This is a genomic window from Microcoleus sp. Pol17C6 (assembly GCF_036701145.1).
In the GTDB taxonomy this organism is placed as follows: domain Bacteria; phylum Cyanobacteriota; class Cyanobacteriia; order Cyanobacteriales; family Microcoleaceae; genus Microcoleus.
Window position 1 is genome coordinate 115,343 of record NZ_JAUBQH010000001.1, and the last position, 115,343, is coordinate 230,685.

The following is a 115,343-nucleotide window of genomic DNA, read 5'->3' on the forward strand; positions in this document are numbered from 1 at the left end:
TCTGACAGAAATATTAGAATCGCTTTGATCGGCTTCTCCTACTGCTTTGGCAGTGGCAAGAATATCTCCCGAAGCTGTACCGATTAACCGCACATCTATTTGAACGGTAGCTTTGGTTTTTTGTGAACCAGCGCCGATTCCCATGAAACTGCCGCCGCCGGATTGTTTGTCGATATTAAACTTGGTAATGGTGCCGATAAGCACGGCGTCAACTCCTAATTGTTTGCCAATTTCGGCTGCTGTGCCGGCATCCATCGCACCGCTGCGGTTTTGCTGTTTGAGCACTTGTTCGAGTTTGCTGCGATCGACTACTGTATAAGTGCCGTTGTTGACGAGTTCGTTGATTAGCAGTTCGCTGATGCCTTTGGCGGCGCCGACTCCCCGGTAGGAAGTGTAATAGCTGTTGGTGGTGCCGTAGTCGAAGTCCATGACGACTAGGCGCTTTTTGGCAGTAGCTTGGGCGAGTTGGGTTGCGGGTTGGGTGGTGGCTGGTGTGGCGATCGCATTGACTGAAACGCCTGCTAGCATTAGGGTAACGAGGGAAATGCTGGTTAAGCGAGATATGGTGGTTGTTTTCATAAAGCTTACCTCACAGTAGTTTTGTGCCGACTCTAGGATACTTTACGGAACAGCCCGATGTCAGGGTTGGGGGTGAGGATGTTGAAATTGGAGGTTTTTAGTGTTTTTTGACTTTCAACAGGCTTAATTTTGGTTAATTAACCGCAGAGGACGCAGAGAACTCAGAGAAACAGAGGAAGAGTTTAATCAAGCTTTCAATGCTTTATAGGGATTTAAGGGTTTTCCTGCCAAAAAATCTAATATCTCTGTACTCTAACGTGGGAACAAACCGCACAGCCATCCAAAATTCCAGTTACGCCCCAGATTCCATAAAACCCATCAACCAATTAGCCATCGTCGCCCTGCGAGTCTGTCGGGGCCCAAATTCCCCAATTTTATAGCCTTTAAAGCCCAATTTTTCCTTCAGCAACTGCTTGTTTTCTGGAGGGGTCGATCGAGTCAATTTCACTGTCGCGGGCCTAGAATCGATAAAATCGGGCGGTTCCGGGTACTCTTGCCGCCACTCGGCTGCAACACCTGCACTGTTCCACTTGCCAGTCTCGGCATCCCAGCGGTAGCCCAGATACTGCCAAACTAATCGGTTGACGGCAGCATCGTCGATTTCTTCGTTGAGAATAGCCCAAATAGTTTCGTTATTCAGCGGTGGTAATTCAGACATGAGCGCGATCGAATCGGAAATAAAAAAAGTTTAACTCACATTAAATAATATTATCAGAAACGGGCAAGATGCCCGTTCCACAAAAAATCATAGGAATTTGTTTGTGGGGTGGACACGCCAGCCCGCCCAAAATGCCACACCCCAAAAAATTAATTATTCAAAATTCCGTCTTTCTCGGCCATAGACAGCATTAAGTCAATCACGCGACTAGAATAACCCCACTCGTTGTCGTACCAAGAAACAACTTTGAAAAACTTAGAATTCAGTTCAATTCCCGCACCTGCATCGAAAATGCTCGATCGCGCGTCGCCCTGAAAATCTGTCGAAACCACCGCATCCTCAGTATATCCCAGAATGCCTTTGAGTTCGCCCTCCGAAGCTTTTTTCATTGCTTCACAAATTTCTTTATAGCTAGTTTCCTTCGCCGTTTTGAAAGTAAGGTCAACTACAGACACGTCGGGAGTTGGCACCCGCAAAGCCATTCCAGTCAATTTTCCTTTCAATTCTGGCAACACCAAAGTAACAGCTTTTGCTGCACCGGTCGAAGATGGAATAATATTTTGAGCCGCACCGCGTCCTCCCCGCCAATCTTTTTGGCTGGGGCCGTCTACAGTTGGTTGAGTAGCTGTCATTGCATGAACTGTAGTCATTAAACCTTCTTCCAAACCGAAGTTATCGTTGATAACTTTGGCAATTGGTGCTAAACAATTTGTCGTACAGCTAGCATTAGAAACAACCGTATCTTTTGTCGGGTCAAATTTGTGGTGGTTGACGCCGACTAGAAAAGTTGGAACTTTTTCCGGGTCTTTTGTCGGTGCTGAAAGTATTACTCGTTTTGCTCCCGCCGTCAAGTGTTTTGATGCGCCTTCAAAATCTGTAAACAATCCGGTAGATTCTACAACATAGTCTGCACTCGTTTTATCCCAAGGCAATTCTGCCGGATTTCTAATCGCTGTGCAGGGTATAAAATTTCCGTCAATGACAATGCCGTCTGGTTTGCTTTCCACTTCGCCGTCGTAGATGCCGTGGGTAGAGTCGTATTTGAAAAGATAAGCCAGGTTGTCTGGCGAAACTAAGTCGTTAATGCCGACAAATTCGATGTTGGGGTTTTTGATGCCGGCACGCATGACTAGCCGTCCGATGCGACCAAATCCGTTGATGCCGACTTTTAATGCAGCCATGTTTAAACTCCTATTGAAAATATCGTTAGTCGATCTGGCGTTAGCGAAGCCCGCCCCTACGGGGGCTACGCCAACGAAGAGGATCGCCTGTTGTGGCTTAGAATTTACCACGCTAACGGATTTTGGCAACTGATTCTTTTCTATCTCTTAAGAATTCTGAATTCTGCCCTGGCTGGGAAGGGCAATTAATCCTGAAATGACCGCTGACTAATGGCTAATGGCTGCTTTTTGTCAAATTGTAAAAGTGCTATAATAGACAGAAATTATTTTCAAAATTGCCTTTTTAAAATCACGCTAAAGTAATAATAAAAAACTTATCCAAAAGCCGAAACGGATTGGCCTTATCACCAGTGGCGATTGTCGGAACCAAAGCCTAGGATTACAGTCGCAGATACGCGCAAGGACACGGCAATGCCGTGTCCCTAAACATATGGTGTAGAATCTATGTGTAGCTCAATTTTTCCGCATTGGTATAATCACCAATAACTAATGACTACCCGACGCACCTAGTAATTAGCAATTCCACCGCATCTGAAATAAAACACGACCCACCAAATTTATTGAGCACGGGTCTAATGTTTTCTGCAACTGCTGAAACTTGAGCTGGGGAACAAAAAGCAAGCACATAAATGTTATCCAGCGCCGTCATTGATGAATCACGGGAAACGTGATCCCTAGTGCTTTTTCCAGCGACATCACGAATCACCGAATAACCGGGTACGCCTGCTTTATCTAAACCGTCTAAAATCTTGCCGAGTTCTACTGAGTGGGCTATGATTTCTACTCTTTTGACTGACTCCATCATCTCACCTCCAAAACATATTGATTCCGTATAGATACAGGGGAATGCCTACAATGATATTAAATGGAAATGTCACTGCTAAGGCAGTTGAAATGTAAAGACTTGGATTCGCTTCGGGAACAGTTAGGCGCATGGCTGCTGGTACTGCTATATAAGAAGCACTCGCGCACAATACGGCAAACAGCAAAGTGTCTCCCTGCGGCATTCCGATTAATTTGGCTATTACCAAAGCAATTACTGCATTGACTATCGGAATTAGGATTGCAAAGCCGATCAGAAAAATTCCTGCTTCTTGCAAATCTTTAATTCTGCTAGCGGCAACCAGCCCCATGTCTAGCAAGAAAAAAGTCAGAACTCCGTAAAACAAGTCTTGAGTAAACGGACTCATAACTTCCCAACCATGTTCTCCTGTCAGTACGCCCATAATTAGGCTGCCAATCAGCAGAAAAACTGAACTGTTTAGGAATGCTTCTTGCAACACTTCGGGCCAAACTATTTCGCGTTTTCCTTCTTCCCCGCCAAATATACTGACTAGAATCAGACCAACTATAATTGCTGGGGATTCCATTAATGCTAGCGCGGCTACCATGTAACCGTCAAAGTCGATCCCCTGTGCTGTGAGGAAGGAGGTTGCGGTGATAAATGTGACGGCGCTGATGGAACCGTAGGTGGCTGCGATCGCCGCGGCATTGTAAGAGTCGAGTTTTATCCTCAGTATGAAAAAAGTATAAATTGGTACTAGCATTGACATCAGCATCGCTGCCAAAATTGTCAGGGCGATTTGCTGGTCAATTCCGCTTTTGGACAGTTCGACGCCACCTTTAAATCCGATCGCAAACAGCAGGTACAGCGAAAACAGTTTGGGGATGGGCGCTGGAATTTCTAAATCAGATTTGAGAAAAATTGCCAGCATTCCCATGAAAAAAGCTAATATTGGGGGATTTAAGATATTTGACGATACTAAACTCAAATCCACGATCGGTCACTCCCTTTTCTTGCGTTTTTAATATTACTTCCCCAGTAATTGTTGCACGAGAATGGATCAATAGACCGATCGAACTTTTTGACTCCGAAGCTTGATTACGCTAAATACACTCAAATACGGCAAAGCCGCACAGTACGCACCGTACAACGAGTAAGGTGTGCACTGTGCGCCCGCAGGCTAAGTATTGTTGTTTAACTTAACTAAGCAACTGCCAAATAAGACTCTAGCGCTTCGGAACCACCGATCAACTTGCCGTCGATAAATACTTGCGGCACAGTTGTAGCCCCAGTTACAGCCCGGAGCGATCGAGTTGTGATATCTCGACCCAAGACGATTTCTTCATAATCCAAGCCCTTTTGACTCAGCATTGCCTTAGCCTTAGCGCAGAAGGGACAGCCCATTTTTGTAAACAGCGAAACTACCTTCGGCTTGGCTGCTGCAGAGTTGATGTAGTTGAGCATCGTCTCGGCATCGGACACTTTGAAAGGGTCGCCCGGTTCCTCTGGCTCAATAAACATTTTTTCAACCACGCCATCTTTTACCAGCATCGAATAACGCCAAGACCGCTTCCCAAAGCCTAAATCTGTTTTGTCTACCAGCATTCCCATGCCTTGAGTAAACTCGCCGTTACCGTCGGGAATTAACGTCACATTGTCTGATTCTTGGTCTTTGGCCCACTCGTTCATCACAAAGGTGTCGTTGACGGAAATACAAACGATTTCATCTACGCCGTTTTCTTTGAAAACTTTGGCCAATTCGTTGTAACCGGGGAGGTGCGTGGACGAACAAGTGGGAGTAAAAGCTCCTGGCAGCGAGAAGACTACTACGGTTTTACCTGCAAATATATCATCGGTGGTGACATCGACCCACTGGTTGTCTTTGCGAGTGCGAAAGGTGACTTTGGGTACTCTTTGACCTTCTTGGTTCGTCAGCATGATTTTAAATTTTTGGGTACTTGGGTTCAATTCCTTTGCTTATTATAGCGTACTCATAACGAGTATGAGTTGTCAAGGGGAGGCGAGTTTTTTTCTCGGACTTGGGCGCGCGCGAGCTCAGTTCATTGTCTTTGCGACGATAGTTTGAATCATAGTCCGAATCAATCTCGCGGCGCGCGCGAGCTCAGTTCATTGTCTTTGCGACAGCTAGCAGATTTAAAACTTGCTGTTTAAGTAGGTCGGCAATTCTGTCTCCATTCCTTTGCTGCTGCTAACGGGTGAGGATTTTTTACACATTCTGTCAACATATCGATATTAATTCCCGGTAGCAATTCGCTTTGTGTGATTAATTCATAACCGCAGTTGGACACGAATTCAACCGGAATTTCTTCTCGCAAATGGTAGATAGAAAATCGGTCATTTCGCCAGAACCAAACCTCTCGCACATTCAATCTTCTATACAGTTCTAGTTTATTGATGCTGCCACTGGTAACAATCACTTCAATTACCAAATCGGGAAATTCTTTATCTGTGCCAATACAGTAAGCTTCATCCGGTTCCGTACCGCCACTTTTTTCCTCTTGTCGCAGAGTTGTAGACCCAAAAGGGAAATATTCGATGTCAGCTTCTACAAAATAAATAAGCAGCAGATCTCCAATGCGAGTTTTTCTACTTTCATGGCGGCGAGAAGGCGACATAATTTCCAAAACTCCATCTAAATAAGTAACTCGATATCCTGCCGCATCTCCAATCCGATTCAGCAGTGTCTCGTATTGTTCCCAGTTGGCGCTATCGGTAAGGTAGCGATCTTCAGGATCTTGGCGTTGGAGTGCTTGTTCTTTAAGTAGCGTATCTAGCTCGCTCGTCAGCATCGGTATTACCTCCTTACAAGTTGTTCTAATCTTAGCTCAACTTTATTCCCAATTAAACTGCCTTCCCAAATATTCCTCTAATTCCTGATTGTAAGGTTGGAAATAATCGCTCAACCTGTCGCGAACCGATTCATTTACCCGCTGATAAGAACCAGGATTAGCATTTTGGTACTCAGACAATTGATATTCCGGCAAATCTAAAAATTCTAAAACCTGCTGGACTATAGCCGCCGCACCTGCATAAAAATCTTCACTTTTCAAAATTAACAACTGTTCTCTAGGAAAGAAAGCCAGCCAGTTTTTAATAAATTCTATGTACCTACCGCGAGCTAAATAATTCCCCGGTTCCTCGCCGATGATGTATTCTGGATTTTGACTCAACCGTTCAATTTCATCGCTAATTACTCGATCGAGCGATCGCGCTTCCCAATTTAAGCCAGTCAAGCGGTAAAATTGAGAAATCGCCCGATCGACCGGATTTCGCAACAGTACAATCAGTTTAGCCTCTGGAAACAGCCTGTAGAGGCGTTCCGGTGCTTCCCGAGAGTCAAAATAGCTCGGACTTGCTTCGCCCGTCAAAAATTGCTCTCCCGGAGGCATTGGCGGAAAATGAGCCAAATACCAATCAATTCCTCTGTCAAAGTGCCACGAAAAAAAATCCATCTCCTTTTTAATCGGAGTCAAAATTTGCGGGTGTTTGGATAAATAAGTATACAGAGAAGTCGTCCCGCACCGCTGAGAACCAATAATTATAAAGTTAGGAACTTTGACTGATTTTAAGTTCCAATTTTGTATAACAGGCATCTTGCCTGTATCTGCTTGTGGAACAGGTATCTTGCCTGTTCTCTTACTAATAAGAGATGCAAAAATTTGTTTGTAACTGACAGTTCGATAAAAATCAATCGCCTCTGGAACTTTACCTTGCCTCGTTAAAGCTTCTCCCAAATTCAGATAAGGCCAAAAAGCCTCCGGTTGAGCTGCAACAACTTCGCGGCACAAGTTCTCAACTTCATCTAGCTTGTTTTGCCTAACAAAAACTTCCCACAAATTGTAATAAAACCACCAAGGAATATCGGGATTTATTTCTATAGCTTGGAAAAATGCCGCCGCCGCTTCCTCCCAATATTTTTGGTGGCTCAGAACAGCACCTAAATTATAATAAGACCAGCAATCATCGGGTTTTTGGGCGACAGTTGCGCGAGATGAGGCTAATGCGCGATCCTCTTCGATGGCTGCGCTAACGCACTTTTCTTGCTGCTGCAACAAATCCTCTAATTTCGCGGAACTTATTGCACAACTCGGTATATTTGTCAATAGCAACTTGTAAAGAATTATTGCGCTCTTTGGGCGATCGTACTTGGCTAAATTCTCTCCTAACTGCAAATAAAACTCCCAGTTTTCGGGTGTAATTTGCAATTGAGATTGTTCTAACACTAAATTTAAATCCGACTCTGTTTGTCCGAGAGCATATCCCAACTTCTCGTAAATTCCTGGCAAATCTCTGTCAATTTCAACAGCTTTTAAATACGTGGCGATAGCTTCATCCCACTGTTTGAGTTTAGTTAAAGCGTCACCTAAATTGCAAAAAGACCAAGCAAAATCCGAATTGAGTGCAATCTCGCAGCGGTAAGCAACAGCAGCCTCTTCCCATCGCCGAAGTTTCAGCAAAGCATCGCCCAAATTGTGATAAGACCAGGAAAAATCTGGATTTAACTCAACAGCTTTTTTGTAAGCAGCGACAGCTTCCTCCCATTTTTCAAGTTTCAGAAAAACATCGCCCAAACTGTGATAAGACCACGAAAACTTGGGATTTAATTCAATAGCTTGTTTGTAAGCAGCAACAGCCTCATCAAACCGACCGCTTTCTTGCAGAGAGTTCCCCAAATTGTGGTAGTCATTATCCATGCAAAACTCCTGCCATAGCAAGTAATTTTTCCAGCGAGTTCAAATCCAACTGCATATCTTTATGTAAAGGTTTGGTCGGAGTTCCATCATCAACCAAATCACCAATTAAATAGTAATGTTCCAAATCACACAAATTGCTAATCATCCAATAACAATGCGGAACGTAAAGGGGAGAAAAAATCTCAATTACCTTAGTTCCCGGACTGCAAAAAACTAGATTTGTTAACCCCCCTCCGTGGGGTGCGACAACTACTTTAGCAGCAGCCAAACACGATGCTTGTTCCGCTATCGACATCGTTTCCAGCTTGACACTGCGGAACCCAAATTTTTCTAAGTATTTAATTACCTCTTCATCGTTGACGATTCGCCGATAGGAAGCTTGTTGGCGGCTGATATAAATCCGCTCCGAATAGTCGGTGCTTAGTGGCTGTTGTTCCTTTAAAAAGGTCTTTCTGAGATATTGACACTTCCATTTTGAAACCGCGCCCGATCCGTCATAAGATATTGATGGAACTATTAATTTATCAGAGGTAATATGTAATTTGCAGCGACTTTCTAAAAGTTTATCTTGAGAAATTCCTAAAGTATTTAAAGTTTCTGCTTGATAGGAAGAATCCGAGGCATTGACAACAAACTTATCTATAGTTTCTATCAATCCGCTCCGCTGCAAAAGGTCAAATCGCGTAATCACATCAAACATCCAATGAAAATAAGCTGCTCCACCCCAGCGAGCAGATAAAAAAGCCACATTTCCATCGACGTGTTCAGCGGGAGGCAATTTGTCGGAAGTGATTACCAATTCCGCACAACCCATTGAAATGTCAGCAACAAGTTTATTTTCTGAAGTAATGACGGCGCTAGTCACAACATCTGCCCAAGCTCTTCCTTTTGGCAATACGGCAACAAAAGCTTTTCTTGAATGACTTTGATGTTCCCAGAATCTACGGCTGCTATCGATTGTTTTGGAATCAGATAAATTGATTGGACTCGCAGGATGGATGTCAATGCAGGTGAGGTTAGGATTTGATTCTGGTGCAACGGTCAAATCTTCTGTAAATCCGCAGTATTTTTTGAGAATACTTAAGGGTAAATTTTGATTACTGCATTTTGCCCGATCGCTCTCATCGCCTTCTCCTTGTTGTTCCAGAGCATAACCTATATTATCGTAAGCTTCAAACAAATCGGGTTTAATTTGCAGGGCTTGAACTAAATTAGTGATTGCAGGTTCCCACTGCTGTTTTGCAAGGAAACTCAAACCCAATCCTTCGTAACACCAGCAGGATTTGGGTTCGAGATTGATGCCTTTTTCGTAAACGGCGATCGCCCTTTCTAATTCCCCTTGATTCCGCAGTGCATCACCCAACTTTTTGTACAACCAACTATGATCGGGTTCTAGCTCAATAGCACGATCAAAAGCCCCTGCTGCTTCAAACCAATTTTCTTGTGATTCCAGAACTTCCCCCAAACTATTGTACAGCCAACAATCATTGGGGTTTAATTCAATAGCTTTGCGGTAAGCCGCCGCCGCTTCTTCCCAATTTTCCAGTGCAACCAAAGCCCTACCTAATCTCTCGTAGGACCAACAGAAATCGGGATTGAGTTCAACTAACTTGCGGTAAGCCACAGCAGCTTCCTCGCACTCAGAAAGCTCCATCAGCACATCGCCTAAATTGTTGTAAGTCCAACAAAAATCTGGATTTAACTCAATAGCTTTGCGGTAAGCAGCAGCGGCTTCCTCGTGTTGCTCAATCGCCTGCAAAGTTTCCCCCAAAAAGTGGTAAGCCCAACTAAAATGAGGGTTGAGTGCGATCGCCTGTTGGTAAGCTGCCCTAGCTTCGTCAAATAGTTCTTTCTTTTGCAAACTTTTACCCAACTTTTGGTAAGTTAAGTAGTTGCCAGACTTTATTTTAATAGCTGTTTGATAGCGGGCTATCGCCTCATCCAAATAACCGGAGTTCGTCGCAATATCCCCCAACTTTTCCCAACCCAGAGACAACAGAGTTTGCTCTTCGCCCAAACTTTGATTGCCGATTTTTTTGACAATCAGTTGATAGCCTTTGTGTACAACTTCTAACTGACTTCCAAACATCTCCAAAAAAACATCTATCCCAATTTTAGTATCTTGCTCCGGGCTGTCGGGAAACGTAAACTCGTAATCATCAAAAATCATCAATCCCCCAACTTTCACCAACCTCCAAGATAAAATCGCATCTTGCAGAGCACTGGTAGGTTTGTGACAGCCGTCAATGTAAGCAACATCGAAATATTCCGAAGCCAAATTAATTAACAAATCTTGAGAGTAACCTTCTAATTCAATTACCCGAGCTGCTGCTCCCGTTTTAACAATATTGCCCTTAAAATGTTGTTGAAAATACAAATCAATACAAGTAATCTTTGCCGTCGGATGAGTTAAAATATTATCCAGCAGCCAGCAAGCAGACATTCCCTGAAAACTGCCGATTTCCACAACTTGAAAATCCGCAATTCCGGTAAATTGCTGCAAATGCCGTTGCCAAATAGGAATATTGTGGGTAAACCAATCTTGGGTAAATTGATAATCTTTCGCCGCACACTCAGGCCAACCCCTCAATTCGCTCGCTTTTTGGTGGCAAATAATTGCTTCTTCTAATTCCCCTAATTGCGGTAAAATATTTCCTAAATCGTTGTAAGGCTTAGAATTAGCCGGATCTATTTCTATTTGGTGGCGGTAAGTGGCAATTTGTGCGTATAACTCCTGTTGTTTTGCCCGAACATCATTTAGTTGGGCGACAACTTCCGCAGCATTGGGTTCAATTTGCAGGGCCATGCTATAAAATACGATCGCACCTTCCAACTGCTTCTGTTTTGCTAAACTATTGCCTAAATTTATATAAAATTCCGCTCCATCTAACTCAATTCCCAGCAATTTGTGGTAATTTTTCCCGCTTGCAAGTACCTCAATAGATTGACAATAAGTTGCGATTGTGCTTTCTAAACCCGATTCGCTCCGCTTCCGCAAAACATATCCCAACCGCTGATTAATTCCCGTCAAATTCGGCTCCATCTGAACCGCGTGCAGGAAAGCAGCCACAGCTTCATCCCAGGATTGTTCGCAGGTGAAGGCTATTCCCAAATTGACATAAAACCAAGGAATATTTGGATTTATTTCAATAGCTTTGCGGTAGCAACTAATAGCTTCGGGCCACAGTTGTTTTTGAGCCAAAGCGTCCCCTAAGCAATTGTATGCCCAGTAAGAATTATCATTGATTTCCAGAGTCTGACGGTAACATTTAATGGCTGCATCAAAATCCTGTTTTTGCGCGAAAACATTACCTAAACCCACGTAAGCACGAGCGTATTTGGGATTGAGTTCGAGGCTTTTGTTGTAACAGGCGATCGCCCGATCGAATTCTCCTCGCTCCGCCCAAGTTTTACCCAAACTGTGGTAAGATTCAAACGAATTTGGATTGATGGCAATGGCTTGTCGGTAATTGGCGATCGCCTCATCCCACCGCTTCTGACCAACCAGCATTTCTCCCAAATTGTGATAAGCTGTTGCTAGGTTTGGATTTAACGCAATTGCCCGCGAATAACATTCAATAGCGCGATCGAACTTTCCCAATTCAACCAAACTATTTCCCAGAGTGACGTTTTCCTCAGCAGTTGCCCAATTCGGCTCGATATTAAAAGCTTGATACCAACAGTCTGCCGCCTCTTCTCGCTTCTCTAACTGCGTCCAAATTCTCGCCAACTGCCGATAAACAGCAGCAAAATTCGGCGCTAGCGAAATTGCTTTTTCACAATTTACGATCGCCTTTTCCCACTGTTTCCCCTGAGAATACAAAATACCGAGATTAGCATAAACTTCCGGCAAATTTGGATTGCGATCGATCGCCGATTCATACCACTGCTTAGCTTGCTCGATTTCACCTCGAACCTGCATCACCTTTCCCAGCGTCTGGCAAGCTGCAGCCAAATTCGGTTCAATTTTCAACGCTGACTCGCAAGCAGCAACTGCCTCATTCAACTTTCCTTCGGCTAAATAAACTTCTGCTTGCCGACTCAAATCAACCGCTGCCTTTTCCATCTTCTCAATCGAGGGCATAATTAAACTTGCTCCAGACACCAACTAACCCAAACCCACCCCTTCAACCATCTTTTTGAGCGAACTCAAGTTCACCAAAATATCCTCAGTCAGGGAATTCTGATACATCAACTGTCTAATAGGATAGCATTCAAAAGCCTCCCCCGTTAAAAAGTAATGTTCCAACTGCAAGTATTGACTGATTCCCCAGTAATAATGGCTGATATAGTGAGGCGACACTAACTCAATTACTTTAGTTCCCGGGCGACTAAAAATCGTATTTGTCAAGCCGCTGCCGTGGGCTGCCAATATCACCTCAGCGTGGTAAAAATGAGCAATTTGCTCTGCCAAAGACATCGATTCAGGTAAAATAGAAACAAAGCCAAATTTATCCAAAACCTCAACCACATCTTCCTCGTTCAAAACTCGTCGATATCTTGCTTTGCTGCGGCTGATATAAATGCGTTTTGGATAGCTCGAACTAGGTATAATTCCCTTCAGAAACTCGCGCCTCAAAAAATCCATCGCCCACCCAGAAGGCCAGCCCAAATATCCCGCAAAAGAAGGTACAATCAACTCGGTTGCTTGTATGTGAGGCAAGCGATCGCTCTCCAAGACTTTCTCTTCGGGAATGCCCAAAATTCTCAGACTTTCCCGCTGAAATTGGTGCTGACAACTATTCACCAAAAACCAATCAATTTCCGCCAAATCCCTACCGCTGTGCCGCAGCAATTCTATCCTCGGCAAAACGTCAACCATCCAGTGAAAATAGACATTTCCAGACAAACCAGAAAGCACCGCGACTCTGCCGTCAATTTGCTTGAGAGGCGGGAATGATTCTAAATTAAAAACGCTGTGTTTTCTAATATCATGCTTTTCGCATCCAGGTAAAAACCCCGGATAATCTCTCGACACATCACCCAACAAATAATTGTCAGGAGTAATTACAGCGATCGCCTTGCAAATCAGCCAATAATTTTCCTGCGGCACAATCCAAACTCGCCCGTTGGGAATTGCAGCCACAAAAGTCTTGGGCGACTGCACAGGTATCGGTTGCGCGTTGGACAAACGGCAAACTCCCCAACCCAAATGCACCGGATCGAACCACTTAGAAAGTCGCTGCAAACACAGCCCGCAAGTTAACCCGGTACAATCGGAATTTGCCAATTTGGAATTGGAGCTCGCAAATTGGGAATTCGGAATATTTTCGGGACTTGCTTCTGGTACAGATTTCCAAACTATTTCCACATAATTATCTGCATCCAACTTAGCCTTAACCAGCCAATCCCAACTCGATAAATAAATACCGTGAGGATGTTTTATAGAAGTGCTATCTGGCAATATAAAACTCTGTTTTTTCCACTCTTTCTGGTCTCCATACCCATGCAATTGCAACTCTAAAACTTTTTGATAATAATCGAGCGCCCGTTCCCAGCGCCCCTGTTTTTCCAGCAGTTTTGCCAACTCAAAATAAACCTGCGGTAAAGCAGGTTGAATCGTCAAAGCCATGTGGTAAACTGCAATTGCTGCACTGAACCGCTTTTGCTGGGCTAATGAATTTCCCACCCGCCAGTAAATCTCTGCATTGTGTGGCTGAATTTGCAAAGCTTTTTGATAATAAACGGCGGCAGATTCGTGTCCGCCGTACTCTGTTAAAGCATTTCCCAAATGCAAGTAAATTTCGGCTAAGTTATCGCAAATTTCAGCAATTGGTAATTGGGCATTTGGCATTGGGCATTTGGCATTGGGCATTTGGCATTGGGCATTGGGAATAGTTTCTTTTTCTTCCTTCTTCCCTCTTCCTTCTTCCTTCTTCCTTCCAGTTAGTGCTGTGAGAAATCGATCGCACGCAGCGATCGCCCTTGACAATTCATCATCTTCTACCGCCGCCACTCTCCGCCTTTGTGCCAAGCGGCAGTAAGCCTCAACAAAATCAGGCTTCAGAGCTATTGCCTTCTCAAAATAAGGCATGGCTTCCGCCACTTGACCCAAAACCATCAAAGAAAATCCGGCATCTGTATAGGCCGAAATATAGTCGGAATTGAGATCGATCGCGCGATCGAAACAAGCAAGCGCCGCCGAATGTTCCCCCTGTAATTGCCACGCTTTCCCTAGATTGTAGTGAGCCAAAACCATGTCCGGCTCCAACTCAATAGCTGTGAGGTAAGATGCGATCGCCCGATCGGGACTTTTGTCCAGCAAGGCTTGACCCAAATTATTGTGCAGCGTCGCCCAATCCGGCTTAATCTCGATCGCCCGCTGGTAAACTTCGATCGCCTCAGCAGCCCGATCGTCCTTGAGCAAAATCACACCCAGATTGCTGTAAGCTTCCACGTAATCCGGCTTCAGAGCAATCACCTGTCGGTAGGTATCCATTGCTGCTTCGAGCTGACTATTTTCATCTAAAACCACAGCCAGATTGTAGAAAGCATTGAGATAATCGGGTTTTTTGCCGATCGCATTTCGGTAACAGTCGATCGCCCCCAACAAATTACCCTGATTGTGAAAAATATTTCCCAAGTTATAATGAAGTTCCGCCCAATCTGGTTTCAAATCCAGAGCTTTTCGGTAGTGAAAAACCGCCTCATCCAGCCACGCATAGTCGCTATAAAGTTGACCCAAATAAGCATGAGCCAGAAAAAACTGCGGCGAAATCTCCAAAGCTTGCACAAAAGCGTCTCTTGCGGCCGTCGGATCGCCTTGAGCTTCGAGAATTTCGCCTAAAGTCGTGTAAGCCGAGGGCGAAAACGGTTGAAGTTCGATCGCCTTTTTGCAAAACTCGATCGCCTCAGTTAACTTCCCCCGGTTCAAATAAATTTGGGCTTGCCGGATATATTCTTCAGTGCTCATTGCTAGCCAGCAGTTGCGGTTTCTTTACCGCTTCAGTAAAACCTAGAAATTCTAATTTAAAAACTTTGTATTTATATTTTGCCCCATCGGGCGATCGATTAATTTTATCAATAACTGTCGATCAATTTTTTTTACGGCCCCTGCTTTAGTTCCTGCATTGAATATTTCAACCTCACCCCGCTTGTAGCAGAGTGAGGTTGAAATCCTTTAAAACTACCGGCTTTGTGATAACCGCCCCGAATCTTATCCGGTGCCGCCCCACAACAGCCAGTTGTTTTAGAACAACTCGAAGTTGTTCGAGGTAATCGTCAGGCCAGGCTGCAACTGAGCAATAGTTAGCACTCCGCTGGTGCCGTTGAAGTACAACGCACCGCTTGTTGGGTCGTAGACTAACTTGTTCGTCGTGCCTGTTCCTGGAGTAGCTGCGTTGAAACCCGAAACGACGACAAACTCGCTTGCCTCGAGGCCGCTACCCAAACCAGCGAACACACCGCCCTGTTTCAAGCGGATCTTATCTTCGCCTGGGGTAAAGTCAGTGATCGTGTCTACGCCATAATCGCCACCGCTGGAGAAGAAGTAGAACGTATCGCTGCCAGCACCGCCGGTGAGGACATCAGCGCCTCTGTCGCCAGAGATAAAGTCATTGCCCGATCCGCCATTGACAGTATCGTTTTCTTTACCGCCGAACAGGCTGTCGTTGCCGTCGTCGCCGCTGACAATATCGTTGCCTCGGCCACCAAAGACTGTATCGTTGCCACCGCCACCGAGTACGGTGTCGTTGCCGTTGTCGCCAGAAACCAAGTCATTGCCATCACCGCCGTCTACGAGGTCATCCCCTTTACCAGCAAAGATCCGGTCGTCGCCGCTGCCACCAGCTACAACATCGGCGCCGCTGCCTGAAAAGATATTATCGTTGCCGCCGCCGCCGCCGATACTGTCATTTCCGCCTCCGGAAATAATCAGGTCGTCGCCACCGCCACCAGCGACGGCATCAGCGCCCGCAAAAGTCAGGATGATATCGCTGCCTTCGCTGCCGTTCAACCTGTTGCCGCTGGCGATGCCGATAACGGTTGAGCCAGTGCCACCAATACCACCTGATAGTGAACTTGCTGGCTGTGTTGGATTAGTTACCTGTGTCATTTACACTCCTCCTAAAAGATCAATCATTTTTCTACAATACACTTTTCCCTCCAAAGGGATTCAATAAATGAAACCGGACATCGGTTGAGACCCTAATTGACCCGGCTGCTATAAGCTGTCATGTAATTTAATTTGTCAGCAGCGAGCCTCGGAGCGCGAGTTGAATCCTGTATTCGTTGAGCAGCAAATCTCGGTTGTTTCCTGCTTTTGACTCTCGACTCCACCACTGCCTCCTCTAACACGAAAATATTCCACTTAAACGTTTGCGAGTTTACCATAATGACCGTCGATATGGCTAGTCATTATTAAAACAATACCCGGAAGATACACAGAGACCATTTTTAATCGGAGTATGCTCTCAAGATTGAGAAGTTGCACCGGGTCTTTGGCACTGTCGATCGCCGGAGAGTTCGATCGCCCGCAATGGGGCTGGAACTGAGCGGCGATTTCTTTTAAGTACACTGTAGTTGACCAGACTTTTGATTTTCGCCAATAGTTCCCCAGAAATCAAAATTTTTTAACTGGCTTTGAAAGCAAGCCCGCGCACGCTGGAGGCCGTATTTAATCAAAAGTGCGTCCCAACACAGTCCCGGACGGGCTTTTGAGCCTCAGCACCTGGATGTTTCCAGCCAAATCCCTCACGATTAATGCAGGATTAGGGCTAAAAAACCCAGTTTTTCAACCCTAATCCGTCATTTCAACCATGAGCCGCATCCATCCGGACAACAGACAATGCAGCGATCGTCTTTTGGTGAAGTTGGAATCAACGGTGAGCTGGTAGATTTGTGACGGTACTGTCACTAGATTTTAGATTTTAGATTTTAGATTTAGTCCACAGATGAATCGCAGTTATCGGTTGGCGCAATTGTAGTGATGGATACTTTACCTGTTCATAATGCTGAAGCCGTCATTTTTTTGATGGTATCTATCGTCGGCTCCCAAGTAAAGTTATTACCTCCATACTCGCCGGATTTATCTCCCATCGAGTTGTAGTGGGCAAAAATCAAAGCGATTTTCCGTTCTGAAGCATATCCACCTTCAAATCTTCTTGATGAAGCGATTACTAAAGCTATTAATGCTCTTACTGATGAAAATGCTTGACGATCCTTTCATCACTCTGGTCTCTTTTGAGAACCAATTAATATAGTTAATTTTTGTGGTACATTCGATGGCTAATACCTGTGATTGAAAATATTAAGTTTTTAGCGCAAAGAGTTTTTTACTAATTGTGGTTAACTTCGAGCTGAGCATTAACGATCAGCAAATTACCAGAAATTTGGTTCGGCATTCATTCCGAGAAAATCTCTACAATTTATTCCTAGCGGTGTGCTTCTAGTTGCGCTGGTGAGGCGTTGGAATTACTATGGCTGTCGTACTTGTAGATGTGAGCGTCACTCTCGAAAATATAATTGATGGAAGTAGCTGCATAGTAGGTCAGCGCTAGCAGCGACAATAGATTAAGAACTCTATAAATTGGTTTCTCAGATACTTCGTTCATTTTGACTCCTACTTTCTATGCAAATAACGAATTTGGATACCGTGACGGCACTTTTTTTTAGAAGTTCCCAAACATCTCGTACCTCTAAAAACTTAGCTGGCTCCCGTTATACACTCCTGATGCCCGATCGCCAAAAATAAGTCGTACTTGAGATTTGAAAGAGTTTTTGTTGCCTATTTCATATTGCAGTCTCTGCCTTGAATTGTCTATCTAACTGCGGTAAGAGTTAGGCATTTTGGACGCAAACGAACTCTACAATTTCCTGTTTAGAGCTACTAAGATTTGAAGAAAGGGAGCTCGAAAAGCTTAAATGGCAAAGAGCCTAGCTGTTTTTCCACGCCTGGCCAGGATTTTCCCACCTTCGATGAATGGTACGCAGCGGCCAGAAGTAATCAAAATTCTTAAGTTGGTCAGCGGCAGGCGAAAATATGTCTGAAGTTATATTTTTGCAAACAACAGGCCATGTTACATTACATATTAATTTTGAGCTTGGTTGAGGTGGCAGATAATTTTTGAATAAAAAAATATTGTGGTCGCTGTCCGACAATTTCGGTCTGACAGTTGTGCCTGAACAATTTTGACTGAGCCGCACCATTAATTCACAATGTCACCGAAGAAAATTAGGTATCAGTCGATTGGATACTTCTGCGTGAGACGTTCGGCGATCGCTGAGTAAATCTCGCTCAGTTGAACGATTTGAGATTTGAGATTTATTCAACAGAGGAATCGGAGAGCTTGAAGAAAAGCCTAAAATTAAGGGCTGCTGCCGACTGCTGTAGGAAACTTGTATCCGTTTTTGGGCGGGATCAAAAAGCAGAAGGCAGAATTTGATAGCGGTAAAAAAATACTGTTTTAGGATTCAGAATTTTTATTGGATTCTACATTCTAGCTGCATTTTTTTTACAATTAAAAAAGATAAATTACTCGCTGCCAGGAGCGATGGACGCAGAATAATTTAGGATGAGATAAGCGACTTTGTTGAAGCTAGTTACTTCCACAATTTATTAGAATTCTTGCTCGCATTGAGCTGTTTTTACCACAGACTTTTTGCTGGTAATTTGCAAAAGGGATAGGGGCAGAACAACAGGCCAAAACAGAGGCCCCATTATTAAGGCTATCCAAGATATCACGTCTTTTTTAGATGTAGCTGTATCATTCCAAAAACTTTTGAACCAAACAAGAAAAACGATTAAGGCAATCGAAAAGTAGCTAATCATTATCATTTTTTTACCTGCCTGTCTGTCTATAGATGGGATAGAAGTATTTATAATTATTATATCTCAGGGTGTGGCTCGCCGATCGCAACTTTATGCCCTGAGCTGCAACCTGCAAGTGTCTAAAACCCAAAGTTTCACAGCTATCCAAGTCCAGAGCCTGCGATGTAGAGCGGACTTACTCCCGCTGCGCGGCGGTTTTGGGTTCTTAAAGCCTTGCGTTCAGAGCTTTTCGAGGTTTTGTCAAACCTTGAGGATACCACCCAAATTATAGCTTATGCGATCGAGATCTGTGGTTTTATGTGATTTAAATCACTTATAATGGCAGACTTTGGTCACAAATCGAGCCGAGAACGATCACACAGCTTAGCCGACTGCAATCACCCTACTCTTTTCTCAAATGCTCGATATTATAATAGTCGAGTTCAACGAGATTTCATGCAAGCTCTGACTTTAAAATCTGATCGAGCGATCGCTGAACTGTTCTATCAAGTCACCCATTCAGGCAATCTGACTCGCACTCAAAGCCACGGATTGCGGGAACTCTGCCAAAGCGCTCTCAGCGAAGACGCCAGAGATGCAGTCAACCGCCTGCTGCACGCCATCCGCCGCGGATGGGTCAGGATTTCCGATTAGTCTCCTCACACAAGAAGTTGAGATTAGTATTTCTACTTTCTCTCCTGTCAAGCTTTGCCAACAATAAGATTTTCGTGAGTAGGTCGCTCCATTAACACTCTCCCAAAAAAATTGTACTGCGATCAAAAAGCTCGACCCGGTTTCTTGAAGAAGCCGGGATTTTTGATTTGAAGCAGCCAGTCGATTTGAGATTTGAGATTAGAGATTTGAGATTGACTTCACAGATGAATCTGGGAGCTTGAACTAGAGCTTAAAATTGGGGGCGGATGGCCCCTCCTGTCGGAAACTTGTATCGGTTTTTGGGCGGGTTATTAAGTATATCCACGGAACAAAGACCACACCAAGAAACTAGGTAAATCTAGGTAAAAGCTGGTTTATAAACACCGTCAAAGTTTTACGTTGAATTAAGCCAAGCGATTTAGCTAGCAGTCATTAGTAATCTATTAATAGATAAATATTAACAAATTTGTCACAGTCTCTTGACAAAAAGTAGAGATTTCGGAGTTGCCAAAAGCGAGTAATCGGGACAGAGTTGGTGTTTCAAGTAGCAGGGCTATCGAGGACATATCCAATTCCCTAGTCCGGCTGACACAAATCACTCATCAAGAGCCAATGGATCACATTTACTCCCGTAGTTGAATCACATAAAAATTGGGAAAATCAGTCAATACTGTCAAGAGTGAGTTCAAAAAAAAAACACATGATGACCACCCAAACGCTTTTACCTCAATTTACTATTGCAGAGCTAGTCTTTCAGGTATATCACTCCGGTCTGCTGACTCCCACTCACCGACAACAGCTCAAGACAGCCCTGTTAAATGACTCTCTTACCGAAGAAGATCAAACAGCCATCAACCGCTTGCTCCACGCCGTTCGCCGTGGCTGGCTGAAAGTTGTAGATTAAAGTCGGTTCTAAATTTTTTGCCACTACTCTTTAAATGCACTGTCACTTAAAGGCAGAATTAAATCCCCTTAAAAAAATCAGGCATTAGCCTAAATGTAGGGTGCGCCACAGGCACCCTGCCGTTTTAACTTCTATTTTCTCAGCTTATTTAGTCAGAGATTGTGCCGTCAGGCATCATGGCCTCTCTCAGATTCGCTTCATCCAAATTTGTCCCGCGCAAAGAAGCTTGATGCAAGTTTGCTCCCCGGAGATTTGCTCCCTTAAGGGAAACTCCGCTCAAATCTGCTTTATGAAGATTTGCACAGCTCAAGTTAGCTCCGCTCAAATCGGCTCCCTTCAAATCAGCTTTTTCCAGATTTGCTTCCGTCAAATTAGCCCAACTCAGATTTGCTTGAGTTAGGTTAGCACGGCTGAGGTCAGCTTGTGTTAAGTTCGCATCCGTTAAATTTGCTTTGCTCAGGTTGATTCCGCAAAGCTTTACTTCTGTCAAGTTTGCACCTTGCAAGTTAGCGTTAACTGCATAAACTTGAATCAAAATTGCCCCCTGAAGGTTTGCATCTCTCATGTCTGCACCCCTGAGACTCGCCCCCGTTAAATCGGCCCCGCTGAAGACGACACTCCGCAAGATGGCTCCGCTCAAGTTCGCTCCCACCGCCTCGCATTCGCCAAAATTAGCGGACATGAGGTTGGCTTGGGAGAGGTTGGCTTGGCTGATATCTGCTTGATACAGATTGGCTCTGTAGAGGGTGAGACCGATCGAATTTGCACCTTTTAAATTAGCGTGACTCAGGTCAATATCGCGCAAATTTGTCCTTGACATATGGGCACCGCTCAGGTCTACTTTGTGAAAAACCCGTTCTCCGCCTGCATACCGTCTGAGAAGTTCATCTGCATCCATGTCATTTTCCCCAAAATAATTAATAATACCTTTGATATTTCAATAATATTAGGAATGAGTGACCTTTACGTTTCTTGGCCTGAGTACCATCGGAAAATTGAGGATTTGGCTGTAAAAATTGAGGAATCTCAGTGGAAATTCGATCGAATTGTCTGTCTGGCGAGGGGAGGGCTGCGGGTTGGAGATACTCTGTCACGGATTTTCGACAAACCTCTGGCGATTTTAGCGGCCTCGTCCTATGGTGGGGGGGAGGGAAATGTCCGGGGTGCGATCGAGTTTGCCCGCGATTTGACAATGGTGGGCGATAATTTGGGCAGCCACATTCTTCTGATTGACGATTTGGTGGATTCGGGAATTAGTTTAGAGCAAGGTATCGCTTGGCTCAAGAGTCGCTACGGCGAGAATATTCAGGAAATTCGGACTGCTGTGCTTTGGTACAAAGCTTGTTCTGTTGCAAAGCCGGATTATTATGTAGATTATTTGGCTGAGAATCCTTGGATTCACCAACCGTTTGAAATGTACGAAAAAATGAGTGCGGCTGATTTGGTGGCGAAAGTTGGGAGTTAGTCAATACAAGACTAAAATCAGGTCAAATTTTTATAGGATTTTGCCGATATCTTGCACTTTTTGGCATAGTCCGCCAGGGGTTAAAAACCCCTGTCTCATAGCTAAAGTCCTCTGAAAGAGGACTGGATATTTATCAAGGTTGGGCAGTCGGTTTCAACCGACTTTAGCTATGAGACGGGGAATTAATTCCTCGGCGGGCTTGTGGCTAAGTGCAAGTCTGCTGATACAATTAGCGAATCGAAAGAATACGATCGCCCAATTCCATACTATCTGCCAAAACTTCCTGCCGCGCCCACCTATCCGCGGCCAAAATATCCTCTAAACCAGGACTTTCACAGTTATCGGTTTGATGTTTGTCGCACGCCTTCTCAATCAACTTTGGAATATCCAAAAACTGAATCTTCTCCTGCAAAAATAGCGCTACTGCCTGTTCGTTTGCCGCATTCAGCACCGCCGGCATCGAACCGCCCGCACGTCCAGCCGCATAAGCCAACTGCATACAAGGATACTTTTCGTGGTCTGGTTCTCGGAAAGTCAAATCCCCAGCTTTTACCAAATCCAGCCGTTCCCAATCTGTATGAATTCGCTCCGGCCAAGACAAAGCGTAAAGCAGCGGCAAGCGCATATCCGGCCATCCCAATTGCGCCAAAACTGAGGTATCTTGCAGCTCAATTAACGAGTGAATTATGCTCTGGGGATGAATGACAATATCAATGTCGTCATAATCCATTCCGAATAAGTAATGAGCCTCAATGACTTCTAATCCTTTATTCATCAAAGTAGCAGAATCGATCGTGATTTTCTGCCCCATAGACCAATTCGGATGTTTCAAGGCATCGGCTACTGTTACTGCGGCTAATTTGTCGCTCGGCAAATCTCGAAAAGAACCGCCCGAAGCAGTGAGAATAATTCGCCGCAACCCGCCAACCATCACACCTTGCAGGCATTGAAAAATTGCTGAATGTTCCGAGTCAGCAGGCAATATTTTAACACCGTATTTTTCGATTAAGGGGTTGACAACGGGGCCCCCTGCGATTAATGTTTCTTTATTTGCTAAGGCGATATCTTTGCCTGCTTTGATAGCCGCAATTGTTGGCAGCAAACCGGCACAGCCAACTATGCCCGTGACGACGGCTTGAGCGTCACCGTATTGAGCAACTTCGACAACGCCTGACTCGCCAGCAAGTAAAATAGGTTGAGGGTCGAGATCTGCGATCGCCTCCTTCAATTCCAGTAATTTATCTTCGTCGCAAATCGCGACAATTTCCGGTCGAAATTCGCGAATTTGCTGGGCCAGCAACGTTACATTTCGTCCCGCGGTTAACCCGACAATCCGAAATTGATCGGGGTATTGAGCTACAATATCCAGAGTCTGAGTGCCGATGGAGCCTGTGGAACCGAGAAGAGTTATTGCTTTCACAATTTTTTAATGTTTTGTGGATTATTCTAATATTACGATTGCGGGGATAAAAATTAGTGGTTAACTATTGCGTGGAAAGCACATTCGATGGAATCATATTTTGAGTGACCACCTAGTGCCAGATTTCATGCAGAATAGGGAAAATTTTGCTGATGACCGTGAGGACATCAGTGTCTCGATCGCCGAAAATATAGAGGAAGGTCGATCGCAGCTACCGTCGAGTTTGGTTTGGGCGATGGCTACTGCTGCGGCAATTTTCTTTTTGTGTAGCAGTTTACGGCACGCTTTATTCCAATCAACTGCTTTCGATTTGGGAATTTTTGACCAAGCAATTTACTTGATCAGCCAAAACCAAACGCCTTTTTCTTCTTTAATGAGGATGCATATTTTGGGCGATCACGCAGCGGTAATCTATTATCCGCTAGCTTGGGTGTACAAAATTTACCCGAATGTGCATTGGCTGCTGTTGGTACAAGCAGTTGCATTATCCCTGGGGGCTTGGCCTACGTGGAGTTTAGCGCGTTTGGCAGGTTTAAATCAAGAACAATCGCGTGCGATCGCATTGATTTATTTGCTCTATCCGGTGGTATTTAACATCAATTTATTTGATTTTCACCCGGAAGTAATCGCTTTACCCGCACTTTTGGCAGCAATTTTGGCAGCGCGTTTAAATAAAATTGTGGGGTTTTGTACCGCTATTGTGTTAGTTCTCAGTTGCAAGGCGGTTTTGTCCCTAACCGTTGTTGCTATGGGTTTCTGGCTGTTTTTTTGCGAAAAAAAGCAACGGTACGGGGCGATCGCACTTTGGCTAGGTGCAGCTTGGTTTTTGATAGCTTCCCAGAAAATCATCCCCTTCTTTAGCGGTAGCGAAGTCGCTGGAGTCGGGCGCTACAGCTATTTAGGCAAATCCGTAGTAGAAATTATCATCAATCTCATATTAAAACCACAGTTAGTATTAGGAAAAATTCTTTCATTCGATACATTCAAATATTTATTTCTCCTCACCTTACCTGTGATTTGGCTGCTATTGCCATTTTCCGGCAAACTACGCCTAAAATATTTAACCGCCCTAATTCCTGCCATCCCTACCCTGCTGATAAATATCCTCTCTGACTTGTCATTTCAACGCAGCTTAGCCTATCAGTATTCAGTGCCTCTAATTCCATTTTTATTTTTAGCAGTAATCGCGAAGGAAGAAACAAGGAACAGGGAAGAAATAAAAGGCAACCAGGAAGAGGATAAAGCAAATAAGCAACAGTTTTTAACATGGGTCAATCTGCCACAATTTACAAACTTCCGAATTTCTCAACTTTGGCAGGGAATTCAACTGCCGAGAATCATGATAATTTGGTCATTACTAATTTTCCTATGTGTGGGCGAATATAAAGATTTTTATCTGTACATAAATCGACTGGATACCTGGCAAGCTACAGGCGAAGCAGTCGCACAAGTTCAACCGCAAAGCAGTATTTTAACAGATAATAGACTTGCCCCTCACTTTACCCACCGCCCCCTAGTAAAATTGCTGTCACAAATTTCGCCCCAAACAAATTTAGCTGAATTTCAATACATATTATTAAACCTGCGCCATCCCTGGCCTGATACTGAAAAACTTGGTGCTACGTTAGCAAATAAACTTAAAACTTCTCCCGATTTTAAATTAACTTATCAAAAAAACGAAGTCCTGCTATTTAAACGAAGGGCTGATTAAACCAATAAAATGCTAACTTTAAAATCCCTAAAATCTCATCCAGTATTTTTAATGATTGTCGTGACAACGATAGTCTTATTTGCCGCCAGCAGCGCGCGGCACGCTTTGTTTCAGTCAACTGCATTCGACTTAGCAATTTTCGACCAAGCAATTTATTTAATCTCCCAAAATCAAACGCCATTTTCCTCTTTAATGGCAATAAATATTTGGGGGGATCACGCTGCTTTTATATTCTATCCCCTAGCTTTACTTTACAAAATATATCCAGATGTTCACTGGCTTTTTTTAGTGCAAGCTGTTGCCCTAGCTTTAGGCGCTTGGCCGAGTTGGAGTTTGGCACGTCAAGCCGGATTAAATAATAGCATATCTTTGGCGATCGCCTGTACTTACCTCCTCTATCCATTAGTATTTAATGTCAATCTCTTCGACTTCCACCCAGAAGTCATTGCTTTACCAGCACTGCTAGCAGCAATCTTAGCCGCGAGGCTCAATCAAACCTTGTGGTTTTGTGCTGCTATTGTATTAGTTTTGAGCTGCAAAGCCGTCCTATCTTTAACTGTGGCTGCGATGGGTTTGTGGCTGTTGTGTTTTGACAAAAAACGTAATTGTGGGTTCATAGCTCTCTTTCTAGGCGCGGGTTGGTTCCTAGTAGTTACTCAGGCAGTTATACCGTATTTTAATCAGGGAAGAGAACACGCGGCAATTGGGCGATATCAATATTTGGGCAACTCACTTTTTGAAATTGCTATTAATTTAATAGTGAAACCAAATCTAGTTTTAGGGCGTTTATTTTGTTTAGATACTTTTGAATATTTAGCTTTATTGTTATTACCAGTAATTTGGTGGCTGTCCCCGCGTCATCTGTCATCTTTAATTAGTGCTGTGCCGATGTTGGCGATGAATATTCTTTCCGATCGCCCCGCTCAGCGGGATTTAGTTCATCAATATTCTGTGCCGATATTGCCGTTTTTGTTGGTTGCCGTAATTTCCAGTTTAGCAGCTAGCAATCAGCAAAAGGGAAAGACAATATTTGATATATTGCCAATTCCTAATTATCCATTGCCTAGAGTCATTGTAATTTGGTCGTTGATTTCTTTCTTAGCTTTAGCGAAATACGGCTATTTTTGGACTATTTATTTAAATGGGATCGACACTTTGCCAGCTACCAGAGAGGCAATTTCTCTTGTTGAAACCAAAGGCAGTGTTTTAACAAATGTTCAGATTGCTCCGCATTTAGCGCACCGCCCTGTAGTAAGATTAACTCAGGCTAACGCGCCGCCTGCAAATCTCGCAGAATTTGATTATGTATTGCTGAACCTCAGATATCCTGGCTGGATGAGCGATCGAGCTTTTGTGGAAAACCTCATAACTCAACTAAAAAACAACCCTCAATTTCAACTAAAATATCAGCGAGACGACATATACCTATTTACTAAGAGTCATTAGTCAGCAGTCATCAGTCAACAGTCAACAGTCAAGAGTCAACAGTCAACAAGTTCCCGCTAATCCTCCACTTTCAAAGCCCTTCTTGCCAACTTCACGTAAGTTTTCACAGTTTCATAAGGCATTTCCAAATCAGCAGCAATATCAAACAAAGATTCCCCCAATTCCCGGCGCCCCAAAATCGTCGCCCAAGTTTCCGCAATCTCAGCAGCGCGACTTCCACCTTTACGCTTTCTCAGTGCCATAAACTTCTTTGTCAATTCATCTATTCGCGCCCCCAAGACGCTTTGTATGGACACTTCAGGTAGGGCTTCTGTCAACCATTGTGCTCGCGTTTGTCCCAATCCAAAAGTTGTTTTGTGGCCCGTGCCGCAATAAGGCGCTAACCGCCCCAAAGCATAAAATAATTGTACAAAATCAGGACGATTGTGAGCCGATCGCCCTAGCCCAAATTCCACAGCCCCAGTGAACCCAGTTACCATGCCTTTTTTGCCCGCCGCTACCTTTTGCGACTCCAAGTTGTGGCGGCTAATAATTGCATTTTCATCAATCCAATTCAAAAATTCTGTTTGGTCAAATTTTACCCCCGAAAAATTATTCCAGTTACGCAAATAGCTGTGAAAAACATTTTCGGGAACTGGCAGAGGGAAGTGATGGCCTTTGCTACGAAAGCTTGTAGGAGTCACAAAACTAAGTTTAATGGTTGGGAAAAATGGGGGTTCTGCTGTTAATAATTGCTCATAAGTTGTGGGTGCAAAAGCAATATCCCAAGACCGAATTAGCAGCGGAGCATTTCGCAAATTTATCTCTTTGGGCAAATTTTGCAGCCACTGACTCAGCCACTGCACTACGGGCTTTGAAAGTCCTGTTACGTACCAGCGATAAATGCGATCGCCCAAAAGCTGAAATTCTTTGCCACCAGGGAGCAAATCACCTTCCAATCCCGAAATAGTAAAGGCTTTTTCTGACTGTTCATCGTGCAAAAGTTGTGATAAATCCGGGTCAGTTTGCTGTACTTGACCTAAAAACCAAGCGTGCAAACCTGTAGCATACTGCGCGTACAGATAGCTAGCAGCGCGGGGAGTCAATTCCAACACTAATCCGACTAACTCAGTGTCAGCCGGCCAAATCAGCCCAGAAAGAGGAGATTTTTTGCTGTGGGTGCGGTTCGGGGAAGTTGCCATCAGATGCCGTGCCTATAGCCGTCACAGAAAGAGTGCCGTGCTATCTTATCCGATTTTAATCCCCTTTGGGGGATGATAGTTGAGGGCGAGCGATCGCCCAAATCTTTTGGCAGCTCCAAAAACCAGGTCTGCCGCAAGTTTGCCACACCCTCCGGGATAGACAAAAACCACTAAAAAACCAACAACCTAAAACTCAATCTTTGTCAAGGTTTTCTTCCTTGTAACTAAACAGAAATATACCAGTGTTTAAAATCACATTCTGCGCTACAATTGTCAAAAGCTCGTAGCATCCTCAACTCCGATCCTAAACTATGAACACAACAGAAAAATCTAAACTCTCCAACGAAAAAACTTTGGAGGCGATGAAGAATTTCTCCGAAACCTACGCCAAGCGCACGGGAACTTACTTTTGTTCTGAACCTTCCGTCACTGCTGTCGTGATAGAAGGACTAGCAAAACACAAGGATGAACTAGGCGCTCCCTTATGCCCTTGTCGCCATTACGAAGATAAAGAAGCCGAAGTAAAAGCCGCCTACTGGAACTGTCCCTGCATTCCCATGCGCGAGCGCAAAGAGTGTCACTGTATGTTATTTTTGACGCCAGATAACGATTTCGCTGGAACTAATCAGGAAATTGGAATGGATCAAATTCAAGCTGTGAGAGATACTATGTAATCGGTTAAGTAGGCGGTCGTGAAATGGCAGTAGTTTTGAAAATAAGTCGGAATTTTTCCTGTTTTTAAGACTTAGCTATTAAAAAACAATCGATCGCCGCCTACTCAAACACACATCCGCCATCGAAAATAACCAATCTCCAATCGAATGACAGAGGAAATGCCGAGCGAGTTTTGGCAAGGTATCGAACAGTTTAATAATCAAGACTTTTATGCTTGTCACGACACACTAGAGGCTTTGTGGATGGAAGCTGGCGACCCCGAAAAAAGATTTTATCAGGGAATATTACAAATTGCCGTCGCGCTTTATCACTTAGGAAATCACAACTGGCGCGGTGCAGTAATCTTGCTGGGAGAAGGAATAAATCGGCTCAGTTATTATCAGCCTAGTTATGCTGGAATTGCTGTTGAAGACTTGCTCGGACAAAGTGCTAAACTTTTGAGCGCTTTGCAACAAGCAGGGCCGGAAAAAGTTGCTGAATTTGTACCTTTATTAACAGGTGCAGAAGTTGCAGGCTTGCAATTGCCACGAATTATTAAACTAAAACAAACTTCAACATGAGCAGGCTGGGGGAGCGAATTCGATCGAGAAAAGGAGATTCCGATCGGAGTAAGAAGGGGTTGACATACATGAGCAACCTGCCGTATTTTTAGGTCATTTTATGTATTTACCGCATTTGCTAGACAATTATAAGTTATATCATGTCCGGTTGAATAGTTATCATACTTTTGTCCGACCAGGCCAGTACAGGATTTATTAGTAATTAACCTGACTTGATATTAGACCTCGATTCTTCGGTGATGTGGTAAGTCCAGAGAAACATATAGGAGTGTTTTCATGAGTGGTGTGAGAAAGCAAGCTTGCGCGATCACCCTGTCCATTTTGGTTTTGTGGGGCGTAACATCAATTGTGACTAAATTTTCTGCTCAATCCGAAATGGCGGTACCTGCTTTAGCTTCAAACATTATAAGAATCGAATACGTAAACGATAAAAAAACAAGGAGGCAAAACCAAATTCCTGAACTGCCGAATATTGATGCAGTTGATGTACTTGAGGCAGGATACTTTCCTTCAAAGTCAGGTGATTTGATAACATCAAGCCGCACCGTCACACTTAAAGGAGAGCTAGCACAGCAAGTAGCACATCTATGGCGACAACTAATACCGGGTGACTCGGCACGTTGCCACACACCAGCATTTGGGTTGCGTTTTTACTTCAAAGAAAAGTCTGTACTACAGGCATCGATGTGCTGGCACTGTAACAATATGTATCTATGGGAAAAGAGCAGCAAATCTCTCTATGGTGTAGATATGGACCAGCCTTCTGCTCAGAAACTGTTTTCTTTGTTAGAAAAAATTATGAAATAAATTTTAGAGTATCTTGCAGGTGGTATGACAGAAGCAGAAATTCTAGAGGATTTTTCAGAGCTTACATTTGAAGATATTAAAGCCTGTCTTGCTTTTGCTGCCGATCGTGAGAAAAAGTTATTTGTGGCATCGCTGTGAAACTACCAGCTTATGCGTTGTACATTGAGAGGCTGCCCGAAACTTCCCGATCGCCGAAACCGTCAAAAAACTTGCAAATCCAGCAAATTAGCTTTCGCAGGCAAACAGGCAAAGAAAGTGCTGCTGTCTTGCTAGGATAATTGGTTGAGACTCTCAGGTAAGTCGATCGACCTCACGGGAATCTTTCTGGCCGTTAAGATAAAATACCTAACTGGAGATAATACCCTTCAGCAATTTCACAAATATTGAGGCTCCAAGCTTATGATGCCCTCCGCTAAACTACTCAATTCCCGACTATTCAAAGGATTATCGCTGCTTTTGCCCCTGACTCTGGCAGGCGCGATCGCCTCTCCCACCTACCCGCAAGCCGGGCCGCCCCGCACTCTGAGTGTGCGATCGGACATTCAAGAAGCCGACTCCAAAACCGGCATCGTGACAGCCCGCGGCAACGTCCAAATCAACTATCCAGCCCGCCAAATACAAGCAACTGCGGCTCAAGCTCAATATTTCAGCCGCGAGCGCCGGATCATTCTCAGCGGAGATGTTTACGTATTGCAGCAGGGCAACAGCCTGCGCGGCGAAACCATAACATACCTCATCGACGAAGGGCGGTTTATTGCCCTGCCAGACAACCCAGGACAGGTAGAATCTGTCTATCTGGTTGCCCCGGAACAAGATGCGGCAGCCCAAAATGCAGTGGGCTCCCCACGTCCAACTACAGCCCCCCGGTAACAGTGGCTTGCAGCAGCGAAATTTCGCCTCAGCCAAAACATACTACTTGGGATAGATGCGAAATTTCGTCTTTATAAAACTCACAAACTTGAAAAGGTAAAATTTAAATTAGAGACTCGATCGCACAAAGCCGCAGTCTGAAATTTAGCTTGTAGAGGTTGCCGGGAGCGAAAATGAAAATTGTACTCGAAAATATTCACAAATCCTACGGAAAACGCAATGTAGTTAGTCGCGTCAACTTGTCAGTAGCCCAAGGAGAAATCGTAGGATTGCTAGGCCCCAACGGTGCAGGCAAAACCACAACATTTTACATAGCAACCGGATTAGAAAAACCAAATCAAGGCACCGTTTGGCTCAACGATTTAGACATCACGAAATTGGCGATGCACCAGCGAGCGCATTTGGGAATTGGCTATCTCGCTCAAGAAGCAAGCATTTTCCGAAACATGAGCGTGCGGGACAACATTTTGTTAGTTTTAGAACAAACTCAAGTGCCTCGCTGGGAATGGCGTGAGCGAGTCGATTTCCTATTGCAAGAATTTCGCTTAGAAAAAATAGCATCTAGTTTGGGAATTCAAATATCCGGGGGAGAAAGACGGCGGACTGAACTAGCCAGAGCGTTAGCTGCAGGGCGAGACGGGCCCATGTTCCTATTTTTAGACGAACCGTTTGCAGGCGTCGATCCAATCGCCGTAGACGAAATTCAAACCATTATTGCTAAACTGCGCGATCGTAAAATAGGCATCCTCATCACCGATCACAACGTCCGAGAAACCCTCGAAATTACCGATCGAGCATACATCATGCGAGACGGCCAAATTTTAGCCTCCGGGGCTGAAGAAGAACTCTACAGCAACCCTTTAGTGCGACAGTATTACTTAGGTGACAACTTCGTGCGATAGTCTTTTGAAGGCATTCCGCATCCGCCATAATTTTAGATTTGAGATGTTAGATTGAGGAGCCAACTGCAAAAATCCCAAAGTATGAAAATAGCAATATCCAATTCTTTGAATCCCATCAACTGGCTGCCGAGAATTTCAGTAATGGACTGGTACATTACCAAAGAACTAATCGGCCCCTTTTTATTTGGCGTCGGACTCTTTACATCCGTCGCCGTCACAGTTGGAGCTTTATTTGAATTAGTCCGCAGAGTAGCAGAATCCGGCCTCCCCTACGGCGCAGCCATAGAAATTTTTCTCCTGCAAATTCCCTACTTCGTAGTATTGGCTTTCCCCATGTCAATGCTGCTAGCAACCTTAATGGCCTACAGCCGAATGTCAAGCGACAGCGAACTCATCGCCCTCCGCAGTTGCGGAGTTAGCGTTTACCGATTGATACTGCCTGCAGTGGTTATGAGTTTAATTGTTGCCGGCTTCACCTTTGGTTTGCAAGAGTTAGTTGTACCCGCCGCTAGCTACAGAGCTACTCTGACTTTAGACAGAGCCCTGAAGCGAGAAAAACCCACATTTCAAGATAGAAATATTATCTACACAGAATTTCGCAAACCAGAAAAAGGCGGCGACGAAATCCTCGCCCGCTTTTTTTATGCAGAACAGTTTGACGGCCAGCAAATGAAAGGTTTAACAATTATCGATCGCTCCACCCCAGGCCTCAATCAAATCGTTTCTTCAGAATCCGCTACTTGGAATCCCTCAGAAAATACCTGGGATTTTTTCAACGGAACCGCTTATATAGTAGCTCCTGATGGCTCTTACCGCAATATAGTTAGGTTTCAACACCAGCAATTGCAACTCCCCCGCACGCCCTTAGATTTAGCTGCGAGAGCCCGGGATTTTAAGGAAATGAACATTGCCCAAGCTTTAGAGCGTTTGAATATCCTTAAAAACAGTGGCGACGAACCGCAAATTCGCAAATTAAAGGTGCGAATTCAAGAAAAATATGCTTTTCCTTTCGTGTGCATGGTATTTGGTTTAGTGGGAGCGGCTTTGGGAACTCAACCGCGCCGCTCCGGCCGAGGAACGAGTTTTGGTATTAGCGTAGTTGTGATTTTTACTTACTACGTATTTTCTTTCATCACCAGTTCTATGGGCGTGAAAGCTGTTTTGACTCCGATTCTGTCGGCTTGGCTGCCGATCATGTTTGGCTTGGGAATCGGAGGATTGTTGTTGGTGCGGGCCGCCGCTAGGTAAGTTTTACCACTACACTAACATTGGGAATGGCGAATTCGGAACTTGTACTGCAATTCGACTGCCTTCGGCTCCCTTCCCTCCGACTATGCTGAGGAAAACCCAAGTCGAAGCCCAGGAACAGCGTAGCCTAAGTATTGGGAATTGATAATATCGTTTTCGTGGCCGAACTTCCTTCATTTAAGGATTAGAAAAAGTATTGATTTCGCCACCGCCAATGTAGCGTCCCGGAGCCAGGGAGCGGGGTGTAGCAAAAGTTTGAGGTTGAATGGGCTGCACGCCCTGATTTGTATTTTGGGGAACAACTCCAAAGTTAGGTGGCTCCGGCAAATTAAGCTGACTCGGTGGAGGTGTTTGAAATTGAGAATTAGCTGAATTAGGAGAGAATTGAGGGCTAATTATCTTGCTTCCGCCAATCCCATTCGGAAAGGGAGATGGACCGACATTTGGAAGTAGAGGTGTTGGCGAAGGTATGGTTACTGGAGGTACCACAGGTTGAACTTCAGGTGCGAAGCCTGAGCCAGATAAATTAGTTTGGTAGGGATTTTTCGGCAAAGCCACCGTTGCAGCCCCTGCATTAATTTCGGGAAGGCTGGGTACTCGGGAAGTTAACCCAGCCAATGATTCAGGGACTGTAGCTGTCGGTTGTAAGAATTCTTGAGATTCCTTGCTCACAGTATTTGTCGGAGCCACAAGTGGGAGAAGTGCTGTGGGAACATTCACAGGATTTGCTCCACTTTGAGCTGTAGCGGTTGTTGGGAGTAAATTTGTCGCATTTCCTGCCGCCGGATCGGAAGCCGGTCGATCGAGCAATTTAGCCGAGTCTGCTCTTTTCTCAGCCGAAGCCGCCGTTGCCGAAGTGTTAGCAACGACGTATTTTTTCATAGCTGCTTGCAGCGGACTCAAAGGCAGAGAATTTTCGTTTTGTTTACCTGAATTAGCATCACTCGACGCCTGGGATAAAGTTGTTGTCGCTGTACCCCCAGACTCAGGCTTGATCGTTTTTATCCCGGAATTTAGTCTCCCACTGCCAGATAAACTCAACGCTGATGTGGCGTTTGAACTTGGCAAGCTGGAATTTTGGGGGTTATTGTTTCCGCCCTCGACAGCAGGATCTGCTAAATTTGGCAAGGATAAAAATCCGCTGCTTCCTACCCGCTTGGGGGCTGAAGATGGCTGAGGAGTTTCTAAGTCCCGATCTCGAAGTTCCTCGAATAAACCTTTGCTTTTTACTACTGATGAATTTAACAAGTTTAGTTCAGAAGCAGTAGAGCCATTAAACTGATTGACTAGCACTGGTAAGCTGTCGATTTCAGCCGCAATGGCGGTATCTTCAGCAGATAGCCCCGATAGCGAAGCTGGAGTGTTTGAGGCTGGTTCTTCTTCGCCATCTATGCTCAACCTTTCTGGATTTACCGAGACCTCCCAGATAAATAACCCCCCCGCACACAGCACGGCTAAGGGAGCCCAAACTGCGGGTTGCGTCCAGTGGCGCAACCGCGCTATTAGATAGCGGACAGATGTAGGAAATCGCTTAAAAATTGACATAGTTTTGCTTCCATCCGATCGTGCGGATTTAAAACTATTTTTCCTAGTCTACCACATCAATCTTGATTATTTTTGCTATGCCGGGATAAGTGCGATCGGGAGCATCTCGGTTTGGCTTTTACTGTCGGTGTGCGATCGTCCGGCTCCCTATATTTATAGACTTTGCTGTGCGGGACGGATCGGACTCCCAAAAAACGCTTTTTGCTTTCTGCAGAGATGCTCCGAGTACGCTAAAACTTTTGATTGAAAGTTGCGAAAGCTCAATGCAACGGGTGAAACTCCATAAAGCACTGGTAGAAATATGTCTTGCTTTCCTCAAATCAAAAGGCATAAGATGATAAAATGTTATCCGATACGGTGCCAGGTCTGCCGGGTCTGTCAGCAGATCGACCTCAAACCAAAATGTCAAACCAAAATATCAAGGTAAAATTGGCAATTGCTGAGAATAACACCTAAGGAAAGTTGAGAGGAAATAAATGAAAAAAGTAGTTGAAGTATTAGCAAATCGGGAACAACTAATAGATCGATCGCTGGAGATTGTGCTGTCGAAAATCTCCGAAGCCATAGCCGAACGCGGACTTTGTACGATCGCCGCAGCGGGCGGAAGCACACCCGAACCCCTCTACAGAGCGATCGCAGCCCAAGACCTGCCTTGGGAGAAAATTCACGTTTTCTGGGGCGACGAACGCTACGTTCCCCCAGAACACCCAGACAGCAATCAAAAAATGGCGCGCCTCGCGTGGCTCGATCGAGTGAATATCCCCGCCAGCAACATCCACGCCATGCCTACAGGCGCCGGCGACCCTGCAGCCGACGCGGCGGCGCACCAAACCGAATTGCAGCAGTTCTTCAAAGTATCCGAGGGCGAGTTTCCTGCCTTCGACATCATTTTATTGGGCATAGGAGACGACGCCCACACAGCCTCTCTATTTCCCGGCACAGCAGCCTTGGAAGTCCGCGATGCCCTAGTAACTGTCGGCAACAAAGACGGTCAACCGCGCATTACCTTTACAGTCCCCTTAATCAATCGGGCCCGGTGCGTCATCTTCATGGTCGCAGGAGCCAGCAAACAACCCGCCCTTGCTCAAATTTTTGCCCCCGCAGCCGACGACATGACTTATCCAGCCAGACTCGTTCAACCAGAAGGCGAGCTTTGGTGGCTACTCGATGCGGCGGCTGGGGAAGCAGTAAAATAGCCGACAGAGCCGCAAGCGTGCCAACACAGTCAGCATTATCACTAACTCAATCTTGCCCATCACAGCTAACGTCACGGCGTCAGCTCAGTTGCTAGTATTAGCGAAGCAATATAAGAATTGTGGCGGTTAAAGTTAAAATTTGACCATATACACGAGTATTTTTATGAGGCTGATTTGAAAATCTGGCCGATAGCAAGGAGAAATCGATGATTGTCTGTCCCAATTGCAATCACCAGAACCCCGACGGGGCCAGCCAGTGTGAGGCTTGCTACACGCCTTTACCTGTTACCGCAAGTTGCTCGAACTGCGGTGCAGCAGTTCAGACAGATGCAGCATTTTGCGGCCAGTGTGGCTTTAACTTGCGTCCGGGTTCCATAGTTCCAGAAGTTGAGGTGACAGTACCGTCCCCCTCACCTGTAGGCCCCACAGTGGTATCGTCACCGGCGCCGGATTTAGTCCCACCCGATCCCCTGATGGCGGAACCTCTAGTTACCCTGAATAAGGGCCTTAACTTGGAAAAAACTCCCGCCAGCATTCCGACGATTCCCGATCCCCCGCCATCGCCCTCGGTTCCTGTTACAACTGAATCGGTGGCAACACCAGTAAATATCTCTCCTACGGTTCCGGGCCCACAGCCAGCAGGTGTAGCTAAAACTCAACTGCAACAGCAGTCGGCCCGCCTGCTACACGTTCAGACAAATACGCCGATGGAATTGCCTCACAGTCTGTCTGTGGTTCACATAGGCAAGCCAAATGACTTAGTACCGCCGGATATTGATGTTTCGGGATTTGCTAATTCTGAGATAGTTTCTCGGGTACACGCAAATCTCCGGGTGGAGGGAGATGCTTGCTACCTAGAAGATGTAGGCAGTTCCAACGGCACTTACGTCAACAATACTCCGCTACCCAAGGGAAACCGCCACCGGTTGCGACCGGGAGACCGCATCTCTCTGGGCAAAGGAGACCTGGTTACGTTTTTATTTCAAATCTCTTAGAGCGAGTTTGGATTGGGCGATCGAAAGTCTAAAATCTAAAATCGCATATTAAGGCGCTCTACCAAAACTCAATGCTGCCAATGTGATTAAGCTGACCTTGCTACATCCACTCCAGTCTATACCCGTCCGCAGTTGGATCTTTGAAGACGAGCAGGTCGTCCGGATCGGGCGCTCGACCGAAAACCACGTCGTTCTTTTTAGCGCTGTGGTTTCTCGTCGCCACATCGAATTGCGGCGCAGCGGCATAACTTGGGAACTGATCAATTTAGGTACCAACGGCACTTACCTCGATGGTAAGCCGATCGCTAAGGTTCCCATTGTGGACGGTCTGATCGTTCACTTGGCTCGCTCAGGGCCGAAAATTCAAATCAACGTAGGCCCGAATCAGTCCTCAGTCCAGTTAGGACAAATTAGCGTCAAGCCCAGGGAGGCTAAGGAAATTAACGCTCCCTCGGGCGGCGTGCACATTAGCACGATTCCTGTTCCCGACCAAAAAGAAGTTGGCACTTCCAGGGAAGAGGAGGAGTTAACCGAGGCAGATAATAATCGCCATTATTCGGAAGAAGAATATTAAATCGGCTTCTTTGGACGATCGACATTTTTCAAAGGCGGCACTCAGGAGTTTATTTATGAGTACATCACCACAGATTGTTAGGCGCAGCGAACTGCTCAACCGACGCACGATCGACCGCAGAACGGCGGAAGAGGTGGGCAGGGTAGATCGAGTTTGGCTCGATGCTCACTCCCAGCGAGCGATCGGCTTTACTTGCAAGTCGGGACTTTTGGGCAGCAAAAAAACTTGGTTCGCTTGGGCGCAAGTTGATACGGTGGGGGAAAATGTTTTTGTCACCATTAACCCGGAACTGCCGGAATTGCATCAGCCGGAACAAGCTGTTTGTCCGATCGGCCTTGAGGTGCTCACGGACGCAGGGAATAAGGCAGGTGCAGTGGTTGACTACCTATTTGATGTCCGCACGGGTTCAGTCACCCACTACCTATTTAAATCGAGCGGCTGGCGCGGTGTTTTAGACGACATTTACTTGTTACCTGTGGCAGCTATTTCGACTATCGGCAGCAAGCGGGCGATAGTCTCTGAAGCTGCTGTATCGGAGCCAGTGCAGTACGCGGAGGGACTGCACAAAAAAGTCGGTCTGGTAGCAGAGTTTTTACATGAAGATTTCGACAGAACTCTCAAAAATGTGGCAGGTGTGAAGCGGGGCGCTCAAAGTCTGGCGGAAAAATTCCAAGATAAAGCTCTCGAAGTCAGGGATGTAGCTCAAGAAAAAGTTGCAGAGTTGAAGCGGCAAAGGCAAGAATCTGTCCGACCAGAGCCGAACCCGGAGCCGCCCGACTTAGATTTGAGCTGAAGTTTGGCCTTCCCGCTCGCCGGGGGACTAATCGCCGATCGCATTTGGGGAGCGCGCGCGCGAGGAAGGTCGATCGGTATTTTCGCTATGAGAGATTGATGCGTTGTCGCTCAAAATTCCAGTGCTGCTCAAAGCATTGTATTTTAAAGGTATCGCATCAATAAGGAAAATGTTAGCAACTCAAAAAGACCTATGCTGTTGGATACAATCAACAAGTATTTTATCTAGAGACCCCAGGATTAATAATTGGTTAACTTCTTGCTTTATAAACAGCGAGTCGTTGAGCAGTGACTGTCGCCCCATCGAGAACTTGAATCAGCGGTGCAGCCCGCACGGGTCTGAGTTAAATTCTCTGGTTCATCAGCGGGAAAAGGATTATTTAGCCGATCGAATTGAGCGGCTCACCCATCGGCACAATCGCGTCCTCACAGACCAAATTAATCAAGCGGTTTTAACCACTGTCCATCACTGGGAAGTTCACCCGATTAATAACATCGTGTGTGGTTGTTACCGAGGACAGCAAAAATTTGCGCCTGCCCCAAAAGCTAACCCTCAAAAGTTGGTTGAAATGCCTCAAGCCGCCAAAAGTTTGACTTTTACGGCAGATAGAGGGAATCGTGGCGCACTGACGACGCCTTTAAAAAGCAAATTTTTTGCAGTTTTCTCCCAAAAAATCTCTCTGGAAGTATCCCCGTTTCTGTCTGGCGGTGGAGTGTCAAAACATCAGTGATTACCTTAACTCTGTTACATCCTATCCAGTCTGTCCCAGTTCAAAGTTGGTGTTTTGAATCAGAACCGGTGGTTCGGATCGGTCGATCGAACGACAATGATGTAATTATTTACAGCGCTGTAGTTTCCCGCCACCACGTAGAGCTGTGGAATCACGCCAATGGCTGGGAAATTATTAATTTTGGTGCTAACGGCACTTATGTAGATGATAGACCGATCGCTCAGGTGTCCGTTGTGGACGGGATGACAATTCGCTTGGGCAATTCCGGGCCAAAAATCAGGATTCGGGTGGCCGCCACGAATCAACCGGGCAAAATAATCAAGCCACCGCAGCGCGAACTCCGCCAAAAGGACGAAGTTTCAAAAGACATGTCAACAGTTTGGCCTGGGGGCGTGGGAATCATCGAAGACGATGAACATGGGGGGCTGACTCACATCGATCTTGACTGACCAGCAGCTATCTCTCCCTGCTGGCTAGTTCCAACAAAGAGACCGATGCCCAATTCGAGCGTCTAACTAATATTGTGGTAAGTGGCCTGATTTGTGCCTAAATATCCCTATACATTAATTAACAGGTTCTGTAGTAGAATGTCAGCCTTCTAAAGATAAGATTGGGGGGAGATCGATCGATATTAGCTCACTTTCGCTGTTTGCCCAGCGGCGGTAATCTAAGAGCAACTGGTACATCAACCGCTGTTTCACGCTCAGCAGTACGCTCTTGAGCAAAGCATTCCCCGTTGCTTCTAAAATGGGTTTGGGCGTCAGCCAAAACGGCGGCGGTAATTCTACTTGCACTTCCAAATCCGCTTTTCCCTTCAAGTATGCTACCCCGCTGCTTTGGTGTACACAAAGCTTTCCTTTGAGATTGAGAGCAAAGCGATCATTTATATAACCTACGCCACGAATGTCGCAGGCGACGGACTCCAAATTGATTGTGCCATCCGACTCAGCCCACACCCTCATGTCTACTGTGGGTTGAATGCTCAGCATCATAAATTGTAACGGTCGCATTTTTAGGCGGAAACAGTCATCGCTTAGCTGCTCTGTGCGACTTCGATCGACAAGGGCGTTCACCAGTCGCCTCGGCTGGCGCAGATAATGTTGAATGGGAACCCGTTCCTCTGGTACGGCGAGTTCAACGGATTGGGAAGAATTAAAGCGGATATACATGAGAAAATATCAAAATAAAGGATTCCTAAGCATATCTTAATAAAGTATCACCTTTTTTAAGGTGACATAAGTCGCGCACTAAGTCGCGAACCCAGCAATGTCATCCGAGAAATCACTGATAAAACCTTTCGCGACATCGCTAATTTTTCATCATACTTCCTAGCTGATGAGAGTAAAGCAAACATTTGTAACCTAAAATTGCCTCTAAATGAAAATTTCTATCGCACATCTCGGCCCTGTTGGTACAAATGCAGAAACAGCGGCTCTAGCTTATGTCAATTGGTTGAGCTTGGAAACTAACTTGGAATGCACCCTATGTCCTTATTCCACCATTTCCCAAGCGCTAGAGGCATCTGCCGTAGGGCAGGTTGACTATTCAGTTGTACCCGTCGAAAATTCGATCGAAGGCAGCGTGACTGTCACCTTAGATACACTGTGGCGACTCGATCAACTCCGCATTCAACACGCCTTAGTTTTGCCAATTTCCCACGCCCTGGTGTCTAATGCCAAAAATTTTAACGAGATTCAAAAAGTTTACTCTCACCCGCAAGCGCTAGCTCAGTGTCAGGTATGGTTGGGGCAGTTTATTCCCTCAGCTCAATTAATTCCGGCGAATTCTACCACGGAAGCATTGCAATATCTGGAAGATAGAAATGTAGCAGCGATATCTTCCCCAAGAGCTGCTGAACTTTACCATTTGCCAGTGTTAGCTCACCCCATTAATGATTATCCCGATAATTACACTCGCTTTTGGGTACTCAGCAGGAGTGGTGGAGAAATCGGAAACGTAGAATCAGGGGCTCGCTCATCCATTAAATCCATTACACAATCTGCTCCTGAGTTGATCCTTGATGCTTCACCGTCTAATTGCACCCATACCTCACTAGCTTTTAGCGTACCTGCCAATATGCCGGGAGCACTGGTAAAACCTTTGCAAGTATTTGCCAGTCGGGGTATTAATTTAAGTCGGATTGAATCTAGACCGACTAAAAGATCCCTCGGAGAATATATTTTCTTTATGGACGTTGAGGCTAACGCCTGCCAAGCATTTGTTCGCTCTGCACTCGAAGAATTAAAAAATCACACAGAAACTTTAAAAATCTTTGGTTGCTACAATGTACTGTCAGTAGTATAATTTTCTTTTATGTAGTATACTTTTTAAGTCAAGCTTAGGAGGCTGGTGAGATGAATGCTGATGAACTTCTCAAACGATACGCAGCCGGAGAAAGAAATTTTCATGAAACAAACTTGAAAGAGGCTTCTTTGCGAGAAGCTTTCCTAACTCATATTAATCTAGCCTGCGCGAATCTCAAAGAAATAAATTTTGCTTTGGCAAACTTAAGGGGTGCAAACTTAATAGCTGCCAAGCTCAAGAATGCTTGCCTGGTCATGACAAAACTCAATGGAGCTAACCTGAGCCGAGCCGATCTAAGTTTCGCACGATTAACAGGAGCCGACATGATTGAGGCAAACTTGGAAAACGCCAACTTGAGCGACACCAAAATGATTGGTGTTAATTTGAGCGGAGCATCCTTGTACGCCGCAAACCTGATGGAAGCGAATCTCCTAGATGCTTGCTTGGACAATACCAATCTCGAAAAAGCCAATTTAAGCGAGGCTAAACTGCGGGGAGCGAGCCTCAGAAAAGCCAACTTGAAAAACGCTTTTTTGTGTGAAAGTAACCTTGAGGGCGCAGATTTGAGAGAAGCTGATTTGAGCGGTGCTAATTTGAGCGGCGCATTTTTATGCGGTGCTAATCTTGAGGGAGCTAAGCTAGATGAAGCAATTTTAAGTGGGGCTATACATTTTTGCGTCAGACAAGTTTGATCTCACGGAATATATAACCGGAGAATCCGACAACTAAGGACTAAAAAATATACTATTGACTTGGCTGAAAGTGAAGTCTATTTGCTGCTGTACCTTAGCAAAATGAAGCTGCATCTTGAGGATCTCTTTCTTGGAATTAGCTTGAGCAATCTTACTTTCCAAAGCCAGCAAGTTGCGGTTGAGATTTTCTACTCGCACAGTTTGGTAGTCTAAGTCAATTTTTAGTTCTGCTGCCTGATCGAATTGAACCTGCTTGCGAACCACGGCGAGGCGGACTGAATTTTCATCCTGTGTCTGAAGAGCTAGCAAAGCTCGCTGCTGCCACTGGTTGGCTTGAGATTCAGCTTGATTGTACAGCCACTGAATCCGCAGTTGGGCGGAAATCGCAATGCCAACAGCCTGACGCAGTTCTTTGAGAGGTTCCTGAATTTCTAAGATTAATAGTTCCCAAAGATTCATCAATTCAGTAGTAAATTCTTCGCGTTCTACAGAGGCTACCAGTGCTTCTAATAGCAACAAATTTGGTTGCATCTGCTGCGAAATTGTCTCAAATATTAACTGTGCTTCGGACATTTGCCGATCGTAATTTTTTTCTGAGACTGCACCGGATGAGTGCTTTAATATTTTTTCCGTGCTGTCTAACTCTGCTTCTGAATCTGAACTTGAAGCTACAAAAGCCTGTAATTTTTCGCGGGCGATCGAATTCAGCCTTTGTCGAAGCAAATCGCAGGCTGCCCGCTGCACTGGCCCTGTTTCGCTTTGACAAATCTTGATGACTATTTTTAAGCCTGCATCGCCGTAATTCAATGTCTCTCTCAGGGCGGCCATTCGATGTTCGTTGACAGAACTAGACAGCCGATGTTTAACTCCTGCTAGTCCGCCGAGCACTACACCGCCCACAGGAGGTGGCAGTTGACCGCCTCTAACTGCATCGTATGGTTTCGGTTGGTCGTGATTGTCTAACACAAGCATTTACTGCTATAAGGAACCTATCCGAACCTGTTTGAAGTTAAGAATTAAACAGATACCAGTTCCAAAAAAGAATGGAACTGTAGGCCATCTCCAAACCCTTAGTTCATAACTCATTCCCAATCGAAAATTGAAAATCGAAAATGGTATGATTTGTGTGTAATTCTTTCTTCAATGCAGGTCAAACCGATCGTACTTTTTTCCTGCGCCCATTGGCTACTTGAGCGTATCTTTAAGTACAGTCCTCGCTGCCAAATGATTGCGAGTAGAAGTCAAAATTTCGGTTTCGCGTTCCAATCTCGCAGCAGTATCTTGCAATTCTAAAAGAGTTTGCTGTTCTGTCGCTGCGCCGTAAAGGTAGCTGGCTACCCAGTAGGACAATTCTGTAGGCAAACTGGGAATGTCTTCGGGCAGGTCGATCGGCTGATCCATCAATTTGCTGGAGAGGCGAACTACATCTCTCAGCAGTTGTTCGACATCTTTTCCCAAAGGTCTGAGGTCTTTTTGCGGCGGTTCGTCTTCGATCCATTCTACTAGACCGACTAAATAGGGTTTTTCCCGAACGGCGTCGAGCACTCGGAACCGCTGCTGCCCGAGAGTCATAATTTTCATGCGATCGTCGGGCAGGCGTTGGCAGTGAATCACTTCGGCGCAACAGCCAACGGCAGAGACTTTGTTTTGGTTGGGGTCCCACATGAGTACACCGAAACGCCGATCGCCCTCCAGAATCGTATTCATCATGATTCGATAGCGAAACTCGAAGATTTGCAGTGGGAGTGGCCTACCTGGAAATAGAACCACTTCCGGCAACGGAAATAAGGGGAGTTCGCGAACTGCTACAGAGGAAGAGGATGCCATTGTCGCTCAAAAGTGACGGTACTTGCGCTTATTTTTCTTACTTTAACTGATTAAAGGCAATTCCGGGGCAGGAGCGATCGGGCTTTTTCGCTCGCAACGGAAGCGACGGCGAGCTATCTCCGGTGCTGGCAGCTTGACAAAGGCGTTATTTCGTCAAAATGTTAAATATACCTTTTTGGTAAACTAAGTGAGTCCAAAGGCGATGATAGCGACTGCTAAAGGAGCATTTTTGTAGTGATCGCGCCTTAATTAAGAATAATTATTTAAGTTCGTGTCGGAGCAGAAATTTTTGCTAATTATTAACTAATAACTAATACCTAATAACTAATGACTAGGAAAATTTCAACAAAAAGAAGGAACAATTTATTTAATCTTTGTTCCTTCTTTCCGAGTTTTCGATAACTCAATCTACAGCTTGACTTCGATATCTACGCCGGCTGGCAAATCCAATTTCATCAAAGCGTCAATTGTTTTGGCCGATGGCTGGTGAATGTCGATAATCCGGCGGTGCGTGCGGGTTTCAAAGTGTTCGCGAGAATCTTTGTCTACGTGGGGCGATCGCAGCAAGCAGTAAATCCGCCGTTTTGTGGGTAGGGGAATCGGGCCGATCGCTGTGGCTGCTGTCCGATTTGCTGTATCTACAATCTTTTCGCATGATGCGTCTAGAATCCTGCGATCGAAAGCTTTGAGGCGAATGCGAATTTTTTGCTGTTGAATTGTTGCCATTTTTGTTTCTTGAATTTTCGAGGTTCAGTTTGTTGTTTGTTGTCTGTTGTCTGTCGTCTGTCGTCTATTTGCAGTTGTTTTTGAGCTAACTGCTAACTTCGGAATCTTGACTAATGACTAATCACTAAATAGCAGAAAAGCCTGATTAAATTTGGTGGCTTTTCTGCTATTTAAGCTGTTATCGGATTCCTACTTAAGGATTTTGGAAACAACGCCGGCGCCGACGGTGCGGCCGCCTTCGCGGATAGCGAAGCGCATTCCTTGTTCGATCGCGATCGGGTGAATCAACTCAACAGTCATTTTGATCCGGTCACCGGGCATCACCATTTCTGCTTCACTACCGTCATCAGCGGTGAATTGTGCGATCGTGCCGGTCACGTCAGTGGTACGGACGTAGAATTGAGGGCGATATCCAGAGAAAAAGGGCGTGTGCCGACCGCCTTCTTCCTTCTTCAGGATGTACACTTCAGATTCAAACTGAGTGTGAGGCATGATGCTTTTCGGCTTGGCAATCACCATTCCGCGTTCAATATCCGCCTTTAAAATCCCCCGTAGCAGTAGACCCACGTTGTCGCCGGCCAAACCTTCATCCAACTGCTTGGTGAACATTTCCACACCAGTCACCGTAGTGCTGCGAGTGTCCTTAAGACCCACCAATTCGACTGTTTCGCCGACTTTGATTGTGCCGCGCTCAATCCGACCAGTAGCAACAGTACCGCGACCCGTAATCGAGAATACATCTTCTACAGCCATCAAGAAAGGCTTGTCAATTTCGCGCTCTGGCGTGGGGATGTAAGCATCTACTTCTTCCATCAGCTTGTAGATTTTGTCAACCCACTCATTTTCGCCCTTGACAGTCTTGGGATTAGCAAGCATCGCTTCGAGAGCTTTCAATCCCGAACCTGTGACGATGGGGATGTCATCGCCCGGAAAATCGTAAGAGCTCAAAAGTTCGCGAACTTCCAGTTCTACCAATTCCAAAAGTTCAGCATCATCCACCATGTCTTCTTTGTTCAAGAACACAACCAAGCTGGGAACGCCAACTTGCTTAGCTAGCAGGATGTGTTCGCGAGTTTGAGGCATGGGGCCGTCTGCTGCTGACACTACTAGGATGCCGCCGTCCATTTGAGCAGCACCGGTGATCATGTTTTTCACATAGTCAGCGTGTCCGGGGCAATCTACGTGGGCATAGTGCCGACCTGTGGTTTCGTATTCCACGTGAGCAGTATTAATCGTAATACCCCGTGCTTTTTCTTCTGGCGCAGCGTCGATGTCGGCGTAGTTCTTAGCCTTTGCTTGACCTAGTGCAGAGAGAGTCATCGTAATCGCGGCGGTCAAAGTTGTTTTGCCGTGGTCAACGTGACCGATCGTGCCGATGTTTACGTGGGGTTTATTCCGTTCAAATTTTGCGCGTGCCATTCTTGATCTGTTCCTTGTTTCTTTTAGCGATTTTAGACTTTAGATTTTAGATTCTAGACTTTGGATTTAATCCAAAATCCAAAATCTAAAATCTAAAATCATTAGTTTCCTTTGTTCTTAGCGATAATGGCTTCAGCCACGTTTCGCGGCACTTCTTCGTAATGGCTGAATTCCATTGTGAAGATGCCTCGACCTTGGGTTTTCGAGCGGATGTCGGTGGCGTAACCAAACATTTCTGCTAGTGGAACTTTTACAGAAACTTTGGCTATCCCCTGATCCGTCTCTTGACCTTCGATCTGACCCCGACGCGAGTTGAGGTCTCCGATGACGTTCCCGATGTAATCTTCGGGAACTTCAACCTCTACTTTCATCATAGGCTCTAGCAGCACTGGCGACGCCTTCATGACGGCTTCTTTGATCGCCATTGAACCGGCGATCTTAAATGCCATTTCTGAGGAGTCTACGTCGTGGAAAGACCCGTCTACCATAGTAGCTTTGAGGTCAATCACGGGATACCCTGCTACAATACCTGATTCGCAGGCTTCTTTCATCCCTTGTTCTGCCGGGCCGATGTACTCTTTGGGTACAGTGCCACCAACAATTTTGGAGACAAATTCAAAGCCGCTTCCGACTTCGGTGGGTTCTAGTTCGATCACAACGTGACCGTACTGACCTTTACCGCCACTTTGGCGGATAAATTTACCTTCGGCGCGGACGGATTTGCGAATGGTTTCACGGTAGGCTACTTGTGGCTGACCCACGTTGGCTTCTACTTTGAATTCCCGCAGCATCCTGTCTACCAGGATTTCCAGGTGCAGTTCGCCCATGCCGGCGATGACTGTCTGGTTGGTTTCTGGGTCAACGTTGACTCGGAAGGTGGGGTCTTCTTCCGAGAGTGACTGGAGGGCTTTGGATAGCTTCTCCATGTCTTGTTTGGTTTTGGGTTCGACAGCCACCGAGATGACTGGCTCTGGAATAAACAGAGATTCCAGAATCACTGGCGCTCCTTCTTCGCAGAGGGTGTCGCCGGTGAAGGTGTCTTTCAAACCCAAGGCTGCTCCCAAGTCTCCTGCCCGCAGTTCCTCAACTTCTATCCGATCGTCCGCTTTGAGTACAATTAGGCGAGAAACCCGCTCTTTTTTGTCTTTGGTGGAGTTCAGGACGTAGGTTCCTTTTTTGAGGATACCGGAGTAGACGCGAACAAAGGTCAGCCGACCGTAGGGATCAGCCATGATTTTGAATGCCAGGGCTGACAGGGGCGCGCCGTCGTCTGCAAATCGTTCTGCGGTGTCGCCGTTGGGCAGGAGCCCTTGAATTGGGGGAACTTCCAATGGCGACGGCAGGTAGTCGATGACTGCATCCAACAACAACTGAACGCCTTTGTTTTTGAAGGCCGAACCGCACAACATGGGGACGATCGTACCTTCGACAGTGCCGTGACGCAGGGCCAAGCGGATTTCGTCTTCCGTTAACTCTTCGCCTTCGAGGTATTTCTCCGTCAGGGCGTCGCTGGTTTCTGCTACCGACTCGATCAGCTTGGTGCGGTATTCTACGGCTAGATCCTTTACTTCATCGGGGATTTCTACTTCCTCGATGTCGGTTCCCATGTCGTTGTTGTAGATATAGGCTTTCATTTGCACTAAGTCTACAATTCCCCGGAAGTTTTCTTCACTGCCGATCGGGATTTGGATGGGTACGGCGTTCGCTCTCATTCGATCGCGAATTTGGCCGTAGACTTTGTAGAAGTTTGCCCCCATCCGATCCATTTTGTTGACGAACACGATCCTCGGTACTTTGTACCTATCGGCCTGTCGCCAAACTGTTTCGGATTGCGGCTGCACTCCCCCTACCGAGCAGAACACTGCGATCACTCCGTCGAGCACTCGCATCGAGCGTTCGACTTCGATCGTGAAGTCTACGTGTCCGGGAGTGTCGATGATGTTGATTTTGTAATCTTTCCAACTGGTGGTGATAGCAGCGGCAGTAATCGTAATTCCCCGCTCCCGCTCTTGCTCCATCCAGTCAGTGACTGCTGTTCCCTCGTGCACTTCACCCATTTTGTGAACCATGCCTGAATAGAACAGAATTCTTTCAGTTGTTGTTGTTTTGCCCGCGTCTATGTGGGCTGCGATGCCGATGTTGCGAGTTTTTTCTAGCGGGACGGTACGTGCCACAGCTACCTCCTTAATCTTGTGTTGCTGTTATAATACTATTATACTACACAGTAACCCTATTTTGCACTCCCCAGTGACTTACAAAAGTCTCTGGAGCTTATTGTTACATTTTAATATTTTTTGCAAGATTTGTTTACAAAAATATTAAGGATGCGACATGGAGGATTCAGAGAGTGCATAAATTTTGAGTGCATGAGTTTTGATTTTGAGAGTTTTGAGTTTGCTTCACGAATCGCAAGTGCGCCAAGAGAAGCAATCTCAACACTCAAAACTTACACTTTCCAATTTCTCACCCGATGCTTTTATACCGCACGATCGCGCTCTTCTCCATGCCCGGTGTTGCAGTTAGTAGCGGTAGTGAGCAAAAGCCTTGTTAGCTTCAGCCATGCGGTGAGTTTCTTCGCGCTTGCGAATAGCACTCCCTGTTTCGTTAGCTGCATCCATCAGTTCGTTGGCTAGCTTGGCTGCCATCGAGCGGCCAGTGCGGGCGCGGGCAAATCTGATCAGCCAGCGGAGGGCGAGTGTTGTACCGCGATCGGAACGCACTTCCATCGGTACTTGGTAGGTGGCGCCACCTACCCGGCGGGCTTTGACTTCTACCAGGGGTGTCGCGTTTTTGACTGCTTTTTCAAACAAGTCTAACGGTTCAGCCCCTGTGCGTTCTTGGATGGTTTTGAGGGCGTCGTAGACGATGCTGGAGGCAACGGATTTTTTGCCGTGCTGCATGATCCGTCTCACCATCATGCTTACCAACCGGCTGTTGTAGGTTGGATCTGGTGGAACTGGACGTTTTTGAATAACTGTGCGGCGAGACATAGTTCTATTTGGGATTTTTGATTTTGAATGATTGAGTTTGGGGTTTTGGGATCACATCTCGATTTATGACGATCGAGCGTGCAATTGAGCGGCGCGATCGGATTTATTTTTGCTTCCCTACCCCGACGATCGGGCGAGTTCCGTGTTATTTTTTCTCTTTAGGACGCTTGGCCCCGTATTTGGAACGACCCTGCTTGCGGTCTTTCACCCCAGCGGTGTCTAATGTACCCCGAATGATGTGGTATCTAACTCCGGGCAAATCTTTTACCCGACCGCCCCGGATCATTACTACCGAGTGTTCTTGCAAGTTGTGACCGATCCCAGGGATGTAGGCGGTGACTTCAAAACCAGAGGTCAGCCGTACCCGAGCCACCTTCCGCAGCGCCGAGTTGGGTTTTTTCGGGGTGGTCGTGTACACTCTGGTGCAAACTCCGCGGCGCTGGGGGCAACTCTTGAGAGCTGGCGATTTGGTTTTTTTCTGCGTTTGTTCCCGTGCTGAACGGATGAGTTGCTGAATAGTGGGCATGAGTTACGGCATTTCTAGCTTTTTGCTGAATATAGTGATTTGGCTGTATCCGCACTGAAAGTCCCTTCCCCTCTGGGGGGACGGGATGAATGAAAATAATTATGGGTAAGTGAGGATACCAGACTCTATATTGTACACGACGGGTGTTTCTTTGGCAAGAAATTTGCGCGACCCGCGCTCAAACTTCCTTCCTTGGTGCAAGTTGTCTAGGGGCGAGCGCAACGGGAGAATGGTATGTGACATCCTATAATTTAGGCGCAACTATGATGATTGTCACAGCCGTCAGCAAAATTTATGACGATCGCAATATCGCGCTTTTTCGATCAAATTACGATTGTGAGGAGAAGTGCATTAACTCCTGCCTGGGATCGCATCACAGTCTATAGCCGATCTACATCACATAAAATTATCTAAAACTGCCGGACAATAAGAAATATACATTGAGTTGACTGCAGATGACAACCAAAGCTTATATTCCTGAATATAAAATTTCCGAACTTTACTTGAATATTTGGAAATCCGGTAAGATCGATCGGACTGTCTTCCAGCAAATCCAATACGCAATTAATTCTCACAGTTTAAAAAGTTCAGAGGATCGAAAAATTGTCAGCAGGCTGCTGTATGCAGTACGGCGGGGATGGGTGTCAGTGATGGACTGAGTTACTTGGGAATTTTGACTCAGGGCGCGAGATTGCTTGGTAACTCCCCGGGCCTAGCTGCGTCAATGAGTTTTGAGATTGCCACCCACCTGCCACCCACAGAGCATAACGCACACGGGGTGCATGAGTTGTGAGCTAAAATCTCCTCCATAAAATTAGAGGACTCCCAAATAGATGCACCGCTCTTAAAAGGAAATATTAAGGTAAAAGGACATGGTATGTTTAATTCTACAGAACTGCTAATCGAGGCTTTCATCGAACAACTTCAGAACGGGTACAGCCGCACTTACGGAGGCTACAAATCAGACTATGCTGACATTATTGCCTGGGTGGGGGCAATGGCGTTAGAAAACATCGCCAACAGCGACGCTCTTTATCACAATGTAGAACACGCCATTTGCATTAGCTTAGTCGGTCAAGAAATCTTGCGGGGAAAACACATTCGCAAGGGCGGAGTTTCCTGCGAAGATTGGCTGCACTTCATCATTTCTTTGCTGTGCCAAGACATCGGATATGTCAAAGGAGTTTGCCGGCAAGACCAAGAATCAGAAGGATTGTATGCTACTGGAAAAGATGGCATGAGAATTGCACTTGCTCCCGGTGCAACAGCGGCTAGCTTAGCTCCTTACCGAGTTGACAGAGCTAAATTGTTCATTGACGAGCGCTTCGGCAACCACAAGCTAATAAATGCGGAGATAATTAAGCAGAACATAGAACAGACTCGTTTCTCCGTGCTTGACGGCAACACGGACGAGGATGCAGTTAATTACTCTAGTTTAGTGCGCGGTGCTGACTTGATAGGTCAGCTCAGCAACCCGCAATATTTGCAGAAAATTGGCGCGCTGTTTTACGAGTTGGAAGAAAGCGGGGCTACTAAACTTTTGGGCTATCGACATCCGGGGGACCTGCTGCAAAGCTACTCTAAGTTTTACTGGAGCGGCATTTATCCTCACATCAGTGAATCTCTCGGTTACTTGCAGTTGACGCAGGAAGGCAAACAGATTATTGCTAGTTTGTACGCTAACATATTTCGGATGGAACACCAACGTTGCGATTCTTCTGAGGTTGCTTGATTGCAAAAGTGAATTCACCCGTCAGCAGTTAGCAGTCTGTTGTCAGTTGTCATTGGGTATTTGTAGGTGCTAATAACTAACAGCTCATAACGAATAACAAAGCACAAATTACCAATGACCACCAATTCCCGATTACCGAAGTGTATTTCATCCCTATCAACTACTTTCTTCCTCCATTTCCGAATGATATCTGGGACACAACCAATTGCTGGGTACCAAAGAAGGCCATCCCTCCCGTAGCGCTTCCAAACAAACAGCTCGCACAGTTAATTGACAGTCAAGCAGTTCTACCCCAGCTTTTTCAACTTGCTTTTTGCCAATTCTTAAAATAGATTCATCGCTAAATTCAAAGGTTTTGTGACACTGAATGCAAACCAGGTGGTGGTGGTGGTGCAATTCGGGAAAATTCAGTTCGTAATGTTTGTGTCCTTCTGCTAATTCTAGTTCACGCAAAATTCCTATCCTTGCTAATAAATGCAGCGTTCTGTAGACAGTAGACAAGCCTATTCGTTCTCCTTGATTCTGCAAAGTCTTGTATAATTCTTCCGCACTTAAATGATTGCCTTGTGGCAGATTTTGAAAAACACTCAAAATAGTTTCTCGCTGGGGAGTCAGGCGGCAGCCTCTTTGGTTGAGTTCGACCTTGAGTGAGTTAGCACTGTATAAATTCATGTCGGAAAAAATAAATAAGTTGAGCGAGGATTGTCATGGATTATCTGTTATTTATTCGTGCTATTTTTTAGATTCTCCTAAAGTATATTTTCCGTGATAATCCATATAAATCTAGACTCCCCCTTTAGTCCAGGGTAAGGTGCTAGCCACCTATCCCCCTTGCTAAAAGTGGAATTAAAAAAGTTGTTTTCGGTATTTCTTCGTAATTTTTGTGAAGTTGAGAGCAATGTTGCGGATAAGCATTGGTAAAACAAGTCTTAGGTTCAAAGTCAGTGCAACCGATCGCATCTTCAGTACAAGCAACGCACGGGCGCACTGTAAATGTGAGGCGGTAGTCCTTAGTAAAAAAATCCCAATAACAAGGAAAAGGAATTGGATACAAGCGCTTGATTTGATGGACTCCTTCTGGCAATGTTACGGACAGACTCCACAAAAATAATCAAAGTGGCAATACATAACTATTAGAAAAAGACAGTCATAAACCACCCAAATACATAGCTTTGGCCACCAACAAGAAGGTAGCGACACCCAGCAAAACTAGGCGGATGCCCAAGATGGTGGTCATTTTGTCTGCGTCTTCCCATGTGTAGCCAAAAAAATAAGTTCTTGCTTCGAGGGTTGCTGGCGCTTTGAGCGAGTGAAAGATGTCGCCGAAGCAGAGAAAGGCTGAGCTGATTAGCTGAATCGCCCTAACGGCGAAGTACGGATCAGTATCGCCAATTTTGCCTCCTGCACCGCCGCCCCAGCCGAGTCTGGCTAGGTTTGGCAACAGGATTAAGCCTTATTCGTACATGGGCAATTCTGGGTTAAAGCGGGAAAGCTCTAATAGGGTATAGGCTCCCGCCCAGAAGACGATGAGGCCGGCGTGGGCGACGTGGGTACCTAGCAAACGGCCGGAAGGTTGATTAAGCGGGCGTTGCCGACCCACGAGGGAAATGATTTTCCTTCGGCTGGGAAGGATTTTTTTGCCATGCTGGTCACGGCGATTTACCTCTTGAGAAAGATGCCAGGGGAGTTTTAAGCGATCGCAGGTTATTGATATAGATAATCAACAATTTTAGTAGTTTCGTCAAGGGGTATTTGAGAAAAATTTTCACTGATTTGAGTTCAGGTATGTAAATCAGTAGGAAAAAAGCTCGTTATATCACGGTTATGACTGTTTTTGGCGCTTGAGCGGAGTTTGGCTTCTAGTTAGCAAAAATAGCAGATCAAGGAATATCTCAAAATTTATTGATAAATAATATTATTAAAGAGTATTATGGCTAGAGTATTGTTTAAGTAGGTATCCCATCCTCTCGGAAAAGACAAGGTGGAAAAAGAAATCCGGTACTTTCCTATGGACAAGCTTCTCTAAAAGTATGGTTAGAGGGGGGCGCGGGATTGTTTTTTTCCGAATCAAGAGAGTTAATGCCTACTTGTTGACATATTCATCTCAAACTCCAAACAACCAAGCCTGAGAGCAAATGCTCTCAGGCTTTTCTAGCGGGATTTTTAACTGCTTGTTGCATTTGGCGCGCTAGCTCACGCAGAGGATTTGGTTTCTTCAGCTACTTGCTCGTTGTTGGGCAACTCCAGGCAATAACCAGCCCCGTATACGGTTTTGATGTACCGAGGATGTCGGGGATCGGGTTCCATCTTGGTTCTCAGGTGTCTGATGTGTACACGAATAGTTTCGATGTCGTCGTCGGGGTCGTAACCCCACACTTCTTTGAGAATTTCGCTGGGAGAGACTGTCTGACCGTGGCGCTGAAGCAAGCAGTGCAGCAACTCAAACTCTAGGTGGGTCAGTTTGACGGTCATATCGTACCAAACAGCTTCAAACCTTTCGGGGACAAGGGTCAGCGGGCCGTAATTCAGGATTTCGGAGTGTTTGGCAGCTTGGGGGATGCGGTCTGTGCGCCTTAGTAGAGCTCGCACTCGGGCTAGCATCTCTTCTAGTTCAAAGGGTTTGGTCAGGTAGTCATCGGCGCCGGAGTTGAAGCCTTCTACTTTGTCTTGAGTTTGACTTAAGGCGGTCAACATCAAGACGGGAATGTCTGAGGTGCGCTCGTCACGCCGCAAACGCTGACATACGGTGAATCCGTCTACTCTAGGCAGCATGAGGTCTAGCATGATCAGGTCGGGGAGCAGTTGTATTGCTAGTGCCTGACCTTTGATGCCGTCTTCTGCCTGGGTGACTTCGTAGCCAGCCATTTCTAGGTTGACTGCTACGAGTTCGGCGATCGCCGCGTCATCATCAATAACAAGTATCCGAGGCATCATTATTTATCTCACCGCTAACCGAATGGCAGATCCTACAGCCTTCTGGGGGTTCCAGGTAACTTTAACGAACAATTTTTTAATTTTAAGCTTCATTAAGGATGATAAGGTTGATTAAGAACTCTCGGGGCTCTGTAAATATTCTTGTACTTATTATAAGCCCTAAGAGCGCATATCAGAAAACTGTTTGTCCCAAATCTTGCTGGGGGCAGATTCTTGGTCGGGAAGAACAGCCTTAACTTTTGCAGCCTGCGCCTGGGGCTTCACAGGATCGCCCTAACGGTAGTCCGCGTTTTCCATAACCCTGTTAACCGTTAACTGTAATTTTTTTAAGTTAGTTAATTTTGCTGATAAAATTTTGGTATTTTTTGAGGGTGTATGGCTTGCTTTGTTGGGGAATTGACGGTATTATTAAATAATATCAATACAAATATTTATAAAAAACTAAACTAGATTAACATCTTTAAATCATATGATATAAAAGTCAAATAATCAATCCCGCAACCTGACAATTTTTGGGCAATTTTTTGCCTGGTTGGCTAATTTTTTTCTCGGCCTGGAATCAGCAAAACAATCGATAACAACTGCTTGCATACCTACTGAGGGCGAGTTTCCGATCGAGCTGGCTGAGTATTTTGCTTGGGAAGAGTGGCCTGAGAGCCTAATTTTTGGAAATAAAGACTGCTGATGGTGGCTAAAAATATTGTGTAAGCGGCTGCTTGGACGAGATAAAGTCGATCTCTGTATCCAAAAAGTGCTTTGAGAATCACTCCTGGAAATTGTCGATCGGGCAAAATTTCTGCTGCATTCCACACCATAGGCCCTAAAATACAAGAGTGGAGTGGTGCCAGGCGATCGTAATAAACACAAATCCCTGCATATTTGCTATTCATCTGTGACAAAATGCCAGCGGCTTGGTCAAAATGTTTGAGTGCAGATACTGCCAAACCTGCCACGATTAACAGCAACAAAATCCCCATAAACTTGAAAAATAGGCGGATGTCAATTGTTACGCCCCACTTGAACAGTAGCGCGCCAATGATTGCCGCCCCAGTCAAACCGCCCAAAGCTCCCAAAGCAGGAGTGAAACCTTGTTGAAATTGAGCGGTGACAAATATAACTGTTTCAAAACCTTCGCGCAGTACCGCAATAAAAATTAAGCCAAATACGCCCCAGCCGGCATTGCTATTTTCTGTCAAAGCTGCTGTAACTGCTCCTTCAACTTCTGCTTTGAGAAAGCGAGCTTGCTGAGTCATCCAAATTAGCATCCAGCTTAGCATTGCGATCGCCACAATGCCCAACACGCCCTCTAATAGCTGTTTAATTACTGGTGCGTAAGGCTGCTCGGATGTTGATAGTGCTGCGAGCAATCCATTGAATAAAATACCCACAAAACCGCTAGCACCAATGCCGGCTGCAACACCTGCATAAACCCAAGAATTGAGGTGACTTTGCTCGGCTTTTTTGAGGCAAGCTAGTACAATTCCGATGACTAAGGCGGCTTCTACGCCTTCGCGCAGGGTAATTACAAAAGTTGGTATGGCTTCACTAAAATTCATTTTTTATAATCATGGCGCATGGGTATGGGGGATTGGTCATTGGTGATTGGAAATAACCAATAACCAATAACCCATAACAATTAACTAATGATTAAATCAACTATAATCCCGCAGCATTTTTTTCAGTTCTACTTGGTGCAATTCTTCTTGTCCAATTAGATTGCGGGCATATTCTTCCAAATAAACGCTGGAGTTTGTCACGACTTCAAGTAAAGATTTATACTTTTTGAGGGCTTTTTTCTCGTGATTTAAACTTTCTTCTAACAAGTCTTTCACCGAGTGTTTGTAGGTTTCTTCGATGGGAGCAATTTTCTGACTGGGATGCCCCTCTAAACCGGTGAGAATTTCTCCTGCTTGTTGGGCGTGGAGTAGAGATTCCGTTGCTTGTGCTTTAAAAAACTGCACGATGGGAATCCGGTTTGGCCCTGTCACCATTAGTGAATAGTGGGTATAGCGCACGACACCTGCAAGTTCCCATTCCATGATGGTGCATAGCAGTTCCTGGGTTTTTTTCTCGTCAAGTTCTTTCATTTGTTGTTTTAGAGGTAGAATGCCTTAGAGGGCGCTGTTTATAATATCACATTTAAGTTAAAAATGAAAAGTAAGGTGCGGATGGCGCACCTTACCGGATATAGATGTTATATGTGAGTTAGGGGTTAACTTCTAAGGTTCCAGTAGGAGCAAACACTACAGTAAACTTAGCGACTGGTGCTGCATTGTTGCTGCTAGTTTCGGGAGATTGGAGGAGATTTGGCAAAGGAGTTTCTTGGGTGTAATCCTTGGCTGGTTGATTGAGTGGCTCGAAATTGCCGATCGCCCCATCTTGACTTGTACTGACTCGATAGACTAGATTTTGATTGAACGTAGGGCTAGTTTGCCAACTTCGATCGATGCGATCGTAGACTTTTAGAGCTAACTCATCTAGTTTTACGGCAGCCGTAATTTCTGCTGTCTGATTTGTTCCATCTACCCCCTAAACTTTCTGCTGGGCTGCTGATACAGGTACAGCTTGGACAGTCTTATCTGTAGGGCTACTCGCAATAGCCGTTTCAGTAGACGTATTAGTGAAACGTACAACGTATGGACACTTGTCAGGCAAATTTTTGGGGTTGTCAACAGCTAAACTGGAATTATTTGCAGCCGGAAGCGGACTGTTAGTCGCAATAGCTGGTTAGGCCACCCCCTTAGCAACAGCATTAGCGGGATTTTGCTCTTCGATTGTCAAAGACTTGACAGGAAAACCGCGAAACTTTTCTTTTTGGCTAACGCGCCGCAGCATCTCACTTTTGCAGCCAAGCTAAAAATTGGAGTTTTGATGCAGGAGGCAGGAGGGAGGATGCAGGAGGGAAGAGGAAGAAGAAAGGAGCCAGAAGAAGTGTTTTTACAAATATGATATGCTCCCTAACGCGCCACATTGCGATGGGAAAAGTCAATCGATTTTTGATTTTTGATTTTTGATTATAGCATTGACCCCACGGATAAATTCTGGGGGCAAGTTTCATCGGACACAGGTTTTTTATTTCTCCACGGATGAATCCGGGGGCTTGTATCCTGGATGCTTTCGGTCACAAATTTAATGTAAGTTATTCTCAAGAGTGGGAATAAAACCAATTAGGGATTTTCAGTTTTTTCTTGATATTTTTTTTAAATTCTTGCTTGAGCTTGGTGGTAAATACATTTGGCAGATGAATCTGTAAACAAACATTGATCGTTCTTATCAAAAAGCTTGAATGTGGGGGTGTTCGGTAAAATATCCGAATAATTCTTCAGGATTATTTAATGTTGCATTTTTCATCCTCAAAACTTTGGCTGTGAAGCCCGAATCTATGTCAAATCAGCGATCGACCGCCGCAAATCCCCCGATCGCTCGATCGCATTAATGCCCCCAGAGGGGGTTTTAAATTTTTGTAAAAAATAGTTGACTAAAGAGTTGGAAGTTCTCTCGTTTGGGATAGATCGATGCACATACCTGATGGTTTCCTTTCACCGCCAGTAGCCATTGCCACCGGCATAGCAAGCGCAGCAGTAATTGCAGTTGCCCTAAATCGAACCCGCGCCAGTCTTGGACTTCGACAAGCCCCAATCATGGGCTTAACCACAGCTTTCGTGTTTGCAGCTCAGATGATCAACTTTCCCGTAGCCGGGGGCACCAGCGGCCACTTGTTGGGAGGAGCGCTCGCATCCGTCGTTTTGGGGAACCCTTGGGCGGCAACTTTAGCGATGAGCACAGTTTTTATAATTCAGAGCGTCTTGTTTGCCGACGGGGGCATCACCGCCTTGGGAGCCAATATTTTTAACATGGGGCTAGTTGGCATTTGGGTTGGCTGGTGGCTGTTGCAGCCATTGCAGCAACTTTTGGGAGGTTCCAGAAATCGTTTGCCCCTAGCCGCGGGCATCGCCGCTGGCCTCAGCGTCGTGGCTGCTTCGATTAGTGTGGCGATCCAATTGGCAATTTCTGGTACAGTAGGGCTCAATATCGCATTGCCAGCAATGGTAGGCGTACATATTTTAATTGGGATTGGCGAAGGGGTAATTACAGGCGGCGTTTTAACTTATCTCGTCAAAGTGCGGCCGGATTTACTGCCGGGACAACAGCCACAATTGCAGAAATGGGTAGTGCCAGTAATCGGAGTTTTATTAATTTCCGGGGTGCTTTCACTGTTCGCTTCAAGTTGGCCTGACGGGTTAGAAGCGGTAGCCGAAAAATACGGATTTAAAGATAAAGAAGCTGTGGCGATCGAAAATCCCACTCCTTTAGCAGATTACACAGTTAAAGGATTAGAAGAACAGCCTATTGGTACTAGCATTGCTGGACTTTTAGGGTCTGCCTTCAGCTTCGGCGCGGCTTTTGGGATTGCTCAGTTGGTGGTAAAACCTAAAGATGTCTAAACTCTCCATACCTTTTCGATTGCGAGTGTCTCTCACAATTGTGATTGGCATGGGTTTTCTGAAGACAGGCGCTTGGCTGTGGCTGGGAATTTATGGGGCGATCGCACTTTTGTGGTCATTTCGGCTCAGGGCTCCGGTACGAACCCTAGCGCAACTGTTGGGAGCAGAATTGGTTTTTCTCTCCTTATTAGTGCTACCCCAAGGTTGGGAACGCGCCAGTTTTTTGTTGCTGCGTTCCCTAATTTGCCTGCTAATTATGAACAGTTTTCTGCTAACTTTGCCACCCCACAGTTTCGGAATCGCCCTCAAAGGATTACCCCTACCAGCAGGTTTGCAAGAGATTGTACTTTTAACAGGACAATACTTAGAAATCCTGCTGGCCGAAGTCAACCGCATGAAAATATCTGCCCAACTCCGGGGCTTGTCCGGTACGGGAGGATGGCTGCGTTACGCCAGTGCTTCCATGATCGGAGCGCTTTATTTGCGAAGTCTCGATCGGGCCGAAAGAGTACACGCAGCCATGCTAATTCGCGGCTATAAAGGAAGTTTGCCCTCCGACTCAAAATCGACACCTAAAGAGCGACTCTGGCTGACATTAGCAATTTTCATAGCAGCCGGATTAACAACAGCTTCTTACGGTAATTGGGAATGGGTAATTGGGAAGGGGTAATTAACGGGTTCCCAAGCTCTGCCTGGGAACCGATGTCCAGAGGATCTGCCTCGCTTCTTGCGGAGGAAAATTGGAGGCAGACCCGACCGATCTGCGTTCCCAGGCTCTTCCTGGGAACAAGCTGAATTATGCCATCAAAAATCTACAATCTAAAATCGGATGACTAATCTCAAATCCGCACCAACAATCGAAGTGCAAGACTTAGTATTTGGCTATCCCGATCAAAAGCCAGTATTGCGGGGAATTTCTTTTAGTTTGCAACCGGGAGAAAGAGTTGCTCTACTCGGTCTGACCGGTGCTGGTAAAAGCACTTTGCTCGAAAACTTGATCGGATTAAAAATGCCTCAATCGGGCGAGATTAGAGTGCAGGGAAAAAAGTTGGAAGAGGCGACGTTATCGCAGGCGCGCAGGCAGATTGGATTTTGCTTTCAAGATGCTAACGACCAGCTATTTATGCCGACTATTTTAGAGGATGTCATGTTCGGTCCCCGCAATTACGGAGTGCCACCCGGAGTTGCGCGCGATCGAGCTTTAGCCCTATTAGACGAATTTGGTTTAGTAGAATTTGCCAACCGTTCGGCCCACGAACTTTCGGGAGGTCAAAGAAGATTAGCAGCCTTGGCAGCAATTTTAGCATTAGAGCCGGCAATTTTAATCTTAGACGAGCCGACGAACGGACTCGATCCCTCGTGGCGGCGTCATTTGGCTAAGGTTTTGTCCCAATTGCCGATCGAGGTAATTTTGATCGCGTCCCACAATTTAAATTGGATCGGGAAAACAACTCAAAGGGCTTTAGTTTTGGCGGATGGTGAGATTAAAATTGACAGAAAAACCAAAGATTTGCTGGCAGATAAATCAACTCTCGAATATTACAATTTGCCACCAGATTGGTAAGTAACTATTGACACTTACTCATTACATAAAGCAATCATTACTAATTACAAGCGATGGTAACGATGCGGTGGCAATCACAGGCAATGTATATCTGTAATTAAAGCTCGAACTTACGGACTGCTTCATTGTACAAATGAATAGCTAAATCGCGCAAAATTTGCTCATTTTGGAACTCACTTCCTAACTTCTGTTTTGCCATTTGAACACACATTTTCATCAATTCTGACGAACTTTCGAGGTGAAGTGCGATCGCACTTTGGTTTTGTTGAAACCCGACCTCGATTTCCGCCAGCATTTTGATCGATTGATAATTAGCAGATTGTTGTAAATTGGCCGCCATTTTTTCCTGCTTTTTTCTTTGGACTTCCTCGGAAAAACCCGCAGCAATGAGCCCCGCAGGTAACGCAAAAATTCCGATTCCCAAAAATGCTAATATTGCGCCTAAAAATTTACCTAAAGGAGTGATTGGATAAATATCACCGTAACCGACAGTAGTTAATGTCACCACTCCCCACCACATTGCATCGAGGATGCTCGCAAAAGTTTCTGGATGCGCCTCGTTTTCAACAAAATACATGACGCTAGAGGCAAATATTAACAGAATAAAAACTGCAAATGCAGTGGCAATTAACTCCTCTTTTTTAGCGTACAATACTGCTCCCAGAGTTCTGAGCGATTCTGAATAACGGCTCATTTTTAGCAACCGCAATAAGCGCAGTAGGCGAATCAAATTAACGAAGCTTAAATTAGGAAATAACAGCAATGAGTAAAAGGGTAGGATTGAAATTAAATCGATCAGACTTAGCGGTGTAAGACCGTATCTCAATCTTCCCCAAAGCGCGTGGCTGTATCTGCTATCGACTGTACAAACCCACAGCCTCAAAAGATATTCAATTGTAAATACTAAGGATGAAACAATTTCGATATTTTCCAAGATTAACTTTTGTTCTAGCGACAATGTGGGCGAAGTAGAAGCAATAAAAGCTGCGACGTTAATCACAATTAAACAAGTTATAAAAATATCGTCTCCTAAACTGTATAAATTGCCCACCTCGGATTTTTCTAAAATTTCATAAATTTGAGTTTTGATTTTTTTTTGCATCTGATTTTTAAAAAAAATTAGCAAGTAGCGCTCGATCTTTACTACAGTATAAGCAATTATATTCAAAACAATAAGCAAGACTTGCCTTACGGCTAAAAATCTGGTTTCTTGAGAGAGGCCTCGTTGCGAAACTCAATATTGATCGTGGAAACTGGGTTGTTTGGGGCAACGGCGTTCTACTAAAATTTAGAGTTAATCTGAAAATAATTTCCAACTATTACTGGGTTTGCAGGCAAAAATCATGAAGGTAGCCGTATTCAGCACCAAATCCTACGATCGCACATTCCTGGAAGCAGCGAATGTCGGCGGCAAACACGATTTAGTTTTTTTTGAACCCCGTCTGAACCTGGAAACCAGCGTTTTGGCTGCGGGATTTCCGGCAGTCTGCGCGTTCGTGAACGACTCCTTGGACGCGAAAACGCTGCTTAGCATTGCCGAAAAAGGCGTCCGCTTGCTGGCCCTGAGATCCGCAGGATTCAATCACGTCGATTTAGCAGCAGCGAAGGATTTAAATCTAACTCTCCTCCGAGTTCCTGCTTATTCTCCCTACGCCGTCGCCGAACACGCAGTCGCTTTGATTTTGTCTCTAAACCGCAGAATCCACCGGGCCTACAACCGCGTCCGCGAAGGCAATTTCGCCCTAGACGGCCTGTTGGGTTTTGACCTCCACGGCAAAACGGTGGGAATCGTCGGAACAGGCAGAATTGGCGCAATTACTGCCCAAATTCTGCACGGATTCGGGTGTCGCCTGCTGGGATACGATGTTTACCAAAACCCAGATTGCCTCGCCATAGGCATGGAATACGTCGCACTCCCGGAACTATTCGCCGCCTCTGATATTGTCAGTCTCCACTGTCCGCTGATACCGGAAACTTACCATTTGATCGGTGCAGAGGCGATCGAGCAAATGAAACCGGGGATGATGCTGATCAATACCAGCCGCGGTCAGTTGATTGACACTAAAGCTGTCACCAAAGCACTGAAGTCTGGTATAATTGGCTACCTCGGCTTAGATGTTTACGAACAAGAGACGGATCTGTTTTTTGAGGATTTATCCAATCACGTTATTCAAGACGACGTTTTTCAGCGTTTGCTGACTTTTCCCAACGTCCTGATTACCGGACACCAAGCTTTTTTCACCGAGGAAGCTTTGAAAAATATCGCCGAAACCACGATCAGCAATATCACCGACTTTGAACAAGGACGCCCTTGCCCGAATCAAATCGACCTCGATCAAGTGAAAAAATGAGTCAAAAGACCGATTTGGCAGCGAAGGCAATTGTTTAAAATCAAGTCATATCGTTATTTTTGCTTGCAATTTGTGAAACTCTGCCTTAGTCTCATCAATTAGTCCCTGCAGCGCGGATGCTGTGCTAATTGCCGGAGAATTATACTGGCAGCAATTCACAGCCTGCAATTTTACCTGACAACGGAGGAAGTATTCAATGACACAAGCTAACTTTTCGGACGAGACACAAACAATCACTGAAGTCGTGACAGTAGATCTGGTTGAGGACAAACCGGGGGTCATGACTACAGTGACAACCACAGAAACAACGGCCAGCCAGTTCCAAGATATTAAAGACCAAGTTATTACAATTTTGTCGGAACTTCCAGCCTATCTATCCAATTTTTTTGCTGACTACCAAAAGCCCCTCATAACAGTTGGTTTAATCCTGGCAGGCGGTATTAGTATTAAGGTAATGCTGGGAGTTTTAGGTGCTCTTAATGATGTCCCTTTGGTAGCTCCAATTTTTGAGTTGATTGGCATGGGATATACGGGTTGGTTTGTTTACCGCTATCTGCTCAAGGCTTCTAACCGCCAAGAGTTGTTAACGGAAATTGATTCTTTAAAAGAACAAGTTGTAGGTAAAGATTCTTAAAGAGATGTTGAAGGAAGAGGGAAGTTCGGCAACGGATTCGATCGACGGATGTAACGGATGTCAGGAAAAAGGAAGAAAGAGGGTTTTTCCCACTCTCCCATCTCCTTCCTAATCTCCACTCCTCCCTCTCCTCCCTCTCCGTCTCTCCAACTCTCCCGCTCTCAATTTGGATGGCAAACTTGTTGTAAAGTGGCGGTAAAGTCGGGGTAGGAAATAGCAGCAGCTTCTGCCCGGTGAATGTTAGTAATACCTGTGGCGTTGAGGGCTGCGATCGCCAAACTCATCGCTATTCTGTGGTCGGTGTAGCTGTCAACATCCGCGCCGGTCAAAGGAGTTCCCCCGGTAATTTCTAAACCGTCGGGTAACTCGGAAATTTGGGCTCCCATGCGGTTGAGTTCTGCAGCAGTCACGGCTAGCCGATCGCTCTCTTTGACCCGCAACTCGGCCGCATCTCGAATTATTGTAGTACCCGACGCAAAGATCGCCGCTACTGCCAAAATCGGGATTTCGTCAATCAGTCGGGGAATTAAGTCGCCCGCAATGGTGCATCCCCGCAATTGGCCGGAACTGCGAACCAAAATATCCGCTACCGGTTCCCCGGCCGCCTCTCGCTGATTTTGCAGTTCAATGTCGGCCCCCATCATTTCCAAAGCTTCCAAAATGCCTGTACGAGTTGGGTTGACGCCGACATTTTCGACTACGAGCTCCGAACCCGGGACGATCGCCCCAGCAACTAGCCAAAATGCCGCCGAACTAATATCTCCCGGTACAATCACATTCTGCCCTTGCAGTTGTGTCGGCCCAGTGACTGTCACGCTACAAGTTTCTGGATCGACGCTCAATTGGGCTCCAAACGCTCGCAGCATCCGCTCGCTGTGATCCCGCGACAGAGCGGGTTCTGTGACTGTAGTTTCTCCGCTTGCCATCAAACCGGCGAGCAAAATGCAAGATTTAACTTGAGCCGAGGCGATCGGAGAATGGTAGTGAATCGGTTTTAACTGCTGTCCGAGTATCGCTAAGGGAGCTAAAGAATTACTTTTTCGGCCCCAAATTTGCGCTCCCATTTGTTGCAGCGGTTTAATGACGCGCGACATCGGGCGCGATCGCAGAGAACTGTCACCCGTTACCGCATAAAAACGCCCCGGATGAGAAGCTAAAATTCCCAACATCAGCCGCATCGTCGTGCCGGAATTGCCAGCGTCCAAGACTTCTACAGGCTCCTCTAACTCGCCAATTCCGACGCCCCTGACTGTCACCCGTTCCGCGTTGAGTTCAGAAACTTTGGCTCCCAGGAGCGAGAAACATTTAGCCGTGCTGCGGGGGTCTTCCCCTAGGAGTAGTCCCTCAATAGTAGTTTCACCTTGGGCGATCGCACCCAACATCAAAGCTCGGTGAGAAATCGACTTATCGCCCGGAACTCTAATCCTCCCCACCAGTGATAAGCCCGAAGCAGGTTTTTGAATGCTTAAAGTTTGGCTTTTGTCAAGAAGCGTAGTAGTTATAATGTCAGCTTGCATTGAGATAAACTAGGATTGGATGGCGTTAGCTATCCTACCTTTTTCCCAGCCCTAAGTCAGTCGTCTTTTGTACGGCCTGCGGGTTTTTTCCCAATGTGTCCGGTTAACTTAAAAGCTGATAAAACTCGCCCGGAGACTCCGCTGTCAGTTCTCGATGACACAGGAGTACGGACGCAACGGCACGGATTTTACATTAATTTCACCAATATTATCCGTGTATCTGCTTAGATTTCATCTCCAGCTCTGAGTTATCGACCAGATGATTGAATTGTGACTAAACAATTTTAGATTTTCGATTGCGAGTTGTAGATTTTTCATTTTGTTAAGCAAAAGCTCCGGAATTTGGAACCCAGCCAATCTAAAGTCTAAAGTCTAAAATCTCAAATCTCAAACTGCCCGATCCACAACAACTCCTAAACTTTTATTTATGCTGACCCATCACCGCAAGCCTGTAAGTTTATCCCTGGTATCCACAGATTTACCTTTGTGGTCAGTTGTTGAAACCGCTGCTACGCTTTATCAAAAAGACCGGGAGCGTTTTCACTTGTTGTTGCACGAACCAGCAATAATCGATCGCGAATTTTCCGACGGTTCCGACAAATCTGCCGAGCAAGTTACAATCTTACCCCCAACTACAAAACCCCGGTTGCTCTGGCTAGAAGTTTCGCCCTATCGAGTCATTATGACGATGCAAGGAAACGGCAAATACAGTTACCGCCACTGCTGGGAACGAGGAATGTACGGGCTGAGCCGTTATTGGCTTCAGGGCGAATCGCTGGCGACTCCCGAACAGTTGCGACTCCGTAACTTCACTCGCAACTTGACGCTGACAGGAAAGCCGGAACCGGATCACCTGCGGTTAGAATACGAGTTGTGGTCGGAGAAAGTACAACTCGGTCGCTATATTTTGAATCTAGAAATTCATCACTAAATTAGGTAATTGCAAAGGGGTAGATAGTAGGTGAAGGCGACGCATTCCTCCAATTCATTCACCCCCCGTGGGTTGTTGGAGTTCGCGTGGCCATCTCATAACTCAAAATTATTAGCCTTTAGCGATCGCCCTTACAATAATTAATCAGTTTGCTAGTCAAAGCGTCTTGATTTGCGGCTGCTTGATTCGCCTGTTGGCCGGCTCTAATGATATCTGCTTGAGCGGTTTGGATTTGCTCTCGACCTTCTATACTTGTAGAAGCGAGATTTCCAGCCTGAAGGCTTTTGCTTATGTCGCCGAGTGCTTGACTAATTTCCTGGAAGGATTTAACCGATGGCGCCTGAATTTCTTTGAGGGTTGGATCTGTTATTCGCAGATCCTCAAGTTCATTCGCTATCAGGTTCAAATTTTTAGCTAAGTTGTCGGTCGTTGCAGCATCGTTGCTGTCTTTATCCACATCAATGAGAGCGTTGCCTTTGTTGACAATTTCAGTAAATTTAGTACACTGGACAGCTCGGCTATCGCTGCAACTAATCGTCAGCGTACAGCAAGCAACAACTATCAGCAGGATGGCAATCTGTTTGCGAAAAAAGTACATGAACCCTCGGTTGCAAAAAAAAGTAGATTCTGGGATGGTGTAGTAGAGTGCGTCAGCGATTAGCCGATATATCGACTGTCGAAAAACTTTTCCGGCATTCAGACACGCTCTACTAAGCTAAACTACGTACCTGTTTAGGAACTATGGTCAAAAACAGCAATAACCTAAAGAAGGGAAGCATTTGGGGATATCTTACCCTGCTTTTGCCTATTTCCTTGACGGCGGTTGCCAGTTTCGAGTCGGGAACGATGTTTTGGGCGATCGCCACCACAGCGGGCATTGCTTGGGCTTGGAGGCTCTACCAGCAGCAACAAAAACACAAACTCGCTCATTTAGACTCGGTTTTCTACAAGTTAATCAAGGAAAATCAAGGGCGAGTTACGGCTTTGGATTTGGCGATGAATGCAAAACTCCCCGGAGAAAAGGTTCAAGAGTATCTCGACGAACGAGCCTCTGAGTTTGCAGCGGATTTTGAAGTGACAGAACAAGGCGGAATTTTGTATTATTTTCAAATAGCTCCACCTGTCAATCAAAGCGAAACAGCTAATGCGGGAATAGCTGTTCAAGAGCCTCCCACAAATCGGGAAAAAGCACAAGATAAAAAACCAAATTTATTCCCCATTACTCAAACCAAGACTCCTCAAAAGCCCAAAATCTCTTTTACCCAAACGGAACTCTCCCGCAGATTCAAAGTTCACGCAACTACGATCGGCAAGTGGAAACTTAAGCCAGAGTTTGCTCAGTGGAGTCGCGAAAAAGACCCGGAGGCGATCGCCTGGGAATATTCTACAGAAAACAAGCGATTTTATCCCAAAGATTGAGGTATTGACTAATTGACTGGTTTGGGTTATCTTCAGTGAAAGTAGAAGTTTTTTTGAAATTAAAGGCCAAGCAAATGCAGCAGCACCAGAACCGAGAACAGCTCCCGCTCGACCGGATATTTCTGGGAAATTGTCTGGAACTGCTGAGCAGCTTGCCCGATGAATGCGTTGATTTAGTAGTATCCTCTCCTCCCTACAATTTGGGCAAGGAATACGAGACCAAGCAAGCTCTCAATATTTATTTAGAAGAACAGAGAATTGTGCTGCAAGAGTGCAGCCGAATTCTCAAAAAATCAGGTTCGCTGTTCTGGCAAGTCGGTGCTTTCTCCGATCGGGGTATGCTAATTCCGCTCGATATTCGCTTCTTCCCAATTCTAGAATCTTGCGGGTTAATTCCTCGGAATCGAATAATCTGGGGGAGACAGCACGGTTTGCACGGCAGAAAGAAATTCTCATGCCGTCACGAGACAATTCTTTGGTTTACTAAATCCGATGAATATATATTTAACTTAGACGATATTAGAGTACCGCAAAAGTATCAAAATAAGAAACATTACCGGGGTTCTCGCAAAGGCGAACTTTCATGCAATCCTGACGGGAAAAACCCCGGCGACATTTGGATGTTCCGCAACGTCAAACACAACCACGAAGAACAAACTATACATCCCTGTCAATTTCCCGAAGACTTAATAGCTAGAATTGTCTTGACTACAACCGTGAAAGGTAATGTTGTTCTCGATCCTTATATGGGTTCGGGTACGGCGGCCGTTGTAGCTAAAAACTGCGATCGGCATTTTATCGGTGCAGAATTGGATCTAAAATATTATCAAGTTGCGCTGCGTCGTTTAAGCGGGGAACCGGACGAGCGCGGCTATTTCCCCAACTTAAAAACTCTGCGGGACTATGTAGAAAAAACCGGACAGCCAATTGAAGCATTTCGGTTTGACGTACAAGTAGGTAAAAAACCAACAGAACGCAGCAAAGCAAAAATATATCCCGAAGAGTATCACTTAGAAGAAATGGAGAAACGCTTGCTCTATGAGGAAGCTGCTTTTGCTGCGGGTATTCGCGGAAAAGCTCCACCAGTAGACCTCAAGCTAAATGGCAACGGTAAGAAAACGCTGAATTCTACTAAAATTGGAGAGCAATTAGAACTTGAGCTGTGGAGCTAGTATATCCTTTTTCACATAATCCGAATAGAACTGCGACTGCGGGGCGAAGGCCCGGAAATTATTTGACATTCACACTCTTGCTGAGTTACTATTGTCCTTGATGTTTGAGCGCTGTAAACAGTCAATTTTGCAGGTACTGTTGTATTCCTTTGCTTGAATAAACCAACTATTCTGAGCGGTACATTAAATAGATAGGCCGATAATACTGTTAACTGGTTCACAGCTTGCTCGTAGTAAAGGCTGCTATTAGCAGCAGGAAACATTTGCGATCTTGTAACTATAATAACAACCCTAACGGGCTGTCCTGTGAGAGGCGTGTTAGTGTTGAAAAACAATTGCGATCGCACGGTATTGTTTAATAGAAATGAATAGTGAGAAAACTGAACTTCTACAATCGCACCATTCGAGCCAAAGTCAACATCTGTTCCCAAAAATTGATATATCGGCGGAATCGGGATTCTCGCTTGCCATCCAAGTTTGACCAACTCAGTTTTGATGTATTCATTTGTTGCTACAGGATCGAAAACTGGATTGCCCACAACTCCAGCTTGGCCTGAAGGTTTTATGTGCAGTGGCATAGCAGCAAGTACGCTGCTGATTTGGTTCCATTCCGCGCTACAGTAGTTACTGATGACAGTGCTTGCCCCATTGAAATCCGTAAATTCAATCAAAATAGCAGATCCTCCTTTCTCCTATGTCCAAAACAACCTTGCGAGTAGTCGCCCGCCTCGCTGCCTTTCCCGACAAAGTAGCAGAACTTAAATCTCTGCTGCTGAGCATTATAGATCCCACTCGCAAAGAAAAAGGCTGCATCAAATACGAACTCCTGCAAAATCAAGCCGATCCCACAGATTTTACCTTCGTTGAAGAGTGGGAAAGTGCAGATTTGCTCGAACTACATCTCGGTTCAACTCACATTCAAGACGCTGTGCAGAAATTAGACGGTTTGGCCGTTGGGCCTCCAGATATCCGCCGCTATGAATTGCTAGCTTAATCGGGTTTTTATAGCAATTTTATTAATGTTTGTGAAATAGCTTCGACCCCCCTAGCCCGCCTTATAGCAATCCTAAATCATTTGTGAATTTCTTACTCCCTCCCTTTGGTAAGGGGAGGGTTGGGCTGGGGTAAAAAAATTACGACTCCTGCAAGGATTGCTATAGTAAGGGGGAGAAAAGTTTAGGTTAAATTGAAGCACAGCTAAAAAAAAACATGACATTAGCAACAATAAAACAGTTATTTATTTATCCAATTAAAGGGCTGACACCGCAAGAAATGTCGGAGTTTGCTTTAACAGCCGGGCACGGAATTAAGGGCGATCGAGCTTTTGCCTTAATGTTTGCAGATAATATTGAAGCTGCAAAGATGCCCGCAGATAATGTGCCTTGGATGAGCAAAAAAAATTTTGCCGTTCAAAACGATTGGCCTCTGTTAGCAGCTTTGGAATGTGATTATCAACCGGAAACGACGGTTTTAACAGTCAAGCGTCAAGGATTTGAAGTGTTATCCGCAGAAACGAACACAGCAGCGGGACGCGATCGCATCGGCGCTTTTTTCACAGAATATCTGGCGGCAATTGAACCCACAAAAGAAGCGAGACACCCGCAGTTTGCACCTTTGCAATTAGTCGGCGACAGCAGCGGCGAAACTCGTTATCCCGATCGAGAACCCGTACACATCTCTTTACTCAGTCAAGCCACATTAGACCAATTAACAGAAATCGCTCTTCAAAACATTGACGTGGGCCGATTTCGCCCCAACATTGTGCTAGAAGGTATGGCAGCTTGGTCAGAATTTGAGTTGATCGGAAAACACTTTCAATTAGGCACGGCGCGCATAGAAGTTACAGCACGAATCGGTCGCTGTGTCAATATAGAAGTGAATCCAGAAACAGGCGATCGGGATATTTCCCTACTCAGTTTACTCCAAAAGGAATTCGGTCACGCACAAACAGGAGTTTTAGCCAAAATTATCAACAGCGGCACAGTTAAAATCGGCGATGTTTTGACTTCTTATTAATAAAAACCAACATTAAGATTGTGAATTCTGCCTAACTTCCTCTACTGATAAACCGAGTGCTTCTGCCACTTGCTCTCTATTCAATCCCATTGCCAACAACCGAGGGATAGCATCCCGCCGCGCTTGGGCTTCTGCACTCAAAGCCTGCTCTGCTAAGGAAGCTCGTTCTGTACCTGTCAGCAGCAAATTGCCCTCGCTATCCCACCACCGCAGCCACAGCATTGTCTGGTTTTGATACCTGCCTTCCCACAGTCCTAATTCTACGCCCATTGGCGCGATCGGATAATGACCGCGATCGTTCGGAAGCAACTGCTGGTAAAACCCATTGTTCAGGTTGTAAACCTCCAGCCTGCCACTATTGATCTGATAGATGCCATAAAACGGAATCCGCATGATCCGCTCATATACCCAAAACTTCCCAGGTCTTTGCGCCGCTCCAACTTCCGAGTACGATAGTGGGGTTGTGTCCCGCTCTTCTGAACCATCTCCTGATGCGAACTCCAAAGCAATCATCGGAGCCATGAATTCCCGCCACAGCACGTAAGAGCGACGAATCTGATTTCCTAATGTTGGTGGCACATTCGGCACGTAGAACCAGTCTGGAGCTTCTGCTCCCTTTTCAAGCGGGTCAGTTTCTCGCCAGTAGATGCCACAGTCTTGCCCTATAGCATATTGCCCATCGGGATGAAGCTCTTGCAACACCGACCCAATCGAATCAGTCAAAATAATACTCTGGGGATGCTCCTGAAAATTCTTCACAAAAGTGCCGTCTTCCTCTGGCAGTTGAGTGTGGTCGGGGAAGGGAGAGGGAAGGACAATTTTTTCGGTTGCCGGGGTCATGCGACCTCTCAAGTATTGCAGCTTACCTGAATATCTTAACTTATCCTGCTTCCGGCACCCTCACCTTATTACCAATCAGGTTCAGAAAACTCGTGCCAAAATGTTGAATCTCCAAAAAATTAGCATAAGCAGGAGTTGATTTGTAAACTCTAAAAGTCCGCATAATTCCCAAAGTCGCGGCACTTTCCAGCGGGCCGATAAAGCTAGTATCCCTATCCAAAAAATGAGACTGCTTAGCCCAGTGTGCCATCTGTTCCGCATTCAAAAAATAGCAGCCGGAATGAGGATTCAACGCTCGCTCAAAAGCGACTGTTTGTTCCATGATTTTTCCCATTAACTGTCGCTGCTCCTCTACATTTTGAAACGGAGAAGTCGCTGAGTCGGCTAAATCACCATCAACATATGCTTTAAAAACCGCGCCTTTAGGCGCTATTTCATAGCGATTAGGTTGCAGCAAATTCCCATTTCCCCCGTGATGCGTAAACCACTTTAATTTACTAAAAAACCACGGGTCGTGCAGAACTAAATCATCTTCCAAATAACAGAAATAATCGTATTTGTTAAGACACGCTCGCAAAACTGCTTGACACTCAAACCCCAAAAGCAGCGGTTCGCATTTGGTAGCGTGGTGCATAAAACATCTGGGCTGCACGGGCAGTTGAGGCAACAGATGATAACCTTGAGTAGTGCAAATAACAATGTCAATTTCGTGCTGTTGAGATTGATTTGCTGGGATAGTTGCACATTCGCTAATGTCAATCATGGACTGAGATTTGCCGTACAAAGCTTGCAGCGCTGTCACGCAAGCGGTTAAAGCATTCAGTCGCGGTTGCGGATCATTTCGCTGGGAAGCGTGTTTGCCCTCGCCGCTGGGATTGTAAAAGTGAGCAATAGTGAATAGAATTCGCATTGGTGTGGAGTAACAATTAGAAATTAAACAATAAAACAGTAAGATCGCACAATAGCCTATAAATCTTACCGCACTTAGTCACCAAATAACTCCGGCAGGCGATCGCGCAACTCAGCATTTAAACGTGGCAACTCGTCTCGCATCTGTAAGTACCAATCTCGGCGCTGCCGGTAGTGCCCGCACAGCAAGCGGTTGTCGCGCACCCATTCGTAAGCATTCGCGGCTATTTCCCGGCGCCGAGGAGTGTCTGAAATCAGCGAATTTAGTTTGGTTTCAAACTCTTTTTCATATCTATAAATCAATCCTGTTTCACCTTCGACAATCGAATGTTCGTACACGGTGGGACTTGCTAGCACCGCTACTCCCCGCGCTGCACATTCAATAAATTTTAAGTCGGATTTCGTTTCGTTAACCGGGTTGGAAACAAGCGGCAGCAAAGCTATATCGCAACTGTACATGATTTCTTGATACCGTTCGTAACTGCAAAAGGGTTCAAATTCTTTTTGCTGTATTTTCAATGATTCAAAAAATTTTCTGTCGTGGATTACTTTAACTCGAATCCGGTGCTTGTGTGCGACTAAAACTCGATTGAGTGCTGCCATAATCGGCTGCCAATCTTTTTCGCGGTTGAGTGCACCAAAAAAGATTGTGACTGTATCTTCTGCCGGATAAATTCGCGGCGGAGGTAGATAAGCTAAGTGATTGGGAAATACAGCCACATTTGGATTGTATTGGCGCAAAATTTTGGCGAGGGGTTCTGTAGAAGTTTGAACGCAGTGACAGCCGCGATAGCTGAGGTAATTATTATCTGCATATTCGCGGCGGCGGATGGGATTGTCATCTATTTCAGCTACTATTAAATAGCCTTGTTGCAGGAGTTCTTTGAGTTGAGGAATGTAGGCAGGATATTGCATGATTGTCCGCTGCCAGATGAAAACTTTTTCTTCTTCCGGCAAAGGGGGAATTAAGCCTGCTGTTTTCACGCCGGATACGGTGCGGACACCGGGAATTGTGGCGCTAAATTTGTCCGGTTCCAAAACTCGCACGCGATCGCACCCTGTAGGAGCCATAATGATAGTCTGAATCAGCAGTCTGCGCGCAGGTACGGTCGATTTGGTCGATCGCACGATATAATGTTCAGCACCTGTTTCCGTAGCAAAACTGCTCGATGTGAGCTCTAAAGCCTTTACCATTGGATGCAGTAATTCCTGAAAGTGGACAAAATTTTCGGTTTTGTGTCCCTTCCCTTGAAATTCGTAAACCTGCAATCCTGCTTGAGCAAATAGTGATTTAATACTTTCTAGGGTAAACCAGTGCTGCATCTTGTTGTCGGGATTCTCCCACTGTCCCCGCAACAGATTGACAATTCGCCGCCAGTATTGAACATTAGGGATTCTGGCGAGAATTTGCCCCTCTGGATTCAGCAAACCACTGTACTGCTTGAGCACTTCCCAAGGGTTTTTGAGATAGGGTAGCAAGTCGCCAAAAATTAAGCAATCGACGGTTCCTGGAGCGATTTCGAGACTTTCGATGGCAATTTCTTCAATATCGGCTACCGTCACCCAGTTTAGCCGATCGACTGCAATTTTAGCTTTTTCTCGATCGCATTCAATGCCAATATACTGACAATGGGGATTGATCAGCTTGTACTGTTCGCCCGTCGAACCCGTACCGCAGCCAATTTCAACAATGACTTTAGCATCCGGCGGTAGCAGCTTCAAGAAGTCGTGGTTGGCGCGATCGATCACTTTGTCTAAAATTCCTGATTAGTTTATCGTAAAATAAAACAGAGCCACCCATGCCGACAGACAACCAGCCGAAGGTTAGCATTGCGATGCCAGTATACAATGGCGATCGCTATCTTTGTCAAGCACTAGATTCTCAGTTGCGAACTTTTTTTCTTTTCTATTTTCGTGGTCTGCGTTAAGAGCGTTTCCTGTAAATCTTATTCACCAATCCTCCAGGATTGCTATATGTTAGCAAATATTCGGCAAAATTATAATTTCTTCTCTACCCTACCCTTTTTTAGCGCAATTGAGCCGATCAATTAATTCTGCTTTTCCTCAAAAAATCCACACTACACTGTGCTAAATACATTAGAAACTATGAACCCTAATCTAGGAATGAACATCGCCGGCTACATCAACGGCGAATTTGGCATAGGAGAAGGTGTCAGAGCAAACATCAGGGCTGCAGAAGCCGCCGGTATTCCGTTCGCCCTAAACAATTTTACCCGCAGTCCTCACCGCAAGAAAGACACCACCTATCAAAATTTTAGCCAAGATAATCCCTATCCCGTAAACTTAATTCAAGTCAACGCAGATGAAGTTGCAACCTTTATCAAACATATAGGTTCCAGTTATTTTGACAAAAAATACAACATCGGCTTTTGGGCCTGGGAACTTCCCGCCTTTCCCCCAGAATGGCAGCCAGCATTTAATCACTTTCACGAAATATGGACTTACAGCAACTATTGCGCCGAAGCAATTGCCGCAGTAGCGCCAATTCCCGTTATCAAAATCATGCCTAGTATTGCTCTCGCCGCACCTTCCCTGAACAGAGAAGCACTGAATTTACCCACAAATAAATTTATTTTCTTGTTTGTATTCGACTTTTCTAGCCGCATCGAGCGCAAAAATACTTTGGCGACAATTCAAGCATTTAAACAAGCTTTTGGGGAAGATAACAGCGTATTATTGGTCATCAAATCTTCTAACTCCAACAAATTTTCAGCGGCGCAAGCATCCTTAAACTCAGCCATAGCAAATAATTCAAATATTAAACATCTAGACGGCTATTTGTCAAAACCTAAAATTAATGGGTTGCTCTACAATTGCGACTGTTACGTATCGCTGCACCGCTGCGAAGGATTCGGATTAACCATGGCTGAAGCCATGTTTTACAGCAAACCCGTAATTGCCACCGGCTATTCATCAAATACAGAATTTATGAATGTCGGCAACAGCTATTTAGTCAAGTATAAGTTAATCCCAATTGAGAAAGATTTCGGACCTTACAAAAAAGGCAATGTTTGGGCCCAAGCGGATGTCGAACACGCTGCTGATTTAATGCGTCATGTCTTCAACAATTACCGGGAAGCTCAGCAAGTTGGAAGAATAGCTGCTGATGAAATTAAGACTTTACTGAATCCGTCAAATGTCGGGAGAAAAATTCAAAACCGTCTCGAATATATTGCCGGAATTACAGATAATTTCAAAAGCTTGGAGGGCGGAATACGGAAAAAGTCCTCTCAGGGGGCGACAGTAAAAAATGCACGACCTTTAGTTAGTATTTGTATTCCTACATACAACGGAGCGGCATTTATTGGCGAAGCGATTCAAAGTGCTTTGACCCAAACTTACCCTAACATAGAGCTGATTATATCCGACGACGGTTCCACAGACGAAACAGTTGCGATCGCCCAATCCTTCCAATCCCAAACCTTAGTCGATTTCCGCATCGTACTGCACCGCAACTACGGCTTATCACAAAACTGGAACTTTTGCATATCCCAAGCAAAAGGTCAATACATCAAGTTTTTGTTTCAAGACGACTTGCTCGCACCAGAATGTATTGAAAAAATGGTCGCCGTCGCCCAACAAAACCCAGAAATAGGTATGGTTTTCTCCCCGCGAGGCATCACCATAGCTGAAAATGAATCTAACCCGATTTTGCGGAAAGCTTCCCAATCAATTAAAGATTTGCATAAAAGTTGGTCTAATTTAAAATCTATTCAGCCAGGAAAAGAATTATTGGCAGATACTAACTGCTTGAGCAACCCCATAAACAAAATTGGCGAACCGAGTACCGTCTTAATTGCCACCAGAGTCTTTGAAGAAATAGGATTATTTGATTCGGGATTATCTCAGTATGTAGACTTAGATATGTGGTGGCGAATCATGGGGAACTATCATATCGGATTTGTAGACGAAAAACTGTCGTCACTGCGGATTCATCCCGAACAACAAACTTGGAAAAACTTCGCGGCTGGGGAAAATCATAAAGATGTAGTCAGATTTTACAAAAAACTACTAAATAGTCCTGATTACAGTTTCCTGGATCAACAAATCCAACAGAAAATCCGCCAAAAGTTGGCATTGAGAACCCAGCCGAGTTTATCGGAATTGTCAGCAATGCTTGAGCAATACAATAAATTCCCCTCAAAACAGCCTCTTCTCGTGCTGCGCCAATACCGCCAACAGCTAGCTGAATATTGGCTGAATTTGCCAGCGAGAAAATTAGAAAATTCTTACTTGAAAGACATGGGCAAAGCTCATAAATTGCTCCTAAATAGCGCCCTAAAAAATGAAATTTTAACTGAGGAAGAACAAAGTTTTGTCCAGCAGTTATCCTCGAAACTTGCTGAAGGAGGGGAAATTGCCGAGAAGATGCAATATCTCCTCGCAGCGATGCTGTACCGCGACGCTTATCAGTTGCCACTTGAGTATAAAAATGCAGCAATTACCCCGTGGTTTTTTGAGGACTTTTTGAAATTTATATTTCAGTCTCCCGGTTATTTTAAACAAAACTGGGAAATTGAAAGGTACTCTGAATATTTCCAGCAGTTAATCAAGTATGTCGCTGCTAATATCGCCAGTTTTCCCGATTCAGAAGTGTGGCGTTATTTGGCGGCTTTTATTGCGAAAACAGTTAGCTTCCAAGCTTTGTATTTGAGCGAAGCAAATCAGCTTAATGTATTGAGTCATCGAGCTGATATTCTGGAATTTTATTTGAAAAATATCGGCTGTCAAATAGAATGGAATTTTCCTCCCAAAGAACCAGAAACAACTAAAATCCGAGTTGGCTTTTTGCTTGATAAAATTAGTGATGAATGCGAGACTCGTGCTGCAATTCCGAGTTTTGGATATTTAGACAGAAGCAAATTTGAAATTATCGTGTACTATTTCCAGGTACAAGACGAGCGACTGGGGAAATATTGCGAAAATTGCGCCGACAAACTGGTGCAACTGTCAGAAGATTTGCCCAATCAAGTCCGAGAAATGCGATCGCACGATTTAGATATTCTGCTAATCTGCACCAATACTACCAACACTTCTCAACCAAGCGCGCTGCTGTGCCTGCACCGACTAGCCCGGGTGCAGATAGCTACCGCTGCATCAACCCCCGCAACCACGGGCGCCCGAAATATCGATTATTTCATGGCCGGAGATTTGACATTGCCCGCAGGTGCAGCAGCAGAGTATCGCGAAAAATTAATTACTTTAAAAGGCTCGGGAGTTTGTTTAAGCTATACTGTAGGATCGGCACCTGCCCGAGTTCAACCGACTCGCAGCAGTTGGGGAGCTACAGACGAATCTGTAGTGTTCATGTCCGGCGCTCAAGCTTTTACAATTATCCCAGAATTGAGAGAAACTTGGGCAAAAATTATTGCGGCGGTACCAAATTCTATTTTAGTTTTGTATCCCTTTCGTTCCCGCAATGAAAACTATCCGACGGTGCCTTTTTACAAACAAATTCGATCGCTCTTTGCCGAATTTGGGGTTGACAAAAAGCGCTTAGTTGTGATTAAAGCGCTGCCATCTCGCGCCGATTACATAAAATGTCTGGAATTGGCTGATATATATTTAGACTCCTATCCATACAGCAGTGCCTGCTATGCTGCAGAAGCGCTGTTGGTGGGGTTGCCTGTAGTGGTAAGAAAAGGGCAAACAACTCGATCGCGACAATCAGCTGCAGTGCTCGAAGAACTGCTAATTCCGGAACTGGTAGCAAACAGCGAGAACTCTTATTTAGAGCTCAGCACAGCACTGGGAACCAACCCAGAACTGCGCCAGCACTACCGCGATCGAATCGAGCACAAAATGGCGGCAAACCCGAAATATCTAGACAGTCGCGCTTGCTCGACCCAACTCGGCACACTCTTTGAAAGACTATTCCGAGAGTGAAGGAAGAAGGAAGTTCAGCAACTAAGCAGTGTACGGGATTTAACGGATGGATGTTGAGGCAAGAAGGAAGATGGCAGAAGTAAAGATTTTCCCACTCTCCCACTCTCGCATCCTGCTACCATTCTGAGACCCGCGGGGAACCCCTCGCTAGGCAGAGCGTCAAGAAATAGACAGCAATAGCGCTAGCCCACTGACGGTCTGCTATCATCGGGGAATCGAGGGGTTAGTGGTTGTCGCTCTTTTCCTGCCACAGCTAAATTAAAAGGGGAAGCGCAAGTCAGTTGGAGATAAAAAAATGACAGGACTTTTTCAAATAGGCGATAAATTACTGCAAGCTCAGGATATGCCATCGCTCCTGAAGCGGTATCAGTTGATGCCGCAATTCTTGCGGGGTGTAATAGTAGACCAAGCGATCGCATCCTTTAGTTGCAGCGACGAAGAACGCCAATCCGCCGTCGAGAACTTTCTGGCACAACACCAACTGACAGCCCCGGAAGCCAAAGAAGCTTGGCTGCGCGGCCAAAATATGACGGAAGAAGAACTTCAAGAGATGGCCGTTAGGCCCTTGCTGATCGAAAAATTTAAGCAAGCCACTTGGAGACCTAAAGTAGATAATTATTTTTTAACCCGCAAAGCCAGCCTAGACCACGTAGTCTATTCCCTGGTACGCACCAAAAATCCAGCACTGGCAAACGAACTTTACTTTCGCATCCTGGAAGGGGAACAAACCTTTGCTGAAGTGGCCCGCGACTATTCCGAAGGGCCCGAGTCCAAGTCAGGCGGCTTGTTGGGCCCAGTACCCCTCAGCCAGCCCCACCCGGCAATCAGCAAACTTTTGTCCGTCAGCCAGCCAAATCAACTCTGGACGCCGCGTCCTCTGGCAGAATGGATGGTAATTATTCGACTAGAAAAGTTCATGCCGGCCCAGCTCGATGAATCAATGCGGCTGCACTTGATTAACGAACTCTTTGAAAGCTGGCTCGCCGAACAGATATCGCAAATAGGCCCGCTACAGCCCCTCTCCTCCGTGTCTTCAATATCATGACAGTCAAGCATTTTGGTCAGGGGCCCCCGGATTTATCCGTGGAGACTTGAAAAAGCGTAGCATCCTGACAAAAACCCCCTGGATTCATCTGTGGATTCAATCTAAAATCTAAAATCTAAAATCTAAAATTGGATGACTTCTTCCGCTGTTTCCCTCTCCCAAATTCAGGATTTCCTAGCTCAAACACCTCCCTTTGACCGACTGTCAGAGACGGCTCTGACAGCCTTGGTGGCTAAATGCCAACTCCTTGGCTACCGGACGGGGCAACCCCTGTTTGAACGGGAAAAAATGCCGACTCAGGTGGCAATTATCTATCAAGGCCAGGCCCGGCTGCTGGGCTTTGACCAGCGCTCGCAGCGCCACGTAAGTTTACGCTTGGTGCAGTCGAAGGAAATCCTGGGCTGGGCTGGCTTGCTCAGGGGAGTTCCCTGCGAAACGGCGATTGCCTCTACAGATGTGATCGCCATCGTCCTACCTGCCGAAGATTTCCTGAGCGTACTGGAAAAACAGCCGACATTTGGAGAAGCCTTTCGCGAACACTGTTCCTTGAGCGAAGTATTTGAACTGTTGAGCCTGGAATTGCAGCGCCAAGCCGACGGCACTTCCAATCTCAAGGAACTCACTCTGCAAGCTTGGCAAGATGCGACAGTTGTCAACGTACCAAACGGCAACAAAAAAACTCAAGACATCGCCAAAGAGCTAGATGCCGATCGAGTTTGGCTCGTCAGCAGCGGCGTCTTGGGCGACTTTCCCACCGGCAGCCGCTTCTCTGTGGAAAACGCAGCCAAATCCTTAAAAGTAGAAGGCCGCCTCGGCGCTCGCTTGGTCGGCTTCCGGGAACCCCCAGAACCTCAAGAAACAGACCCATTAAATGGCACGCCAGATATAGTAGGCCCAGGGCCCACGCCGATCGGTGGAAAACTGATCGAGGTTCTACCGGGCCCAGACCGTCCCCCAGAACCCAAAACCGACCCCCAAACAAAGGATTCGGCGAGATACCCAGTTTTCCGCGCCAAAGGGCAGATTGAGGGCCCGCTTGCTTGCTTCCAAATGTTGAGCAAGTATTTCGGCCTCAAATTTCGTCGAGATATCATCCGCAAAGTTCTAGAAAATCAGTTAAAAACCGCCGGTTCTATCAGTATGCAAGCTTGCGGGGCGATCGCCCAAAGCATCGGCCTCACGCCCCAATTGGCGCAAGTGCCCGCAGAAGCCATCAACCGCATCAAAGCCCCCGTAATGATTAAATGGCAAGATAGCTTTGCCATTATTTACAGCATCACCGAGCAAGAATTGGTGCTCGCCACGCCCGAACAGGGGCTGATGCGGAAGCGGATACCTCAGTTTAAAGAAATCTGGGGAGAATCAGGAGAAGTCCTGCTGCTGCAAGCTCCGCAAGTCGAACAAAAAGAGCAGTTCAGCTTCTGGTGGTTTGTGCCGGCCCTGATGGAACACAAGACAGTGTTTTTTGAGGTGTTGCTCGCCTCGTTTTTTGTACAGTTATTTGGTCTTGCCAACCCATTAATCAGCCAAGTAATTATTGATAAAGTCTTAGGTCAGCGCAGCATTGACACCTTAGATATTTTGGGGGCATTTCTGTTAGGAGTTGCTCTGTTTGAAGGACTGCTCAACGGTTTGCGTACCTTTTTGTTTATAGATACCTCAAACCGCATTGATGTCAAATTGAGTGCGGAGGTAATCGACCACTTACTCCGGCTACCCCAAAATTACTTTGACAATCGGCGTGTGGGAGATTTGGTCTACAAATTCAGCATGATGGGCCAGATTCGGGAATTCATGACGAGTACAGCTCTGACAGTGGTTCTTGATGCGGTATTTTCGGTGGTTTACGTCGCCGTGATGCTCTCCTACAGCGTGCAGCTAACGTTTGTATCTTTGGCAGTGGTACCGATACTGGGGCTGATGATTGTTCTAATCAATCCGCTGGTGCTGCGCCTGATAAAACAAAGAAATATGCGTTTTGCTGACTCTCAATCTTATCTAGTGGAAGTAGTCAGCGGGATTCAAACTGTTAAGGCTCAAAATATTGAATTGAAATCCCGATGGGAGTGGTCGAGCCGCTACGCAAAATACATTACAGCCAGTTTTAAAACAATTATCACGGGAACTACCGCAGGTACGATTAGCGGCTTTTTAAACCAGGTAGGTAACTTAGCTCAGTTGTGGGTGGGAGCTTATTTGGTACTGGGAAATGAGATTACTTTGGGTCAGTTGATTGCTTTCCGAATTATTTCGGGGAACGTGACTGGTTCGCTGCTGCGTTTTGTGAGCGTGTGGCAGAGTTTCCAAGAAGTCTCAATGTCGATCGATATGCTCAAGGATGTGGTCGATACGCCGACGGAAACCAGCGATGAAGACCGGAGCAATATCCCGCTGCCGGCAATTCAAGGGCAGGTTACCTATGAGGAGGTTTCCTTCCGATTTCTCGAAAGTGGCCCTCTGCAACTGGCTAATGTGAATTTGGAATTTCCCGCTGGCAGTTTTGTGGGAATTGTCGGGGGAAGCGGTTCCGGTAAAAGTACGGCGATGAAGCTGTTGCAGCGTCTTTATCCGCCGCTGTCGGGCCGGATTTTTGTTGACGGCTATGACATTTCTAAGGTGGAACTGTACTCGCTTCGCAGCCAACTTGGGGTGGTATTGCAAGATACTTTGCTGTTTAACTGTACTGTTCAGGAAAATATTGCTCTGAGTAATCCCGATGCGAGTACGGATGAGATTGTGCGAGCTGCAAAATTAGCGGTAGCTCACGATTTTATTATGGGCTTGCCTGCTGGGTACAATACGGTGGTGGGAGAGCGGGGTGCGTCGCTTTCTGGGGGTCAAAGGCAGCGTTTGGCGATCGCCCGCACGATTTTGCAAAACCCAAAACTGCTGATTTTGGACGAAGCTACAAGCGCCCTCGACTACCATTCCGAACGCCAAGTTTGCAATAACTTAGCAGAAGCTTTCGCCGGCCGCACGGTGTTTTTCATTACTCACCGCCTGACTACAATCCAAAACGCTGATGTAATTATTATGATGGATCAAGGTTCTGTAGTCGAGCGGGGAACTCATAAAGAATTAATGGCTCTTAAAGGGCGTTACTACTGCCTCTTCCAACAACAAGAGTCATCGAATACCTGATATCTAACAACTCACAACTGATCACTAACGCTTAACAACTGAGAACTAACAAATGGCAATGAAATCGTTAATACTTTCTGAGCAACCAGTCATTCTCGAAAAACCAGCGATTTGGTCGCACTTGTTTTTGTGGATGATCATGCTGATGACCACTTCTGCTTTAGTTTGGGCTTATTTTGCTAGCGTAGAGCAAGCTGTCCCCGCTGTCGGCCAATTGGAGCTCAAAGATGGTGCTAGAGACATCCAAGCACCTGCTACGGGAGCTGTGGTGAGACTTCACGTTGAAAATGGCGATCGTGTGGAAAAGAACCAGCCTCTGCTCACTTTCAACCCCCTTGCACCCAGTGCTGATTTAACATCGATACAGAAAACTAAAGAAGCTCTGGAAAAGGAAAATAAATTTTACGAAGAAGTTGTCAACGGCAAAATTCAAGGCGCTGTTCCTTCTAACCTAGAATCAACAATCAAGGACAGACAGAGCCTCACGGCACAAAATCAAGTGCTGCAAGCTTTGATTGACGAACTGTACCTCAATCGGGGAGCTAGCGGAAATTTTGATGCAGCCCAGCAAGGACTTTATGTTAATTATCGATCGGAATTTCTGTCTCGCGTTGCTGCTGCTCAAGGCCAAGTTCAGGAGTTGGAAAAACAACTGAAGCAAGCTCAGGATGCTGAGAAAGCCGCCGGCGATCAAATGACAGTGGCACAGCAACAATTGGGTTTTGCCCAGAACCAATTAAATTATGCTCAGCAGCAGTTAAGTTCTTCGCAAGAGCAAGTAAAATCAGCCCTGGCTCAGAGAGATTTGGCCCAAGAACAGTTAGCAAAATCCCAACAAGTATTGAAGTCGAATCAAAACATTCTAGGCAGACTCGCTCCCCTGGTAGAGGAAGGAGCCATCGCTGAACTGCAAAAAGAACGTCAAGAACAAGATGTTTTCAGAGGCCAAAGCGAGGTTCTCAAACAGCAAGATCAAATCAAGCAGCGCGAAGGTGAAATCAACTCTCGCAAAGGCGAAATTAACACACGCCTCGGTGAAATCAATACGCGCCGAGGCGAAATTAACGCGCGTCAAGGTGACATCCAAAAAATTAGTGCTGACATACAGCGCCAGCAAGGAGAGCAAGCACGCATTCAGGAGTCCATCGCCCGCGCCCAAGAACAGTTAAAAAACACCAAGGATTCCTGGGCCAAAGAACTTTACAGCAAAATTGCTGAAAACGAGAAACAAATTGCCAGCAGCGATTCTCAGCTAAGCCGCTTCAAAGTGGAAAACCTGAAAAAGCTGTCCGAGGTGAACGCTCAGCTAGAAAAGGCTCAACAAAACCGCGACACTCAAGTTCTGAAAGCTCCGGTATCCGGTGTTATCTTCGATTTGAAACCTTCTAAGAAGGAGAAAGCTAAGCTGGATATAGCGAAAGATCCGATATGCCAATCCATTATTAATTCGGTGGTGAAACCGGGCGAACCGCGCCCAGCACGCTGCGAAGAAGCTTATTACGAAGCGCAGCAAACTGAAAAGCTGCTCAAAGTTTTGGATGACGAAAACGGTCTGGAAGCAGTTGTCTATCTGGAAAACAGCAATGTGGCTCTGGTATTGGATGCTTTGAGACAGAAGCGGGCAAAATTGGAGGCGTATCACGGCAAGCAATTAGACGGAGAAAAGATTGACTGCGAAACAGGTAAAAGTTGCGTTTGTCCAGAGAAGGAAGTTAACAGAGAGAAACTGGGTTTGACGAAATACCAATGCGTGCCTGTGGAAGTGAATGTAGAAGCTTTCCCGGCGATGGAGTTTGGTACTGCTGAGGGTGAAGTGATAGAGATTAGCAGCGATGCTGAGCCTCCTACTGAACTGCGGAAATACTACGCTTTCAAAACCAAAATTAAGCTCAAAAATCAGAAGTTTGTTTTGAACAAGGACAAGGCAAATGAAGTGGAGGTTAACTTGCAGTCGGGAATGTCCGTGAGTTCTAATATCAATATTGGCAAGCGGACTGTTTTGCAGATGTTTATCAACCGATTTACTGGGAAAATGGATACCTTCAAGACTATTAAGTAGGTTGATTTGAGGCTAAGACAATTCCCTACTACACAACCTTTCCTCCCTGCAGAGGATGACTCATTGTAACTGGTTCTCTGGCTCTCTCTGCCAGGGAACCGATGTTCAGAGGCTGTGCCTCGCAAGCTTTGATGAAAATTGGAGCCAGAGCCTCCCGGCGTTACCAGGCAGAGCCTGGTAACAAGTAGAATTAGAGCGACCTACTTAAAAGAAAAGTTGAGCGCAGCTTGGTATAAAATGGTGGCTGCAATCGATCGCACATTGATGAAAAAATTAATCTTATTTACTTTATATCTAATTCCTGTCCTCTTATTAATCGGATTTGTAGCGAATTTTAGCGTTAACGTTCCCGTTGATGACGAGTGGAGGTTAGCTAGCCTTTTTGAAAAAATAGCTGCGAGAAATGTAACTTTTAACGATTTTTGGGCTTTGCACAGCAACCACCGCATACTTTTCCCTAAAATAATTATTGCGGTGCTGGCTTTTGCTTCCCGATGGAATATTAATTATCAGTTGTGTCTCAGCATAGGTTTGGCTGCGATAACTTTTATTGCTATGTACAAGTTATCCTCGATGCCAGTTAAGAAGGTCGCGGATGATTTGTGGCATTTAGCTAATATTTTAACTTGTATTTTGCTTTTCTCTCTAGTTCAGCACGAAAACTGGCTTTGGGGATTTCAATTAGCGTGGTTTTTCGTGAATTTGTGTTTTGTCGCTGCGGTTTATGCGCTGGTTTCAAATCACAAATTATTGCCTAATATTAGAATCTCTATTGCTGCTGTATTCTGCTTTATTGCTAGTTTTTCGCTCGCTCAAGGCCTGCTGTCTTGGTTGGTGGCGATTCCGGCTGTGGTGGCTTTGGAGGGAAATGCAGCGCAGAAACGAAAAAGAGCGATCGCATGGATGCTGCTGTTTGCGACAAGTTGTGCTGTTTACTCAATTGATTATCATCCTAGTCGGAAAGCAAGTATTATTTCATTGTTGAATAAGCCGTTTGTGGTGATTGATTACTTTTTAAGTTTGCTGGGTTCACCAATTGTGCGCTCGCCTGGAATTTCGGCATTTGTTGGATTGGTAATATTTGCGATATTTGTATTTTTTGTAGTTTATTTTGGCAAAAAAATTGTATCAATTTCGGTAGCTTCATCTGTGAGTGCTAAGTCAGAAAATCAACCTCAAATCCAGGCGATTCCTTCGTCCATCGCAATCACAGAGAGGAAGGATATTGCTGAGAAATATCAGGCTTTACCTTGGCTGTTAATAGGTTTTTTTTCGGTTTTATCTTCTTTGTTTATTACGGCTGGGAGGGCTGAATTTGGAGCCATTCACGCGATTGAATCGTCGAGATATACGACTAATTCGATTTTGCTCTTAATTGCTTTGGTTCATCTAGGGCAATTGTTTGTTCGAGGTAATTATCCAGAAACAAAAACAAGCTTAAAGCGTAATTATAAATTTATTTATCGGGGAATTGGAGGGCTGTTAATTGCTACAATTATTGTTAGCTCACAGCAGGCGATCGCCCAATCTAGATCAGCACTTCTTTACAAACAAGGCGCTCAAGATTGTTTGCAGTTAATTAACTATTTGGAACCCTCGGAGTTTTTCAATAATTCGCCGGAAAGCTGTTTGAGGGTGCTGAGCAAAAAAACTTGGCTGGTGAGAGAAGGCGCTGCAATAATCGACCAAATAGGTTGGATTAAGTTCGCGAAAAATATAGAGTTTATTTCTAATACCGAGAAAGTTTACGGCTATTTAGACAAACCTCAAACCAGCGATAAATCCTTGACTGTGAAGCAAAATGATGGTGTCAAGGCTGCGGGTTGGGCGGTTTTGCCAGAAAATTTGAAACAGCCGAACATTGTACTGCTATCTGTCGGAGATAAACAATCTTTTTTTGCTAACGCTTATGTAAATTTGGACAGTCCTGATATAGCTAAGAGTTTAAAATCTGAATTATACAACAATGCAAGGTGGGCTGTTGATGTGTCGGACAAGAATTTGTCGATCGCCCAAACTGAAATTAAAGCTTGGGTGTATAATCCTGTTGACAACCAGTTTGTCCAGTTGCGCGGAGGATGAGGAGTGAAAATTTCTGTGATAATACCAGCTCACAATGAGGAGGGCTGTTTGTACGGTACTGTGCGGGCGATCGCCCAGACGCTCGATTTAGAAGGCATTCCGCACGAAATTTTGATTGTGAATGACAACAGTGTCGATCGAACTCTTGATATTTGCCAGGAGTTGTCAGAGACTTTTCTCACAGTTAGATACATCAACAATCAACCTCCCAACGGTTTCGGATTTGCCGTGCGCCGTGGTTTGGCCGAATTTGACGGAGATGCTGCGGCAATTGTGATGGCGGATGCTTCCGACGATCCCATAGATTTGGTAGCAGGATACCGCAAGTTGCAAGAAGGATATGATTGCGTTTTCGGTTCCCGCTTTATCAAAGGCGGCTTTATAGTTGATTATCCAATTCACAAGTTAGCAATTAACCGCTTAGCAAACTGGTTTGTCAAAAGTATTTTCGGCTTGCGGTACAGCGATGTCACCAATGCTTTTAAAATTTACCGCAGAGAAGTAATTGAAGGCGTACAACCGATTTTGAGTCATCATTTTAATTTGACAGTCGAACTGCCTTTAAAAGCAATCGTTAGGGGTTTTTCCTATACGGTAATTCCTCTGAGGTGGTACAATAGGACGGCTGGTATTTCTAAGCTGAAAATCAAAGAGATGGGCAGTCGATATTTGTTTATTGTCTTATATGTCTGGCTGGAAAAACATCTGTCTCGCGGCGACTACCACCGGACTAGAAAGATAGCAAAGTTAAAAGTGAATGCCTGAAAGAATTTTAATTGTTGGTGGTGCCGGTTTCATCGGCAGTTGTTTGGCAATTGGCCTGAAGAAACTGCACCCAGAATGGCAAATAATTTGTTTAGATAACCTGCGTCGCCGGGGCTCGGAATTGAATCTGCCTCGGCTTAAAAGTTGCGGAATTCAGTTTGTTTACGGGGATATTCGCACCGCGGCAGATTTAGATCCAGTTGCACTCAATGCTGACTGCATTATAGATTGTGCTGCGGAGCCTTCTGTGCTGGCTGGTTTTAGTTCGCCTCAGTACGTTTTGCAGACGAATTTACTCGGCACTGTGAATGTTTTGGAGTTGGCGAGACAAACGGGTGCGAGTTTGCTGTTTTTGTCTACGAGTCGGGTGTATCCGATCGCCAGTGTCAAATCTGTTAAGCTGTTAGAGTTGCCGAATAGGTTTGCGATCGCCCCCGAGCAAACTTTACCCGGTATATCCGAGTTGGGCATATCAGAAGACTTCCCTTTAAAAGGACACCGTTCGCTTTATGGAGCAACTAAATTAGCTTCAGAATTGCTGATTGAGGAGTACAGGGAAGCATACAATGTGCCGGCAATTATTAACCGCTGCGGGTTGATTACCGGGGCTTGGCAAATGGGTAAAGTCGATCAGGGAGTTTGCGGTTTGTGGGTGGCGGCTCACTATTTTCAAAAGTCGCTGAGTTATATCGGTTTTGGTGGCAGCGGCAAGCAGGTTAGGGATTTACTGCACGTTGAAGATTTGTTGAGGTTAGTTAATTATCAGTTAGAAAACTTTTCCAAATTAGATGGTGAAGTTTTTAATGTTGGCGGCGGTTTGAGCAACAGTCTTTCTTTGGTTGAGACAACTGATTTGTGCCAAAAGATTACGGGTAAATCGATTCCGATTCCTCCTGTTTTGGAGGAACGCGCGGGGGATATTCCGATTTTTATTACTGATTCTTCGAGGGTGATGGAGAAAACTGGATGGCAGCCTGTGATTGGGTCGGAAGCGGCTTTGCAGGATATTTATGATTGGATTGCTGCTAATGAGGCGGTTTTAAGTTCGATTTTGTAGGGATTTTTTAACCGCAGATGCAGTCGGATCAACGCGGATAAACGCAGATGTATCGCTCTGCGTGGAGCTGACTGCATCTGCGAGTCATGAGTCTCTACCTCTCGGGTTTTGTTTCGATGCTTTAACAAACATTTGACCTCCCAAAAGTCGCCACAAAAAAGGCAATTTTAAGTAAACTTTTAAAAGCCAGGGCGAGGCAGGTCTGCCTTTTGTCGAAAATGGTAAAAATCTGGGTATAATTAGGTCTATTTCAAAGCCGACGGTTTGTAAAAGTTCTTGCAGCGATAAGTGGGTAATGGGTAATTGATGATCGATAAAATCGTAGTATTCTTTAAAAGAATATTTAAAATTTGGTTGGACAACCAAGAGAGAACCCCCAGGCTTAAGCGCCTCAAAGCAAAATGAAATAATTTGTATGAGTTCTTCCTTATTGCGGAGATGTTCAAAAAAATTAGAGATAAATATCCGGTCAAATTGTTCGCTAAGAGCTGATTTCTCGTCAAAACTTAAAACATCTATGTTCAACACTTTAACATCAGGATGAGCCAATAACTTGGAATCTGGATTGAGATCAATTAAATATTTTTTTTGAGCCACAATTTGATTTATAAACTCGCAGTAACCGCCACCAATATCTAAAACAGTTGATTCGGGAGGAACATACTCTTGTAAAAACTCGTCAATTAAAACTTTCCATAGTGCCACCTTGGCTTGCAGTTGTCGGGAATCAAATCGATTGGCGTACAATTTTTTGAGATATGCGTCGGCTTTCATAGTAAAATAGCAGAGACTGAGTATGAGTTTATCACTTTCACAGCTAACTATGAATGTTATATCTACCGAAATACCGGAAGTTCTGATCATTGAGCCGAAAATTTTCGGAGACGATCGCGGTTTCTTTTTTGAGAGTTTCAATCACAAAGCTTTTCTCGATAAAACAGGCGTGACGGTCGAATTTGTTCAAGACAATCATTCCAAATCTTCTAAAAATGTGTTGCGCGGTTTGCACTACCAACTGCAGCAGCCTCAAGGCAAATTGCTGCGGGTAGTTGCTGGCGAAATCTTTGATGTAGCGGTGGATATTAGAAAAAGTTCGCCGACTTTTGGGCAGTGGGTTGGCTGTGTGGTGAGTGCAGAAAATAAACGGCAATTTTGGGTTCCGGCGGGATTTGCTCATGGTTTTTTAGTGGTTTCGGAGACGGCTGAAGTTTTGTACAAAACTACAGATTATTACGCACCGGCACACGAGCGGTGTATCCTGTGGAATGACCCCGATTTGGCGATCGACTGGCCGCTAGATGGTGCCCAACCAATCTTATCAGCTAAAGACCAAGCTGGACAAACGTTGAAAACAGCTCAAGTTTTTTGATTATGAAAATTTTACTCGCAGGTGGCAGCGGACAGCTAGCTCAAGAATTGCAGCCGATTTTATTATCTTCGGGAGAGGTAATTGCGGTCGATCGCACTCGCCTCGACTTATCCCAACCGGAAAGCATCCGTCAAGCAATGGCTGAAATTCAACCGGATTTAGTCGTCAATGCGGGTGCTTACACTGCGGTAGACAAAGCGGAAAGCGAACCGGAATTAGCAAACGCCATCAACGGCATTGCACCCGGAATTCTCGCAGAAGAATGCGAAAAACTGGGAGCAAGTTTGATTCACTTTTCTACGGATTATGTATTTGACGGCAGCCACGGTTCTGCTTATCTGGAAACAGATTCTACGAACCCGCTGGGAACTTACGGCCAATCTAAATTAGCAGGCGAGGAAGCAATTCGGAAAGCAGGAAACCGACATATTATTATTAGAACCGCGTGGGTTTACGGCAACGGCGGCAAAGGTAATTTTGTGAAAACCATGTTGAGGTTAGGGAAGGAAAGGGAAGAAATTCGAGTAGTAGCAGATCAGATCGGAAGTCCTACTTGGACGGGGGATTTAGCGGAGGCAATTTCGCAAATTATTCCTCTGCTTGGGCAAGAAAGTTTTGGGACTTACCAGTACACTAACAGCGGAGTTTGTAGTTGGTACGATTTTGCGATAGCCATTTTTGAGGAAGCAGCACAACTCGGCTTACCTCTAAAAGTTCAGCGCGTAATTCCCATCACCACCGCAGAATATCCAACACCCGCCAAACGCCCCGCTTTTTCTGTCCTCTCTACAGTAAAAATATCAGGACTTCTAGGCACGTATCCTCCCCACTGGCGGCAAGGACTCAGACAAATGCTGGCAAGAGAAGTGAAATAAAAAATTGAGAAAAACTCAAAACGCGAGGGCGGGTTTTGTTCAGAAATCATCTGTTATAAGCTGTCCCGCATCTAAGTTGTATTTTTCGGGCGGGCGGGACGCCCACCCCACAAGAATTTCATCAAACTTGACTGTAAAATTTAGATGTGCCTGGGCTTATGCAAAGTTTCTCACCTAAACTCGCCCCTACCAATTAATAAAAATATCCCCCTGTCTGAATCCATGAAAGTCAAGCAACAATATATTTTAATTGCCGCATCCGTTCTCGGCATTCTAATACCAGCGTCATATATTTTGTACTTGATATCGCAAGCGGGAGACTTGTCTAATTTTGATTATTGGTGGATGACCTGGAATTTTTATTCAGTAGACGGTTTCTCTACAAATCCTTTTAATTGGATATTTCGGGCGAACGAGCATTTTGTCTTGATTCCGGCAATTATTTATGGCTTGAATATAGCTGTCACCAAAGGTTCAAATATTGGTTTATGTTTAGTTGCCTGGTTCTTGGCTTGGATTCAGTGCCACGTATTAATTGCTCTGCTGCCGTTAAAATTGAGGCGTTTTCCGCTGCAATTTATCTCGCTACTCCTTTGTATTTCTATTTTTAATTTTACTCCGACGGCTGCTCACAATTGGATGCGGGGATTCAGCGGTGTTCACTGGATAATTGCTAATTTATTTGTGATTTGTTCGCTATTTTGTTTGCAATCTTATGTGACGCTTTTGTCAAGAAAGAGGGAGGCGGAGCCTCTGGATATTCATTCCCAGGCAGAGCCTGGTAACGAAGGAGGGAAACAAAATAAGTGGGTAATTGGCAGCATTGTTTTTGGCGTTTTAGGCTGTATTAGTTACAGCACTCCTTTAGCTTTGTGGCCGATATTGTGTGCTGCTGCTGTTGTGCTGCGGTTTCCTCGGCGAATAACTTATTTGTATTTCATTGCTTCGATTGCAGTGATTGGCATTTATTTTTTAACTTATAAAACTCCCTCTCATCACCCTTCTTTAACTAAAATTAACCCGCTCAAAACTCTCGAATATATTCCTACTTATCTCGGCGGAATTTTTAGCGAAAATATTATTGTTGCTTCAATTATTGGTATAATTGGCTTGATGGCAGCGACTGGTTTTGTGGGTTATTGGCTATTTGTAAAAAAGGTCGATCGCCCGGATTGGCTGCCTTGGCTATCAATCCAACTTTACACGCTGCAAACGGCGTTAATGGCTGCGGTTAGTCGATCGGGATTTGGCGTCGAACAGGCCACCGCTTCCCGCTACGCCACACTTCCAGCCTTGTTTTGGATGAGCACAATTGTGCTGACAGTATTGTGGGTGCGCGAGTTGCAGCCAACACCAAGAATTCAAGGGCGTTGGCTGACATCGCTGTTTGCAGTCGCCACAGTTGCGATTATTTTAATGTACGGGGTGGGAGGCGAAACTGCAATGGCGATCGCCCACAGAGCAACCTATCAACCGTTAGTAGCATTATCACTGCAATTAGGCATCACCGACGTAACGTTAATTAAAGACCGCGTAGGCAACAAACCTGCCGCTTTTATCGGGTTAATCGACGCATTAAAAACTAACAACTTAGTGCCATTTAACCGAGACATCAAAAAACACAATTTCTGTGCAGCATTAGACAAAAAAATAGACCCAAATTTACTGTCAGCGCCCAAAGACGGAGTACCCGGATATTTTGATACAGCCACCACACTGGCACCAACAGCAGCGAGAGTAATTGGCTGGGTAGGAGACCCCGAAAACAATGTAAAATGTATTGCCATTCTCAACCAAGAAAATGTCGTTCGAGGTTTTGCCATGTCAGGATTTCCACGCCCAGATTTAGTTAAATTGTTTGGCCCTTCCTACGAATTCGCCGCTTGGAGAGGATACATTCAAACATCACCAACCGATAAATTATTGACAGCCTATGCATCCTTTAAAAACCGCAAAGGTTGGGTAGCCTTGCGAAACTCCCAAGTTATCAATAAAAACTAAAAAACCTCTCTTTTCTTTCTCCTCCTCTGCGCCCTCTGCGCCCTCTACGGTTAATAAAAAAATCTCATTGACAACACAAATGAAATAGAATATCCCTATGCCAAAACACCTCAGCTTCGTAATCCCAGTTCACAACGAAGAAGCCACCCTCAAATTACTGTTTGAAAAAATAAAACTTGTCATGTTTCAAACAGAAATTGACAGTTACGAAGTCATTTTCATAGATGACGGTAGCCGCGATTATTCCTGGCAAGAAATCACTGATTTAGCCAGCCAACATCCCAAACTAATTAAAGCGATTAAAATGCGCCGCAACTTTGGCAAATCCGCCGCACTTTCAGCAGGATTTCGCAATGCCGCAGGGATAATTATCTTTACTCTCGATGCTGACCTTCAGGATGACCCCGCTGAAATTCCTAAGTTCTTACATCATTTAGAATCGGGATTTGATTTAGTTTCCGGTTGGCGAAAACAACGGAACGACCCGCTTTCTAAAACTTTACCTTCCAAACTGTTTAATGCTGTTGCGTGTTTGCTGACTGGGGTGCAAATGCACGATATGAATTGCGGTTTTAAAGCTTACCGTAGGGAAGTTTTGCAGTCGATTAAATTGTACGGAGAATTACACCGCTACATTCCGGCTTTAGCAAACAATTTAGGGTTTAGAATTGGGGAAGTAGTTGTCGAACATCATCCGCGAAAGCACGGAAAATCAAATTACGGCTGGGAACGTTATGCGCGGGGATTTATTGATTTGTTGACGGTGTTAGCCACGACGCAATATTTGCACAAACCGGGTCATTTGTTTGGGGGTTTGGGTTTGTGTTTTGGCTTGGTGGGAACTGTTTCGCTGAGTTATTTGATAGTTATTTGGTTTCTGAATTTGGCGGGGATGAATTTTGGGCCTATCGGCAATCGACCTTTGTTATTTTTTGGGATTTTGTGTACAATTCTGTCGGTGCAATTGATTTCTTTGGGGATTTTAGCTGAGTTGATGGCGCGGAATGTGGATGCTGATTATGTGGACAAGCAAATTAGCGAAATTATTGATGATTCGGGTTTTGATATTTGACCGCAGATTAAGGCTGATTAACGCAGATTAACGCAGATAAATCGTATCTTGAAATTGCTTGTTGACAAGCAAAGTCTGCCTCAGCATACTAAGATAAAAGTTAGATTTGGATTTAACAAGTTTTACCAATTACCTATTATCTAATTTTAAACAGTATCCATTTGCCTTCTTGCTCTACTATTTCTCCGTCAATATTTGGGTGCCAATCGCTGCGAGTCAGGATATAATCGGCATGATAGTTTATGGCTACTTTGACTAAATCCGCACTGCTGCGGCGGATAAAAAAGTCATTTCCTCCCCAAATCATTTGCGGGTTTAAGGGAACCCCTAAAACAGCTTCCATGCGATTTTGCCATTCTTTAATGCCTTTTTCGGTAAAGGGAAAGTTCTTGAAGTTGACGACAATCGCTCTGTCGGAGAAAAACTGGAAGCTGGTAACTGAGGGTGGAACTAATACGAGTACATCGCGGCTGCTAATTTGCGAAAAACGCACAGCTAATCTGCTTAAGTCGTCCCTGGGAACGGCATTGATATTAACTCTTGTTTGAAATATATTTAATATAGGTTTGGGCAGAATTCCTGCTACTCCAAAAACTAAGGTGGCGGTAGTTATTAAGGCTAATGTGTGAGTTATAGCCTGTTTGATAGATGTAGCTAGGGAGGTTTCTTCTAAAATGAATGGGAAGGCGAGGATTGAGAAGAGGACGGGGATACTAATTATTCGATCGCCTATTATTTCCCATGAATCAGCCAGCGGATATATGAAGCTGAAAATTACCGTTCCTGCTGCTAAAATCCACAACAATATATTATATCGTTTGGGAAATACGTAATTTTTTGTTTGCCAAACTGATAATCCTAAGAAAATGATACCCCGAAAAGGCAAAGTTAGAATAGCTAACAGCAACAAGCTAACAGCTATTTGTTTGTCTCTGTAAAGTCGCTCTACCGTCAAAGCAACAGCAATAAATATAATTAATTGAGCAAAAGGTACGGTTCTAGCTAACTGTAGTTTGGCGAAAAGAGCCACCGGGTAAATTTCTACAAATATGTAATTTAGAAACAGTCCAAAAATTGAAGTACCAACAATTACATAAAAATTTTCCTTGTCTTCTTTTGGTAATAAATCGGAATTTTTGATGCACAGCAAGCCACCCATTATGAAACATATAAAGTTGAACCAATTCCCGACATCCCAATTTGACGGGAGGATGTGGTGGGGGTTGCGAACTTTTGCGTGAATGTAGACAAACTCGGCGTTGTCGATAGTGTGAGTGCTGGTAGTACCTGTTAATAACATCGGTATGTAAACAATACTTGCCATTGCTGCTAAAAGTGCGATCGCCAAAATCAATGTTTTAAACTTCCGCTGTCTTACAGATTCAATAACTAAAACGGGAACCATCATCAATCCCGGCAATAAACCAACTAAAAATTGCAACAGACAAGCCAGTCCAAAACAGAAATATCCGGTCAGCCATTTCTGGCGCAAACTAAAGTAAATTCCCCAGATTGCGAAACCCATTGCGAAGGTACTGGGTACTGATTTGGTAGAAAATATCAGGGTGTTACCAACATCTGTAAATGAAGCGGCTATACATAAAAAAGCCATCGCTGCGGCCGGCAGTTTGGAATTAGTATAGATATTGATAATTGCGTAGCAAGCTAGGATAAATGAACCGAACGCTAGGAATTGATAAATAAAGTGCGCTAAGGAAATGCTTGTTCCTAAGTTGGCGAGCAAATAGATGATATAATAATAGTAATATCTCGGATTAAATTTAACCATTTCCTGAACGTAATAATCATTTTTGTAGAGTTCAGGATTTAACATAAATTGAATAGGTGGCACTTCGGGAAAGTTGCCTCCAATGGGAAAAATATAGCCAATGGCAATCAGGGAGCCGATGATGACAAAAGTATACAGAGATACATTAAAATACCAGTGGGATTTTTGAGTTTTTTGCATTGACGGTTCAACTTACCTACTAACAGCCCAATTGTTAATCTCTAGTTGGCATGGGTTTGTTAAATCCTGTTTGCTGCTACTTAATACCTCAAGCAGCAGATAAAGGGGATTTTTGCCCTCAACTAATAGATTTAAGCCGATCGCACTTTTTTGACTATAAGCCATCTCTGCTGAGTCTATTAATTTACCTTGCTTGTCCCACAAAGTCAAGCGCAGGGCAACTCCCGGACATTGCTTGTTAAGTAAATTGAGTTTGCCGGTAACTTTTACTTTGTCTGAAATGGAACCTAAATACAGGAAAGATGTATCGAGTTTCTTGCTGTTTTTAATTGGATGAGTTACAATATTATATAGGTTATCGGATTCTTGACTGACTGAATAATTTGCACTTGTGTAGATTGATTGATGCAAACTAATCCAATCTAACTGCGTGCCTGGTCGATCGACTATTTGCCGCTGCATCGCCTCCAGAGTCCTAACTGCCGTTGCTGTATCAGTCGGCCGCACCCTCCGGTAAACGCTGACAGTCACGCCGTTTTCTAGCTTAAACTGTTCCGGTAGCAATTGGAAATCGCGGGCAATTTCCCAGTTTTGAGTAAAGGCATCGTACACAACTTTAACAACATCTTGTTCGTGCGATCGCAAAACTTGCTCGTCAGTCGGTAACACCTGCTGAAAAGGCACTGCAACCACCGCATATTGTGACTGCAACAACTCCGGTAGCGGGTAAGTATCGCGCGAGTCAATTTGCGGTCTACCGATTGTATTTAATTTCCACCAACCCTCCGGAGGGTTTAATTTGCGGTTGGCTTGTCTGAGGATATTAGCATTAAAACTGTTAGAAGCACCGGCAATATAAATCGGTTCTTCATTCGGTGCTAATTTTCGCAGAAACTCTACTAATTTTACAACTTCGTCGTAGTCCGATCGCACTAACGGCGGAAAATTACCCACAAACAGTCTTGGCAAATCAATTTTGAGAGGAATTAACCCGACTGCGGCATTCAAAACCAGGTACAAACCCGCGACGCCCAGCATCAAATACCGGACTTTTCCCTTGAGTGTCAGCCAAGTTGTCCAGAAAAATGTCGATATTCCTAAAAGTGCGATCGGTGTAATATGAATTGTATAGTGCAAGTAGCCGTAACGCAACACTAACAGCCATTCAATCAGCGACAAAACCCCAAACAACGAAACAAAAATAGCCGCCGCTGGAACCAGCTTTCGGGTGAGAATTCCCGCCGAAAAACCAATCAGTACCAGCAGGCAAGTTCCCAAACCGTAAAAATCCGCATAACGAGTTAAAATATCATTTACAGGCAAACTCCAAGCGACATACAAATTGCGGTAGTCAACCGTCAGAGCACTGCGAGTAAAATCTCCCGCTACCAACATTAAAATAGTCAAGCTAGTTGCAGCTATCAATCCCAATTTGACAGCGGATTCAAACAAGCTTCTGTAGGCAAACGGCACTGTGGCGTCCTTGTCTTTTGGAGACGACAACGACGTTTTTTTACGGTATATTAGTACAATAAACTCGATGAGAACCTGTAAAGTCGCTGCACCCAAAAATGCGATCGCACTATAAGCAAAATGGCGTCTCAACAGAATCGCCGCCGCCAGCAAAAACCCAATCAACGGGATTTTCCACCAAGATTTCAGCTTAACATCCTGCAAATAAACCCAAATTGCCAAGGCTAGAAACACACAGCCACCAGTATCCAGATATCCCCGCAGAGTCGGTATCCAACTCATCGGAATTAATAAACTCAGCAGCACCGTTGACCAAAACACCCGGCGGGGATAAACTGGAATTAGCGTTGCAGAAATTGCCCCCAGCAACAGGCGAAACGGCAGCACATAAATCAGGGATACGCTGAGAATGTAACTCAGCCGAGACTCGCCAAATAAGAGAATAAACGGCACTAACGGCAGAGAGATTAATAGATTTTTTTCCTTAGATAGCGATTCTATAACTCCGCGCCATGCTTTATCTGGCGAGTCTCGAAATAAATTTGCCGTATTGACTGTAGCAGTGTTGTAGCCCGCGTAATCCCACCAATAAAAAGTATGTTCGCTGGATACATAGATTGATGTTACTGCAACTGTTACGAGAACAAGTAAAAACAGGATAAACCCATCAATTAGAAATTTTCGAGGCAATTTAAAAGAAACAAAATCAAATACTCCCATCACTCTAGCAACCCTAAATAACTTCTAAACTTCCTCTTTCTCTATTCCTTCGCGCCCTTTGCGCCTTCGCGGTTCGTTAACTTACTTTAAAACAGTACGTTGCAAAAAGCCTTCCAACTTTTCTGCATATTGCCGATTGGCGATCGCACTTGGATGAAGGTCATGAGGTAAATTATTATTGGCAGGTATTTTCAAATCAACCGAAATATCCGCCGTAGCAATTCCCTCCTGACTTAACTCCTGCAGCATTTTAGCAGAACCGGCATTAATTCCCGCCACAACTAACTTAACACCATTAGCCTCAGCCACACGGTTAAACTCTTCAATAATTGCCTTAGAAACCTCGTGACTTTTGTACAATCCCTCTTCAAATTGATTGTAATTAACCTCCAAAAAATGGCTTAATGCAGAAACCCGCATCAGCGGGAACTCGTGATATTCAAGTTTTGCCATCTTGTAGGTAAAATCATTTTCTCCGTTCAGCCTAGCATCGGGCTGCAACAGAATACCCAGTTTATTCCAAGCAGCCATTTGCTTTCTTCTCGCCCTTAACAAAGTATTGCGGCGGTCGTGAAATCCCGCATAAGCAATCACCGCAATTTTTGGTTTATTTCCTTGTTTGAGTGCTTCTTTGAATTGAATCAACGAGTGCAGCGTGCCGTAGCCGTTAACCCCCAAATTTACTATTTCATACTTGGGTAATTTCTCTTGCAGCAACCAAGCATAAGTTTCGCTATCATTCAATGACCAACCGTAGGTAAAAGAACAGCCAAATATCCAAATTTCTGGCTTTTTTGACGATAAATTGTAAGTATTGAGGGGATGAGTTATTCTTAAACTATTATTGAGATGAGTGGCATTAAATGAGTAATTGCCGTTAAGTGTTACCTTGAATTTACCCGGCAAATGCTTGTATCCGAGTTCCGAGTCTTTGGTAAAAAAGTTACCTTTTGGTTCGACCGCAACATCAACATTTTCTATTTGCCAGGGTTTGTATCCCGCAACTCGCAAGACAATTTCAGCCGTGGTTGTGGATAAAAAAATTGGAAAAATTAGATATGTTATTAATCTGAAAGCAACATTTTTAGCAAATTTTTTTTTGCTCATTAACATAATATGAAACGTCAGCAAAAGAATAGTAAACTGCCATGCCAGTATTATCTACTTCATAGATCTAATTTAATTAGATTGAGCGCCTTCAATGCCTCCCCCAACCTACCCCACTGGATTGTTTGCCCGAATTAAATATTATTCGTAAAACCCGTGCCTACAAAATATTGGTTTAAACTGAGATATTGCACCAATATCAGCAACGGGCAAGAAGCCCGTTCCACAAAAAATAAACTTGATTGTGGAACGGGCATCTTGCCCGTTCTTAAGAAGAGTGCAAAATATTGGTTTGAGCTAATTGATTAATTCCTAATAACCAGGCTCCTCCTCATACTCAGGAGTCTTAGTTTTCTCAGGGATATTCACCCGAGGAGCCTGGTAAGGCTTCGGTGCTTCATCGTCAGCCCAAGCATCAGCCTCCACATCATCCTCGTACTCGTACTCCACCACCGGCTGCTTCGGCCGAGAAATCTCAGCGCGAGTGTATTGCGGCTTCTCCTCGTACTCCTCTTCGTAATCGTCCTCCTCGCCGCCCCAATTATCCTGTTCGTAATCCTCGTAATCCTCCTCGATTGGCTGCGGCTGTGCCTGCACCGCGCGCATCGGCGGCTGGCGCACCGGCGGCCGATTCCACTCTAAATCCTCATCCCAAGGAACTTCCTCCACCGCAGGCGCAGCTACGCGGCTCCGCATTTCCGGTGCAGGTATCCGCACGCCCGGGCCCAATTGATTTCCCGTAGCCACGGGTTTCGGATAATAACCTGCCTCGTCCTCTTCTCGTTCCCAAGGTGCTTGGCCCAAACCAACGCGCTCCAGCAAACCCACACTAAGCTGCCTGAGCCTTTCCTCGGAACCTTCAAACACAATCAAGCGATTCGGGCCGCTGCTGACAATTTCTTCAATCCCCAACTCGTAAGTGCTGAGAACTTGGTCGGGGATTTGGGGGATTCCCAAGGAAGCGATAATTATAGAAACTAACTTACCGTCTTCGGGGTCGAACCTAAAGCCTCGCACCCTACCTAAAAGTTCGCCAGTTTCGGTAATAACTTCGCTGTTAATCAAAATGCTGTAGACTTCAACATCAACATCGTCTTCGATCGCGCTCTCATCTTCCACCAACAGCACGTCGCCGATTTCGCTGACATTGCTGAGGAACATAAACTTCGGCATTCCAGCGACCGCAAATATATTATCACGCAGACCGATCGCCACAACTTCCCGCCGATCGATGTCCACCCACAATTGACTAACCACCCCCAAGCGTTTACCTCTGTCGCGGGTGATGACCTGAGTGCCTAGAATGTCGGAGCGTTGGCAGATTTGTTCGGATGTCATTCTAACTTTAATCCTGATTTATTAAGTACATATATCACTCAACACGAGCGTTAACATAAACTCCGGGACTACAACTTCAGTCCTATGACTTGAGTATAAGCTCCCCGTGCTTGAGTAACACCAATTGTACGCTCAGCCGATTGAATCATAGGTCGCCGCAAACTCACAACAATAAACTGGGCTTGTTCCGACTGTCGTTTTATCATTCTAGCCAATCGCTCCACATTTGCCCCATCCAGAAACATATCCACTTCATCAAAAGCGTAAAACGTAGACGGGCGGTAGCGTTGCAGCGCAAAAATAAAACTCAGCGCCGTCAAGGACTTTTCGCCTCCAGACATGGAAGCCAGCCGCTGTACGGGTTTGCCCTTCGGGTGAGCCACCAAATTCAAGCCGCTGCTGAAGGGGTCTTCCTGGTCATCTAGCTGGAGATAGCCATCGCCTTCGGAAAGTTCCGCAAAGATAGTCTGGAAGTTCTCGTTAACCGCGTCGAAAGCTTCTTTAAAAGCGCGCCGCCTGAGTGTGGTAAAATTTTCGATTCTCAACAGCAGTTCAGTGCGTTCTCCTTCCAATGTCGTCAATTTTTGACTCAATTCTTGAAGGCGTTCTTGAGTGCGGTTGTACTCTTCCAAGGCTAGCATATTGACTGGTTCTAAAGCTTGAATGCGTTTGGCGATCGCCTTTACTTCCTGCTGCAATTCCGTCAAATTGGCTTTCTCGACATTTTCAGGAATCGAGGGCACGGGATCGGGCATTTCTGCCCGCTGCGCTTCCAATAGAGTGCGGATTGCGCTCAATTGTTCCCGGCGTTCTTGCTGGGTTTCATGGAGTTTTTGCAACTGCCATTGTAACTGCTGTTTGGCTAAATGCTGTTCTCGCAGTTGAGATTCCGCCCGATCGCGCTCTCCCTTCTGCACGCCCAATTTTTCCTCAATTTCCCCCAAAGCCGCCTTAGCTTCCGCAATTTGCCGATCGAGTTCTAACTGCTGCGAAACAATGCGATCGAGTGCATCCGCCCCCGCGTTTTGCTGCACTTGCCATTCCTGCAATTTCTCGCTGCTTTCCTTAATTTTGTCTTCCAAACGCCCGAATTGATTTTCCAAGTCTACAAGGCGCTGCTGGACGTTTCTCAGAGCCAATTCTCGCTCTTGGAGCTGCGCTTCCCGAGCGCGCAAACTCGATTGCATTTGCTGCCATTCGCTGTGACTGTTGGACTCTTCCAACTGCGCCAAAGTTTGCCGGTATTGCTGCAATTGAGTTTCCTGTGCGGGCAATTCTCTCTCCAGCAACTGCAATCTCGATCGCGAATTAGTTAATTCCTGTGTATTTTTCGCAATTTGCGATCGCACTTGTTCCTGTTGCGCTTGCAAATTCTTAATTTCTGAATCCAACTGTTCCAAGCGCAACTGATGTTCGCGCAAATTTTGTTTCGCTTCCATCAATTCTTGGCTGCGAGTTTTGACTGCAACAGCAGCGCGATCGATCGCAATTTTGCACCGTTCCAAAATCCGCTCAATTTCCTCCAACCTTTCTTGCAGAGATGCGATCGTCCGCGCTTCACTAGCAGCCTCACTAGCCTCAACCGTGCCAAAATGCAAAGTAGATCTATTAGTAGAACTTCCCCCAGTCATCGCCCCGCTAGTTTCCAAAATTTCCCCGTCCAAAGTGACAATTCGGTACTGTCCCAAATAGCGGCGGGCGTCGCTGAGGTTGCTAAACACAACCGTACTGCCAAAAACGTAAGCAAAAATTTCCTGATACCGGGAATCGCAATCAATCAAATTAACAGCAGCATCCACAAACCCAGCCGCGCGCCGCAAATTTTCATTCACCGAATACCTGCCGCCCCTAATCTTATTCAAAGGCAAAAACGTCATCCTTCCCGCCCGTTTTTGTTTCAACAATTCGATCGCAGCAGCAGCCACGCTGTCATCTTCCACCACCATATTACCCATGCGGCCGCCCGCCGCAATTTCCAGCGCCAACTGATAGCGCGGTTCCACCCTGCCCAGTTGAGCCACCAAGCCGCAAACTCCGCCAATTCCGCTTTGCGCGACAATTTTTGCAGTAAACGTTCCCGTCGCTTCTTGCAGTGCTTGAAACTGCACTTCTAGTTTGTCTAATTTGCGCTGTCTTTCGCGCTGTTCTTCCAACAAACGAGTTTGAGTTTCCTGTTGCAGTTGCAATTCTTGTTCGGCTTCGACTAAAATCTGATTCAGCGATTCTACTTGCAAAGATGCCACGCCTTTGGTTTCCACAAGGCGAGATTGCTGCTCTTTTTTCGCTGCAATTTCCTGTTCCAATACTTGCAGCGATTGGTTTTGTTCTTGAATTTGACTTTGCAGGCGATCGGCTCTTTCGCCAATGGTAGCTTGTTCTGTACGCTGCGGTTCCAAAGTTTGTTGAATTGTTTCGATTTGGCGGTGCAATTCCGTTTGCTGCTGTACCCAAGCTTCGGCCGTGGAGGCGATCGCATTTGCAACTTCCCGACTTTCATCTAAACTTTGCTGGGCTGCATCCCGCTGTTCCTGCAAAGTTCCTATTTGAGACTTAACATAAGATATTTCAATCTCAATTTGCTCCAAACTTTGCCGGAATTGGCGAACTTCTTCCTCGGTTTGTGCTATATTAGCAGCCATTTGCCCAGCAGTTTTTTCCAAATCCTGTTTGCGGTTTTGCAGTTGCCGCCGTTCCGCTTCCTGAGTGGCAATCGTCGCTTGTAAAGCCAACAATTCCGACTCTCCCAAAGCTTTAACGCGGGCATTCAGTGCGTCAAGTTCGGCGGTTGCTGCTTGAATTTGGGTGCTAATTGCTTGCAGTTGTTCGGTGAGAGATGCCGAAGTGCGATCGCCCGTTTCGATTTGTTCTCGCAGCTTCCATTCTTGCTGCTGCAATTGACGGAATTTCAGCACTATTTCCCACTGCGACTTTTCTTGAAATTCCGCCCGCAGCTTTTGATATTTTTCCGCTTTTGTGCGATCGGAAGCCAGTCTATCGCGCTGAGAAATCAGCTCTTTTTCTACAATCCTGCTGCGTTCTTCCACCTCTTTAACTTCATCCAACTTCTGCCTAGCTAAAGAGATTTTGCGATCGAACTGAGCCACCCCAGCCAATTCGTCAATGATTTCTCTGCGTTCCTTAGAATTCATCGAAATAATGCTCGTAACGTCTCCTTGCAGGACGACGTTATAGCCTTCGGGATAAATTCGCAAGCGGTTGAGTTGTTCGTGAAGTTGAGTCAGCGTGCAAGGTTGGCCGTTAATGTAATAAGTTGAAGTGTAAGTACCTTGGCGAGTTACCCGAAGTTTGCGCGTCACACTCCACTCATCCGATTTTGGATTTTGGATTTTGGATTTTCGATTGGTAGCGAGTAGTTGGCCGTTGTTGTCTTGAGTTGCTGCGATTTCAATCTCTTCTACGTCTTCAACAGATAACTCATCCGATTTTGGATTTTGGATTTTGGATTTTCGATTGACAGTAGGTGATTGTTCGTTGTTGTCTTGAGTTTGGGCAATTTCTATCCCTTCGACTTCTTCAACAGATAGAGACGATTCTGGATTAGCAGCAGGTGATTGGCCGTTGTTGTCTTGAGTTTCGGCAATTTCTATCCCTTCAACTTCCTCTGCTGCAACAGATAACTCATCTGCTGCATTTTCATCCTCATCTTCATCCTGGGCGAACCATTCCTCCCCCACATCTTCCAGCGCAAAAGTCGCAGTCACGCTAGCTTCGATCGTACCGCGTTTGTTTTGGGCGCTGTTCACCAAATCCGGCAAACGTTCAGCCCGCATTCCCTTAGAACTCGAAAGTCCGAGACAAAACAGCAAAGCGTCGAGGATGTTGGACTTCCCAGAACCGTTGGGCCCGGAAACCACAGTAAAACCGGGCAGCACGGGAATGGCCGTCGTGCCGCCAAAAGATTTAAAGTTAGTCAGTTCGATCCGTTTAATGTGAACCATATGCTAGGAGTAGCTTTGGCTCTAGGTTGTTGTCACAGGGTAGCACAGGCAATGGGGCGATCGACAATGTGTAAACTTTCTGGCATAGTCGATCGAACCGATATCTTACACCTTTGTCAACAACCGAGTCGCATTTTACTTCAAAAGCTCGTTGACAAAAGTACAATATCTCCGATCCGAGCGAGCGCTACAAATTAACGTAAATTTTGATACAGATAACTCCATGAAACTAGATCGGCATTATTTGTGTGATTAAACTTGAAAACCTTGTCCAGAGTGGATTCCAGCAAAGATAATTCCCGGAATTCCTAATGTTACCCCTAGACATATAAAAACTTTCCGGTAAAATCGAACCAAAATTAATAATGTATAAAGTAACGAAGCGCATTATGGAGGGCAAACCCATTACACCAGCTCAGAACTCATCTAACCTGCCAGCTTCACCTGAAAGCGACGAACAACAAGTATTACAAATTTGGGGTCGCGAACCCCTTAAAGGACACGTTAAAATCAGCGGCGCCAAAAACTCGGCCTTAGTCGTCATGGCAGGAGCCTTGCTCTGCCCAGAGGATTGCCGTCTCCGCAACGTTCCCGGTCTAGTCGATGTCGCCCGCATGGGACAAATTCTCTCGGCTGTAGGAGTCAAATTACAGCAGAACGGCGACGTTTTAGACATCAACGCCAGCAACCTCATAGACGCTCAAGCCCCCTACGAATTAGTCAGCCAACTGCGGGCGAGCTTCTTCATCATCGGCCCGCTGCTAGCGCGTTTGGGATTTGCCAAAGTGCCCTTGCCCGGTGGGTGCGCCATCGGCGCCCGACCCGTGGAACTCCACGTTCGCGGTCTGCAAGCCCTCGGTGCCGAAGTCCACATCGACCACGGCACGGTTCACGCTTACGTCAAAGGGCCGAACCGCCGCCTGAAAGGAGCCAAAATTTATTTGGACTACCCCAGCGTCGGCGCAACTGAAACTTTGATGATGGCGGCGACTCTGGCTGAAGGAGAAACCATAATTGAAAATGCGGCTCAAGAGCCGGAAGTCGCAGATTTGGCGAATTTCTGCCGCGCTATGGGAGCAAAAATTCAAGGCGCCGGCACGAATACGATCGTCATTTCGGGAGTTCCCAAGCTGCACGCGGTAGACTATTCAATTATTCCCGATCGCATTGAAGCCGGAACATTTTTAGTAGCAGGAGCCATCACTCACTCGGAAATCAGTTTGTCGCCGGTAATTCCCGACCACCTGACCGCAGTCATTGCCAAATTGCACACAATTGGCGCGAAAATTATTGCCGAATCCCCCGACATTTTGCGGATAGTTCCCGGCCAAACTCACTCGGCCACAGACATCGAAACTCTGCCTTATCCGGGTTTCCCCACAGATATGCAAGCTCAGTTTATGGCCTTGCTGACGCTGAGCGAAGGCGACAGCTTGATCAAAGAAACCGTGTTTGAGAATCGCTTGCGCCACGTAGCAGAACTCAACCGCATGGGCGCGGACATTCGCCTTAAAGGCAATGTCGCGATTGTGCGCGGAGTGTCGCGGCTGTCGGGTGCGCCGGTAGTGGCAACAGATTTGCGGGCTTCGGCGGCGTTAGTGCTAGCAGGACTTGCAGCCGATGGTGTCACCACCATCAGCAGCTTGCAGCACTTAGACCGCGGCTATGAGCAGTTAGAGGTGAAACTGCAAAAATTGGGAGCTAAGTTGCGGCGCGTCAAAGAGGGTACAGACCCGGCGACTGCTGAGGCTCCTGTCAATCCTGTGCGATCGGGTTTAAACTGTTAATTAGTCATTAGTCAGCAGTCATTAGTCATTAGGAAGAAGGAAAAAGGAAGAAGCAAGAAGAAAGAAAAATAATTCAACCTTTTTCAATTGCCAATTCATAATTCCCATTTCTCAATGACCAATGACTAACGACCAGTGATTATTGACTAATGACTCAGGATTAAAATGTCGAACATACCGCTCATCGGTTTGAAAGCAGACCAGTTTCGCCACCCGCTAGACTTGGAAGCCACCAACACGCTCAAACAACTGCCCGGCCTGGATTTGATGGTGCGGCAGTTGCTGGGACAACTGGGCGAACAGTTTTTTATGCTGGAAAATCTGGCTTCCAGCGTCCAAGTCGGGGAAAATCAATTGCCCCACCTCCATCAATTGCTGTTGGATGCCTGCAAAACTCTGGATTTGGAACCGCCGCAGCTTTATGTCCGCCAGCATCCAATGCCGAATGCTTACACCTTTGCGATGCGGGGAAAACAGCCTTTTGTGGTGATGCACACTTCTCTGATTGATTTGCTCACAGACGAGGAAGTTAAGGCAGTAATCGCTCACGAGTTGGGTCATTTGAAGTGCGAGCACGGAGTTTACCTGACTCTGGCTAATTTAATTGTGTTGGCCGCAGGTCAAATTTCCCCTGTGGGAACCGTGCTGGCTCAGGGTTTGCAGGCGCAAATGTTGGAATGGTTGCGGTGTGCGGAATTTACGTGCGATCGCGCCGCCTTGCTCGCGACTCAAGACCCAAGAGTGGTAGCATCACTGTTGATGAAACTGGCCGGAGGTTCGCCGACTTTAGCTCCGAAACTGAATGTCGATGCGTTTTTGGCGCAGGCGCGGGCCTACGACGACCTCAGCAGCACTCAACTGGGAGATATGCTCAAACAAGCTCAGACGGCTCAGTTGTCCCATCCTGTACCAGTATTGCGCGCCAGAGAGATCGATCGCTGGGCAAGTTCAAAAGATTATGAATCTTTGCTTGCAGGAAATCGATCGGTGTGTTATGATGGTGAAACGAAAAAGGGCGGGTGGCGAAATTGGTAGACGCATCAGACTCAAAATCTGACACCGAAAGGTATGAGAGTTCGATTCTCTCCCCGCCCACTGCTAAAAAAGCTTAATAAATCTAGGGTTCCAGATGATTAGTCTGGAACCCTAATTTATATGGCATGGGGAATTGGGCATCGGGCATCGGGCATCGGGAATGGCCAATTGCGAATTAGTAACTAATGACAACAGTCAACAAATTTTATGGGTGAAATCGCCGCTTTAGGCGCTGCATTTGTCTGGGCTCTATCTTCCACAATCTGGCAGCGAGTGGGACAGCAAATCCCCGCAGTGGTGCTCAACTTGCTCAAAGGCGCGATCGCCCTTTTCATGCTCCTTGCCACTGTACTAATTTTAGGAAAATCTTTACCCGCAATCAACCGTAATATTTTAGCAATGCTGCTGATTAGCGGCGGTCTAGGAATTGGCATCGGAGACACCGCTTTCTTTATCGTATTAAAATATTTAGGCGCGAGGCGAACGCTGCTTTTAGAAACCCTCTCTCCCCCTTTAACAGCTTTATTGGGCTTAATATTTTTGCAAGAAAAGTTATCGCCCATTGCTTGTACTGGCATTCTTTTAACAATCTGCGGCGTAGCGTGGGTAATTGCCGAACGAACAGCCGAAACAACCTTATCATCAAAACATATTTGGCAGGGATTAGGTATTAGTTTATTAGGACAAACAAGCCACGCCGCTGGTGCAATTTTATCCCGCGCCGCCTTCACTCAAATAGATATCGATCCTTTGTGGACGGCGGCCTTGCGTTTGAGCGGTGGTATGGCAGTCATGCTGTGCTTTTTTAAGCCAACAAACCTTGACAGTTTCAAACAATTAAAATCCTCAAAAACATTAGGTGCCATAATTGTGGCAGCTTTTTTAGGAACCTATCTCGGAATTTTCCTGCAACAGACTTCACTGAAATATGCACCCGCAGCAATCGCTCAAACACTCAGTTCTACCAGTCCCCTATTTATACTGCCTTTAGCGGTGCTGGCGGGCGAAAAAGTGAGCATTAGGGCTGTTTTGGGGGTAGTTGGTGCGATCGGCGGAATCGCCTTATTATTGGGTTTGAAGTGATTAGATTTGATATCAATTCCGGTGGCACCGAAATGATTGTTGACTGTTGACTGTTGACGGGCGGGTCGAAAAACTGAATTGTTGAGTGTTAACTGTTGACTGGATTAGACACGGTGCCGTGTCCTGACAGTGGGTAATATTAATTCCGATGCTACCGGATTTGATATCACAACTCCGACAAGTGGAAACAAAACTCTACGGAGAATTTGAGAAGAAAATTGCAACCGCTCGCCAGAAGGAAGAGGAAGTGATTTATGCTTCTCATACTTGGGTCAAATAATTGGCAGAAGTACATTGCCGAAAGTCCAGAAGTCCCCACAGTTGACCAAGGCGAAACAATAGAAGAAGCGATCGCCAATCTTAAACAAGCTACAAAACTCTATCTCGAAGAATGTCCATTATTAGAGCCCCGACTTCTTAAAGAAGTCGGGGCTCTAGCTACTCTTACAAATTGCAACTCATATCCCCAGATAATTGACTGAAACGCGCATTTTCCCGATAATCTACCGGACAATCAATCACGCAAGGGACATCTTGAGCCAGGGCTTCTTTGAGGATGGGAATAAAATCGGTTGCAGATTCCACACGATAGCCTTTTAAACCCATACTTTCCGCAAATTTGACAAAATCGGGATTGCCAAATTTGACGAAATCGGAATGACCAAAATAATCTTGCTGCTTCCATTCAATTAACCCGTAACCACCATCATTAAAGATCAGCGTCACAAAATTAGTACCGACTCGCAAAGCAGTTTCTAACTCTTGACAATTCATCATAAAACCGCCGTCGCCGGTGGCTGCTATTACTTTGCGATCGGGATAAACGAGTTTTGCAGCCACCGCACCCGGAATCGCAATTCCCATCGCCGCAAATCCGTTAGAAATCAAACAGGTATTCGGGCGATCGCAATGATAGTGCCGCGCGATCCACATTTTGTGAGCTCCCACATCAGATATAAGAATATCTTCCGGGCCCAGGACTTGCCGCAAATCGTAAATGAGTTTTTGTGGCTTGATCGGGAAACCGTCGTCGGCTGCATATTGTTCGTACCCAGCGCGAATATCCGCCCGCAATTGCTTAGCAAAAGGGTCTACTTTCTCCATGCGATCGGCACGCTGCAAAATTTCATTGAGGGAATCAGAAATATCTCCCACAACTTCTATAAGAGGAATATAACTGCTGTCAATTTCTGCTGGCAAAGAGCCAATGTGAATAATCGGAATGGTTCCTTCTGGATTCCACTTTTTCGGGGAATATTCAATCAAATCGTAGCCAACAGCAATCACTAAATCCGTTTCTTCAAAAGCACAACTAATATAATCCCGTTTCTGCAATCCCGTCGTCCAAAGCGCCAAAGGATGAGTGTAAGGAATTACACCTTTGCCCATGAAAGTATTAGCTACAGGAATATTCAATCGAGTAGCAAATTGTGTCAAAGCATCGCTGGCGTTAGCGCGGATCGCGCCGTTTCCTACTAAAAGCAGAGGACTTTTTGCCTTGGAAATTGCCACAGCGGCTTTATTCAAGCTTTGGTAAGCGCCAAAAGTTTTTTCGCGGTTGTCTTTGGTGAGCGGATTTCCTTCAGCAGGCATTGCTGCGATGTTTTCAGGTAAGTCAATGTGAACTGCTCCCGGCTTTTCACTTTGAGCTACTTTAAAGGCTTTGCGGACTATTTCTGCCGTCGTGCTGGGGCGAACAATTTGAGCATTCCACTTAGTAACTGGCTCAAACATGGCAACCAAATCTAAATATTGGTGCGATTCTATGTGCATCCTGTCTGTGCCGACTTGTCCGGTAATTGCTATTAAAGGAGCGCCGTCTAAGTTGGCGTCAGCAACTCCTGTCATTAAGTTAGTTGCGCCTGGGCCCAAGGTGGACAAGCAAACGCCGGCTTTGCCGGTGAGACGACCGTAAACGTCGGCCATGAAAGCCGCGCCTTGTTCGTGGCGAGTAGTAATAAATTTAATTGAAGAGTTTCTCAGGGCTTCTAAAATTTCTAAATTTTCTTCTCCAGGAAGTCCGAAGACATATTCGACGCCTTCATTTTCTAAACATTTTACCAATAGTTGAGCTGTGTTCATTTCCGTTTCTCTCCTCGGTTAATGTGGTTTTTGGTCTTTTTAAACCGATCGCAAAAATACTAAATGGGAATTTTTAACCGCAGGTAAACGCAGATAAACGCAGACTTCTGTAGATTTGTGCGATCGGTTGATAGAGTGGGAGCTTATTTCACCCACACTGTTTTTATGTTAACAAATTCGTGCATTCCTTGGATGCTCAATTCGCGTCCGTAACCGGAGCGTTTGATGCCGCCGAAGGGCAATCTCGGGTCTGATTTTACTAAACCGTTGATGAATACCGCGCCGGCCTCTAGTTCGGAAATAAAGCGATCGCTCTCTGAGTTTACTGTAGTCCAAGCTGACGCACCCAAGCCAAAAGATGTGCTGTTTGCGAGCGCGATCGCCTCATCAATGCCTGCAACTCGGAATACTAAAGCTACGGGCCCAAAAAATTCTTCTTGACGGGCAGAGGCATTCGGCGGAATATCTGCCAGAATAGTTGGCAAGTAGAAATTGCCGGCCTTCTCTGACAATGGGCGCCCACCTGTCAGAAGTTTTGCTCCCGATTGGACGCAATTTTGCACTTGATTGTCCAAGTCTTTGAGGATTGCGGGAGTAGCTAAAGGGCCGATATCGGTTTCGGGCAACATCGGATCGCCTACTTTTAATTGCTCGAATTTTTCGACAAATCCTGTGATGAATTCGTCGGCAATCTCTTCTGCTAAAATAAAGCGTTTGGCAGCGATGCAAGATTGACCGTTATTGAGCATCCGGGATGTCACAGCAGTTGATAAAGCTGCTGCTAAATCGGCGCTGGACATCACAATAAAGGGGTCGCTTCCTCCCAATTCCAGCACTACTTTTTTCAAATTTTTGCCTGCATTTGCTGCCAAACTTTCACCCGCTGGTTCGCTACCGGTGAGAGTTGCTGCTTTTATACGATCGTCCGCAACGATATCAGCTACTTTGTCGGCGCCCACTAACAAAGTTTGAAAAACGCCTTCGGGAAAGCCAGCAAGCGTAAAAATTTCTTCGATTTTCAAAGCGCACTGAGGCACGTTGGAAGCGTGTTTGAGCAAGCCGACATTGCCCGCCATCAGTGCTGGCGCCGCAAACCGAAAAACTTGCCAAAATGGGAAATTCCACGGCATAACGGCTAAAATAGGGCCCAGCGGTTGGTAGCGGACAAAGCTGCTGCTAGCGTCAGTGGTTGCCGATACGTCTGCCATAAATTGAGCGGCATTTTTGGCGTAATAGCGACAAACTAAGGCGCATTTTTCCACTTCGCCGATCGCAGATTTGAGCGTTTTGCCCATTTCCAGGGTCATCATTTCAGCGTAAATTTCGCGATCGCGCTCCAAGATGTCTGCCGCTTTCTGCATCCACAGGGCTCTCTGCTCAAACGGCAGTTGGCGGTATTTTTTAAAAGCTTGCTGTGCTAATTCCAGCTTAGCTTCTATTACTTCATCCGCGATCTGCTCGAAAGTTTTCAGCGTTTCTCCCGTTGCCGGGTTGATAGTAGCAATAGCCATGGTTTTATCTCCTGTGTGAAAAACACAAAACTCCCTGCTAGTTTTCAGCCTAGGCAGGGAGTTGTATTAAGGTATTAGAAAATAGGAATTTACCAGCCACGTTTTCTTTCAGGTCTTGCCAATTTGCAAGTGCCGCGATTTGTTTAAATTTCTCCTACTTTTAATTATAGTTCAGAGTCTCGATCGCAAATCTTAAGAAAATTTGTCTTTCTGAAATCACGCACAAATCTCAAGAACAGGCTTTCCGGCCTGTTCCATAAAAGTTAAATGTTTTTGTAGGGCGTCCCGCCCGCCCCTGACAGCTTTATTCACAATTAATGGTGCAAGATGGATGAAATATCGGGTCGGGTGTCCCTCCGCCTTGCATTCTCAAGAACAGGTCCGACGGCCTGTTCCACTACACATTTCTCAATTCCTCTCCCTCAAACAGACTGTTCCTGGACGTAATCCTGCACGTAAGACTGATAGTAATACCTGCTACCTTTATCGTTATTTGCTACCATTCCCAACAGCGGAATTCCCGCCATTTTCAAATCTTCAAAAGCCAACAACAGGGCTTCCCGCTCAGTTTGATGCAGCCCCACTACCAGCATCAATCCGTTAGTGTGAGCCGCCAACAAATTCGCATCTGCCAAACCCAAAAGCGGTGGAGTATCGTAAATAACTAAGTCAAAATGACTTGACAAAGCTGCCATTAAATGAGTCATTTTTCGGGAAGAAAGCACCTTTGTGGGATCGTGAGGAACAGGGCCGGAAGTTAACACAAACAAATTTTCATCACGGGGCGATCGCACAATCACCTGTTGCACATCCACATCATCAGCAATCACATTGTGCAAGCCTTGCCAATTCGGTAAACCCAGCATTTCGTGTACCTGCGGCCGCCGTAAATCGGCATCAACTAACAGCACTTGCTGGCCCATTGCGGCAGCAGCCCGCGCCAGATTGACTGCTACAGTAGACTTGCCATCAGCTACTTGACAAGAAGTAATTACACAAGAATTGATTGGAGTCTCAAGGTTGAGTAAGCGAATATTCGCATTGAGCGATCGAAAAGCTTCTTGAAAAGCATCCGTCGGCATCGGCGAAATTGCCACATCCACCGGGCTTGTCTCAGCAGGAGGAAGTCTCAAAATTTTATCGCTAGCAGGAATTACCCCCAACAAAGGCAGGCGAATCGACTGTTTGACATCCTCTGGAGTTTGGAACACCGTTTTATTTTTAAACCGTTCCGCCAACTGCGCCGCCAGCATACCAAACAGCAAACCAGCCAATCCCCCCAAAGCCAAATTCAAAGGCATAATCGGAGCAACAGCCATCAACTCGCCATTTTTGTAACGCGGAATTTCCGGCTTAGCAATAACTTCCCAAGCCACCTCTTTTTTGCCCACAGATTCAAGCTGCAAAGCTTGCTGTTTTGCCAGCAAACTATTCAGCGTATTGTTAGTCAAATCCAACTCGCGCTGCAAATCGGAATAGCGCCGCAAAATCACCGGGAATTTTTGAGAGTATTGATTCAACTGCTTAGCAGCTTGTTCCAAAACTTGATTCCGCACGCCCAGCACCTGAATTAAATTAGCAGTACCGATAAACTGCTCGATTAACTTAATCCGCACCGGATCTTGAAAAGTCAGCACTTGCGAATTTACCTTAGCCAAATCAGTTCCCAGAACCTGTTGGGCTTCTTTCTTCAACAAAGGAATCAGGTTTTTGCGCTGTTCTCGCAACAATTGCATTTGCGGAGTTTGGTCTGTAAACGTAGCCGAGTTAATCGCAATTTGCCCTTCTAATTGCTGCAATTGAGTCAGCATCGCTTGATAGCGGGGAGCTTGACTCAGAGCCGAGGCCATCAGCGCTTGCTGCTGGTTCAGTCCGAGCTGATTTTGCAGATTGGAATAGAGCAATCTCTGCTGATTGAGCTGCGTTTGCGCGTCCAATCTTTGCGCTTGAAGTTGGGTGATTTGCTGCGAAAGCTGTTGGGTTTGAATTTGCGGGTCGATGAAATTGTACTGCTGCCGCAATTTTTGAATTTCTGTTTGCAGAGCTTGTTGGCGCTTTTGCTGGTTGGGAATTTGCGATTTCACAAAATCCAGAGTCTGACTAATTTGAGTTGTGGTATCTTGCACGCTGTAGTTGCGGTAGCCTAGCGCAACTTTTTCCAAAACAAACTGAATTTTTTTCGGATCATAATCCCGATATCTAACTTCGATAATCTTGGTATTTTTGAATCGATTAATCGACAACCTAGTTTCCTGAGAAAAAGGCAAATTATCTGCTTTTTGGTTCAAGAGGTAGTTGTAATTTATTTCAGGATACTTAGCCTGCAACTGTTTAATAATCGGCGACATTACTTGCGGGCTTTGCAAAACTTGAATTTGGGATTCGTAGTCAAAACCGGCATTTTCCGTCGTCGCGGGGCCCGCTGGTTGCAGTTTCAGCTCACCCGAGTATATTTTTGCTAAAGTATTTTGCGTAACTGCTGGTTCTACTAATAATTGAAAGCGCCCTTCGTACTCGCTTTTTTGATTCAGTGTCCAGGCGAAAACTCCGGTAGTCACTGCCGCTGCTACGCCGATGACTAAGATGGAGCGACTGCGACAAACTTCCCAAAAACTTAACTCTTCTGCCTCGGTTTTGTTTCTGCCTAAAAACTGATCTTCTTCATAAAGCCCAGAAGACATTTTTTGCAGATCAGCGTTTTTTTTATGATTAAACAGTGCTACGTGAGATTGTTTCCCTGGTTTCATTTTAGTTCTACAACTTATTAGTTTAAACGTCTGTATTGGTGGCGGAGTTTCAGGAAATCGGTTGATTCCTAGATATTTCATTACCAAACCGCAATTTTTTTATAAAGCGGGTTTCTGAGGTCTTAATGCCAGTCTATTCAACTCACCGAAAAATATCGAACAACCGGAATATTCCTAACAGCGGGCTGAGAGGAGCGAGAGTCCCGCCTACATTATCCGAGAACGTCGCGCGACCCGATCGCCTTACCATAATTACATCATTATTTTGCAGTTTTGGATTAGTTTCTTCATTGGCAGTTGCGGAAAAATCAACCTTAACAGTTAGCTGCGAAACAGTGCCGTTAGGATTGAGGCGAATTAAATTCACCGAATCCATTTCTGCCCGCGCTTTATTAAAACCTCCCGCTGCTACCAGCGCTTGATTTAAAGTAGTGTTGGGCAGCACCGCAATCGCTCCGGGTTTCACGACTTCTCCCACAAGGTTCACCTTAATCGTATCCGGTGAAAAATTAGAATTAGCAACTTGTTCGTCTTGGGTTTCATCGAGGTTTTCGGCTTTGGGAACGATTACCGTATCTCCCTGTTGCAGCGCTAAATCTTGGGATACATCTCCCCCTTCCAAAAGTTGCCACAAATTCACATTAATAATTTGTTCTGTACCCGCCCGTGTCAGGCGGCGAACTTGTATTTGTCTGATATCAGCTACCGGCGTAATGCCGCCCGCCATTTTAATTGCCCTCGTTACAGTTTGCTGCAAAACAGTTTCCCCGCCGTTGGTTTCCCTGGCAGCAAACAAACCAGAATTTTCACCCATTTCATTCTCTTGTACCCTACTTTGAGCCTCTTTTGCCAAAGTATAAGTACCGGGGCGAGTTACTTCGCCCACCACAGCAATATTAATGGGTTGAGTGCTTTGTCCGGTAATATTAGCTACTGCTAAAGTCGGTGCTTCTTGGCGGTTGAGGCTAGTTACAGTGGGAATAAATATAGTATCGCCGTCCCGCAAAGTCATATCGGCCCGCAAATCGCCGTTTTGCAATAATTCCCACAAATCCACACTAATAATTTGTTCCGGTGCGTTGCGCTGGGGGCGGCGAATTTTGATTTGCCGCACGTCTGCTGACTGCGTAATTCCGCCGGCCATTCGCAGAGCCCGCGATATCGTTGGCATTTGAGTTCCCATTTGCTCTGCTGTGCCTCCGGGGCCTGCTGCTGAGGATATTGTATAAGCTCCGGGGCGGTTGATTTCGCCCGCGATCGCAATTTGCAAAGGACGCGGCGCCAGCAGTTTCAGGGTAATCCAGGGACGTTTAAGGTATTTGCCATATTTGTCTTTAACAGCATTAGAAGCTTGTTCTAGGGTCATCCCGTACACCGAAACGCTGCCAACTAACGGCAAATTCAGGGAACCGTCTGCCTGTACTTGGTGTTGACCGTTAGGGCCGCTGTATTCCGGGACGTTGAAGATGTCCATTTGAATACGATCGCCCGCTCCCAAAGTGTAAACTTCCGATCGTACACTTGAAGGTGCACTTGCCGGAAACCCCTGAAATCCCGGCGCTAGAGGTACGGGTACAGGAACAGGAGAACCCGCATCAGCAGCAGGAGGAGGAGGAGGCATAAACTGGGCAGCCGCAGGAGATGAACCCACCGCCGCCAGCACTGACACTGTTAAACTTTGAATCATTAAACTTTTGACAGCATTGCTTGCCCAATAACTTAGCTTGCAGCTTTTGCTGGAAACCTCTGCCTCAGCCCCTTTCCTTGCCCGAAAGGAGAGAAATTCTTCCCTTTCCCTCTCCGCGAAGGGGGCACAAGGGTGAGATTTTTTCTCAAGTTGCACCTTGCGCGAATAACTTTTCACCACCATC

At 45.5% G+C, this 115,343-nt stretch carries 96 protein-coding genes, 1 tRNA gene and 1 pseudogene (1 of these 98 cut by a window edge); 51 read left to right on the forward strand and 47 right to left on the reverse strand.

Annotation, left to right across the window (positions count from 1 at the left end; all coding sequences use genetic code 11):
- From QUA25_RS00525 to QUA25_RS00575, 11 genes are all read right to left on the reverse strand, one after another.
- A protein-coding gene (locus QUA25_RS00525; protein WP_333034744.1) for an LPS assembly lipoprotein LptE crosses the window boundary here: on the reverse strand, positions 1–579 show its 5' portion. 117 nt of this gene lie to the left of the window's left edge; 579 of the gene's 696 nt are visible here — the first part of the coding sequence; the start codon lies at positions 577–579; the stop codon falls past the left edge of the window.
- 292 nt (positions 580–871) lie between these two features.
- Positions 872–1,237, reverse strand: a complete 366-nt coding sequence (locus QUA25_RS00530) for a DUF1823 family protein (protein ID WP_333034746.1) — start codon at positions 1,235–1,237, stop codon at positions 872–874.
- A gap of 149 nt (positions 1,238–1,386) precedes the next feature.
- On the reverse strand, positions 1,387–2,418 hold the full coding sequence (gene gap, locus QUA25_RS00535) for a type I glyceraldehyde-3-phosphate dehydrogenase (protein WP_333034748.1): 1,032 nt from the start codon (positions 2,416–2,418) through the stop codon (positions 1,387–1,389).
- Positions 2,419–2,911: 493 nt separating this feature from the next.
- The gene (locus tag QUA25_RS00540) at positions 2,912–3,223 is read right to left on the reverse strand and encodes a P-II family nitrogen regulator (protein WP_223300725.1); all 312 of its coding nucleotides are present in this window, start codon (positions 3,221–3,223) and stop codon (positions 2,912–2,914) included.
- Between the two features lies 1 nt (position 3,224).
- Positions 3,225–4,196 (reverse strand): sodium-dependent bicarbonate transport family permease, encoded by a 972-nt coding sequence (locus QUA25_RS00545; protein WP_333034751.1) that lies wholly within the window; start codon positions 4,194–4,196, stop codon positions 3,225–3,227.
- A 209-nt stretch (positions 4,197–4,405) separates the two neighbouring features.
- A complete protein-coding gene (locus QUA25_RS00550; RefSeq protein WP_333034753.1) occupies positions 4,406–5,140 on the reverse strand; it encodes a glutathione peroxidase in 735 nt (244 codons plus the stop codon).
- A 230-nt stretch (positions 5,141–5,370) separates the two neighbouring features.
- A complete protein-coding gene (locus QUA25_RS00555) occupies positions 5,371–6,012 on the reverse strand; it encodes a Uma2 family endonuclease (protein WP_333034754.1) in 642 nt (213 codons plus the stop codon).
- Positions 6,013–6,054: 42 nt separating this feature from the next.
- A complete protein-coding gene (locus QUA25_RS00560) occupies positions 6,055–7,917 on the reverse strand; it encodes a tetratricopeptide repeat protein (protein ID WP_333034756.1) in 1,863 nt (620 codons plus the stop codon).
- Complete coding sequence (locus tag QUA25_RS00565; protein WP_333034757.1) at positions 7,910–12,001, reverse strand: tetratricopeptide repeat protein; 4,092 nt, start codon at positions 11,999–12,001, stop codon at positions 7,910–7,912. Before QUA25_RS00565 ends, QUA25_RS00560 begins: the two co-directional genes overlap by 8 nt.
- Before the next feature lie 24 nt (positions 12,002–12,025).
- A complete protein-coding gene (locus QUA25_RS00570; RefSeq protein ID WP_333034758.1) occupies positions 12,026–14,830 on the reverse strand; it encodes a tetratricopeptide repeat protein in 2,805 nt (934 codons plus the stop codon).
- 276 nt (positions 14,831–15,106) lie between these two features.
- The gene (locus QUA25_RS00575; RefSeq protein WP_333034760.1) at positions 15,107–15,970 is read right to left on the reverse strand and encodes a calcium-binding protein; all 864 of its coding nucleotides are present in this window, start codon (positions 15,968–15,970) and stop codon (positions 15,107–15,109) included.
- A gap of 864 nt (positions 15,971–16,834) precedes the next feature.
- Here QUA25_RS00575 and QUA25_RS29375 point away from each other — a divergent pair.
- Positions 16,835–16,963 (forward strand): transposase, encoded by a 129-nt coding sequence (locus QUA25_RS29375; RefSeq protein WP_445242180.1) that lies wholly within the window; start codon positions 16,835–16,837, stop codon positions 16,961–16,963.
- Between the two features lie 325 nt (positions 16,964–17,288).
- Here QUA25_RS29375 and QUA25_RS00580 read toward each other — a convergent pair whose 3' ends face one another.
- A complete protein-coding gene (locus tag QUA25_RS00580) occupies positions 17,289–17,468 on the reverse strand; it encodes a hypothetical protein (RefSeq protein WP_333034761.1) in 180 nt (59 codons plus the stop codon).
- Between the two features lie 1,652 nt (positions 17,469–19,120).
- On the opposite strand from QUA25_RS00580, the gene QUA25_RS00585 reads away from it, so the two are divergent.
- The gene (locus tag QUA25_RS00585) at positions 19,121–19,318 is read left to right on the forward strand and encodes a hypothetical protein (RefSeq protein WP_242724634.1); all 198 of its coding nucleotides are present in this window, start codon (positions 19,121–19,123) and stop codon (positions 19,316–19,318) included.
- 703 nt (positions 19,319–20,021) lie between these two features.
- Positions 20,022–20,222, forward strand: a complete 201-nt coding sequence (locus tag QUA25_RS00590; RefSeq protein ID WP_172186381.1) for a hypothetical protein — start codon at positions 20,022–20,024, stop codon at positions 20,220–20,222.
- A 148-nt stretch (positions 20,223–20,370) separates the two neighbouring features.
- Here the strand turns inward: QUA25_RS00590 and QUA25_RS00595 are convergent, their stop codons facing one another.
- Positions 20,371–21,120, reverse strand: coding sequence for a pentapeptide repeat-containing protein (locus QUA25_RS00595; RefSeq protein ID WP_333034766.1), 750 nt, complete (start codon positions 21,118–21,120; stop codon positions 20,371–20,373).
- Positions 21,121–21,174: 54 nt separating this feature from the next.
- Here QUA25_RS00595 and QUA25_RS00600 point away from each other — a divergent pair, with 54 nt between their 5' ends.
- A complete protein-coding gene (locus QUA25_RS00600) occupies positions 21,175–21,687 on the forward strand; it encodes a phosphoribosyltransferase family protein (protein WP_333034768.1) in 513 nt (170 codons plus the stop codon).
- A gap of 229 nt (positions 21,688–21,916) precedes the next feature.
- On the opposite strand, the gene dxr is transcribed toward QUA25_RS00600, so the two are convergent.
- A complete protein-coding gene (gene dxr / locus QUA25_RS00605; protein ID WP_333034769.1) occupies positions 21,917–23,107 on the reverse strand; it encodes a 1-deoxy-D-xylulose-5-phosphate reductoisomerase in 1,191 nt (396 codons plus the stop codon).
- Positions 23,108–23,234: 127 nt separating this feature from the next.
- On the opposite strand from dxr, the gene QUA25_RS00610 reads away from it, so the two are divergent.
- The gene (locus QUA25_RS00610; RefSeq protein WP_333034771.1) at positions 23,235–24,818 is read left to right on the forward strand and encodes a DUF2079 domain-containing protein; all 1,584 of its coding nucleotides are present in this window, start codon (positions 23,235–23,237) and stop codon (positions 24,816–24,818) included.
- A 9-nt stretch (positions 24,819–24,827) separates the two neighbouring features.
- Positions 24,828–26,264 carry a DUF2079 domain-containing protein gene (locus tag QUA25_RS00615; RefSeq protein ID WP_333034773.1) on the forward strand — a complete coding sequence of 479 codons (1,437 nt, stop codon included), beginning with the start codon at positions 24,828–24,830 and terminating at the stop codon, positions 26,262–26,264.
- Between the two features lie 56 nt (positions 26,265–26,320).
- Here the strand turns inward: QUA25_RS00615 and cas6 are convergent, their stop codons facing one another.
- On the reverse strand, positions 26,321–27,445 hold the full coding sequence (gene cas6 / locus QUA25_RS00620; RefSeq protein ID WP_333034774.1) for a CRISPR-associated endoribonuclease Cas6: 1,125 nt from the start codon (positions 27,443–27,445) through the stop codon (positions 26,321–26,323).
- 311 nt (positions 27,446–27,756) lie between these two features.
- On the opposite strand from cas6, the gene QUA25_RS00625 reads away from it, so the two are divergent.
- From QUA25_RS00625 to QUA25_RS00660, 8 genes are all read left to right on the forward strand, one after another.
- Positions 27,757–28,119, forward strand: a complete 363-nt coding sequence (locus tag QUA25_RS00625; RefSeq protein ID WP_172186333.1) for a ferredoxin-thioredoxin reductase catalytic domain-containing protein — start codon at positions 27,757–27,759, stop codon at positions 28,117–28,119.
- A 147-nt stretch (positions 28,120–28,266) separates the two neighbouring features.
- On the forward strand, positions 28,267–28,680 hold the full coding sequence (locus tag QUA25_RS00630; RefSeq protein ID WP_333034776.1) for a DUF309 domain-containing protein: 414 nt from the start codon (positions 28,267–28,269) through the stop codon (positions 28,678–28,680).
- A gap of 276 nt (positions 28,681–28,956) precedes the next feature.
- Complete coding sequence (locus tag QUA25_RS00635; RefSeq protein ID WP_333034777.1) at positions 28,957–29,487, forward strand: hypothetical protein; 531 nt, start codon at positions 28,957–28,959, stop codon at positions 29,485–29,487.
- Positions 29,488–29,625: a DUF433 domain-containing protein gene (locus QUA25_RS00640; protein WP_445242181.1), complete on the forward strand. Its 138-nt coding sequence runs from the start codon at positions 29,488–29,490 to the stop codon at positions 29,623–29,625. It abuts the gene before it with no gap.
- A complete protein-coding gene (locus QUA25_RS00645) occupies positions 29,622–29,765 on the forward strand; it encodes a hypothetical protein (protein WP_333034778.1) in 144 nt (47 codons plus the stop codon). The genes QUA25_RS00640 and QUA25_RS00645 overlap by 4 nt, the downstream gene beginning before the upstream one ends.
- A 121-nt stretch (positions 29,766–29,886) precedes the next feature.
- Positions 29,887–30,357, forward strand: a complete 471-nt coding sequence (locus QUA25_RS00650; RefSeq protein ID WP_333034780.1) for an LptA/OstA family protein — start codon at positions 29,887–29,889, stop codon at positions 30,355–30,357.
- Positions 30,358–30,530: 173 nt separating this feature from the next.
- The gene (gene lptB / locus QUA25_RS00655) at positions 30,531–31,259 is read left to right on the forward strand and encodes an LPS export ABC transporter ATP-binding protein (RefSeq protein WP_333034782.1); all 729 of its coding nucleotides are present in this window, start codon (positions 30,531–30,533) and stop codon (positions 31,257–31,259) included.
- An 81-nt stretch (positions 31,260–31,340) separates the two neighbouring features.
- Entirely contained in the window at positions 31,341–32,507 is a 1,167-nt protein-coding gene (locus QUA25_RS00660) for an LptF/LptG family permease (protein ID WP_333034783.1), read from the forward strand.
- Between the two features lie 177 nt (positions 32,508–32,684).
- Here QUA25_RS00660 and QUA25_RS00665 read toward each other — a convergent pair whose 3' ends face one another.
- On the reverse strand, positions 32,685–34,052 hold the full coding sequence (locus QUA25_RS00665; protein WP_333034784.1) for a hypothetical protein: 1,368 nt from the start codon (positions 34,050–34,052) through the stop codon (positions 32,685–32,687).
- A 476-nt stretch (positions 34,053–34,528) separates the two neighbouring features.
- Here QUA25_RS00665 and pgl point away from each other — a divergent pair, with 476 nt between their 5' ends.
- The 6 genes from pgl (at position 34,529) to QUA25_RS00695 (ending at position 38,789) form a co-directional block, all read left to right on the forward strand.
- Positions 34,529–35,248 (forward strand): 6-phosphogluconolactonase, encoded by a 720-nt coding sequence (gene pgl / locus QUA25_RS00670; protein ID WP_333034785.1) that lies wholly within the window; start codon positions 34,529–34,531, stop codon positions 35,246–35,248.
- Positions 35,249–35,454: 206 nt separating this feature from the next.
- Positions 35,455–36,243 carry an FHA domain-containing protein gene (locus QUA25_RS00675; RefSeq protein ID WP_333034786.1) on the forward strand — a complete coding sequence of 263 codons (789 nt, stop codon included), beginning with the start codon at positions 35,455–35,457 and terminating at the stop codon, positions 36,241–36,243.
- Positions 36,244–36,325: 82 nt separating this feature from the next.
- Entirely contained in the window at positions 36,326–36,817 is a 492-nt protein-coding gene (locus QUA25_RS00680; RefSeq protein ID WP_333034787.1) for an FHA domain-containing protein, read from the forward strand.
- Positions 36,818–36,872: 55 nt separating this feature from the next.
- Positions 36,873–37,610 carry a PRC-barrel domain-containing protein gene (locus QUA25_RS00685; RefSeq protein ID WP_333034788.1) on the forward strand — a complete coding sequence of 246 codons (738 nt, stop codon included), beginning with the start codon at positions 36,873–36,875 and terminating at the stop codon, positions 37,608–37,610.
- Positions 37,611–37,920: 310 nt separating this feature from the next.
- Positions 37,921–38,340 (forward strand): hypothetical protein, encoded by a 420-nt coding sequence (locus tag QUA25_RS00690; protein ID WP_333034789.1) that lies wholly within the window; start codon positions 37,921–37,923, stop codon positions 38,338–38,340.
- Positions 38,337–38,789 carry an FHA domain-containing protein gene (locus tag QUA25_RS00695; RefSeq protein WP_333034790.1) on the forward strand — a complete coding sequence of 151 codons (453 nt, stop codon included), beginning with the start codon at positions 38,337–38,339 and terminating at the stop codon, positions 38,787–38,789. Before QUA25_RS00690 ends, QUA25_RS00695 begins: the two co-directional genes overlap by 4 nt.
- Positions 38,790–38,930: 141 nt before the next feature.
- Here the strand turns inward: QUA25_RS00695 and QUA25_RS00700 are convergent, their stop codons facing one another.
- Positions 38,931–39,509 carry a DUF1997 domain-containing protein gene (locus QUA25_RS00700; protein ID WP_333034791.1) on the reverse strand — a complete coding sequence of 193 codons (579 nt, stop codon included), beginning with the start codon at positions 39,507–39,509 and terminating at the stop codon, positions 38,931–38,933.
- A gap of 208 nt (positions 39,510–39,717) precedes the next feature.
- Between QUA25_RS00700 and pheA the strand changes: the two genes are divergently transcribed.
- Both pheA and QUA25_RS00710 read left to right on the forward strand, forming a co-directional pair.
- Positions 39,718–40,644, forward strand: coding sequence for a prephenate dehydratase (gene pheA / locus QUA25_RS00705; protein ID WP_333034793.1), 927 nt, complete (start codon positions 39,718–39,720; stop codon positions 40,642–40,644).
- A gap of 50 nt (positions 40,645–40,694) precedes the next feature.
- A complete protein-coding gene (locus QUA25_RS00710; protein WP_333034794.1) occupies positions 40,695–41,336 on the forward strand; it encodes a pentapeptide repeat-containing protein in 642 nt (213 codons plus the stop codon).
- 33 nt (positions 41,337–41,369) lie between these two features.
- On the opposite strand, the gene QUA25_RS00715 is transcribed toward QUA25_RS00710, so the two are convergent.
- The 7 genes from QUA25_RS00715 to rpsL form a co-directional block, all read right to left on the reverse strand.
- Positions 41,370–42,308 carry a PspA/IM30 family protein gene (locus QUA25_RS00715; RefSeq protein WP_333034795.1) on the reverse strand — a complete coding sequence of 313 codons (939 nt, stop codon included), beginning with the start codon at positions 42,306–42,308 and terminating at the stop codon, positions 41,370–41,372.
- Between the two features lie 213 nt (positions 42,309–42,521).
- On the reverse strand, positions 42,522–43,163 hold the full coding sequence (locus QUA25_RS00720) for an LON peptidase substrate-binding domain-containing protein (protein ID WP_006632192.1): 642 nt from the start codon (positions 43,161–43,163) through the stop codon (positions 42,522–42,524).
- Between the two features lie 408 nt (positions 43,164–43,571).
- Positions 43,572–43,889, reverse strand: a complete 318-nt coding sequence (gene rpsJ / locus QUA25_RS00725; RefSeq protein WP_006632193.1) for a 30S ribosomal protein S10 — start codon at positions 43,887–43,889, stop codon at positions 43,572–43,574.
- A 189-nt stretch (positions 43,890–44,078) separates the two neighbouring features.
- Positions 44,079–45,308, reverse strand: coding sequence for an elongation factor Tu (tuf, locus tag QUA25_RS00730; protein ID WP_333034796.1), 1,230 nt, complete (start codon positions 45,306–45,308; stop codon positions 44,079–44,081).
- A 101-nt stretch (positions 45,309–45,409) separates the two neighbouring features.
- Positions 45,410–47,482, reverse strand: coding sequence for an elongation factor G (gene fusA / locus QUA25_RS00735; protein ID WP_333034798.1), 2,073 nt, complete (start codon positions 47,480–47,482; stop codon positions 45,410–45,412).
- A 345-nt stretch (positions 47,483–47,827) separates the two neighbouring features.
- Positions 47,828–48,298, reverse strand: coding sequence for a 30S ribosomal protein S7 (gene rpsG / locus QUA25_RS00740; RefSeq protein ID WP_006632196.1), 471 nt, complete (start codon positions 48,296–48,298; stop codon positions 47,828–47,830).
- Between the two features lie 145 nt (positions 48,299–48,443).
- Entirely contained in the window at positions 48,444–48,824 is a 381-nt protein-coding gene (rpsL, locus tag QUA25_RS00745) for a 30S ribosomal protein S12 (RefSeq protein WP_006632197.1), read from the reverse strand.
- 455 nt (positions 48,825–49,279) lie between these two features.
- Here rpsL and QUA25_RS00750 point away from each other — a divergent pair, with 455 nt between their 5' ends.
- A complete protein-coding gene (locus tag QUA25_RS00750) occupies positions 49,280–49,483 on the forward strand; it encodes a hypothetical protein (protein ID WP_333034800.1) in 204 nt (67 codons plus the stop codon).
- A gap of 218 nt (positions 49,484–49,701) precedes the next feature.
- On the forward strand, positions 49,702–50,556 hold the full coding sequence (locus QUA25_RS00755; protein ID WP_333034801.1) for an Npun_R2479 family HD domain-containing metalloprotein: 855 nt from the start codon (positions 49,702–49,704) through the stop codon (positions 50,554–50,556).
- Positions 50,557–50,712: 156 nt separating this feature from the next.
- On the opposite strand, the gene QUA25_RS00760 is transcribed toward QUA25_RS00755, so the two are convergent.
- The 6 genes and pseudogenes from QUA25_RS00760 to QUA25_RS00785 all read right to left on the reverse strand — a co-directional run bounded on the left by QUA25_RS00760 (position 50,713) and on the right by QUA25_RS00785 (position 55,577).
- On the reverse strand, positions 50,713–51,228 hold the full coding sequence (locus tag QUA25_RS00760; protein WP_333034803.1) for a transcriptional repressor: 516 nt from the start codon (positions 51,226–51,228) through the stop codon (positions 50,713–50,715).
- A gap of 142 nt (positions 51,229–51,370) precedes the next feature.
- Positions 51,371–51,640, reverse strand: a complete 270-nt coding sequence (locus tag QUA25_RS00765) for a hypothetical protein (RefSeq protein WP_333034805.1) — start codon at positions 51,638–51,640, stop codon at positions 51,371–51,373.
- A gap of 63 nt (positions 51,641–51,703) precedes the next feature.
- A pseudogene (locus QUA25_RS00770) lies at positions 51,704–52,156 on the reverse strand (hypothetical protein).
- Between the two features lie 593 nt (positions 52,157–52,749).
- The gene (locus QUA25_RS00775) at positions 52,750–53,487 is read right to left on the reverse strand and encodes a response regulator transcription factor (protein ID WP_333034951.1); all 738 of its coding nucleotides are present in this window, start codon (positions 53,485–53,487) and stop codon (positions 52,750–52,752) included.
- A gap of 596 nt (positions 53,488–54,083) precedes the next feature.
- On the reverse strand, positions 54,084–55,046 hold the full coding sequence (locus QUA25_RS00780; RefSeq protein WP_333034806.1) for an FTR1 family protein: 963 nt from the start codon (positions 55,044–55,046) through the stop codon (positions 54,084–54,086).
- Between the two features lie 96 nt (positions 55,047–55,142).
- Positions 55,143–55,577: a ferritin-like domain-containing protein gene (locus QUA25_RS00785; protein WP_333034807.1), complete on the reverse strand. Its 435-nt coding sequence runs from the start codon at positions 55,575–55,577 to the stop codon at positions 55,143–55,145.
- A gap of 1,199 nt (positions 55,578–56,776) precedes the next feature.
- On the opposite strand from QUA25_RS00785, the gene QUA25_RS00790 reads away from it, so the two are divergent.
- The 4 genes from QUA25_RS00790 (at position 56,777) to QUA25_RS00805 (ending at position 59,499) form a co-directional block, all read left to right on the forward strand.
- Positions 56,777–56,926, forward strand: a complete 150-nt coding sequence (locus tag QUA25_RS00790; RefSeq protein WP_333034808.1) for a hypothetical protein — start codon at positions 56,777–56,779, stop codon at positions 56,924–56,926.
- A 79-nt stretch (positions 56,927–57,005) separates the two neighbouring features.
- Positions 57,006–57,935: an energy-coupling factor ABC transporter permease gene (locus tag QUA25_RS00795; protein WP_333034810.1), complete on the forward strand. Its 930-nt coding sequence runs from the start codon at positions 57,006–57,008 to the stop codon at positions 57,933–57,935.
- The gene (locus tag QUA25_RS00800) at positions 57,928–58,605 is read left to right on the forward strand and encodes an energy-coupling factor transporter transmembrane protein EcfT (RefSeq protein ID WP_333034812.1); all 678 of its coding nucleotides are present in this window, start codon (positions 57,928–57,930) and stop codon (positions 58,603–58,605) included. Before QUA25_RS00795 ends, QUA25_RS00800 begins: the two co-directional genes overlap by 8 nt.
- A 159-nt stretch (positions 58,606–58,764) precedes the next feature.
- A complete protein-coding gene (locus QUA25_RS00805) occupies positions 58,765–59,499 on the forward strand; it encodes an ABC transporter ATP-binding protein (protein WP_333034814.1) in 735 nt (244 codons plus the stop codon).
- A gap of 97 nt (positions 59,500–59,596) precedes the next feature.
- Here QUA25_RS00805 and QUA25_RS00810 read toward each other — a convergent pair whose 3' ends face one another.
- Positions 59,597–60,601: an ion transporter gene (locus tag QUA25_RS00810; RefSeq protein ID WP_333034816.1), complete on the reverse strand. Its 1,005-nt coding sequence runs from the start codon at positions 60,599–60,601 to the stop codon at positions 59,597–59,599.
- Between the two features lie 241 nt (positions 60,602–60,842).
- Between QUA25_RS00810 and QUA25_RS00815 the strand changes: the two genes are divergently transcribed.
- Both QUA25_RS00815 and QUA25_RS00820 read left to right on the forward strand, forming a co-directional pair.
- Complete coding sequence (locus QUA25_RS00815; protein WP_333034818.1) at positions 60,843–61,850, forward strand: 2-hydroxyacid dehydrogenase; 1,008 nt, start codon at positions 60,843–60,845, stop codon at positions 61,848–61,850.
- Between the two features lie 196 nt (positions 61,851–62,046).
- Complete coding sequence (locus QUA25_RS00820; protein ID WP_333034820.1) at positions 62,047–62,484, forward strand: CAAD domain-containing protein; 438 nt, start codon at positions 62,047–62,049, stop codon at positions 62,482–62,484.
- Between the two features lie 161 nt (positions 62,485–62,645).
- Here the strand turns inward: QUA25_RS00820 and aroA are convergent, their stop codons facing one another.
- Positions 62,646–64,001: a 3-phosphoshikimate 1-carboxyvinyltransferase gene (gene aroA / locus QUA25_RS00825; protein WP_333034821.1), complete on the reverse strand. Its 1,356-nt coding sequence runs from the start codon at positions 63,999–64,001 to the stop codon at positions 62,646–62,648.
- A gap of 427 nt (positions 64,002–64,428) precedes the next feature.
- Between aroA and QUA25_RS00830 the strand changes: the two genes are divergently transcribed.
- A complete protein-coding gene (locus QUA25_RS00830; protein ID WP_333034823.1) occupies positions 64,429–64,932 on the forward strand; it encodes a hypothetical protein in 504 nt (167 codons plus the stop codon).
- 118 nt (positions 64,933–65,050) lie between these two features.
- On the opposite strand, the gene QUA25_RS00835 is transcribed toward QUA25_RS00830, so the two are convergent.
- Positions 65,051–65,530, reverse strand: coding sequence for a hypothetical protein (locus QUA25_RS00835; protein ID WP_333034824.1), 480 nt, complete (start codon positions 65,528–65,530; stop codon positions 65,051–65,053).
- Between the two features lie 143 nt (positions 65,531–65,673).
- Here QUA25_RS00835 and QUA25_RS00840 point away from each other — a divergent pair, with 143 nt between their 5' ends.
- Together QUA25_RS00840 and QUA25_RS00845 are read left to right on the forward strand one after the other, a co-directional pair.
- Positions 65,674–66,351, forward strand: coding sequence for a hypothetical protein (locus QUA25_RS00840; RefSeq protein ID WP_333034825.1), 678 nt, complete (start codon positions 65,674–65,676; stop codon positions 66,349–66,351).
- A gap of 35 nt (positions 66,352–66,386) precedes the next feature.
- Complete coding sequence (locus QUA25_RS00845) at positions 66,387–67,523, forward strand: DNA methyltransferase (protein WP_333034826.1); 1,137 nt, start codon at positions 66,387–66,389, stop codon at positions 67,521–67,523.
- Between the two features lie 11 nt (positions 67,524–67,534).
- Here the strand turns inward: QUA25_RS00845 and QUA25_RS00850 are convergent, their stop codons facing one another.
- Positions 67,535–68,194 (reverse strand): hypothetical protein, encoded by a 660-nt coding sequence (locus QUA25_RS00850; RefSeq protein WP_333034828.1) that lies wholly within the window; start codon positions 68,192–68,194, stop codon positions 67,535–67,537.
- Between the two features lie 23 nt (positions 68,195–68,217).
- On the opposite strand from QUA25_RS00850, the gene QUA25_RS00855 reads away from it, so the two are divergent.
- Positions 68,218–68,517 carry a putative quinol monooxygenase gene (locus QUA25_RS00855; RefSeq protein WP_333034830.1) on the forward strand — a complete coding sequence of 100 codons (300 nt, stop codon included), beginning with the start codon at positions 68,218–68,220 and terminating at the stop codon, positions 68,515–68,517.
- Positions 68,518–68,732: 215 nt separating this feature from the next.
- Positions 68,733–69,539 (forward strand): MOSC domain-containing protein, encoded by an 807-nt coding sequence (locus tag QUA25_RS00860; protein WP_333034832.1) that lies wholly within the window; start codon positions 68,733–68,735, stop codon positions 69,537–69,539.
- 12 nt (positions 69,540–69,551) lie between these two features.
- Here the strand turns inward: QUA25_RS00860 and QUA25_RS00865 are convergent, their stop codons facing one another.
- From QUA25_RS00865 to QUA25_RS00875, 3 genes are all read right to left on the reverse strand, one after another.
- Complete coding sequence (locus QUA25_RS00865) at positions 69,552–70,379, reverse strand: Uma2 family endonuclease (protein ID WP_333034835.1); 828 nt, start codon at positions 70,377–70,379, stop codon at positions 69,552–69,554.
- Positions 70,380–70,419: 40 nt separating this feature from the next.
- Positions 70,420–71,289, reverse strand: a complete 870-nt coding sequence (locus tag QUA25_RS00870; RefSeq protein ID WP_333034836.1) for a calcium-binding protein — start codon at positions 71,287–71,289, stop codon at positions 70,420–70,422.
- A gap of 74 nt (positions 71,290–71,363) precedes the next feature.
- Positions 71,364–73,037 (reverse strand): methyltransferase domain-containing protein, encoded by a 1,674-nt coding sequence (locus QUA25_RS00875; protein ID WP_333034838.1) that lies wholly within the window; start codon positions 73,035–73,037, stop codon positions 71,364–71,366.
- Positions 73,038–73,394: 357 nt separating this feature from the next.
- Between QUA25_RS00875 and QUA25_RS00880 the strand changes: the two genes are divergently transcribed.
- From QUA25_RS00880 to QUA25_RS00910, 7 genes are all read left to right on the forward strand, one after another.
- Complete coding sequence (locus tag QUA25_RS00880) at positions 73,395–77,195, forward strand: glycosyltransferase (RefSeq protein WP_333034839.1); 3,801 nt, start codon at positions 73,395–73,397, stop codon at positions 77,193–77,195.
- A 295-nt stretch (positions 77,196–77,490) separates the two neighbouring features.
- Positions 77,491–78,240, forward strand: coding sequence for a peptidylprolyl isomerase (locus QUA25_RS00885; protein WP_333034840.1), 750 nt, complete (start codon positions 77,491–77,493; stop codon positions 78,238–78,240).
- Between the two features lie 132 nt (positions 78,241–78,372).
- Positions 78,373–81,381, forward strand: a complete 3,009-nt coding sequence (locus tag QUA25_RS00890; RefSeq protein ID WP_333034842.1) for a peptidase domain-containing ABC transporter — start codon at positions 78,373–78,375, stop codon at positions 81,379–81,381.
- Positions 81,382–81,439: 58 nt separating this feature from the next.
- Positions 81,440–83,440 carry a chromosome partitioning protein ParA gene (locus QUA25_RS00895; RefSeq protein WP_333034843.1) on the forward strand — a complete coding sequence of 667 codons (2,001 nt, stop codon included), beginning with the start codon at positions 81,440–81,442 and terminating at the stop codon, positions 83,438–83,440.
- Between the two features lie 216 nt (positions 83,441–83,656).
- Entirely contained in the window at positions 83,657–85,522 is a 1,866-nt protein-coding gene (locus QUA25_RS00900) for a hypothetical protein (RefSeq protein ID WP_333034844.1), read from the forward strand.
- A gap of 15 nt (positions 85,523–85,537) precedes the next feature.
- Entirely contained in the window at positions 85,538–86,287 is a 750-nt protein-coding gene (locus QUA25_RS00905; protein WP_333034846.1) for a glycosyltransferase family 2 protein, read from the forward strand.
- Complete coding sequence (locus QUA25_RS00910) at positions 86,280–87,344, forward strand: NAD-dependent epimerase/dehydratase family protein (protein ID WP_333034848.1); 1,065 nt, start codon at positions 86,280–86,282, stop codon at positions 87,342–87,344. Before QUA25_RS00905 ends, QUA25_RS00910 begins: the two co-directional genes overlap by 8 nt.
- Positions 87,345–87,428: 84 nt before the next feature.
- Here the strand turns inward: QUA25_RS00910 and QUA25_RS00915 are convergent, their stop codons facing one another.
- Entirely contained in the window at positions 87,429–88,118 is a 690-nt protein-coding gene (locus QUA25_RS00915) for a methyltransferase domain-containing protein (protein WP_333034850.1), read from the reverse strand.
- 49 nt (positions 88,119–88,167) lie between these two features.
- Between QUA25_RS00915 and rfbC the strand changes: the two genes are divergently transcribed.
- From rfbC to QUA25_RS00935, 4 genes are all read left to right on the forward strand, one after another.
- Positions 88,168–88,713, forward strand: a complete 546-nt coding sequence (gene rfbC, locus QUA25_RS00920) for a dTDP-4-dehydrorhamnose 3,5-epimerase (protein ID WP_333034851.1) — start codon at positions 88,168–88,170, stop codon at positions 88,711–88,713.
- Positions 88,714–88,715: 2 nt separating this feature from the next.
- Positions 88,716–89,588 (forward strand): dTDP-4-dehydrorhamnose reductase, encoded by an 873-nt coding sequence (gene rfbD / locus QUA25_RS00925; RefSeq protein ID WP_333034852.1) that lies wholly within the window; start codon positions 88,716–88,718, stop codon positions 89,586–89,588.
- 222 nt (positions 89,589–89,810) lie between these two features.
- The gene (locus QUA25_RS00930) at positions 89,811–91,589 is read left to right on the forward strand and encodes a hypothetical protein (protein WP_333034853.1); all 1,779 of its coding nucleotides are present in this window, start codon (positions 89,811–89,813) and stop codon (positions 91,587–91,589) included.
- Positions 91,590–91,686: 97 nt separating this feature from the next.
- Positions 91,687–92,661 (forward strand): glycosyltransferase family 2 protein, encoded by a 975-nt coding sequence (locus tag QUA25_RS00935; protein ID WP_333034854.1) that lies wholly within the window; start codon positions 91,687–91,689, stop codon positions 92,659–92,661.
- Between the two features lie 136 nt (positions 92,662–92,797).
- Here QUA25_RS00935 and QUA25_RS00940 read toward each other — a convergent pair whose 3' ends face one another.
- The 5 genes from QUA25_RS00940 to smc form a co-directional block, all read right to left on the reverse strand.
- A complete protein-coding gene (locus tag QUA25_RS00940; RefSeq protein ID WP_333034856.1) occupies positions 92,798–94,630 on the reverse strand; it encodes a DUF6798 domain-containing protein in 1,833 nt (610 codons plus the stop codon).
- Between the two features lie 12 nt (positions 94,631–94,642).
- Entirely contained in the window at positions 94,643–96,793 is a 2,151-nt protein-coding gene (locus tag QUA25_RS00945; RefSeq protein WP_333034858.1) for a hypothetical protein, read from the reverse strand.
- Positions 96,794–96,904: 111 nt separating this feature from the next.
- The gene (locus QUA25_RS00950) at positions 96,905–97,930 is read right to left on the reverse strand and encodes an SGNH/GDSL hydrolase family protein (RefSeq protein WP_333034860.1); all 1,026 of its coding nucleotides are present in this window, start codon (positions 97,928–97,930) and stop codon (positions 96,905–96,907) included.
- Between the two features lie 312 nt (positions 97,931–98,242).
- Positions 98,243–99,268: a PRC-barrel domain-containing protein gene (locus tag QUA25_RS00955; protein WP_333034861.1), complete on the reverse strand. Its 1,026-nt coding sequence runs from the start codon at positions 99,266–99,268 to the stop codon at positions 98,243–98,245.
- A 68-nt stretch (positions 99,269–99,336) separates the two neighbouring features.
- Complete coding sequence (smc, locus tag QUA25_RS00960; protein ID WP_333034862.1) at positions 99,337–103,227, reverse strand: chromosome segregation protein SMC; 3,891 nt, start codon at positions 103,225–103,227, stop codon at positions 99,337–99,339.
- Positions 103,228–103,592: 365 nt separating this feature from the next.
- Here smc and murA point away from each other — a divergent pair, with 365 nt between their 5' ends.
- The 5 genes from murA (at position 103,593) to QUA25_RS00985 (ending at position 107,614) form a co-directional block, all read left to right on the forward strand.
- Positions 103,593–105,014, forward strand: coding sequence for a UDP-N-acetylglucosamine 1-carboxyvinyltransferase (murA, locus tag QUA25_RS00965; protein WP_333034864.1), 1,422 nt, complete (start codon positions 103,593–103,595; stop codon positions 105,012–105,014).
- A gap of 165 nt (positions 105,015–105,179) precedes the next feature.
- A complete protein-coding gene (locus QUA25_RS00970) occupies positions 105,180–106,049 on the forward strand; it encodes a M48 family metallopeptidase (RefSeq protein WP_333034865.1) in 870 nt (289 codons plus the stop codon).
- Positions 106,028–106,109: transfer RNA gene (locus QUA25_RS00975), tRNA-Leu, on the forward strand. The genes QUA25_RS00970 and QUA25_RS00975 overlap by 22 nt, the downstream gene beginning before the upstream one ends.
- A 147-nt stretch (positions 106,110–106,256) precedes the next feature.
- Positions 106,257–107,132, forward strand: a complete 876-nt coding sequence (locus QUA25_RS00980) for a DMT family transporter (protein ID WP_333034866.1) — start codon at positions 106,257–106,259, stop codon at positions 107,130–107,132.
- 254 nt (positions 107,133–107,386) lie between these two features.
- The gene (locus QUA25_RS00985; protein ID WP_333034868.1) at positions 107,387–107,614 is read left to right on the forward strand and encodes a type II toxin-antitoxin system HicB family antitoxin; all 228 of its coding nucleotides are present in this window, start codon (positions 107,387–107,389) and stop codon (positions 107,612–107,614) included.
- Here QUA25_RS00985 and QUA25_RS00990 read toward each other — a convergent pair.
- From QUA25_RS00990 to QUA25_RS01005, 4 genes are all read right to left on the reverse strand, one after another.
- Positions 107,577–109,214, reverse strand: a complete 1,638-nt coding sequence (locus tag QUA25_RS00990; protein ID WP_333034870.1) for an acetolactate synthase large subunit — start codon at positions 109,212–109,214, stop codon at positions 107,577–107,579. The two genes, QUA25_RS00985 and QUA25_RS00990, sit on opposite strands and share 38 nt — an antisense overlap.
- 143 nt (positions 109,215–109,357) lie before the next feature.
- Positions 109,358–110,725, reverse strand: a complete 1,368-nt coding sequence (locus tag QUA25_RS00995; RefSeq protein WP_333034873.1) for an NAD-dependent succinate-semialdehyde dehydrogenase — start codon at positions 110,723–110,725, stop codon at positions 109,358–109,360.
- A 422-nt stretch (positions 110,726–111,147) separates the two neighbouring features.
- Positions 111,148–113,472 (reverse strand): polysaccharide biosynthesis tyrosine autokinase, encoded by a 2,325-nt coding sequence (locus tag QUA25_RS01000; protein ID WP_333034874.1) that lies wholly within the window; start codon positions 113,470–113,472, stop codon positions 111,148–111,150.
- Between the two features lie 142 nt (positions 113,473–113,614).
- The gene (locus QUA25_RS01005; RefSeq protein WP_333034876.1) at positions 113,615–115,342 is read right to left on the reverse strand and encodes an SLBB domain-containing protein; all 1,728 of its coding nucleotides are present in this window, start codon (positions 115,340–115,342) and stop codon (positions 113,615–113,617) included.
- Position 115,343: the final 1 nt, after the last annotated feature.

Coding starts and splice junctions, on each gene's coding strand:
- QUA25_RS00530 (WP_333034746.1), bottom strand. CDS start 1,237: ATGTCTGAATTACCACCGCTGAATAACGAAACTATTTGGGCTATTCTC.
- gap (WP_333034748.1), bottom strand. CDS start 2,418: ATGGCTGCATTAAAAGTCGGCATCAACGGATTTGGTCGCATCGGACGG.
- QUA25_RS00540 (WP_223300725.1), bottom strand. CDS start 3,223: ATGATGGAGTCAGTCAAAAGAGTAGAAATCATAGCCCACTCAGTAGAA.
- QUA25_RS00550 (WP_333034753.1), bottom strand. CDS start 5,140: ATGCTGACGAACCAAGAAGGTCAAAGAGTACCCAAAGTCACCTTTCGC.
- QUA25_RS00555 (WP_333034754.1), bottom strand. CDS start 6,012: ATGCTGACGAGCGAGCTAGATACGCTACTTAAAGAACAAGCACTCCAA.
- QUA25_RS00560 (WP_333034756.1), bottom strand. CDS start 7,917: ATGGATAATGACTACCACAATTTGGGGAACTCTCTGCAAGAAAGCGGT.
- QUA25_RS00565 (WP_333034757.1), bottom strand. CDS start 12,001: ATGCCCTCGATTGAGAAGATGGAAAAGGCAGCGGTTGATTTGAGTCGG.
- QUA25_RS00570 (WP_333034758.1), bottom strand. CDS start 14,830: ATGAGCACTGAAGAATATATCCGGCAAGCCCAAATTTATTTGAACCGG.
- QUA25_RS00575 (WP_333034760.1), bottom strand. CDS start 15,970: ATGACACAGGTAACTAATCCAACACAGCCAGCAAGTTCACTATCAGGT.
- QUA25_RS00580 (WP_333034761.1), bottom strand. CDS start 17,468: ATGAACGAAGTATCTGAGAAACCAATTTATAGAGTTCTTAATCTATTG.
- QUA25_RS00585 (WP_242724634.1), top strand. CDS start 19,121: ATGCAAGCTCTGACTTTAAAATCTGATCGAGCGATCGCTGAACTGTTC.
- QUA25_RS00590 (WP_172186381.1), top strand. CDS start 20,022: ATGACCACCCAAACGCTTTTACCTCAATTTACTATTGCAGAGCTAGTC.
- QUA25_RS00595 (WP_333034766.1), bottom strand. CDS start 21,120: ATGGATGCAGATGAACTTCTCAGACGGTATGCAGGCGGAGAACGGGTT.
- QUA25_RS00600 (WP_333034768.1), top strand. CDS start 21,175: ATGAGTGACCTTTACGTTTCTTGGCCTGAGTACCATCGGAAAATTGAG.
- QUA25_RS00610 (WP_333034771.1), top strand. CDS start 23,235: ATGCAGAATAGGGAAAATTTTGCTGATGACCGTGAGGACATCAGTGTC.
- QUA25_RS00615 (WP_333034773.1), top strand. CDS start 24,828: ATGCTAACTTTAAAATCCCTAAAATCTCATCCAGTATTTTTAATGATT.
- cas6 (WP_333034774.1), bottom strand. CDS start 27,445: ATGGCAACTTCCCCGAACCGCACCCACAGCAAAAAATCTCCTCTTTCT.
- QUA25_RS00625 (WP_172186333.1), top strand. CDS start 27,757: ATGAACACAACAGAAAAATCTAAACTCTCCAACGAAAAAACTTTGGAG.
- QUA25_RS00630 (WP_333034776.1), top strand. CDS start 28,267: ATGACAGAGGAAATGCCGAGCGAGTTTTGGCAAGGTATCGAACAGTTT.
- QUA25_RS00635 (WP_333034777.1), top strand. CDS start 28,957: ATGAGTGGTGTGAGAAAGCAAGCTTGCGCGATCACCCTGTCCATTTTG.
- QUA25_RS00650 (WP_333034780.1), top strand. CDS start 29,887: ATGATGCCCTCCGCTAAACTACTCAATTCCCGACTATTCAAAGGATTA.
- lptB (WP_333034782.1), top strand. CDS start 30,531: ATGAAAATTGTACTCGAAAATATTCACAAATCCTACGGAAAACGCAAT.
- QUA25_RS00660 (WP_333034783.1), top strand. CDS start 31,341: ATGAAAATAGCAATATCCAATTCTTTGAATCCCATCAACTGGCTGCCG.
- QUA25_RS00665 (WP_333034784.1), bottom strand. CDS start 34,052: ATGTCAATTTTTAAGCGATTTCCTACATCTGTCCGCTATCTAATAGCG.
- pgl (WP_333034785.1), top strand. CDS start 34,529: ATGAAAAAAGTAGTTGAAGTATTAGCAAATCGGGAACAACTAATAGAT.
- QUA25_RS00675 (WP_333034786.1), top strand. CDS start 35,455: ATGATTGTCTGTCCCAATTGCAATCACCAGAACCCCGACGGGGCCAGC.
- QUA25_RS00685 (WP_333034788.1), top strand. CDS start 36,873: ATGAGTACATCACCACAGATTGTTAGGCGCAGCGAACTGCTCAACCGA.
- QUA25_RS00700 (WP_333034791.1), bottom strand. CDS start 39,509: ATGTATATCCGCTTTAATTCTTCCCAATCCGTTGAACTCGCCGTACCA.
- pheA (WP_333034793.1), top strand. CDS start 39,718: ATGAAAATTTCTATCGCACATCTCGGCCCTGTTGGTACAAATGCAGAA.
- QUA25_RS00710 (WP_333034794.1), top strand. CDS start 40,695: ATGAATGCTGATGAACTTCTCAAACGATACGCAGCCGGAGAAAGAAAT.
- QUA25_RS00715 (WP_333034795.1), bottom strand. CDS start 42,308: ATGCTTGTGTTAGACAATCACGACCAACCGAAACCATACGATGCAGTT.
- QUA25_RS00720 (WP_006632192.1), bottom strand. CDS start 43,163: ATGGCATCCTCTTCCTCTGTAGCAGTTCGCGAACTCCCCTTATTTCCG.
- rpsJ (WP_006632193.1), bottom strand. CDS start 43,889: ATGGCAACAATTCAACAGCAAAAAATTCGCATTCGCCTCAAAGCTTTC.
- tuf (WP_333034796.1), bottom strand. CDS start 45,308: ATGGCACGCGCAAAATTTGAACGGAATAAACCCCACGTAAACATCGGC.
- rpsG (WP_006632196.1), bottom strand. CDS start 48,298: ATGTCTCGCCGCACAGTTATTCAAAAACGTCCAGTTCCACCAGATCCA.
- rpsL (WP_006632197.1), bottom strand. CDS start 48,824: ATGCCCACTATTCAGCAACTCATCCGTTCAGCACGGGAACAAACGCAG.
- QUA25_RS00750 (WP_333034800.1), top strand. CDS start 49,280: ATGACAACCAAAGCTTATATTCCTGAATATAAAATTTCCGAACTTTAC.
- QUA25_RS00755 (WP_333034801.1), top strand. CDS start 49,702: ATGTTTAATTCTACAGAACTGCTAATCGAGGCTTTCATCGAACAACTT.
- QUA25_RS00760 (WP_333034803.1), bottom strand. CDS start 51,228: ATGAATTTATACAGTGCTAACTCACTCAAGGTCGAACTCAACCAAAGA.
- QUA25_RS00775 (WP_333034951.1), bottom strand. CDS start 53,487: ATGCCTCGGATACTTGTTATTGATGATGACGCGGCGATCGCCGAACTC.
- QUA25_RS00780 (WP_333034806.1), bottom strand. CDS start 55,046: ATGAATTTTAGTGAAGCCATACCAACTTTTGTAATTACCCTGCGCGAA.
- QUA25_RS00785 (WP_333034807.1), bottom strand. CDS start 55,577: ATGAAAGAACTTGACGAGAAAAAAACCCAGGAACTGCTATGCACCATC.
- QUA25_RS00790 (WP_333034808.1), top strand. CDS start 56,777: ATGTGGGGGTGTTCGGTAAAATATCCGAATAATTCTTCAGGATTATTT.
- QUA25_RS00795 (WP_333034810.1), top strand. CDS start 57,006: ATGCACATACCTGATGGTTTCCTTTCACCGCCAGTAGCCATTGCCACC.
- QUA25_RS00800 (WP_333034812.1), top strand. CDS start 57,928: ATGTCTAAACTCTCCATACCTTTTCGATTGCGAGTGTCTCTCACAATT.
- QUA25_RS00805 (WP_333034814.1), top strand. CDS start 58,765: ATGACTAATCTCAAATCCGCACCAACAATCGAAGTGCAAGACTTAGTA.
- QUA25_RS00810 (WP_333034816.1), bottom strand. CDS start 60,601: ATGCAAAAAAAAATCAAAACTCAAATTTATGAAATTTTAGAAAAATCC.
- QUA25_RS00815 (WP_333034818.1), top strand. CDS start 60,843: ATGAAGGTAGCCGTATTCAGCACCAAATCCTACGATCGCACATTCCTG.
- QUA25_RS00820 (WP_333034820.1), top strand. CDS start 62,047: ATGACACAAGCTAACTTTTCGGACGAGACACAAACAATCACTGAAGTC.
- aroA (WP_333034821.1), bottom strand. CDS start 64,001: ATGCAAGCTGACATTATAACTACTACGCTTCTTGACAAAAGCCAAACT.
- QUA25_RS00830 (WP_333034823.1), top strand. CDS start 64,429: ATGCTGACCCATCACCGCAAGCCTGTAAGTTTATCCCTGGTATCCACA.
- QUA25_RS00835 (WP_333034824.1), bottom strand. CDS start 65,530: ATGTACTTTTTTCGCAAACAGATTGCCATCCTGCTGATAGTTGTTGCT.
- QUA25_RS00840 (WP_333034825.1), top strand. CDS start 65,674: ATGGTCAAAAACAGCAATAACCTAAAGAAGGGAAGCATTTGGGGATAT.
- QUA25_RS00855 (WP_333034830.1), top strand. CDS start 68,218: ATGTCCAAAACAACCTTGCGAGTAGTCGCCCGCCTCGCTGCCTTTCCC.
- QUA25_RS00860 (WP_333034832.1), top strand. CDS start 68,733: ATGACATTAGCAACAATAAAACAGTTATTTATTTATCCAATTAAAGGG.
- QUA25_RS00865 (WP_333034835.1), bottom strand. CDS start 70,379: ATGACCCCGGCAACCGAAAAAATTGTCCTTCCCTCTCCCTTCCCCGAC.
- QUA25_RS00870 (WP_333034836.1), bottom strand. CDS start 71,289: ATGCGAATTCTATTCACTATTGCTCACTTTTACAATCCCAGCGGCGAG.
- QUA25_RS00880 (WP_333034839.1), top strand. CDS start 73,395: ATGAACCCTAATCTAGGAATGAACATCGCCGGCTACATCAACGGCGAA.
- QUA25_RS00885 (WP_333034840.1), top strand. CDS start 77,491: ATGACAGGACTTTTTCAAATAGGCGATAAATTACTGCAAGCTCAGGAT.
- QUA25_RS00890 (WP_333034842.1), top strand. CDS start 78,373: ATGACTTCTTCCGCTGTTTCCCTCTCCCAAATTCAGGATTTCCTAGCT.
- QUA25_RS00895 (WP_333034843.1), top strand. CDS start 81,440: ATGAAATCGTTAATACTTTCTGAGCAACCAGTCATTCTCGAAAAACCA.
- QUA25_RS00910 (WP_333034848.1), top strand. CDS start 86,280: ATGCCTGAAAGAATTTTAATTGTTGGTGGTGCCGGTTTCATCGGCAGT.
- QUA25_RS00915 (WP_333034850.1), bottom strand. CDS start 88,118: ATGAAAGCCGACGCATATCTCAAAAAATTGTACGCCAATCGATTTGAT.
- rfbC (WP_333034851.1), top strand. CDS start 88,168: ATGAATGTTATATCTACCGAAATACCGGAAGTTCTGATCATTGAGCCG.
- rfbD (WP_333034852.1), top strand. CDS start 88,716: ATGAAAATTTTACTCGCAGGTGGCAGCGGACAGCTAGCTCAAGAATTG.
- QUA25_RS00930 (WP_333034853.1), top strand. CDS start 89,811: ATGAAAGTCAAGCAACAATATATTTTAATTGCCGCATCCGTTCTCGGC.
- QUA25_RS00935 (WP_333034854.1), top strand. CDS start 91,687: ATGCCAAAACACCTCAGCTTCGTAATCCCAGTTCACAACGAAGAAGCC.
- QUA25_RS00940 (WP_333034856.1), bottom strand. CDS start 94,630: ATGCAAAAAACTCAAAAATCCCACTGGTATTTTAATGTATCTCTGTAT.
- QUA25_RS00950 (WP_333034860.1), bottom strand. CDS start 97,930: ATGAGCAAAAAAAAATTTGCTAAAAATGTTGCTTTCAGATTAATAACA.
- QUA25_RS00955 (WP_333034861.1), bottom strand. CDS start 99,268: ATGACATCCGAACAAATCTGCCAACGCTCCGACATTCTAGGCACTCAG.
- smc (WP_333034862.1), bottom strand. CDS start 103,227: ATGGTTCACATTAAACGGATCGAACTGACTAACTTTAAATCTTTTGGC.
- murA (WP_333034864.1), top strand. CDS start 103,593: ATGTATAAAGTAACGAAGCGCATTATGGAGGGCAAACCCATTACACCA.
- QUA25_RS00970 (WP_333034865.1), top strand. CDS start 105,180: ATGTCGAACATACCGCTCATCGGTTTGAAAGCAGACCAGTTTCGCCAC.
- QUA25_RS00980 (WP_333034866.1), top strand. CDS start 106,257: ATGGGTGAAATCGCCGCTTTAGGCGCTGCATTTGTCTGGGCTCTATCT.
- QUA25_RS00985 (WP_333034868.1), top strand. CDS start 107,387: ATGCTTCTCATACTTGGGTCAAATAATTGGCAGAAGTACATTGCCGAA.
- QUA25_RS00990 (WP_333034870.1), bottom strand. CDS start 109,214: ATGAACACAGCTCAACTATTGGTAAAATGTTTAGAAAATGAAGGCGTC.
- QUA25_RS00995 (WP_333034873.1), bottom strand. CDS start 110,725: ATGGCTATTGCTACTATCAACCCGGCAACGGGAGAAACGCTGAAAACT.
- QUA25_RS01000 (WP_333034874.1), bottom strand. CDS start 113,472: ATGAAACCAGGGAAACAATCTCACGTAGCACTGTTTAATCATAAAAAA.
- QUA25_RS01005 (WP_333034876.1), bottom strand. CDS start 115,342: ATGGTGGTGAAAAGTTATTCGCGCAAGGTGCAACTTGAGAAAAAATCT.